At 71.6% G+C, this 114,610-nt stretch carries 97 protein-coding genes, 2 tRNA genes and 1 pseudogene (2 of these 100 running past the window's edge); 46 read left to right on the forward strand and 54 right to left on the reverse strand.

The window, feature by feature from the left end; genetic code table 11:
• Positions 1-235, forward strand: partial view of an SMI1/KNR4 family protein gene (locus EDD93_RS16360; RefSeq protein ID WP_123525837.1) — the 3' end only. 323 nt of this gene lie to the left of the window's left edge; 235 of the gene's 558 nt are visible here — the last part of the coding sequence; its start codon lies off the left edge, out of view; its stop codon occupies positions 233-235.
• On the opposite strand, the pseudogene EDD93_RS16365 reads toward EDD93_RS16360, so the two are convergent.
• The 7 genes and pseudogenes from EDD93_RS16365 to EDD93_RS16395 form a co-directional block, all read right to left on the reverse strand.
• Positions 233-334: pseudogene (locus EDD93_RS16365) on the reverse strand (IS5/IS1182 family transposase); the annotation flags it as partial. The gene EDD93_RS16360 and the pseudogene EDD93_RS16365 sit on opposite strands and share 3 nt — an antisense overlap.
• Positions 335-349: 15 nt before the next feature.
• Complete coding sequence (locus EDD93_RS16370) at positions 350-1,108, reverse strand: IclR family transcriptional regulator (RefSeq protein ID WP_123525838.1); 759 nt, start codon at positions 1,106-1,108, stop codon at positions 350-352.
• Between the two features lie 166 nt (positions 1,109-1,274).
• A complete protein-coding gene (ehuA, locus tag EDD93_RS16375; protein ID WP_123525839.1) occupies positions 1,275-2,126 on the reverse strand; it encodes an ectoine/hydroxyectoine ABC transporter ATP-binding protein EhuA in 852 nt (283 codons plus the stop codon).
• Positions 2,116-2,760, reverse strand: a complete 645-nt coding sequence (gene ehuD, locus EDD93_RS16380) for an ectoine/hydroxyectoine ABC transporter permease subunit EhuD (protein WP_123525840.1) — start codon at positions 2,758-2,760, stop codon at positions 2,116-2,118. Before ehuD ends, ehuA begins: the two co-directional genes overlap by 11 nt.
• Positions 2,757-3,491 carry an ectoine/hydroxyectoine ABC transporter permease subunit EhuC gene (gene ehuC / locus EDD93_RS16385; RefSeq protein ID WP_123525841.1) on the reverse strand — a complete coding sequence of 245 codons (735 nt, stop codon included), beginning with the start codon at positions 3,489-3,491 and terminating at the stop codon, positions 2,757-2,759. Before ehuC ends, ehuD begins: the two co-directional genes overlap by 4 nt.
• Before the next feature lie 24 nt (positions 3,492-3,515).
• Complete coding sequence (gene ehuB / locus EDD93_RS16390) at positions 3,516-4,418, reverse strand: ectoine/hydroxyectoine ABC transporter substrate-binding protein EhuB (RefSeq protein WP_123525842.1); 903 nt, start codon at positions 4,416-4,418, stop codon at positions 3,516-3,518.
• Between the two features lie 255 nt (positions 4,419-4,673).
• On the reverse strand, positions 4,674-5,633 hold the full coding sequence (locus EDD93_RS16395; protein ID WP_123525843.1) for a D-2-hydroxyacid dehydrogenase: 960 nt from the start codon (positions 5,631-5,633) through the stop codon (positions 4,674-4,676).
• A gap of 206 nt (positions 5,634-5,839) precedes the next feature.
• On the opposite strand from EDD93_RS16395, the gene EDD93_RS16400 reads away from it, so the two are divergent.
• Both EDD93_RS16400 and EDD93_RS16405 read left to right on the forward strand, forming a co-directional pair.
• Positions 5,840-6,652 (forward strand): aspartate/glutamate racemase family protein, encoded by an 813-nt coding sequence (locus EDD93_RS16400; protein ID WP_123525844.1) that lies wholly within the window; start codon positions 5,840-5,842, stop codon positions 6,650-6,652.
• Between the two features lie 106 nt (positions 6,653-6,758).
• Positions 6,759-7,856, forward strand: coding sequence for an LLM class flavin-dependent oxidoreductase (locus EDD93_RS16405; RefSeq protein ID WP_123525845.1), 1,098 nt, complete (start codon positions 6,759-6,761; stop codon positions 7,854-7,856).
• A gap of 132 nt (positions 7,857-7,988) precedes the next feature.
• Here the strand turns inward: EDD93_RS16405 and EDD93_RS16410 are convergent, their stop codons facing one another.
• Entirely contained in the window at positions 7,989-9,407 is a 1,419-nt protein-coding gene (locus EDD93_RS16410) for an MFS transporter (protein ID WP_123525846.1), read from the reverse strand.
• Positions 9,408-9,614: 207 nt separating this feature from the next.
• Here EDD93_RS16410 and EDD93_RS16415 point away from each other — a divergent pair, with 207 nt between their 5' ends.
• A complete protein-coding gene (locus EDD93_RS16415; protein WP_123525847.1) occupies positions 9,615-10,520 on the forward strand; it encodes a LysR family transcriptional regulator in 906 nt (301 codons plus the stop codon).
• A 20-nt stretch (positions 10,521-10,540) separates the two neighbouring features.
• Here the strand turns inward: EDD93_RS16415 and EDD93_RS16420 are convergent, their stop codons facing one another.
• The gene (locus EDD93_RS16420) at positions 10,541-12,301 is read right to left on the reverse strand and encodes a bifunctional diguanylate cyclase/phosphodiesterase (protein ID WP_123525848.1); all 1,761 of its coding nucleotides are present in this window, start codon (positions 12,299-12,301) and stop codon (positions 10,541-10,543) included.
• A 534-nt stretch (positions 12,302-12,835) separates the two neighbouring features.
• Here EDD93_RS16420 and EDD93_RS16425 point away from each other — a divergent pair.
• The gene (locus EDD93_RS16425) at positions 12,836-14,077 is read left to right on the forward strand and encodes a M6 family metalloprotease domain-containing protein (protein ID WP_185092498.1); all 1,242 of its coding nucleotides are present in this window, start codon (positions 12,836-12,838) and stop codon (positions 14,075-14,077) included.
• 58 nt (positions 14,078-14,135) lie between these two features.
• On the opposite strand, the gene EDD93_RS16430 is transcribed toward EDD93_RS16425, so the two are convergent.
• The 7 genes from EDD93_RS16430 to EDD93_RS16460 form a co-directional block, all read right to left on the reverse strand.
• Positions 14,136-14,209: transfer RNA gene (locus EDD93_RS16430), tRNA-Lys, on the reverse strand.
• Positions 14,200-14,916, reverse strand: a complete 717-nt coding sequence (locus EDD93_RS16435; RefSeq protein ID WP_123525850.1) for a bifunctional DNA primase/polymerase — start codon at positions 14,914-14,916, stop codon at positions 14,200-14,202. Before EDD93_RS16435 ends, EDD93_RS16430 begins: the two co-directional genes overlap by 10 nt.
• 203 nt (positions 14,917-15,119) lie before the next feature.
• The gene (locus tag EDD93_RS16440) at positions 15,120-15,461 is read right to left on the reverse strand and encodes a hypothetical protein (RefSeq protein ID WP_123525851.1); all 342 of its coding nucleotides are present in this window, start codon (positions 15,459-15,461) and stop codon (positions 15,120-15,122) included.
• A gap of 104 nt (positions 15,462-15,565) precedes the next feature.
• A complete protein-coding gene (locus EDD93_RS16445) occupies positions 15,566-16,897 on the reverse strand; it encodes an AAA domain-containing protein (protein WP_123525852.1) in 1,332 nt (443 codons plus the stop codon).
• On the reverse strand, positions 16,894-18,501 hold the full coding sequence (locus tag EDD93_RS16450; protein WP_123525853.1) for a hypothetical protein: 1,608 nt from the start codon (positions 18,499-18,501) through the stop codon (positions 16,894-16,896). Before EDD93_RS16450 ends, EDD93_RS16445 begins: the two co-directional genes overlap by 4 nt.
• Complete coding sequence (locus EDD93_RS16455; protein WP_260255755.1) at positions 18,492-19,670, reverse strand: hypothetical protein; 1,179 nt, start codon at positions 19,668-19,670, stop codon at positions 18,492-18,494. Before EDD93_RS16455 ends, EDD93_RS16450 begins: the two co-directional genes overlap by 10 nt.
• A complete protein-coding gene (locus tag EDD93_RS16460) occupies positions 19,564-20,547 on the reverse strand; it encodes a phosphatase PAP2 family protein (protein ID WP_185092338.1) in 984 nt (327 codons plus the stop codon). The genes EDD93_RS16455 and EDD93_RS16460 overlap by 107 nt, the downstream gene beginning before the upstream one ends.
• Positions 20,548-20,846: 299 nt before the next feature.
• On the opposite strand from EDD93_RS16460, the gene EDD93_RS16465 reads away from it, so the two are divergent.
• Positions 20,847-21,443: a histidine phosphatase family protein gene (locus EDD93_RS16465; protein ID WP_123525855.1), complete on the forward strand. Its 597-nt coding sequence runs from the start codon at positions 20,847-20,849 to the stop codon at positions 21,441-21,443.
• Between the two features lie 446 nt (positions 21,444-21,889).
• Here EDD93_RS16465 and EDD93_RS16470 read toward each other — a convergent pair whose 3' ends face one another.
• Entirely contained in the window at positions 21,890-23,254 is a 1,365-nt protein-coding gene (locus EDD93_RS16470) for a tetratricopeptide repeat protein (RefSeq protein ID WP_123525856.1), read from the reverse strand.
• 241 nt (positions 23,255-23,495) lie between these two features.
• On the opposite strand from EDD93_RS16470, the gene EDD93_RS16475 reads away from it, so the two are divergent.
• On the forward strand, positions 23,496-23,966 hold the full coding sequence (locus EDD93_RS16475) for a hypothetical protein (protein WP_123525857.1): 471 nt from the start codon (positions 23,496-23,498) through the stop codon (positions 23,964-23,966).
• A 106-nt stretch (positions 23,967-24,072) separates the two neighbouring features.
• Positions 24,073-24,999 (forward strand): spermidine synthase, encoded by a 927-nt coding sequence (locus tag EDD93_RS16480; protein WP_260255756.1) that lies wholly within the window; start codon positions 24,073-24,075, stop codon positions 24,997-24,999.
• A 28-nt stretch (positions 25,000-25,027) separates the two neighbouring features.
• Here EDD93_RS16480 and EDD93_RS16485 read toward each other — a convergent pair whose 3' ends face one another.
• Positions 25,028-25,570 (reverse strand): hypothetical protein, encoded by a 543-nt coding sequence (locus EDD93_RS16485; protein ID WP_123525858.1) that lies wholly within the window; start codon positions 25,568-25,570, stop codon positions 25,028-25,030.
• A gap of 88 nt (positions 25,571-25,658) precedes the next feature.
• Between EDD93_RS16485 and EDD93_RS16490 the strand changes: the two genes are divergently transcribed.
• The 3 genes from EDD93_RS16490 (at position 25,659) to EDD93_RS16500 (ending at position 29,408) form a co-directional block, all read left to right on the forward strand.
• Entirely contained in the window at positions 25,659-26,369 is a 711-nt protein-coding gene (locus EDD93_RS16490) for a response regulator transcription factor (protein ID WP_123525859.1), read from the forward strand.
• Positions 26,366-27,799 carry an ATP-binding protein gene (locus tag EDD93_RS16495; protein ID WP_123525860.1) on the forward strand — a complete coding sequence of 478 codons (1,434 nt, stop codon included), beginning with the start codon at positions 26,366-26,368 and terminating at the stop codon, positions 27,797-27,799. Before EDD93_RS16490 ends, EDD93_RS16495 begins: the two co-directional genes overlap by 4 nt.
• Positions 27,800-27,929: 130 nt before the next feature.
• Positions 27,930-29,408 carry a cellulose binding domain-containing protein gene (locus EDD93_RS16500; RefSeq protein WP_123525861.1) on the forward strand — a complete coding sequence of 493 codons (1,479 nt, stop codon included), beginning with the start codon at positions 27,930-27,932 and terminating at the stop codon, positions 29,406-29,408.
• 77 nt (positions 29,409-29,485) lie between these two features.
• Here EDD93_RS16500 and EDD93_RS16505 read toward each other — a convergent pair whose 3' ends face one another.
• Positions 29,486-31,318 carry a 2-isopropylmalate synthase gene (locus EDD93_RS16505; RefSeq protein ID WP_398903871.1) on the reverse strand — a complete coding sequence of 611 codons (1,833 nt, stop codon included), beginning with the start codon at positions 31,316-31,318 and terminating at the stop codon, positions 29,486-29,488.
• Between the two features lie 153 nt (positions 31,319-31,471).
• Here EDD93_RS16505 and EDD93_RS16510 point away from each other — a divergent pair, with 153 nt between their 5' ends.
• The gene (locus EDD93_RS16510) at positions 31,472-32,164 is read left to right on the forward strand and encodes a FadR/GntR family transcriptional regulator (RefSeq protein WP_123525862.1); all 693 of its coding nucleotides are present in this window, start codon (positions 31,472-31,474) and stop codon (positions 32,162-32,164) included.
• Positions 32,165-32,174: 10 nt separating this feature from the next.
• Here EDD93_RS16510 and EDD93_RS16515 read toward each other — a convergent pair whose 3' ends face one another.
• The 3 genes from EDD93_RS16515 to aspT (EDD93_RS16525) are packed head-to-tail and all read right to left on the reverse strand — an operon-like array spanning position 32,175 to position 37,274.
• The gene (locus tag EDD93_RS16515) at positions 32,175-33,836 is read right to left on the reverse strand and encodes a bifunctional aspartate transaminase/aspartate 4-decarboxylase (RefSeq protein ID WP_123525863.1); all 1,662 of its coding nucleotides are present in this window, start codon (positions 33,834-33,836) and stop codon (positions 32,175-32,177) included.
• A gap of 48 nt (positions 33,837-33,884) precedes the next feature.
• Entirely contained in the window at positions 33,885-35,588 is a 1,704-nt protein-coding gene (gene aspT / locus EDD93_RS16520) for an aspartate-alanine antiporter (protein ID WP_123525864.1), read from the reverse strand.
• Between the two features lie 9 nt (positions 35,589-35,597).
• Positions 35,598-37,274, reverse strand: coding sequence for an aspartate-alanine antiporter (gene aspT / locus EDD93_RS16525; protein WP_123525865.1), 1,677 nt, complete (start codon positions 37,272-37,274; stop codon positions 35,598-35,600).
• 690 nt (positions 37,275-37,964) lie between these two features.
• On the opposite strand from aspT (EDD93_RS16525), the gene EDD93_RS16530 reads away from it, so the two are divergent.
• From EDD93_RS16530 to EDD93_RS16550, 5 genes are all read left to right on the forward strand, one after another.
• A complete protein-coding gene (locus EDD93_RS16530) occupies positions 37,965-39,290 on the forward strand; it encodes an ABC transporter substrate-binding protein (protein ID WP_123525866.1) in 1,326 nt (441 codons plus the stop codon).
• Between the two features lie 189 nt (positions 39,291-39,479).
• Positions 39,480-40,478: a carbohydrate ABC transporter permease gene (locus tag EDD93_RS16535; protein ID WP_123525867.1), complete on the forward strand. Its 999-nt coding sequence runs from the start codon at positions 39,480-39,482 to the stop codon at positions 40,476-40,478.
• 15 nt (positions 40,479-40,493) lie between these two features.
• Positions 40,494-41,414 carry a carbohydrate ABC transporter permease gene (locus EDD93_RS16540; protein WP_123525868.1) on the forward strand — a complete coding sequence of 307 codons (921 nt, stop codon included), beginning with the start codon at positions 40,494-40,496 and terminating at the stop codon, positions 41,412-41,414.
• A gap of 177 nt (positions 41,415-41,591) precedes the next feature.
• Entirely contained in the window at positions 41,592-43,052 is a 1,461-nt protein-coding gene (locus EDD93_RS16545; RefSeq protein WP_123525869.1) for a GH1 family beta-glucosidase, read from the forward strand.
• A 293-nt stretch (positions 43,053-43,345) separates the two neighbouring features.
• Positions 43,346-44,377 (forward strand): LacI family DNA-binding transcriptional regulator, encoded by a 1,032-nt coding sequence (locus EDD93_RS16550; RefSeq protein WP_123525870.1) that lies wholly within the window; start codon positions 43,346-43,348, stop codon positions 44,375-44,377.
• A 45-nt stretch (positions 44,378-44,422) separates the two neighbouring features.
• Here EDD93_RS16550 and EDD93_RS16555 read toward each other — a convergent pair whose 3' ends face one another.
• The 4 genes from EDD93_RS16555 to EDD93_RS16570 form a co-directional block, all read right to left on the reverse strand.
• Positions 44,423-45,973, reverse strand: coding sequence for an FMN-binding glutamate synthase family protein (locus tag EDD93_RS16555; protein ID WP_123525871.1), 1,551 nt, complete (start codon positions 45,971-45,973; stop codon positions 44,423-44,425).
• Positions 45,974-46,176: 203 nt separating this feature from the next.
• Positions 46,177-46,249 (reverse strand) — tRNA-His (locus tag EDD93_RS16560).
• Positions 46,250-46,377: 128 nt separating this feature from the next.
• On the reverse strand, positions 46,378-46,980 hold the full coding sequence (orn, locus tag EDD93_RS16565) for an oligoribonuclease (protein ID WP_123527812.1): 603 nt from the start codon (positions 46,978-46,980) through the stop codon (positions 46,378-46,380).
• A 10-nt stretch (positions 46,981-46,990) separates the two neighbouring features.
• Positions 46,991-48,226, reverse strand: a complete 1,236-nt coding sequence (locus EDD93_RS16570) for a helix-turn-helix domain-containing protein (RefSeq protein ID WP_123525872.1) — start codon at positions 48,224-48,226, stop codon at positions 46,991-46,993.
• Positions 48,227-49,212: 986 nt separating this feature from the next.
• Here EDD93_RS16570 and EDD93_RS16575 point away from each other — a divergent pair.
• Complete coding sequence (locus tag EDD93_RS16575) at positions 49,213-49,734, forward strand: universal stress protein (protein WP_073738330.1); 522 nt, start codon at positions 49,213-49,215, stop codon at positions 49,732-49,734.
• A gap of 349 nt (positions 49,735-50,083) precedes the next feature.
• Here EDD93_RS16575 and glmS read toward each other — a convergent pair whose 3' ends face one another.
• Positions 50,084-51,913, reverse strand: a complete 1,830-nt coding sequence (glmS, locus tag EDD93_RS16580) for a glutamine--fructose-6-phosphate transaminase (isomerizing) (RefSeq protein WP_123525873.1) — start codon at positions 51,911-51,913, stop codon at positions 50,084-50,086.
• 102 nt (positions 51,914-52,015) lie between these two features.
• On the reverse strand, positions 52,016-52,291 hold the full coding sequence (locus EDD93_RS16585; protein WP_024489833.1) for a hypothetical protein: 276 nt from the start codon (positions 52,289-52,291) through the stop codon (positions 52,016-52,018).
• 323 nt (positions 52,292-52,614) lie between these two features.
• Between EDD93_RS16585 and EDD93_RS16590 the strand changes: the two genes are divergently transcribed.
• The gene (locus EDD93_RS16590; protein ID WP_123525874.1) at positions 52,615-54,279 is read left to right on the forward strand and encodes a beta-N-acetylhexosaminidase; all 1,665 of its coding nucleotides are present in this window, start codon (positions 52,615-52,617) and stop codon (positions 54,277-54,279) included.
• 230 nt (positions 54,280-54,509) lie between these two features.
• Here the strand turns inward: EDD93_RS16590 and EDD93_RS16595 are convergent, their stop codons facing one another.
• The 4 genes from EDD93_RS16595 to EDD93_RS16610 form a co-directional block, all read right to left on the reverse strand.
• Positions 54,510-55,493, reverse strand: a complete 984-nt coding sequence (locus EDD93_RS16595; protein ID WP_123525875.1) for an ABC transporter substrate-binding protein — start codon at positions 55,491-55,493, stop codon at positions 54,510-54,512.
• Between the two features lie 171 nt (positions 55,494-55,664).
• Positions 55,665-56,306: a GNAT family N-acetyltransferase gene (locus tag EDD93_RS16600; protein WP_185092340.1), complete on the reverse strand. Its 642-nt coding sequence runs from the start codon at positions 56,304-56,306 to the stop codon at positions 55,665-55,667.
• Positions 56,307-56,450: 144 nt separating this feature from the next.
• Complete coding sequence (locus tag EDD93_RS16605) at positions 56,451-57,119, reverse strand: YdcF family protein (RefSeq protein ID WP_123525876.1); 669 nt, start codon at positions 57,117-57,119, stop codon at positions 56,451-56,453.
• Complete coding sequence (locus EDD93_RS16610) at positions 57,116-57,910, reverse strand: GntR family transcriptional regulator (RefSeq protein WP_123525877.1); 795 nt, start codon at positions 57,908-57,910, stop codon at positions 57,116-57,118. Before EDD93_RS16610 ends, EDD93_RS16605 begins: the two co-directional genes overlap by 4 nt.
• A gap of 367 nt (positions 57,911-58,277) precedes the next feature.
• Between EDD93_RS16610 and EDD93_RS16615 the strand changes: the two genes are divergently transcribed.
• Positions 58,278-58,502: a hypothetical protein gene (locus tag EDD93_RS16615; RefSeq protein ID WP_260255757.1), complete on the forward strand. Its 225-nt coding sequence runs from the start codon at positions 58,278-58,280 to the stop codon at positions 58,500-58,502.
• Positions 58,503-58,579: 77 nt separating this feature from the next.
• On the opposite strand, the gene EDD93_RS16620 is transcribed toward EDD93_RS16615, so the two are convergent.
• From EDD93_RS16620 to EDD93_RS16635, 4 genes are read right to left on the reverse strand one after another with little or no spacing between them, the layout of a single operon-like run.
• Complete coding sequence (locus EDD93_RS16620) at positions 58,580-59,746, reverse strand: acyl-CoA dehydrogenase family protein (RefSeq protein ID WP_123525879.1); 1,167 nt, start codon at positions 59,744-59,746, stop codon at positions 58,580-58,582.
• A gap of 7 nt (positions 59,747-59,753) precedes the next feature.
• Entirely contained in the window at positions 59,754-60,710 is a 957-nt protein-coding gene (locus EDD93_RS16625) for a hydroxymethylglutaryl-CoA lyase (RefSeq protein WP_123525880.1), read from the reverse strand.
• Positions 60,707-62,785, reverse strand: a complete 2,079-nt coding sequence (locus tag EDD93_RS16630) for an acetyl/propionyl/methylcrotonyl-CoA carboxylase subunit alpha (RefSeq protein ID WP_123527814.1) — start codon at positions 62,783-62,785, stop codon at positions 60,707-60,709. Before EDD93_RS16630 ends, EDD93_RS16625 begins: the two co-directional genes overlap by 4 nt.
• A gap of 13 nt (positions 62,786-62,798) precedes the next feature.
• On the reverse strand, positions 62,799-64,406 hold the full coding sequence (locus tag EDD93_RS16635) for a carboxyl transferase domain-containing protein (RefSeq protein WP_123525881.1): 1,608 nt from the start codon (positions 64,404-64,406) through the stop codon (positions 62,799-62,801).
• 96 nt (positions 64,407-64,502) lie between these two features.
• Here EDD93_RS16635 and EDD93_RS16640 point away from each other — a divergent pair, with 96 nt between their 5' ends.
• From EDD93_RS16640 to EDD93_RS16655, 4 genes are all read left to right on the forward strand, one after another.
• Positions 64,503-65,138 (forward strand): TetR/AcrR family transcriptional regulator, encoded by a 636-nt coding sequence (locus EDD93_RS16640; RefSeq protein ID WP_123525882.1) that lies wholly within the window; start codon positions 64,503-64,505, stop codon positions 65,136-65,138.
• Positions 65,139-65,248: 110 nt separating this feature from the next.
• On the forward strand, positions 65,249-66,682 hold the full coding sequence (locus EDD93_RS16645) for a glycosyltransferase (RefSeq protein WP_123525883.1): 1,434 nt from the start codon (positions 65,249-65,251) through the stop codon (positions 66,680-66,682).
• A gap of 77 nt (positions 66,683-66,759) precedes the next feature.
• Positions 66,760-68,289: a DUF6056 family protein gene (locus EDD93_RS16650; protein ID WP_123527815.1), complete on the forward strand. Its 1,530-nt coding sequence runs from the start codon at positions 66,760-66,762 to the stop codon at positions 68,287-68,289.
• Between the two features lie 98 nt (positions 68,290-68,387).
• Entirely contained in the window at positions 68,388-69,167 is a 780-nt protein-coding gene (locus EDD93_RS16655; RefSeq protein ID WP_123525884.1) for a phosphatase, read from the forward strand.
• A gap of 35 nt (positions 69,168-69,202) precedes the next feature.
• Here the strand turns inward: EDD93_RS16655 and EDD93_RS16660 are convergent, their stop codons facing one another.
• A complete protein-coding gene (locus EDD93_RS16660; RefSeq protein WP_123525885.1) occupies positions 69,203-69,580 on the reverse strand; it encodes a helix-turn-helix domain-containing protein in 378 nt (125 codons plus the stop codon).
• A gap of 119 nt (positions 69,581-69,699) precedes the next feature.
• Between EDD93_RS16660 and EDD93_RS16665 the strand changes: the two genes are divergently transcribed.
• On the forward strand, positions 69,700-70,062 hold the full coding sequence (locus EDD93_RS16665) for a DoxX family protein (RefSeq protein ID WP_123525886.1): 363 nt from the start codon (positions 69,700-69,702) through the stop codon (positions 70,060-70,062).
• A gap of 42 nt (positions 70,063-70,104) precedes the next feature.
• Here EDD93_RS16665 and EDD93_RS16670 read toward each other — a convergent pair whose 3' ends face one another.
• From EDD93_RS16670 to EDD93_RS16685, 4 genes are all read right to left on the reverse strand, one after another.
• Positions 70,105-71,139 carry a cation diffusion facilitator family transporter gene (locus tag EDD93_RS16670; RefSeq protein WP_123527816.1) on the reverse strand — a complete coding sequence of 345 codons (1,035 nt, stop codon included), beginning with the start codon at positions 71,137-71,139 and terminating at the stop codon, positions 70,105-70,107.
• A gap of 59 nt (positions 71,140-71,198) precedes the next feature.
• Positions 71,199-72,086 (reverse strand): acyl-CoA thioesterase II, encoded by an 888-nt coding sequence (locus EDD93_RS16675; protein WP_123525887.1) that lies wholly within the window; start codon positions 72,084-72,086, stop codon positions 71,199-71,201.
• A gap of 18 nt (positions 72,087-72,104) precedes the next feature.
• On the reverse strand, positions 72,105-73,262 hold the full coding sequence (locus tag EDD93_RS16680) for an acyl-CoA dehydrogenase family protein (protein WP_123525888.1): 1,158 nt from the start codon (positions 73,260-73,262) through the stop codon (positions 72,105-72,107).
• Between the two features lie 158 nt (positions 73,263-73,420).
• Positions 73,421-74,194, reverse strand: coding sequence for a TetR/AcrR family transcriptional regulator (locus EDD93_RS16685; protein ID WP_123525889.1), 774 nt, complete (start codon positions 74,192-74,194; stop codon positions 73,421-73,423).
• Positions 74,195-74,361: 167 nt separating this feature from the next.
• On the opposite strand from EDD93_RS16685, the gene EDD93_RS16690 reads away from it, so the two are divergent.
• A complete protein-coding gene (locus tag EDD93_RS16690) occupies positions 74,362-74,958 on the forward strand; it encodes an NADPH-dependent FMN reductase (RefSeq protein WP_123525890.1) in 597 nt (198 codons plus the stop codon).
• A gap of 27 nt (positions 74,959-74,985) precedes the next feature.
• Positions 74,986-76,491 carry an MDR family MFS transporter gene (locus tag EDD93_RS16695; protein ID WP_123525891.1) on the forward strand — a complete coding sequence of 502 codons (1,506 nt, stop codon included), beginning with the start codon at positions 74,986-74,988 and terminating at the stop codon, positions 76,489-76,491.
• 170 nt (positions 76,492-76,661) lie between these two features.
• On the opposite strand, the gene EDD93_RS16700 is transcribed toward EDD93_RS16695, so the two are convergent.
• Entirely contained in the window at positions 76,662-78,149 is a 1,488-nt protein-coding gene (locus EDD93_RS16700; protein WP_123525892.1) for a PucR family transcriptional regulator, read from the reverse strand.
• 126 nt (positions 78,150-78,275) lie between these two features.
• Between EDD93_RS16700 and EDD93_RS16705 the strand changes: the two genes are divergently transcribed.
• The gene (locus tag EDD93_RS16705) at positions 78,276-79,751 is read left to right on the forward strand and encodes a sodium:solute symporter (protein ID WP_123525893.1); all 1,476 of its coding nucleotides are present in this window, start codon (positions 78,276-78,278) and stop codon (positions 79,749-79,751) included.
• Positions 79,752-79,821: 70 nt separating this feature from the next.
• On the opposite strand, the gene EDD93_RS16710 is transcribed toward EDD93_RS16705, so the two are convergent.
• Positions 79,822-81,090 (reverse strand): MFS transporter, encoded by a 1,269-nt coding sequence (locus EDD93_RS16710; RefSeq protein ID WP_123525894.1) that lies wholly within the window; start codon positions 81,088-81,090, stop codon positions 79,822-79,824.
• Positions 81,091-81,169: 79 nt separating this feature from the next.
• On the opposite strand from EDD93_RS16710, the gene EDD93_RS16715 reads away from it, so the two are divergent.
• The 4 genes from EDD93_RS16715 to EDD93_RS16730 all read left to right on the forward strand — a co-directional run bounded on the left by EDD93_RS16715 (position 81,170) and on the right by EDD93_RS16730 (position 85,991).
• The gene (locus tag EDD93_RS16715) at positions 81,170-82,069 is read left to right on the forward strand and encodes a LysR family transcriptional regulator (RefSeq protein ID WP_123525895.1); all 900 of its coding nucleotides are present in this window, start codon (positions 81,170-81,172) and stop codon (positions 82,067-82,069) included.
• Positions 82,070-82,284: 215 nt separating this feature from the next.
• Entirely contained in the window at positions 82,285-83,253 is a 969-nt protein-coding gene (gene speB / locus EDD93_RS16720; RefSeq protein ID WP_123525896.1) for an agmatinase, read from the forward strand.
• Positions 83,250-84,941 carry a thiamine pyrophosphate-binding protein gene (locus EDD93_RS16725; protein WP_123525897.1) on the forward strand — a complete coding sequence of 564 codons (1,692 nt, stop codon included), beginning with the start codon at positions 83,250-83,252 and terminating at the stop codon, positions 84,939-84,941. The genes speB and EDD93_RS16725 overlap by 4 nt, the downstream gene beginning before the upstream one ends.
• A gap of 174 nt (positions 84,942-85,115) precedes the next feature.
• The gene (locus EDD93_RS16730; protein ID WP_123525898.1) at positions 85,116-85,991 is read left to right on the forward strand and encodes a serine hydrolase; all 876 of its coding nucleotides are present in this window, start codon (positions 85,116-85,118) and stop codon (positions 85,989-85,991) included.
• A 4-nt stretch (positions 85,992-85,995) separates the two neighbouring features.
• Here the strand turns inward: EDD93_RS16730 and EDD93_RS16735 are convergent, their stop codons facing one another.
• On the reverse strand, positions 85,996-86,670 hold the full coding sequence (locus EDD93_RS16735) for a TetR/AcrR family transcriptional regulator (RefSeq protein ID WP_123527817.1): 675 nt from the start codon (positions 86,668-86,670) through the stop codon (positions 85,996-85,998).
• Between the two features lie 179 nt (positions 86,671-86,849).
• Between EDD93_RS16735 and EDD93_RS16740 the strand changes: the two genes are divergently transcribed.
• Together EDD93_RS16740 and EDD93_RS16745 are read left to right on the forward strand one after the other, a co-directional pair.
• Complete coding sequence (locus EDD93_RS16740) at positions 86,850-88,307, forward strand: MFS transporter (protein WP_123525899.1); 1,458 nt, start codon at positions 86,850-86,852, stop codon at positions 88,305-88,307.
• A gap of 112 nt (positions 88,308-88,419) precedes the next feature.
• Complete coding sequence (locus tag EDD93_RS16745; protein ID WP_123525900.1) at positions 88,420-92,160, forward strand: ABC transporter ATP-binding protein; 3,741 nt, start codon at positions 88,420-88,422, stop codon at positions 92,158-92,160.
• Between the two features lie 46 nt (positions 92,161-92,206).
• Here the strand turns inward: EDD93_RS16745 and EDD93_RS16750 are convergent, their stop codons facing one another.
• The gene (locus EDD93_RS16750) at positions 92,207-92,707 is read right to left on the reverse strand and encodes a hypothetical protein (RefSeq protein WP_123525901.1); all 501 of its coding nucleotides are present in this window, start codon (positions 92,705-92,707) and stop codon (positions 92,207-92,209) included.
• A gap of 148 nt (positions 92,708-92,855) precedes the next feature.
• Between EDD93_RS16750 and EDD93_RS16755 the strand changes: the two genes are divergently transcribed.
• A complete protein-coding gene (locus EDD93_RS16755) occupies positions 92,856-93,311 on the forward strand; it encodes a hypothetical protein (RefSeq protein WP_260255758.1) in 456 nt (151 codons plus the stop codon).
• A 119-nt stretch (positions 93,312-93,430) separates the two neighbouring features.
• Positions 93,431-94,906: a S28 family serine protease gene (locus tag EDD93_RS16760; protein WP_123525902.1), complete on the forward strand. Its 1,476-nt coding sequence runs from the start codon at positions 93,431-93,433 to the stop codon at positions 94,904-94,906.
• A gap of 59 nt (positions 94,907-94,965) precedes the next feature.
• Here EDD93_RS16760 and EDD93_RS16765 read toward each other — a convergent pair whose 3' ends face one another.
• Together EDD93_RS16765 and EDD93_RS16770 are read right to left on the reverse strand one after the other, a co-directional pair.
• Positions 94,966-96,816 carry a glycoside hydrolase family 3 protein gene (locus EDD93_RS16765; protein WP_123525903.1) on the reverse strand — a complete coding sequence of 617 codons (1,851 nt, stop codon included), beginning with the start codon at positions 96,814-96,816 and terminating at the stop codon, positions 94,966-94,968.
• Positions 96,817-97,008: 192 nt separating this feature from the next.
• The gene (locus tag EDD93_RS16770; RefSeq protein WP_123525904.1) at positions 97,009-97,917 is read right to left on the reverse strand and encodes a LysR family transcriptional regulator; all 909 of its coding nucleotides are present in this window, start codon (positions 97,915-97,917) and stop codon (positions 97,009-97,011) included.
• A 100-nt stretch (positions 97,918-98,017) separates the two neighbouring features.
• Here EDD93_RS16770 and EDD93_RS16775 point away from each other — a divergent pair, with 100 nt between their 5' ends.
• Positions 98,018-98,929: an EamA family transporter gene (locus EDD93_RS16775; RefSeq protein WP_123525905.1), complete on the forward strand. Its 912-nt coding sequence runs from the start codon at positions 98,018-98,020 to the stop codon at positions 98,927-98,929.
• 59 nt (positions 98,930-98,988) lie between these two features.
• On the opposite strand, the gene EDD93_RS16780 is transcribed toward EDD93_RS16775, so the two are convergent.
• Together EDD93_RS16780 and EDD93_RS16785 are read right to left on the reverse strand one after the other, a co-directional pair.
• Positions 98,989-99,777 carry a sugar phosphate isomerase/epimerase gene (locus EDD93_RS16780; RefSeq protein ID WP_123525906.1) on the reverse strand — a complete coding sequence of 263 codons (789 nt, stop codon included), beginning with the start codon at positions 99,775-99,777 and terminating at the stop codon, positions 98,989-98,991.
• Between the two features lie 263 nt (positions 99,778-100,040).
• On the reverse strand, positions 100,041-101,105 hold the full coding sequence (locus EDD93_RS16785) for a LacI family DNA-binding transcriptional regulator (protein WP_123525907.1): 1,065 nt from the start codon (positions 101,103-101,105) through the stop codon (positions 100,041-100,043).
• A gap of 129 nt (positions 101,106-101,234) precedes the next feature.
• Between EDD93_RS16785 and EDD93_RS16790 the strand changes: the two genes are divergently transcribed.
• The 3 genes from EDD93_RS16790 to EDD93_RS16800 are packed head-to-tail and all read left to right on the forward strand — an operon-like array spanning position 101,235 to position 104,393.
• Positions 101,235-102,386, forward strand: coding sequence for a Gfo/Idh/MocA family protein (locus EDD93_RS16790; RefSeq protein ID WP_123525908.1), 1,152 nt, complete (start codon positions 101,235-101,237; stop codon positions 102,384-102,386).
• A 37-nt stretch (positions 102,387-102,423) separates the two neighbouring features.
• Complete coding sequence (locus tag EDD93_RS16795; protein ID WP_123525909.1) at positions 102,424-103,569, forward strand: dihydrodipicolinate synthase family protein; 1,146 nt, start codon at positions 102,424-102,426, stop codon at positions 103,567-103,569.
• Positions 103,566-104,393, forward strand: a complete 828-nt coding sequence (locus EDD93_RS16800) for a sugar phosphate isomerase/epimerase (RefSeq protein ID WP_123525910.1) — start codon at positions 103,566-103,568, stop codon at positions 104,391-104,393. Before EDD93_RS16795 ends, EDD93_RS16800 begins: the two co-directional genes overlap by 4 nt.
• Positions 104,394-104,606: 213 nt before the next feature.
• Here EDD93_RS16800 and EDD93_RS16805 read toward each other — a convergent pair whose 3' ends face one another.
• From EDD93_RS16805 to EDD93_RS16815, 3 genes are all read right to left on the reverse strand, one after another.
• Complete coding sequence (locus EDD93_RS16805; protein ID WP_123525911.1) at positions 104,607-106,121, reverse strand: carotenoid oxygenase family protein; 1,515 nt, start codon at positions 106,119-106,121, stop codon at positions 104,607-104,609.
• Between the two features lie 137 nt (positions 106,122-106,258).
• A complete protein-coding gene (locus EDD93_RS16810) occupies positions 106,259-106,468 on the reverse strand; it encodes a DUF397 domain-containing protein (protein WP_123525912.1) in 210 nt (69 codons plus the stop codon).
• Positions 106,455-107,279, reverse strand: coding sequence for a helix-turn-helix transcriptional regulator (locus tag EDD93_RS16815; protein WP_123525913.1), 825 nt, complete (start codon positions 107,277-107,279; stop codon positions 106,455-106,457). The genes EDD93_RS16810 and EDD93_RS16815 overlap by 14 nt, the downstream gene beginning before the upstream one ends.
• 161 nt (positions 107,280-107,440) lie before the next feature.
• Between EDD93_RS16815 and EDD93_RS16820 the strand changes: the two genes are divergently transcribed.
• Complete coding sequence (locus EDD93_RS16820) at positions 107,441-107,761, forward strand: hypothetical protein (RefSeq protein WP_123525914.1); 321 nt, start codon at positions 107,441-107,443, stop codon at positions 107,759-107,761.
• Here EDD93_RS16820 and EDD93_RS16825 read toward each other — a convergent pair.
• Positions 107,717-108,133 (reverse strand): winged helix-turn-helix transcriptional regulator, encoded by a 417-nt coding sequence (locus tag EDD93_RS16825; protein ID WP_398903907.1) that lies wholly within the window; start codon positions 108,131-108,133, stop codon positions 107,717-107,719. The two genes, EDD93_RS16820 and EDD93_RS16825, sit on opposite strands and share 45 nt — an antisense overlap.
• Positions 108,134-108,234: 101 nt before the next feature.
• Here EDD93_RS16825 and EDD93_RS16830 point away from each other — a divergent pair, with 101 nt between their 5' ends.
• Complete coding sequence (locus EDD93_RS16830; RefSeq protein ID WP_185092342.1) at positions 108,235-108,903, forward strand: NAD(P)-dependent oxidoreductase; 669 nt, start codon at positions 108,235-108,237, stop codon at positions 108,901-108,903.
• A gap of 40 nt (positions 108,904-108,943) precedes the next feature.
• On the opposite strand, the gene EDD93_RS16835 is transcribed toward EDD93_RS16830, so the two are convergent.
• Positions 108,944-109,531 (reverse strand): choice-of-anchor C family protein, encoded by a 588-nt coding sequence (locus EDD93_RS16835; protein WP_123525916.1) that lies wholly within the window; start codon positions 109,529-109,531, stop codon positions 108,944-108,946.
• A 262-nt stretch (positions 109,532-109,793) separates the two neighbouring features.
• Between EDD93_RS16835 and EDD93_RS16840 the strand changes: the two genes are divergently transcribed.
• The 4 genes from EDD93_RS16840 to EDD93_RS16855 all read left to right on the forward strand — a co-directional run.
• Positions 109,794-110,408: an RNA polymerase sigma factor gene (locus EDD93_RS16840; protein WP_123525917.1), complete on the forward strand. Its 615-nt coding sequence runs from the start codon at positions 109,794-109,796 to the stop codon at positions 110,406-110,408.
• Positions 110,405-111,427, forward strand: a complete 1,023-nt coding sequence (locus EDD93_RS16845) for a CU044_5270 family protein (RefSeq protein ID WP_123525918.1) — start codon at positions 110,405-110,407, stop codon at positions 111,425-111,427. The genes EDD93_RS16840 and EDD93_RS16845 overlap by 4 nt, the downstream gene beginning before the upstream one ends.
• A gap of 84 nt (positions 111,428-111,511) precedes the next feature.
• A complete protein-coding gene (locus EDD93_RS16850; RefSeq protein ID WP_123525919.1) occupies positions 111,512-113,812 on the forward strand; it encodes an ATP-dependent RecD-like DNA helicase in 2,301 nt (766 codons plus the stop codon).
• Positions 113,813-113,941: 129 nt separating this feature from the next.
• A protein-coding gene (locus EDD93_RS16855; RefSeq protein ID WP_123525920.1) for a citrate synthase crosses the window boundary here: on the forward strand, positions 113,942-114,610 show its 5' portion. The gene runs 621 nt beyond the window's last position; the window shows 669 of its 1,290 coding nt (coding positions 1-669); it begins with the start codon at positions 113,942-113,944; the stop codon falls past the right edge of the window.

The following is a 114,610-nucleotide window of genomic DNA, read 5'->3' on the forward strand; positions in this document are numbered from 1 at the left end:
GCTCTTCGAAGAGTGGTCGGACCTCGACAGCTTCGAGGAGCAGCTCACCGTACTCAGGCGATGCCTGCTGGTCGGCGACGACGACGGCGGTAGCGGCTGCTACTGGCTGCTGCACGCCGACAGCATCGGGGACAACGGCGAGTGGACCGCGTATGTGTGGTGGCCCGGCGACGGTGACGACCCCGAGCCTCACCCCGACTTCGCCGCCATGGTGCGGGAAGCAGCGCATCCCTAGGCTGTTGACTGGCCGCTCGACCTCGTTGCGGCGCTCGTACACCTCGCCGTCGAAGCCAGTGGGCCGGCCGCCCTTGCTGCCGCGTCGTCGGCGGTTGGATCCGCCGGACAGAGCCTAGAGGGCCAGGGACAGCAGTACCGGTGCCGCGCGCCGGTTCAGGGTGTCCGCCGCCTCGCGCAGCCGGTGGGCGTCCTCGACGGGCAGTGAGAGCGCCAGGCATCCGGCCGACGCCCCGGCGGTCAGCGGCACCGCCGCGCACACCGTGCCGACCGCGTACTCCTGGAGGTCGAGCACCGGGACCGTCGCCGGCTGGCTGTCCAGCTTGGAGAAGAGGACCTGCTCGCTGGTGATCGTCCGCGAGGTCAGCCGCGCGGTCTTGTGCCGCGAGATGTGGTCGCGGCGGCCGTTCTGGTCCAGCTGGGTCAGCAGGCACTTGCCGATGGCCGAGGCGTGCGCCGCGGACCGGAAGTCCACCCACTCGTTGACCGCCGGGGTGTGCGGACCGTCGGCGTACTGGGTGACCCGGATCTCGCCGTCCACGTACCGGCTGATGTAGACCGCCGCGCCGACCGAGTCGCGCAGCTGCACCAGGGCCTGCTGGAGCCGGACCTCCACGGCCTGTCTGCGGGCCGCGCCGGAGCCGAGCAGCAGCAGCGAGGCGCCGATCACGTACGCGCCGTCGGTGATCTGCTCGACGTACCCCTCGCGGCGCAGCATCAGCAGCAGGGAGGCGAGGTGCCCGACGGGCAGCCCCGTCTCCCGGGCGATCTGGGTGTCCGTCACACCGTTGCCGTGTTTGGAGACGGTTTCGAGAACACGAAGGGCGTACTGCACCGAATGGAACGGCGCGGTCGGTTCGGGCTTCAACGCCACGGTTTCCCCCTACCAGGTTGTGACCGCAAGCTCTGCCCTCACGATAGCCGCCAAAGCCCTGTTCAGGGGCTGGTGTTGACGACTCGGCGGTGCGCCCCGGCTCTGCGAGCTGGGGCGCACCCGCCTGGCATATGCCAGAGTCAATGGCGAGCGACGGATGCCGAGGTCACAGCACCGCGTTGAGGAATTCGCGCGTGCGTTCGTGCTCTGGATCCGTGAAGATTTTTTCCGGCGAACCGGACTCCACGACCCGTCCGGCGTCGAACATCAGCACCTTCTCCGAGACGTCCCGGGCGAAGTTCATCTCGTGGGTCACGCAGAGCATGGTGATGTCGGTGTTGCGGGCGATGTCGCTCAGCAGCTCCAGGACGCCGGCCACCAGCTCCGGGTCGAGCGCCGACGTCACCTCGTCCAGGAGCAGGATCTCCGGCTCCATCGCCAGCGCCCGCGCGATCGCGACCCGCTGCTGCTGGCCGCCGGAGAGCTGGGAGGGGTGGGCGTCGACCTTCGCGGAGAGCCCGACCAGGTCGAGCAGCTCCCGGGCCCGGGTCTCCGCCTTGTCGCGGTCCATGCCCAGGACGTTGACCGGCGCCTCGGTGATGTTCTGCAGCACCTTCATGTTCGGGAAGAGGTTGAACTGCTGGAAGACCATCCCGATCTTCTTCCGCGCCTCGCGCAGGTGTTTCTCGGAGGCCGGCTTCAGCGAACCGTCCGCCGCCGTCATGTGCGTCAGCGGATCGCCGTTGATCCGGATCACGCCGTCGCTGACCTTCTCCAGGGTCATCAGCAGTCGCAGGATGGTGGTCTTGCCCGAACCGCTGGGCCCGATCAGGGTGACGTGCTCGCCGCGCTCGACCGTGAAGTCCAGCTGATCGAGGACGACATGGTCGCCGTACTGCTTGACCACCTTGTCGAAGCGGACCAGCGGGTGCCCGGTGTCCTTGGAGGCGGAGACCGGCACGACGTCCTCGGGGGCCGTGGCCGCGGTCTTCTGCAGGGGGAGAGGTTCAGTGGCCAAGGCGCTTCTCCAGCTTTCTCATCAGCAGTGAGGTCGGGTAGCTCGCGACCAGGAAGATCAGGCCGGCAAGGGTGAACGCCTCGGTGTACTCGAAGTGTTTGGTTCCGTAGTCGCGGGCCTGGAAGACCATCTCCTGGACGGTGATCACGGCCAGGAACGGGGTTTCCTTGAACATCGAGATCGCGTAGTTCCCGAGGGCGGGCAGCACGTTGCGCACCGCCTGCGGCAGGATCACGGCCTGCCAGGTCCGCCGGGACGACATGGACAGCGCCCGGCAGGCCTCCCACTGGCCCTTCGGCACCCCGTCGATCCCGGCGCGGTACACCTCGGAGGTGTACGTGGCGTAGTGGATGCCCAGCACCACGATGCCGACGTACAGCGGCTCCACCGTGCTGAACACGGCGGCGGCGCCGACCAGCTGGACCAGCAGCGGGGTGGAGCGGATGAACTCCATCACGACCCGCACCGGGACGGTCACCAGCCGGCTCGGGGCCCGTCCGGCGACCGCGATGACCAGCCCGAGCACCGCGGCGACCAGCGTGCCGAGCACGGTGGCCAGGAGGGTGATCTTGAAGCCGTCGAGGAGCAGCGGCAGCGCCTCGCCGACCGCACCCCAGTCGAATCCCTGGTTCACCGCGCACCTCCGGCAGTCTGGGCGGTCACGGCGCTGCGGGACTTCAGCAGGCTGCGCCCGCCGGTCTCCAGGCCGAGCCTGCGCTTGGCGGACCGCTCCAGCAGGTTCATCAGCAGGGTCAGCGCGTACGCCATCACGAAGTAGCAGACCAGCAACGTCAGATAGGCCGTGAGGGTCTCACCCGTGCGGCTGCGCAGTTTCTCCACGGCGGTCATCAGGTCGGCCGCCGAGATGAGCCACAGCAGCGGCGTGCACTTCAGCAGCTGGATCAGCAGGTTGGTGAAGGACGGGATCATCTGCACCCACGCCTGCGGCAGGATCACCTTGCGCATCCGGTGCAGCGGCGTCATGTTGAGCGCGACCGTCGCCTCGTACTGGGCGCGCGGCACGGAGTTGATCGCCCCGCGCACCACCTCGGCGCCGTACGCACCGTAGTTGAGGCCGAAGGCGAGGACGCCGCAGAGCAGCGGCGACAGGTCGTAGCCCGTCAGCGTCGGCATCGCGTAGTACAGCCAGAACAGCTGGACGTACAGCGAGGTGCCGCGGAAGAACTCCACGACCACGCGGGAGACGCCGCGCGACAGCAGCAGCCGGCTGATCGACATCAGTCCGAGGACGAACGACAGCAGCAGGGCCATCAGCGCGCCGAGGACCGTGGCCTCCAGCGTCACCCACAGGCCCGAGCGCAACTGTGGGAGGTCGTCCATGAAGGCGGAGAAGAAATCACTCATGCGGTGGGTTCCGTTCCGTCCCTGTCAGCCCTTGCACAGATCGGCCGTCTTCAGCGTGGCCGGCGGCAGCTCGGAGGCCCCGAAGCCGTAGTCCCGCAGCAGCTCCACATAACGTGACCTGTCCGCGACGATCTTCTTCAGCTCGCGGTTGAAGGCGTCCCGCAGCTCCTCGTTGCCCTTGCGGAAGACCGCGCCGCCGGGGCTGTACTGCTTCTTCCCCTTGAGCTCCGGCAGGAAGGCGTCGGTGACCTCGGTGCCCGCGTTGGTCTTGGCGAGCCAGCGCAGCGAGATGCCGGTCAGCAGGAACGCGTCGACGCGGCCGCCCTTGACCGCGTCCGCGCCGTCCTGCGGCTTCTGCAGGGTCTTGATCCTGTCCTTGGATATGCCCGCGCCCTCGGCGTACGAGCCCTCGACCGCACCCGCCATCACGCCGATGGTGATCCCGGCCGCCTTCGCGGAGGCCAGGTCGGTGATCTTCTTCGGGTTGCCCTTCTTCACCATCATCGCGGTCGGCGAGATGAACTCGGGCTCAGAGAACAGCGCGTTGGCGCAGCGCTCCGGGGTGATCGCCATGCCGGCGCTGACCACGTCGTACTTGCTGGCCTGCAGACCGGGGATCAGTCCGTCCCACTCGGAGAGGGTGGGCCGCAGCTCGTCGACGCCCAGGGCCTTGAAGATCTCCCGGTGCAGGGTGGGCGCCTCGCCCTTGAGCTCCTTGCCCTCCATGTAGCCGTACGGGGCCTCGTCGGCGTACGCCACCCGGACGAAGCCCTGCTTGCGGAGCTTGTCGAGGGCTCCCTCGCCGTCCGCGGAGTCGGCGCCGGTCTTGCTGCAAGCGGTGAGCAGGCCGGGGACGACGAGCAGACCGCCCACGGCTGCCGATCGGTTGAGAAAGCCCCGGCGGGACAGGTTCGGGAAATCAGCCATGGTTCGCAGTCTCCTGGAAGGTCGAACAGTCCGGACAGGGTGAACGCCTGCCCGCTCCCGTACGTCTATGCAGCGGGAGATCGCATGTAACCGAACGGTGGCCGGAGGGTGACCTTCCCGTGTCCGAAGTTGGGCGGAGCGCGACGAGATGTGCGCAGGGTGTACTTCCTTGTGGGATGCGGCGGATGACGGGGTGTTATCAGTAGATGTCCGCAATGGGGTAATGAAGTCGGCATTGAACGGGTCGGGTTGGGGTCACTCGTCCAGATCCGTCCCCGGGATGTATCCGAGCCCCTTGTCCACGACGTTCGGCAACGGCTGCCCGGCGGCCCGCAGTTCATACATCGTGACGAACTGCTCGCCCAGCCGGTCCCGCCAGCCCAACGTGTCGCCGCTCATGTGGGGCGACACGATCAGACCGGGCACGTCCCACAGCGGGCTCCGCGGGCCGAGCGGTTCCGTCGCGAAGACGTCGAGGGCCGCACCGGCGATCCACCGCTTGCGCAGCGCGTCCACCAGATCGGCCTCGACGACCATCGGGCCGCGCCCCACGTTGATGAACCGGGCCGACGGCTGCATCAGCCCGAAGAACCTGGTGTCGAACATCCCGTGTGTGCGGGGGGTCAGCGGGGCCGCGCAGATCACCCAGTCGGCCCGCGCCGCCAGCGGGTCCAGGTCCGCCGCCCCGTGGATCGTGCGCCGGGCCGTGCGGCCCACCAGCGCCACCTCGACGCCCAGGGCCATCAGCAGCCGGGTGATCGCCCGCCCGACAGGCCCTGCCCCCACGACCACGGCACGTGAACCCGCGACCTGGACGCTCTCGCGGTGCCGCCACCGCCGCGCGCGCTGGAGCTCCAGGGTGGTGGGGAGGTCCTTCGCGAACGCCAGCACCAGCCCCGCCACGTATTCGGCGATCGGCTGCTCGAAGACGCCCCGCGCGTTGGTCACCACGGTGTCGCCGGCCACCAGCTCCGGGCAGAGCAGCCGGTCCACGCCCGCGCTCGCCGTGTGCACCCAGGCCGGTCGCGGTCCGTCACCCGGCCAGGCCTCCCGCACCGCGTCGGAGGTGAAGTCCCAGACCAGCAGGACATCGGCGTGGGGGAGCTGCGCGGCCAGTCCGGCCGCATCCACGTGCCGTACCCGGACCCGTCCGGCCAGCCGGCCGAGCCGGGGCGGTGGATCGGCGTCCAGTACGAGCAGGACGGGCTCCGGCATGGGGGACGGTTCCTCCCGCGTCGGCCGAGAGGCCCTGGGCGGGCTCCGTCCCCACGCTCGCAGCCGCCCCGGGCCCCGTCAACAGGTCGGGGCGATGACCGGGGCGGATGGGGGAATACTTGAACGGAGACGGGGGAGCTCCAGAAGACAGCCGGACGGCAGTCGGAAGGCAGCCGGACAGCAGCCGGCGCACAGGAAGGGTGGACATGACGACCGTCGGATTCCTCTACCCGGGCCATTTCGCCGCGGACGACTTCCCGCGGATGGAAATCCTGCTCGACAGCACCATCAGACTCGTCATCAACCACACCGAGTGCCCCGACGACGCCTACCGCGAGGACGCCCTGCGGGCCCTGGGCGCCCCCGAGAGGCTCGCGGCCGGCGCCGAGGAGCTGCAGCGCTCCGGGGTCGAGTCCGTCGTGTGGGCCTGCGACGCCGGCAGCTTCCTGTACGGCCCGCAGGGCGCCCGCGACCAGGCCGCGGGCGTGGCCCGCGCGCTGGGCGTCCCCGTCTCCAGCACCTCCATCGGCTACGCCCACGCGGTACGGAAGCTGGGCGCCGCCCGGGTCGCGGTGGCCGCGACGTACCCCGAGGAGATCGCCGCGCGCTTCACCGCGTTCCTGGAGGAGGAGGGCATCGAGGTCCTCGCCACCCACGCGGCCGGTGCCGCCACGGCCGCCGAGGCCGCGGAGTGGGGACCGGACCGGATCAGGGAGCTGGCCACCGCCGCAGACCGCCCGGACGCGGACGCGGTACTGCTTCCGGACACCGCCCTGCACACGGTCGGCCACCTCGCGGAACTGGAGGAGCTGCTCGGCAAGCCCGTCCTCACCGCGAACCAGGTCGCCGTCCGGGAGGCCCTGCGCCTCGCCGACCGCCCCGCCTGGGGCGCCCAGCTGGGCACGCTCTTCGCGGCCCGTGAGGCGCCGCCCGCCCCGGCCGAACCGCCGGCCCGGCGGGTCTGGGGGAGCGGCCGCTCGTACGCCCACGGCGGGGGCTCCGGCCGGACCCGGGAATAACGGCGGGCCCCCGGGCAGCCGGGTCCCGGAATAAACGGAGTCATCCTCCTGTTTTTCCTCTCCAGACGTACGAGGGATAGACGAGCACCATCGGAGAGGTCAGGACGTGGACGAGATTCGAGGCGACGAGATCCGTGGCAAGGCGGAGGGAACGGCACCCGTTCCGCTCTCCGTGCTCGATCTGGTGACCGTGGGCCAGGGCGGCACCGCGAGCCAGGCCCTGCGCACCGGGGTCGAGATCGCGCAGCTCGCCGAGCGGCGCGGCTTCCACCGCTACTGGGTCGCGGAACACCACTCGATGCCCGGCGTCGCCTCCTCCTCACCGGCCGTGATCCTGGCCCACACCGCCGCCCACACCGAACGCATCCGGCTCGGCTCCGGCGGCGTCATGCTGCCCAACCACGCCCCGCTCGTCATCGCCGAGCAGTTCGGCACCCTGGAGGCCATGGCACCCGGCCGCGTCGACCTGGGCCTCGGCCGAGCCCCCGGCACCGACGGCGCCACCGCCGCCGCGCTGCGCCGCACGGAACGGCTCAACGAAGGCGCCGACGACTTCCCGCAGCAGTTGGCCGAGCTGACCCGCTTCCTGGACGACGACTTCCCCGACGGCCACCCCTACGCCCGCATCCACGCGGTCCCCGGCCCCGTCCAGGCCACCGCCGAGGGCGGCGTCCAGTCCCCGGGGCGCCCGCCCCTGTGGCTGCTCGGCTCCTCCGGCTTCAGCGCCCGGCTGGCCGGCATGCTCGGCCTGCCCTTCGCCTTCGCCCACCACTTCTCGGCCCAGAACACCATCCCGGCCCTGGAGCTGTACCGGGAGTCCTTCAGGCCGTCCGCGGTCCTGGACGCCCCGTACGCCCTGATCGGCGTCGCGGCCCTGGCCGCCGAGGACGAACGTGAGGCCCGCCGCCAGGTGCTGACCGGCGCCCTGTCGATGCTCCGGCTGCGCTCCGGCCGCCCCGGCCTTGTCCCGACGCCGGAGGAGGCGGAGGCGTACGCCTTCACCCCGATGGAGCGCGAGTTCGTCGACAGCTGGCTCGTCAACATCGTGCACGGCACCCCGGACGAGGTCCGCACCGGCCTCGACGACCTGGCCAAGCGCACCGGCGCCGACGAGCTGATGATCACCGCCAACGCCCACGGCGGGGAGGCCCGGCTGCGCAGTTACGGGCTGATCGCGGACGCGTACGGGCTGCCGGGAGCCTGACCCGAGCCGCACCGGAAAAGCCGGTCCGGCCCCCTCTCGCGCCCGCGACGAGGGGGCCGGACCGGCTTCGGCGTGTCCGGGTCCGCAGTCGTACCCGGGCCCCGGTCCGGGCCCGTGTCCCGGGGCATCCGGTCAGCTCCGCGGCCCGCGGCGCAGGAAGACCGCCGCCACCAGCACCCCGGCCAGCAGCGTGCCGCCCGCCACGAGCAGCGCCGCGTGCAGCCCGGCCAGCAGCGTGCTGCCCGAGCCGGCGACGGCGGCCAGCCCCGCGACACCGATGGCGCCCACGAACTGCGGCATCTGGGCCAGGCTGCCCGCCACGCCCTGCTCGTCGTCCCGCAGCCCCGAGGTCAGCGTCGAGATGAACGCGACCACGGCGAGGACATGGCCGAATCCCATGAGTCCCGACGTGACCAGCAGCAGCGGAAGGCTGCCGTGGGCCGGCAGCAGGACCATCGCGCCCGTGCCCACCGCCTGGACCAGCAGACCGGTCGCCATGGTGGCCGTCGTGCCCCGGGCCGCGATCACCCGGGAGGCCAGGGTGCCGGCCACCAGCGCGGCCACACCCTCGGCGAGGAAGCCGAAGCCGGTGGCTAGCGGCGACCAGCCGAGCACGTCCTGCATGTACAGGCTCAGCAGCAGCGTCGCGCCGCCGCACATCGAGAAGGTGATCAGCCCGACCAGTGCGCTCCACTTGACCGTGCGGCGGCCCAGCAGCCCGAGCGGAACCAGCGGCGCGCTGTGCCGGGACTCCGTGACGAGGAAGGCCGCGAGCAGCACCACCGCACCGGTCAGTGCGGTCAGCGTCGGCGCACTCGTCCAGCCGGCGTCGGCGCCGGTCGAGATGGCGTACACCAGGGCGAACAGGCCTCCGCCGGAGAGCAGGGCGCCCGGCACGTCGAGACGGCCCGCGCGGCGGGTGTCGGCGGAGGCGGGGAGCACGGTCAGCGCGCCGACGAGGACGGCCGAGCCGATCAGCACCAGCAGCAGCATCGTCCAGCGCCAGTCGAGTCCGCTGGTGATGAGCCCGCCGCCGATGGTGCCGGTCACGAAACCGAGCGAGAGCAGTGCTCCGTTGATCCCCAGCGCCTTGGTGCGCTGCGGCCCTTCGGGGAACGAGGCGGTCATCAGGGCGAGCGCGGTCGGTCCGATCATCGCGGCGGCGATGCCCTGCCCGGCCCGTGCGGTGATCAGCAGCGCCGGACCGGTGGCGGCGGCGGCCAGCAGCGAGAGCGCGGTGAACAGCGCGGCGCCCAGGACGAAGAGCCTGCGCCGGCCGACCAGGTCGGAGAGCCGGCCGAAGAGCGGCAGCAGCCCGGCGGTGGGCAGCAGGCAGGCGGTGGCCACCCACTGCAGGTCGCCCGTGGAGGCGAAGCCGAGATCCCGCCCGATCTCCGGCAGCGCGACGGTGATGATCGAGTAGTCGAGGCCGGTCATGAACGTGGCCCCGCACAGGGTGATCAGGATCAGCAGTCCGCGCAGCCCGAGCGCGGCGGCCCCGGGGCCGCCGGACCGGGTGTCCTCGGACGGCGGTGAGGTGACGGTGGTCATCGGGAGCCTCTCAGCGGTTCGGAAGTCTGGTGCCGGCCGCCAGGTCGTGCCGTGCGTTGCCGGCCGCGTCGCCCGCCCCGAAGGCGCTGATCAGCCAGGTGCCCGGCGATCCGCTGCCAACTTCCCGGTGCGGCGCGGTGGTTACGGATACGAGCTTCGGCCCGCACCGCCCGGCCGGTCCAATACCCGCTTCCATAACCTGGGGGCATGGATGTCGACACCAGGCTGCTCCGCTACTTCGCCGTCGTCGCCGAGGAGGGTCATCTGACCCGGTCGGCCGAGCGGCTGTTCATCTCGCAGCCCGCCCTGACCAAGCAGATCAAGCAGCTCGAAACGCTGCTCGGCGTCACGCTGTTCACCCGGTCCAGGGCCGGTATGGCACTCACCGATGCGGGGACGGCGCTCGCGGCTACGGTCCCGGCCGTGCTCGACTCCTGGGACTCCGCCCTCCGGACGGCCAAGGGCGCCGCCAGCCGCGCGGACCGGGTGCTGCGGGTCGGCTTCGTCGCCAGCGGGGCCAACGAGCTGACGCAGCGGATCATCGCGGACTTCGTCCGGCGGCGGCCGGGCTGGCGGGTCCAGCTGCACCAGACCCCCTGGGACGACCCGACGGCGGGTCTCGCGTCCGGGGACGCCGATGCCGCGCTGCTGCGGCTGCCGTTCCCCGGTGAGGAGGCGCTGGACGTCGAGGTGCTGATCACCGAGGACCGGTGGGTGGCCCTGCCCGCAGGGCACCGGCTGGCCGGTCAGGAGGTGATCGCGTTCGCGGACCTCTTCGACGAGCCGTTCGTCGCCACCCCGCAGGCCTCGGGCTGGTGGCGCGAGTACTGGCTGGCCTCGGACGAGCGGGGCGGCCGGCCGGTGACGGTCGGGGCGGTCGCGCACAACCCCGACGAGTGGCTGAACGCGATCGCCAACGGCGACGGCGTCAGCCTCACCCCGCAGGCCACGGCTCGCTTCTACCAGCGCCCCGACGTGGTCTACCGACCGGTCAGCGGGGTCAGCCCGTCCCGGGTGGGGGTCGCCTGGCCCCGTACGCCCGTGGTCCCCGCCGCGGTGCGGGACTTCGTGCGCAGCTGCCTGGAGCTGCGGCCGGACGTGGAAGGCGGCTGAGCGCCGGGACCACCGCCGGCTCAGGCCTCCAGCGCGCGGGCGCCCAGCAGTTCGGCGATGCGCTCCGGGGCGACCGCGCGCGAGTAGAGCCAGCCCTGCCCGGTGTCGCAGCCGATCCGGCGCAGCCGCTCCGCCTGGCCGGCCGTCTCCACACACTCCGCGGTGACGGTCAGGCCCAGCCGGTGCGCCAGCTGGACCATCGCTTCGACGATCGTCTCGTCGGCGGGGCTGGGATGCGTGCCGTCCTCGTACCGGAAGCCGCGCACGAAGGCGCCGTCCAGCTTCAGTACGGAGACCGGCAGGCGGCTCAGGTAGGCGAGGTTGGAGTAGCCGGTGCCGAAGTCGTCGATGGCGATGCGGACGCCCATGTCGCTGAGCGCCTGGAGGGACTGGAGCGGGCGGCCCGCCGAACCCATCACCGCGGACTCGGTCAGCTCCAGCTGCAGCAGCGCCGGGGCCAGGCCGGTCTCCGCGAGGATCTCCGCCACGTCGGTGACCAGGTCGGAGTCCCAGACCTGGCGGACCGCGACGTTGACGCTGATGAACAGCGGCGGCTCGGCCGGGTGGTCGAGCTGCCAGCGCCGGGCCTGACGGCACGCCGCCCGCAGCACCCAGCGGCCGAGCTGCACGATCGAGCCGTCCTCCTCCGCGATGGCGACGAACCGGTTGGGCGAGAGCATCCCGAACTGCGGGTGGTTCCAGCGCACCAGCGCCTCCACCCCGCGCACGACCCCGTCGGCCATGCCGACCAGCGGCTGGTACTCGATGGTGAACTCGCCGCGCTCCACGGCGGGGCGGAGGTTGGAGGAGAGCGCTTGACGTGTCATCCGGTGCGCGTTGCGCTCCGGGTCGAAGAGGGTCCAGCGGGATTTGCCGTCCGCCTTGGCCCAGTACAGCGTCGTGTCGGCGGCCTGCATGAGACCGGTGGCCGAGGTGCCCGCCACGGGCCGCTCCACCACGCCGATCGACGCCGAGACGGAGAGCCGCTGCCCGGCCAGGTCGAAGGGCTTCTGGAGCGCGGCGAGCACGGTGCGGGCGAGCTCGGTCAGCTGCCGGGTGCCCGTGGACTCCTCGACCAGGATCGCGAACTCGTCGCCGCCCAGACGCGCCACCAGGGGGGCGCCGCTGGGGTGCGGGCCCTCCTGCTCGGCGCAGTCGGTGAGCCGGGCGGCGACGGCGGCGAGCAGCCGGTCCCCGGTCCGGTGCCCCAGGGTGTCGTTGACGGCCTTGAATCCGTCCAGGTCGAGGTAGCAGAGCCCGATCCGGCCGCGTCCGGGACGGGTGTCGTCCTGGAAGGGCGGGGTCTCCAGGACCGCCGAGAGCCGCTCGAAGAACAGGGTGCGGTTGGGCAGCCGGGTCACCGGGTCGTGCATCTGCAGGTGGCGCAGCCGCTTCTGCAGCTCGCGCCGGTCGCTGACGTCCGCGACCGAGAGCAGCACCTGGCCGGGCGCGGCGCCGGGCTCCGGCGTCTGCGCACCCGGCATCGGCACGACGGTGATCTCGGCCCACAGGGAGCGCCCGTCGGGGTGCTTGAGCCGGCGGGTGCAGCGGAAGCGGGAGCGCCTGCCGTGCAGCACCTCGCGGTAGGCGTGCCAGGTGCGGCCGTCCGCCGCGAGGTCGACCAGATCGGAGGCGGACTGGGCGGTGAGCGCGGGCCCGGCGATGCCGACCAGGGCGGCGAGGGCCTCGTTCGCGGTGACGATCAGGCCCTCGTGGTCGACGACGGCCATCGGGAGGGTGGCGGCGAGGAAGGCGGCCCGGTAGTCGTGCGGCCCGGACACCGCCGTCTCCCCGGCGCGCTCCGCCCCGGCCCCCTCGACGGGCCAAGAGTCATGACGCTCCGTGACCGGTGGTCGTGGGGAAGAGGCCGCTGTGCCTGCCGGGGGCCTCGCCCCATCGGAGGTTGCGCTCACCGTTCGCTCCCGCCATGCAGTTCTGTCCCGGACAGGTCTGGTCGGACTGGCCCGCCGCGTGGAGCGCCGTTGTCAGGGGCGGAAATCGCGGAGGAAAGCGAGGTGAAGCATAGAGGCTGGCGGCTCGGCCGTTCCAGCGCCCCGACCGTTCCGGAGTGCGCAACCGATATGCATGGGCCATTCGCGCGCAGATCCGGTTTGCCCACACCTGATCGTTTCTGCGCGGCTCTGTTCTCTCCGGTTGTATCGGTGATCGATTGTGACTTTCCGTGAAGGGAGTACGTGGCCTGACCACTGACCCGACTGGGGCAGCTCAACAGGACGTAACGCCCGAACCGCCACAGGGTGGTCGGGAGGGTGCTGAAGATCCCAGGCGTCCGCACCCCGCACCCGGAGGTAGATGTGCCGCGTCAGCACGGACCCGGAGGAGTGGTGAGGCCGAGTCCGCGTGCCGTGACGGCCGGCCTGATCTCCCTGCTGGCGGTGGCCGCCACCTCCCTCGTCGCGGGGCCCGCCGCGGCCGCCACCGGTGCGGCCGCCGCCTGCGCGCTGCCGCGGACCGAGGCCCACCACTCGCTGGGCCTCGACGAGTGGAACGGCGCCTACCCGCGCCCCGACCATCCGCTCGACGCGGTCATGGTCTTCCTGTCGTTCCCGGACTCCCGGCCGCTCACCACCCCCGCCGAGCTCACCTCCGACTACTTCCCCGCCACCACCCGGTTCTTCCAGCGCGCCTCGTACGGGAAGTTCACCCTGCGCCCGCACCCGCTGAAGCGGTGGATCCAGATGCCCGAGCCGTCGGTCCGCTACGGCATAAAGCGTGACTGGGCCGGCGACCGGCGCAGCGCCTACCTGCGCGACGCGATCGCCGCGGCCGACCCCGAGGTGGACTTCTCGAAGTACGACATCGTCTACCTCGTCGCCGACCCGGACGCTCCGGGCGTCGACTCCGACGCCACCAAGGTCGTCAACTTCGACCGGCCGCTGCACGCCGACGGTACGGACATCAGGCGCGTCGTCACCGTCTTCGAACAGCACCCGCCGGACCACAACGTGCTGGCCCACGAGACCGGTCACGTCTTCGACCTGCCCGACCTCTACCACCGGCCGCAGGACGGCAAGGGTGACTGGGACACCTACGTCGGCGACTGGGACGTGATGGGCAGCCAGTTCGGGCTCGCGCCCGATCTCTTCGGCTGGCACAAGTGGAAGCTCGGCTGGCTGGACGACCGGCAGGTGGTCTGCGTCCAGAGCGACCGGGTGGTGACCCTGGAACCGATGGCGGCCGTGCCGGTGCCCGGCGCGTCCATCGGGACCCGGCTCGCGGTGATCAGGACCGGCGAGGGCAGCGCCGTGGGGATCGAGGCCCGCAGCGCCACCGGCAACGACCGGTCGACGTGCAGCGAGGGCGTGCTGCTCTACCGCATCCGCAACGAGACCCCGTCGGGCGGCGGGCCGGTCGACGTCATCGACACCCACCCCGGCACCGACGCCTGCTGGGACCAGTCGGTCTACCCACCGCTCGCGGACGCACCGCTGCGGGTCGGGGAGACGTTCTCCGTCCCCGGTGGGCACACCACGATCGAGGTCGCCGACCGGACCCCGTCCGGCGCCTGGACCGTCCGGATCACCACCGGAACGTAAGCGGTCCGGCCCATACGAAAAAGCCCCCTCGCTCTCGCGAGGGGGCTTTTCCCGTCTGTGCGCCGCCAGGGACTCGAACCCCGGACCCGCTGATTAAGAGTCAGCTGCTCTAACCAACTGAGCTAGCGGCGCCTGCTGACGTCGTAGACCTTAGCACCCTGATCGGCGGGAGGAAAAATCGAAATACGAGGCCCCGATGAGGGCACCGACCGGGCCACCCGCACACAGGCCCAGAGCAGTACGTCGGGCCCCGGCAGCCACGGGCTGCGGGTGTCGGGGGCGACCACCCAGCGGGGGCCCGAGGCATTCGCCCCGCAGGTCAGGGGCGGTACGGTCACCGCGTCCCCGGTGCCGTGACAGAGCAGCGGAGGTACCTTCCGGCCGCTCTCCTCCTCGCCCGCCGCGTCTCCCTCGGACCGGGACGCGGGGCCCCCGCCCCACTCCTCCCAGTCCAGCAGCGAGGGCAGCCGCTGGGCGGTCCCGGGGGAGGCGAACAGCAGCATCCGGCCCCGGTGCAGGGCGACCGGCCCGGAGCCCGGACCGTCCGCCCAGAGGTGTTCGAGCATCCGGCGTCCGAAGAGCGTGGGGACGTTCACCACGTCGAAGGCCGAACCGCACGGCAGCACGCCCGGGGCGGACGGGTGCGACTCCCACTGGCTCAGGGCGCTGCGCGGATACGCGGCGGCGCCGGCCAGCCAGGCGGCCCCGGCCGCGGTCACCTGAGCCGTCTGGTTACCGGCCTGCTCGCGCAGGACGGCGAATACGTCAGCGGCCCGGTCCTCCCGGTAGGGGCCGTTGCCGTGATGCAGGGTCGTTTCGTCTGGCAGCCATGCGGTCATGCACACAGGTCTACCGGGAGTGATCAAGCGGATTCCGAGAGTTGCCGGAAACCGGGACAGGTCGGGGTGGCGAGGAGTATCTTGCCCCCGGGCATATGCCAGCGGTTCTACCCGGAGCCGGCACTGGACGGGAGGCGGCGGGCAGCACGCCGGAGCCGGCGAGCAGGCCGGGCGCCGGGTCCGTACGCCGGCACCTCGGCGGCTCAGGGCCTGGGGTCGTTCAGCAGGCTCCTGCCGAACTCGACCATCTTCGTCGCGTAGTCCTCGGTCCACTCCGCCCGCTGGGCGATCTCCGCCGTGGTGAGCCGGTCGAACCGGCGCGGGTCGGCCAGCTGGGCGGCCGCGACCGCCTGGAACTCGACGGCCCGATCGGTCGCGGCGCGGAACGCCAGGGCCAGCTCGGTGGAACGGCTCAGCAGCTCCTTCGGATCCTCCATCGACTCCAGGTCGAAGAAGTGCTCCGGATCGGCGACCGACGCCGACGGCTCGAAGAGCAGGGGTGCGGGGCGCAGCCGCTGCCGCTCGTTCCGCTCGGGTTGTGCCATGTGGGTGTTCCTCCTCCGGTGGGCCCGACGGCCACCCTCTATTGTCCAGCCCGCCGCAAGGGCGCCCGGGGGCGTGCGCCGGACCGCTTCCCGCGCCCCCGGGCTCAACGCCCCCAGCGCACGCGGTGTTCCGCCAGGTGCGCCAGCACCCGGTGGTTCGCCTCCCAGCCGTCCGGGAACTTCACCGTGACGCCCAGCTGGACCGGCTCCGTCGACGGGTGCTCGTCGAGGAGCTCCGCGACGCCCGCGCGGCACACCACGATGCAGGCGTGCCGGTGGCGCGAGGCCAGTACGCACAGCCGGCCCGTCTCCAGGTGGAACGCGGTGGCGTCCGGCCGGCCGGACAGCGGGTGCAGGACCACCGTCACGTCGAACTCGCGGCCCTGGAGCCGGTTCGCGGTGTCCACCGCCACGCCCGTCACCCCCAGCTCCGCGAGCGCCGCCCGCACCGCCGCCGCCTGGTCGCGGTGGGCCGTGCCGACCGCGACCCGGTCCGCCGTCACCGGGGCCGGGTCGGGGGAGCGCTCGCTGGTGGCCGCGCCGCCCCGGTCCAGCAGCCGGCGCACCACCGTGGCCACCGCCCGGACCGCCTCGGGGTCCGTGCGCGGGGTGTGCCGGGCCGGCAGTTCCAACAGCCCCCAGCCGGACTCCGCCGCCTCGTCCAGCACCCGGTCCGCCGCCGAACCGTCGGACCCGACACCGAACGACAGCAGCCGGTCCCCGTGGTCCGTACCGCTGCGGAACGGGGTGTACGGGTAGAACGCGTCCGACACCAGCTGCGCGGCCGACGCGGGCAGCCGCCAGGAGACCGGCAGCCGGCGCTGCGGCAGCTCCGGATTGTGCGCCAGCAGGGTGGAGACCGCGCTCGCGGACGGGTCGTAGCTCAGCCCCGCCCACTGGTCCGCGCCGACGATCGAGAACGGGTCCAGCTGGCCCGGATCGCCCACGAACAGCGCCCGTTCGAAGAGCCCGGCGACGGCCAGCAGCGCGTCCGAACGCATCTGGTACGCCTCGTCGACGATCGCGTGGCCCCAAGGCTCGACGTTCTTCACATGGGCCCACTTGGCCGCCGTCGAGATGACGATGTCGAGCCCGGCCAGATCCGCCGCCTTCGCCGACTTGCGGACGTTCTCCAGCCCGTCGAGCACCTTGTCGTACGGGTCGGAGTCACTGCTGTGCAGCCGGCCGACGGGCAGCCCGGGGTCCTTCTCGGCCAGCCGCACCACCAGGTCGTCCACCTGCGCGTTCGTCTGCGCGACGACCATCAGCGGGCGCCCGGCCGCGGCGAGTTCGAGCGCGGCACGCACCACCAGGGTCGACTTGCCCGCGCCCGGCGGGGAGTCCACCACGATGCCGCGCGCGGTGCCGTTCAGCGTGTCGTCCAGGATCTGGGCGGTCGCCCGGCCCGCCGCCGCCCCCGGGTCCAGGTTGCTCACAGCACGTCCTCCGGGGTCACGGGGTCGGGGATTTCCGCAGCCGCGCCGGAGCCCGGCGGGCCGCCGTGGGTCCATGGCGTCTCCTCCGGATCGGGCAGCTTCGGGCCGCCGCGCTGGTCGTGCTCGAACAGCGTCCAGGCGATCCGGTCACCCGGCTCCGGCACCGAACCCGGGGCCGGCTCCCTGCTCCGGCCCATCCGGTCGGTGATCCGTAGCACCAGCAGGGGCGGCTCGCCCGCCTCCACCGGCCCGTACCCGGCGAACTCGGCCGTCTGCGGCTTGCCGTCCAGCGAGCGGTAGACCTTCACACCGTCGGCCAGCTGCGGCTGCTCGCCCGTGCGGACGGTGACCAGCGGGCGCGGCGAGGGCCGCTTGGACTCGGTGTACGTCATCTCCACCCCCGTCACCTCCCCGAGGAACGCCTCGCCCGCGAGGCGCCGGCCGGCCAGCACCAGCGGATCGTCCAGCGCCTCCTGGGCCTCCAGCTGCGCCTGGGCGGTCTCGCGGGACGCGAGCTTGCGGGCCGCCGTCACCGCGTCGTCCCGGCGCGGCTGCGGCGGCTCCCCGGACCGCACCCGGTCGCGGTGACCGGTGAACGACCAGCGGTCACGCGACCAGCGGTCCTCGGTCCTGGACCCCTCGGGCAGCTCCCGCAGCAGGTCCAGGCCCCGCCACACGGCGTCCCAGGTCGGCCGCAGCACACCCCCCAGCAGCGCCCTGATCTCCCGCTCGGCCGCCGTCAGCGCGGCGAGCCCGGCATCGGCCGCCAGCCCGTCCTCGGCGGCGGCCAGCGCGGTGCGCGCCCGGTCGTACCGCTCGATAGCGGGGGCCAGCAGCCGGTTGTCGAAGTCCGGATCGGTGGCCGGCCCGGCGGGCGGGCACAGCAGCTGCCCCGCGCCGTCCCGGGCCAGCTCGGCCCGGAGCGCCGCCTCCGCCCCGGACCCGTCGGCGGGCGGGTCGACCCAGGCGAGCAGGGCGCCCAGATGCTGGTCCTCCAGGCTGGACTGGCCGCTCGCCCAGTGCCGGTTGAGCAGATCGGTGCAGGCCAGCAGCAGCGAGGAGCCCGGCACCCGGGCGCGCTCGCCGTAGTGCGTGAGCCAGCGGCCGAGCAGCGGGACACGGGCGGGCGCCGGATACGGGGTGTCCGGGTCGTCCTCGGCGGTGCGCCGGAACCGCATCGAGCGGCCGAGCAGCCGGATGAACTCGATGCCCGCCCGGCTCGGCACGATCAGCTGCGCGGCGTCCGTGCACAGCTCGGTCTCGACCTTGACCTTCTTGCCGGTCGCGGGGTCGCTCTCGCTCCGTTCGGCGGGCTCGACCACATCGGCGTACGACTCGATGTGCGGCAGGACCGCCTCGGCCAGCTCCGCGAGGAAGGCGAACCGCAGGTCCCGGTCGCGCGGCTGGGCCACGATCAGCAGCCGGGGCGCGTCCCGGTCGGTGCCGACGAGCGCGCCGAGCGGGGCGCCCGCCTCGCCCGCGGTGGTCAGCGGCACCAGGACCAGCGGCCGGTCGGTGAGGCGGCGGTGGCGGACCGTGGCCAGCGGCTGCGCGCGGCCGCTCTCCACGGCCTCCAGCCTGGCCAGGGTGGAGATCAGTGGCACGAGGACCCGCTCTCCAGCGCCTCGGCGCGCAGCGCGGCGGCGCGGCGCAGCGCCGAGACCGTCGGATCGGCCGGATCGCCCTCCTTGCCGGCCGCCGCGGCCAGCACCGCGCCGACCGTGGTCAGCCCGCCGAGCTCACCGCGCACGCTGCGCCCCAGCGCCTCCACGGCGCCCTCGGCGCGGGCCCGGCCCCGGCAGTGGAAGGCCAGTTCGCAGGCGGCCAGGCACTCCGGCGCGTACGCCGCGGCGACCGACTCGACGGCGCGGTCCAGGTCCTCGGGGGAGCGCTCCGGGTCGAAGGTGGTGCCCTCGGGCAGGGCCGCCGCGATGTCCTCGATCCGGGTGAGCCGGGTCAGCTGGCGGCGGGTGACCGCACGCTGCTTGCGCACGTCCACGACGGACGCGGCGGGCAGGTTGGAGAAGTCCTTGGGGCAGACCAGCAGCACCCGGTGGCCGACCTCCGCCCCGTCGGTGGCGGCGGCGATCCGCTCCAGCGCCAGCACGTAGACCGCGGACTGACGGGCGGCCGCGCCGACCTTCGCCGCGTCGGCGGAACCGTCGATCATCGGGAAGGACTTGATCTCGACGACGGTCCAGGTGCCGTCGGGGTGCACCACCACCGCGTCCGGTTCCAGATAGGCGGGCGAGCCCGCCACCTCCAGGGCCAGCATCGGGTGGTCGAGGAGCGCCCAGCCGCCCGATCGGGTCGCCTCCCGCAGGGCCAGCGCGGTGCGCGCGGCGCGGCCCTCGGGACCGGCGGCGCTGAGATCGGGCACCGCGACGTCGCGCGGCGGTTCGCCGGGGCCGCCGAGCCGCTCGTGCAGCAGCCGCATCAGCTCCGTACCGCCGTCGGCCTTGACCTTGGCCTCGAAGGCGTTGCCCCGCATGAAGGCGAACTGGGACTGGCCGAAGGGGGCCGGTGAACCGAGCGCGGTGGCCAGGGCCGTCTTGTCGACACCGGCCCCGTCGAGCAGGGCGCGCCGCTTGCAGCCGGGGTTGGCGGCCAGGGCGGCCAGTGCGCGGGCGTCCAGCGGACGGGGCGCCACGGCCGGGCCCCTCAGCTCAGCGAGCCGCCGCCGCAGTGTCACCGCCGGCGGCCCGTCCTGCCGCGCTTCCGGCCGGGGCGGGGACGTCGGCCGGGGCAGGTGGACCTGCCGGTGCTGCGGCATCGGTGGGATCTGCGGAGGAGGTCCGCTGGCCGGGGATTCGCTCACCCGCGGAAGTCTTGCATCCGGCACTGACATCCGGGGAGTCCGTGGCCGGGCTCACCCGTACGAAGCGGGCCTTGGCCGCGTCGGCGACCTTGTTGGCGAGCCGGGTCACGGGCCGGGCCAGCAGGGCTCCGAAGCCCATCACGGCGGCGCCGGCCACCGCGTCGAGGAAGTAGTGGTTGGCCGTGCCCATCACCACGAAGACGGTGATCAGGGGGTACGCGATGCCCGCCGCCCGGACGAGCGGATGCCGCCCGTGGCGCCAGATGAGGATTCCGCACCACAGCGCCCAGCCGACGTGCAGACTCGGCATCGCCGCGTACTGGTTGGTCATTCCGCCCATGCCGCGCGGGGCGCTCGCCTCGGTGCCCCACCAGCCGTGCGAGCTGTACTGCGCCATCGTGTCCACGAAGCCGTGTCCCGCGGCCAGCAGCCGGGGCGGGCAGGTCGGCATCAGCGTGAAGCCGATCAGGCCGAGCATGGTGGACGTCATCAGCCAGGTGCGGGCCCTGCGGTAGGCCTGCGAGTGTCGCCGGAACATCCATATGAGGACGGCGGGGGTTATCAGGTAGTGCAGCGACGCGTACGCGAAGTCGGCGGGTATCCCGATCCACGAGTGCGCGGTGAGCAGCCGGTTCAGGGGGTGCTCGAAGTTGATGCGGAGCGTCTGTTCCAGGTTCAGGATGCGCAGCCCGTGGTCCACGGCCGTCGAGACGTCGCCGCGTACCAGCAGTCTGCCGCCCGAGTACGCCGCATACACCAGGGCGAGCAGCGGGAGCTCGGTCCACCAGCGGGGCCGGGGGCGCGGCGCGGGCGCGGTGGTGGCATGCGGCATCCGGAAGTTCTCCATCATGTGTTCATGCGGCCGACGGCGGACGTTCAACCGTACGGTGCGGTGCGGCCGGGAATCCCCCAGGGGTGCCCTCGGCGCCCCTCAGCCGCTCTGTTCGGTCTGCGATGAGTGGGACGCCGATGCGGCCCCCCGGGTTGCGTCAGGTGCGTGTGCGAGATGATGGAAATCCGGACGTTCCGTTCCCACCGTTCATCCGTAGCGTGTCGGACGGTTGTGTCCCCGTCGATGTCCAAGATCTCAGATCCAGGATCAGAGGTCTCAGTTTCAGGGAGAGCCGTCACATGGCACCGCGAATCCTGCTTGCCCGGCACGGCCAGACGGAATGGTCCGTCAACGGCAATCACACCGGCAGGACGGATATCCCCCTGCTCGACACCGGGCGCGAGGGGGCCAAGCTGCTCGGGGAGCGGCTGCACCGCGGCCCGTGGGTGGACCTGCCCGGTCTCGAGGTCCGGACCAGCCCGCTGGTGCGGGCCTCGGAGACCTGCGAGCTCGCGGGCTTCGGCGAGGTGGCCGAGCCGTGGGACGCGCTGATGGAGTGGGACTACGGGGCGTACGAGGGGATGACGCCGGCCGCGATCAAGGCGGCCCGCCCGGACTGGTTCATCTGGCGTGACGGGGTGCCGGAGGGGGAGACCCTGGCCGAGCTGTCGGCCCGAGCCGACGAGGTCATCGAGTGGGCCCTCTCCGCCGACCGCGACGTGCTGGTCTTCGCCCACGGCCACATCCTGCGGGCGCTTGGCGCGCGGTGGCTGGGCGAGGACGTGTCGTTCGCCGCGCGCATCCGGCTGGAGCCGACGTCGCTGTCCGTCCTGGGCTGGGCCTACGGGGCACGGGCCCTGGAACGCTGGAACGACACGGGCCACCTGGAGCGGTAACACCCGGGTACGCGCGTCTTCGGACGCCCCCGCACCTATTCAGTTCGGTCCGGGTAACCCGGCCGGTTCGGGCAACCTGAGCCTGGTTCTGGGTAACCCGAGCCGGTTCGGGCAACCCGAGCTTGGTTCCGGGTAACTCGAGCCGGTTCGGGCAACCCGAGCTTGGTTCCGGGCAACCCGTGCCGGTCCGGCAACTCAAGCCCGATTCCGGTCAACCAAGCCCGTCCGGCGTTTGAGGACGGAACCCTCCGCCCGGAGCCGGGGCGCGAAAACCAGCCCGCCCGGCGCCTGAGGGCAGGACCGTGCCCCCGGACCGAGGCACAGGGTTCCGTCCTCAAACGCCGGACGGGCTGGGGGTGGCCGGGGCACAGGGTTCCGTCCTCAAACGCCGGACGGGCTGGGACGGCCATGTGAGGGCCCCGCACTGGCCTGCAGGCGCCCCGCAGCTACGGCGTCGGGGCGGACGCTCCGTGGCGGTCGAGGAAGTCCGTGATGTCGACCGATCCCCGGCCGCGAGGCCTCAGTACCGCCACCGCGCCCGCCAGCATCGTCCTGATCCGGGAGGACCGGACCTGGTCCAGCAGGTCGAGCACCTGGTGACCCGTGGCCGCCGCCTCCTCCGCGAGGCCCGCGTGGGCCAGGTCCGTGGTCAGCTCGGCCCGGTACAGCGCCAGGTTCCGGGTGAAGTGCGGGTCCTGCAGCCGCGTCGCGCGCCGCGCGTGCCGGGCCGCCCGCGACCAGTCGCCCAGCGCCGACCAGCACTGCGCCTCCAGTATCTCCAGCTCCGCCTCCCGGAAGAAGCTCATCCACTCCGGGTCCGACGGTGACGGCCCCCGCCCGAACGCGGTGTGCGCCCGGCCGAGCGCCCGCTCGCAGCCGGTGCGGTCACCGAGCCCGGCCCGGCCCCCCGCCTCCCGCAGCGAGAGCAGCGCCATCAGCCGCGGTGAGCCCAGCGGCCGCGCCGCCCGCTGCCCCGCCTCTGCGGCCCGCACGGACTCCCGCGAGCGCCCGGTGTCCCGGGCCAGGAACGAGGCGTTGCAGAAGGCGTGCGCCTCCAGCGCGTGGTCCCCGGCCACCCGGGCCGTGGCCAGCGCCTCCGCGTAGTGCGAGCGGGCGTCCTCGAACCGGCCCGAGTCATGGGCCAGCCAGCCCACCGAGATCGCCAGCTCACCGGCCCCGGTGTGCAGCCGGTCCGCCGTGGAGCGCCGCGTCGCGGTCCCGGAGTCGAGCAGCGCGTACGCCGCCCGCAGCGGCTGCGAGGCCCGCCGGTACAGGCCGTCACCCCCGTGCCGGTCGTCCAGCAGACGGATCTGCCGCACCGCCTTCTCGACGGCGTTCACCTCCGCCTCGCCGACCCGGCGCTGTGCGGGCAGGGACACGGAGGCGGCGATGCCGCCGCCGAGGCCCAGGCTCAGGGACGCGGCCGCCATCGTGGTGGAGCCGCTTGTCATGAATACGCGACGCAGCACGTCGCACTCCTCGTCGGTGTCGCTGCCGGGCAGCGGCGAAGTCGGGGACGAAGGGGCGTCCGCGGCGGGCCGCGCCCCCCGGCCGCGTACCGATTCACGCGGCGAGAAGCCCAGGTCCGCCAGGTTCGCCCCGGGGAACATGTGCAGGAAGACCCGCTCGTACGCGTAGTTGGGGCAACGGATCTCGCCGGACTCCACGCGGCCGATGTACCGGGCGTCGCACGCGACCTGCTCGCCGATCTCGCGGGCGGACCTGCGTACCGCGGCAGCGAACTCCCCGGCGGAGCGCTGTCCACGCAGCCGCCGGAAGGCGAGGTTGGGAACTGCCCGTGTCGACACCATGGCGGGGCCCTCTCAGGTGCGAGCCGGGCGTTTGTTTCCGGTGTCCCGGCGGAGCAAGAACGTACCTGCTGTGACAACTCACACACGCTGCGTTTACTGACAAAACGGGTATCTCGCCCACGATCCGCCATGAACTGCCACCCTTTGCGGCGGTGTGGGGCCGTAGCCCTTGACGCGGTCGGCGCGTTGGTCCATGTGGCGACGGAGTCCGGCTCCGCCCGGCGATGAGAGGAGAGGTCCCTTGTTGCACACCGACATGGCGACCGGCTCGCGGACGACCGCGACGACGGCCGCACCGACCGCGACGACCGGCCCCATGGCACCCGCCGAGGAGGCGGCCGCGTCCGGCTCGCTCCCGGGCGCGGAACCCTGCGACGTGGTGACCGTTCCCGCCCGGCAGGGCCTGGAGGCAGTGGACATCCTGCGCCGGGGCGCCGACCAGGAGGCCGTCGGCCCGGTCCTGCACGACGGGACCTGTGCCACCCTCGGCTTCCTGGTGCCGTCCGGCACCGCCGAGGCCTGGGACGTACCGGGCAGTGCCTGTACGCAGTCCGACGGCCGGGGGTTCCGCGTCCCCGCCGAACCGCCCGTCCCCGGCAGCGGCTGGCTGCTGCCGCCCGCCGACGACACCTCGGTCACCGACCCGGCCGCGCTGCGGGCCGCGCTCGACCAGGCCGCCCGGATGATCGAGGCGGCCGACAACTGCCGCTAGGGCCTGTCCGGCCATAATGTCCGCAGGGGCGGTGCGCACCACCGCCCCGGCACGGCCGGTCCCGGCCGGTCCCTGACCGATGAGCAGTGAGCGGGTACGAGCGGCAGTGGCACGTCGAGGAGCCTCCGGCGGAGCGGGCGACCGCAAACAGCGCACGGACCGGGGGGCCGACCGCAAGGCGGCCCGGGGCTCCGGGCGCACCGGGGGCAACGTCTCGGAACCGGTGGACGGCGGCCTCGCCGAGCTGGTGCCCGACCGGGAGCGCAGGCGCGCCTGGACGCTGACCATCGACGGCGCGCCGCAGTCCCACGTGGACCTCGACGACCCGGGGTACCTCTCCTTCGAGTACCAGCGCCGGATCGGCCACATCGCGGACCTGGCCGCGCCCGCCGGGCAGCCGCTGCACGTCGTGCACCTGGGCGGTGGGGCCTTCACGCTGGCCCGCTACATCGCGGCGACCCGGCCCCGCTCCACCCAGCAGATCGTCGAGGTGGACGCGGCGCTCGTCGCGCTGGTGCGCCGGGAGCTGCCGCTGGACCCGCAGGCCAGGATCAGGGTCCGGTCCACCGACGCCCGCGCCGGGCTCGGCAGGATCCAGGACGACTGGGCCGACCTGGTCATCGCGGACGTCTTCAGCGGGGCCCGGACCCCCGCCCACCTCACCAGCACCGAGTTCCTCGCGGAGGTCCGCCGCGTCCTGAAGCCCGGCGGGAGCTATGTGGCCAACCTCGCGGACGGCCCCCCGCTGGCCCATCTGCGCGGCCAGATCGCCACCGCCGCGACCGTCTTCCCCGAGCTGGCGCTGGCCGCCGACCCGACCGTGTTCCGGGGCCGGCGCTTCGGCAACGCCGTACTGCTCGCCTCGGACGTGCCGCCCAGGGTCGCCGAGCTGACCCGCCGGGTGGCGACCGATCCGCATCCGGGGCGCGTCGAACACGGGCGGGCGCTCGCGGACTTCACCGGCGGCGCGGCCCCGGTCCACGACGCCGGCGCCCGGCCCTCACCGCTGCCGCCCGCCGCCGCCTTCGACTGAGCGCCCGCCGCAGGCCCCCGCAGCGCCGTCAGGTCACGATCTCGACCTTCGGCGGGTAGCCGTTCCAGGTGCAGAACACCGAGACCGTCGTCCCGTCGTCCCGGGCGAAGTTCACCCGGATCCAGGACGGCTCCGTCCAGACCCGCATCGACCAGCCCTGCTCCGGCGTCGCCGACACGAGCTTCGCGCTGGCCGCGCCCAGCTCGAAGACGACCCGTCCGCCGTCCGTCGCGTAACTCCGCGCCGTACCGGCCGGGCCGGCCGTGGCCGACGGGGTGGGCCGGGGCGTGCCCGCCGGGGTGTGCGAACGGGCGGGGGAGGTGCTCACGGACGCCTTCGGGGCGGGGCGGGGCCTGCCGGCGCCAGGCGACGCGGACGGCTCCGGGCGGTGCGTCGAGGACGACAGGGTCTCCGTGGCCGCCCGCGCGCTCGCGCTCGCGGAGATCGGCACCGCCCGCGGCGGGTCGTACGCCGTCCCCGCCATCACGGTGTGTACGCCCCACCACGACAGCGTGACCGCCGCGCCGGTGGCGAGCGACCACGCGAGCCCGTGTACGAGTCCTCGTCGCATCCGGCACATCCTGCACCATGGGGGCCCTCGTCCGGGCGAAAGGCCCTGGGACCTGTCGCCGGCTGCCGGATGGCGTACGGTGCCGCCCATGCCAAGTGTGCTCGTGGTCGAGGACGACCAGTTCGTACGTTCCGCCCTCATCCGGCACCTGACCGAGGCCTCCCACACCGTACGGAGTGTCGGAACCGCGCTCGAAGCGCTGCGCGAGGTCGCGCACTTCCGGTTCGACGTGGTCATCCTCGATCTCGGGCTGCCCGATCTCGACGGTTCGGAGGCGCTCAAGATGCTGCGCGGCATCACCGACGTGCCCGTCATCATCGCGACCGCCCGGGACGACGAGAGCGAGATCGTCCGGCTGCTCAACGACGGTGCGGACGACTACCTGACCAAGCCGTTCTCCGTGGAGCACCTCGCGGCGCGGATGGCCGCCGTGCTGCGCCGCTCGCGCGCCTCCGAGGGCCGGTCCGCCTCCCCGAGGGTGATCCGGGTCGGCGGGCTCTCCATCGACCCGCTGCGGCGCCGGGCCGAACTCGACGGCACCGACCTCGATCTCACCCGGCGGGAGTTCGACCTGCTGACCTTCCTGGCCGGCCGGCCGGGCGTCGTCGTCGCGCGCAAGGAACTCCTCGCCGAGGTGTGGCAGCAGTCGTACGGGGACGACCAGACCATCGACGTCCACCTCTCCTGGCTCCGCCGGAAACTGGGCGAGACGGCCGCCAGGCCCCGCTATCTGCACACCCTGCGCGGTGTCGGCGTGAAACTGCAGCCGCCCGCCGCGCCCCCGGAGCAGCCCGCATGAGGTGGGCCCTGGTCAAGGTCTGTCTGGCCGTCACCGCGATGGTCGTGATCGCGTTCGCCGTACCCCTCGGCCTCGTCATCAAGGAGATGGCCCGCGACCGGGCCTTCTCCGACGCCGAACGGCAGGCCGCGACGATCGCCCCGACGCTCTCCATCACCACCGACCGCGCCGAACTCCTGAAGGCCGTGCTCACCACCGAACCCGGCGCCGACGACCGGATGGCCGTCCACGTGCCCGCCGCCGCCGAGGCCGACCGGCGGGCGGTCGAGATCGGCACCCGGCGCGCCACCCGCAAGGACCTGGAGACCGTACGGGCCTCGGGGCGCGCCTCCATCTCCGAGGTGCCCGGCGGCTCGGCGCTGCTCCAGCCCACCGCGCTCGGCTCCGGCGGCACCGCCGTCGTCGAGGTGTTCGTCCCCCAGGACGAGGTCACCAACGGGGTCACCACCGCCTGGCTGGTGCTCGCGGGCGTCGGCATCGCGCTGATCGTCGGCTCGGTCGCGGTGGCCGACCGGCTCGGCGTACGCATGGTGGAGCCCGCCCGGCGGCTCGCGGGGGCGGCGCAGGACCTGGGGGAGGGGCGGCTCGGGACCAGGGTGCCGGAGGAGGGCCCGACCGAACTGCACTCGGCCGCCGTCGCGTTCAACTCCATGGCCGACCAGGTCGTCCAGCTCCTCGCCAACGAGCGGGAGCTGGCCGCCGACCTCTCGCACCGGCTGCGCACCCCGCTCACCGTGCTTCGGCTCAACGCCGCCTCGCTCGGCGACGGCCCGGCGGCCGAGCAGACCCGGGCGGCCGTCGAGCAGCTGGAGCGCGAGGTCGACACGATCATCAGGACCGCCCGGGAGCAGCGCCCGCAGACCCAGGGCCAGGGGGGCGGTCCGGGAGCCGGCTGCGACGCCTCCGAGGTGATCCGCGAACGCATGGCCTTCTGGTCCGCGCTGGCCGAGGACGAGGGCCGCGAGGTACGCCTGGCCGGGGTGGACCGTACGGTGCGCATTCCGGTGGCCCGCCCCGAACTGGCGGCGGCGCTGGACGCGTTGCTCGGCAACGTCTTCCGGCACACCCCCGAGGGCACCGCCTTCGCCGTGGACGTGCACCACAGCGGCGACGCGGTGATCGTGCTGGTCTCGGACGCGGGCGGCGGCATCGCGGACCCCAGGGCGGCGATGGCGCGCGGCGGCGGCGCGAAGGGCGCGGTGGGCTCGACCGGGCTCGGCCTCGACATCGTCCGCCGGGTCGCGGAGTCCACCGGCGGCGATGTGCGGATCGGGCGCTCGGTGCTCGGCGGCACGGAGGTGCGCATCTGGATCGGGCTCGGCGGGCAGCGGCCGCAGCGGCGCGGGCACCGGGTCGGGCGGCAGCGGCGCGCGGTGAACCGGCGGGGCGCGGGGGCCCGGTTCCGGTCCGGAGCGGGCCCGAACCTTTAGACCGGCCGATGGGCTCCTTAAGCCCACCCTAAGAACATCAACGAGGGCCCCGAATGCGGCATATGCGGGATTCGGCGCCGCTAGCTTGTTCTCGCACCCCCCCACTTCCGTATGACGAGGCAGGAACGCGATGGGCACCAGCACGCACCGGCGCACGGCGAGCACCAGGACCAAGGCGATCGGCGCGGTCGTCGCCGCGGCCGTGATCGGCGGGACGGTCTTCGCCCTCACCGGCACGGCGCAGGCATCGGCGGTCGGCGCCGCCTACACCAGGACCAGCGGCTGGACGGGCGGCTACACCGCGCAGTACGTCGTCACCAACGACACCGACAGCGCCAAGTCCGGCTGGACGCTGGAGTTCGACCTGCCGGCGGGCACCAGGATCAGCTCGCTGTGGAACGGCGAACACACCGTCAGCGGCAACCACGTCACCGTCACCCCGACGAGCTGGAACAAGGAACTGGCCCCCGGCAAGTCCGTCACCGTCGGCTTCGTCACCGCCTCGGACGACAAGGCGGCCGACCCCACCGGCTGCCTCATCGACGACGCCAAGTGCTCCGTCGACACCGGCGCCACCCCGGAGCCCAGCGGCCGCCCCACCGACACCGCGGCCCCCGCCCCCACCGGGTCCGCCACCGCCACGAAGCCGCCGGCCGGCACTCCCACACCGACCCCCACGAAGACCGGCACGGGCGGCGGCAGCGGCGGTACGGCGAGCGGCGCGGGCTTCGCCCCGTACGTCGACACCTCCCTCTACCCCGCGTTCGACCTCACCGGCACCGCCGCCAAGACCGGCGTCAAGCAGTACAACCTCGCCTTCATCACCTCCGGTGGCAGCTGCGCCCCGCTCTGGGGCGGCGTCACCGGCCTCGGCGACGACCAGGTCGCCTCGCAGATCGACGGCCTGCGCGCGGCGGGCGGCGACGTCCGGGTCTCCTTCGGCGGCGCATCCGGCTCCGAGCTGGCCCTGAACTGCACCTCGGCGGCCGACCTGGCCGCGGCCTACGGCAAGGTCGTGGACGCGTACAAGCTGACCGAGGTCGACTTCGACATCGAGGGCGGCGCGCTCCCCGACACCGCGGCCAACTCCCGCCGCTCCCAGGCCATCGCCCAGCTCCAGAAGGACCACCCCGGCCTGGACGTCTCCTTCACCCTGCCGGTGATGCCCGAGGGGCTGACCCAGCCCGGCGTCGACCTGGTCGCCGACGCGAAGAAGAACGGCGTCGACGTCGGGGCCGTCAACATCATGGCGATGGACTACGGCGCCTCGTACAGCGGCGACATGGGCGGGTATGCGATCCAGGCGGCCACCGCCACCCAGGCCCAGATCAAGGGCGTGCTCGGGCTCTCCGACGCGGACGCCTGGAAGGCCGTCGCGGTCACCCCGATGATCGGCGTGAACGACGTCAGCACCGAGATCTTCAAGGTCGAGGACGCCACCCAGCTGGTCGCGTTCGCCAAGGAGAAGGGCCTCGCCTGGCTCGCCATGTGGTCGGGCACCCGCGACAAGGAGTGCGCCGGCGGCGCGAAGCCGACCGCCGACGCCTCGTGCAGCTCGATCACCCAGGAGCCGCTCGCCTTCACGAAGGCCTTCGCCGCCTACGAATAGCCACCACCCCCCCCGCGCATCCCGGCCGGTCCCCACGCCCCCCACACCCGGCCGGGGTGCGCCCCCACCCCGTGCGGCTACCGCGCCCGGTTGACCGCCGACAGCACCGCCGCCACCGACGACGCGAGCGCGGAGGCGTCCTGGCCCGCCCCCCAGCGGACCTCGCCGTCCACCCGGCACTCCGCGTACGACGTCACCGTGGACCGGGCCGCGTCAGCCCCGTGCTCCGAGAAGTCGAGGACCGTCACCGCCACCCCGGCGGCCGCCAGCGCGTCCGTGAACGCGGACACCGTGCCGGCGCCCGTACCCTCGTAGTCGCCCTCCCGCCCGTCCACCCGCAGCGTGCAGACGAACCGGCGGCCACCGGCCGGATCGCGCTCCGCGGTCCAGGACGTCAGGGCGATCTCCCCGTCCCGTCCGGGGACCAGGTACGTCGCCTCGAACAGCTCCCACAGGTCCTTCGGCGTGGCCTCGGCGCCGCTGTCGTCCGTCGCGTCCTGCACCGTACGGGAGAAGTCCGCCCGCATCCGGGCCGGCAGGTCGACCCCGTAGCCGCCGCGCAGCAGATGGGCGATGCCGCCCTTCCCGGACTGGCTGTTGACCCGGATCACCGCCTCGTAGCTGCGCCCCACGTCCGCCGGGTCGATCGGCAGGTACGGCACCGACCACACCTCGGAGCCGCTGTCGGCGCGGTGGGCGAACCCCTTGCTGATCGCGTCCTGGTGGGTGCCGGAGAACGCGGTGTACACCAGGTCGCCGCCGTACGGGTGGCGCGGCGGCACCGGCAGCCGGTTGCAGTGCTCGACCGTGCGGCGGATCTCGTCGATGTCCGAGAAGTCGATCATCGGGTCGACGCCCTGGGCGTGCAGGTTCAGCGCCAGGTTGACCAGGTCGACGTTGCCGGTGCGCTCCCCGTTGCCGAACAGGCACCCCTCCACGCGCTGCGCCCCCGCCAGCACCGCCAGCTCCGCGCACGCCACCCCCGTACCCCGGTCGTTGTGCGGGTGGACGGAGAGGATCACCGAGTCGCGCCGGTCCAGATGGCGGTGCATGTACTCGATCTGGTCCGCGTAGACGTTCGGCGTCGCGATCTCCACCGTGGCGGGCAGGTTGTGGATCACCGGGCGGTCCGGTGAGGCGTCCCACAGCTCGGTGAGGCTGTTGCAGTTCTCCAGTACGTAGTCCGGCTCGGTGAGGACGAAGACCTCCGGCGAGAACTCGAACCGGATGTCCGCGCCTGGCCTGGCCCGCGCGAGGCGGTCCATCAGCCGCGCGGCGTCCAGCACCACCCCGTGCACCCCGGCCCGGTCGCGTCCCAGGACGACGTCACGCCAGACGGGGGCGGTCGGGATGTAGAGGTGCACGACCACCCGGTCCATCCCCACGACGGACTCGAAGGTCCGCTCGATCAGATCGGCCCTGGCCGGGGTGAAGACGACCACCGTCACGTCGTCCGGCACCGCCCCGCTCGTGGCCAGGTGCCGTACGAAGCCGAAGTCGGTACGGCTCGCGGACGGGTAACCGATCTCGATCTCCTTGAAGCCCATCGCGACGAGCAGATCGAACATCCGGCGCTTGCGCGGGGTGTCCATCGGCTCGGCCAGCGCCTGGTTGCCGTCCCGCAGGTCGACCGGGACCCAGAGCGGGGCCCGCTCGGTCCGGGCCTGCGGCCAGGTGCGCCCGGTCAGCGGGATCTCGACCCGGTCGAAGGCGGACCGGTAGCGGTGCGACGGCATCGAGCCGGCGCGCTGCCGGTTCCAGCGGGGCGCGGACTCGGGCACCGGTCCGCGCGGCGTGCAGATCGTGGGAAAGCCGTGCGCCGGCGGCAGGGTGCCGGACGCGGCGGCGGACGTGGCGGCCGGTGGGTTCTCGGGCAGGGACTCGGGCATGAACGGGGTCTCTTCTCGCATCGCCGGACGCGACCGGCACAGCACGGCACCCCGCGGCGGGGTGCCGATCGCTTCAGGCCCCGCCGCGGCAGCCGAGAAGAAGGAGACCGCGGTACGTCATGGCCGGTACAGTAGCCAGAAACCAAGTCCTCAGACAACCTGACAGGTGAATCCGTGTCCTCGCTCGGCCCGCTCCGCCCCAGCCCCCTGGTCGAACAGGCCACGAGCCATCTGCGCGCGCAGATCACCGAGGGGCACTGGCCGGTCGGCACGAAGATCCCCGGCGAGACCACCCTCGCCAGGACGCTGGGCGTGGGCCGCTCCACCGTCCGCGAGGCCGTGCGCACGCTCGCCGCCCTCGGGCTGCTCCAGTCCCGGCAGGGCGCCGGCGTCTTCGTCATCGCCGACCACGCGGCCGAGGACTGGCCGGTCAGGCTGCGCCGGGCCGCTGTCACCGACGTCTACGAGGTCCGCATGCTCATCGAGGTCCAGGCCGCCCGGCTCGCCGCCGGCCGCCGCACCGACGAGGACCTGATCGCCCTGGACGCCGCGCTCACCGCCCGGCTGGCCGCGGGCAGCGGCCCCGACGCCGGCTTCGTGGACGCGGACATCGCCCTGCACCGGACGGTCGTGGCCGCCGCCCACAACCCCGTACTGACCGATCTCTTCGGCGAGTTCGCCCCCGCGCTGCGCCAGGCCCTGATCGACCTGGTGGACCTGCTCGGACTGCGCCGCGCCGACCCGAACCACGGCCACGCGCAGCACCGGGCGCTGGTCACCGCGGTCGTGGCGGGCGACGCGGAGTCGGCGGGCCGGGCCGCGCAGGCGGAGCTGGAAGACACCCTGGCCCGCCTGCGCGCCACCTGAGCCCCGGGCCCTACGCCGCGCCCGCCCCCGACTCCCGCCACTCCTGCGCGTACTCGTCGAAGATCGCCCGCAGCTGGTGCCCGATCTTCAGGTAGTCCAGGTCGTCCAGATTGGCCAGCGAGACCCGGACCGACCACTCGGGGCCGTCGAACCCGCCGCCGTTCAGCAGCACCACGGAGGTCTGCTCGGCCAGCCGGAACAGCGGGTCGACGGGCTCGTAGTTCTGCTCCAGATAGTGGGCGAACTCCAGGCCCAGGGTGCGCTCCGCCTCGGCCAGCAGGTCGAGTTCGATGTAGTACGAGGCCCGCTTGGGGTCCTCGGAGATCTTCATGTGCGCGCCCTCCAGGAGGAGTTCGAGGCGCTGCTGCACGATCGAGCGGATCCGGGCCTTGTACGCCTGGCCCTCGTCCAGCATGTCGAACAGCGAGAACAGCGTCATCATCACCTGCTGCGGCAGCGACAGGCCCGCCGTGTGGTTCAGCGCCACCTGCCGGGAGTCCGCGACCAGCCGGTCGATGAACCGGATCTTCTCCGGCTCCAGCGAGAGCGTCCCGTACCTGCTGTTCAGCCGCGCCTTCTGCGCCGCGTCCTGGGCCCGCAGCATGTCGTCGATGACGTTGTCGTCGTGCAGCCCGATGACGCCGAGCCGCCAGCCGGTTGCGCCGTAGTGCTTGGAGTAGGAGTACACGAGCAGCGCGTTGCGCGGCAGGTCGGCGGCGAGCGAGCGGAAGCCCTCGACGAAGGTCCCGTAGACGTCGTCCGTCACCACGATCAGGTTCGGGTTGCGGTCCGCGACGATTCCCACGATCTGCTCGGCCACCTTCGGTGCGAGCGCGAGCGAGGGCGGGTTGCTCGGGTTGACGCAGCAGACCAGCTTGACCGAGGGATCGGCCAGCTTGTCGATCTCCTCCGGCGGATAGCGCCACTGCCGCACGCCGGTCTCGGTGAACAGGTTCGCCTCGACGCGGACGACGTCGAAGCCGTACGTGTCGAGCTCGGGGATCTCCAGGTACGGCGTGAACACCGGCACCATCAGGGCGATCCGGTCGCCCTTGTGCAGGATTCCGTTCTTCATCAGCGAGTCGAAGATGTAGCACATCGCCGCCGTGCCGCCCTCGGTCGCGAACAGGCTCAGCGTCTGCCCCTCCGGCGGCCGGTGGTCGAACATCTCGTCGGCCACGTACCCGCGCACGACCTGCTCGACATGGGTCAGGATGCGCCCCGGCACCGGGTAGTTGTCCCCGATCGAGGAGTCCGCCAGCTCGTGGACGAAGGCGTCCGGCACGAAGCCGAACCGCTTGACCGCCAGATCGATGCTCGCCTTGAGCAGCTCGATCCCGGGCAGTTCCGGATGCGTGCGGACGAAGGTGGCGAAGCGCTCCGCGCAGCCGGTCTCCTCGGGCATCCCGCCCAGGTTGTCCGCCGTCCAGACCCGCCGGGACTCGGAGAGCGCGAAGTAGCCGAGCGCGTGGTACGCCTCCCGGGGACCGGTGGCGATCCAGTTGGGGTTGCCGCGGCCCGCGTTGAGCATGGCCCGCATCGCCTTGCCCTTCTGGCCGGGCTTGTCGCTCTGTGCCGACTGGGCGATGGTGATGAACTTGTCCTTCAGCTCGAACGGGCTGAGCTGGGCGAACGACCGGATCTCGGCACGGCTGAGGGTGGCCTTGGGCATGTCTGCGCTCCCGTGTTCAGGTTCGGTGGTGGTGGATCACGATCACGTTCAGTGGTTGAGGATCACGATCACGGCGCCCCACACGGTCAGCAGCACGTTGCCGACGGCGTACGGGATCGTGTAGCCGAGCGTGGGGATCTGCGACTTCGAGGTCTCGTTGATGGCGCCGATCGCCGCCGTGGTGGTCTGGCCGCCGGCCAGCACGCCCATCAGGATCGGGAATCTGATCTTCTGGATGTAGTGGCCCACCAGGAAGCCGACGAGCAGCGGTACGACGGTGGCGACGGCGCCGAGGAGCAGCAGCCCCCAGCCCGCCGAGGACAGCCCGCTGGTGAAGCTGGGACCGGCGTTGATGCCGACCACCGCCACGAACATGCACAGCCCGAGGGTGTCCATGAACCACTGGGCGCCCGGCGGCACGTTCCCGTACGTCGGGTACTTGCCGCGGATCCAGCCGAAGACCAGGCCCATGATGAGGCCGCCGCCGGAGGTGGAGAGCGAGATCGGCACGCCGCCGGCCGTCAGCGCGGGGATGCCGATGCAGCCGCCGAGGAAGATGCCGAGGCCGACCCAGATCATGTCGGTGGCGAAGCTCGTCGGCACGGGCTTGCCGAGCTCCCGCCCGGCCGGCCCGACCAGCCGCTCGGGGCCGGTCAGCACCAGGGTGTCGCCGCGCTCGACCGGGGTGGAGAGCCGGAAGGGGAACTCGGCGCCGGCCCGGTAGATCTTCTCGATGTAGACACCGGCCATGAACGGCTCCCGGCGCAGTTCCGCCACCGTCCGCCCCAGCTGGGCCTTCTCGGAGGCCACCACGTGCATGGTCTCCGTGCGGTAGCCGAGCAGCGCCACGTCGTCGGCCTCGGCGCCCACGTGGGTACGGGCGTCGAAGTCCACCAGGTCGTGCCGCAGCGCGCTGATCGCGACGGTGTCGCCGTCCCGCAGCACCAGCGTCTGGGCCTGAGGCAGGACCGTTCCCTCACGCCGGACCTGGGTGATGTAGACGCGCCGGCCGAGTGCCTGCTGCTGGCTCTCGAAGTCGTCGATGCTGCGGCCGACGAGGTCGGGGCGCTCGACCCGGTAGGCGCGCAGCACCGTCTCGTAGTAGCCCTCGCCCTCGTCCGGGTTGTCGTCCGGCGCGTCCAGTTCGGCGGCCAGCTCGGCGCTCTCCCGGGCGAGGTTCTTGCGGTAGAGCCTCGGCAGCACGTTGGCGAGCAGCATCGCGCACAGGATGGTGCCGAGCGGATACGTCACCGCGTAGCCGACCGCCACCAGGTTCTGTTCGGACTTCACCTGCGCGGAGGAGAGCCCCGGCAGGGTGCCGATGGCGTCCTGGGCGACACCGATGGCCGCGGACTGCGTGAGCGCGCCGCTCATCAGGCCGGCGCCGAGCCCGGGTCCGTAGCCGAGCATGACGGCGAACAGCCAGGAGACCAGCAGGCCGGTGACGCAGACGACGACCGCGTTGACGACCTGCGGCAGTCCGTCCTTCCGCAGCCCGCGGAAGAACTGCGGTCCCACCCGGTAGCCGAGGGCGAACAGGAACATGATGAAGAAGAGGTTCTTCACGGTCCCGTCGATCTGGACCTTGAACTGCGCGCCCAGCACCAGCCCGGCGACCAGGCAGCCGGTCACCGCGCCGAGCGCGATGGCCTTGTAACGGATCTTCCCGATCAGGAAGCCGAACGCGACGACCAGGAAGACCAGCAGCTCGGGATGGGGAGTGAAGATGTTGCGGTTCAGGAAATCGATCATTCAGGCCCCCTAGGCCCCCAGGACCCCGACGAGGATCGGTCCGGTCAGTGGCAGCAGGAAGTTGGAGAGCGCGTACGTGATCGTGTAGCCGAGCAGCGGTACGGAGCTCTGCGCCACCTGGGTGATGGAGGTGATCGCAGGGGTCGAGCACTGCTGTCCCGCGATGGCCCCGATGAGCAGCGGTTTCTCGATGTGCAGGAGTTTCACCCCGACGATCAGTGAGATGGACGCGGGGATCAGCACCATGGCGATGCCGGCGAACGGCAGCAGCGCGCCGTACTCCTTCAGCAGCGGCCAGGCCTGCGGTCCGGCGGTCAGCCCGGTGCAGGCGATGAAGACGGCCAGGCCCAGGTCCTTCAGGGTGTTCGCGGCCTGCGGCGGGAAGGCCCCGAAGGTCTGCTTGCGGGAGCGGAACCAGCCGAAGAGCAGCCCGGTGACCAGACAGCCGCCGCCGGTGCCGAGCGACAGCGGGATGTCGCCGATCCGCACGACGATCTGGCCGAGCAGCGAGCCGGCCACGATGCCGAAGCCCAGGTAGATGTAGTCGGTCGTGTCGTTCTTGACGACGGCACCGATCTTCGCGACGAGCCGGTTGAGCCCGGCGCGGGCGCCGACCAGCGTCAGTACGTCGCCGCGCTGGACCGTGGTCTCGGCCGATGCGGGCAGGTGCTGGTCGTTGCGCAGCACGTCGGTGATGTAGACCCCGTCCTTGCGGAACTCGGGGTGGGTCTGCTCCAGATGGGCGATGGTCGACCCTGCGGTGGCCTTCTCGGTCACCGCGACCTGGGTGGTGGCCAGGGGGGTGTCGAGCCCCGGCACCGCCGGTGTCTCCGGGCCGATCTCCCGGCCGGCCGTGATGATCGCGGAGCGCCGTCCGACGACCTGGACCAGGTCGCTGAGGGTCAGTTCCAGGTCGGGCGACGGGTCGAGCACCTTGCTGCCGCGCTTGACGCCCTCGACGGTGATGGCGTTGCCGAGCCCCGCCTCCAGCTCACCGATCCGGCGGCCGTCCGCGAGGGTCACCAGGAAGGTGCGGCCGACCGTCCGGGGCAGCGCCTCCCGCTCGTCGTCCTCCAGGCCGGCGGCCCCGCCGCGCATCTTCTCCCACAGCTCGCGCGAGGCGTCGGCGAGGTTGATGCGGAGCAGCATCGGCATGATCTGGCTGGTGAACAGCACGATGGTGATCAGGCCGAAGAGGTAGCAGACGGTGTAGGCGGTGGCGACGTGCCCCTGGTACTGGGTGATCTGGCTCTGGGTCAGGTCATCGAGCTTGCCGATTGCCTCGGTGGCCGTACCGACGACCGCGGACTCGGTCGCCGCACCGGCCAGGATGCCCGACGCGGTGCCCACGTCGAGGTCGAAGGCCTTGGCGATGCCGAAGGCGATCCCGAGGACGCAGACCAGCTCGATCAGGCAGAGCGCGAAGAAGCGCAGGCTCTTGCGGTTGAGGTTGGCGAAGAACTGCGGCCCGGCCAGGTAGCCCAGCGAGAAGATGAAGAGCGCGAAGAAGACCGTCTTGACGTCGTCGTTGACGCTGACGTGCCGGGTGCCGATCAGCAGCGCGACGATCAGTGTCCCGCAGATGCCGCCGAGGGTGATCGGGCCGACGCGAATCTTGCCGACCAGGTAGCCGAGGGACAGGCAGAGGAAGAGCGCGAGCTCGGGATGGTCCCGGACGACTCCCATTCGGCCTCACCCACCCGAGCGAATATAAAGGATCAATAGGTACATAGTGGTGAATTTAACAGGGTGTGAGGTGTGAGGCATTTTCACCGAGTTGTCCGTATGTCGGCCGCTCATCGGCCGTCCGTCGACTGCTCGTCGGCCGCCCATCGGACACCCATCGGCCGCGCACCCCGGCGCGCCGCCCGTCGGATTCGGGGAAAGAACGCGAGGACCCCCCAGGTCACCCCCGTGACGCGGTGTCCCGTTCACCTTCCGTCGGGCTCCCGTGGCCCGGCCGGGGGTGGCGGCGGCGGTTTCCGGACGGCCCCGGAAATCCGGCCCGACGGGGCCGGTCGCCTGCCGAGCACGCACCGATCCAGCCCCAACACACCCCCTACCTGGGGCGATTCGGATTTGACGGCCTTCCGACTCCTCGCCCGTTCCCTTTGGCAAGCCCCTGGCGGGACACGGTCTCGTGACTTGCAGGACACGCTCGCGCAACGGAAGCGTCTTCAACTCTTGACACCCACCCCTCCCAGGCAGGAACCTTCCGACATCGACGCATGGGAGCGCTCCCACATCGCAGGAGGATTTCTCGTGCGAACGGCACTGCCCGTGTCCTCCCCCCTGAACCACCTGGCACCCGCACCCACCAGCGCGAATGCCACGCAGTCAGAACGCCAGTCCCACCCTGGAACAAGGAGTAGTGGAATGCGTATCACCCGCACCGTCGCCGGCCGAAGCCGCAGAGCCGCGGTTCTGGTCACCACGGGCCTGACAGCCTCGGCCCTGTTGCTGACCGGCTGCAGCAGCGACTCGGACTCATCGGACGAGAGCTCCGATGCGAACGGGAAGATCACGCTGACCGTCGCCGACTTCGGGCAGTTCGGCTACAAGGAAGCCGGCCTCTTCGCGAAGTACCACGAGCTGCACCCGAACATCACGGTGAAGGAAGACACCACCGCCGAGGAGAAGAACTACTACCCGAAGCTGCTCCAGCAGCTGAGCGCGGGCAGCGGACTGGCCGACGTCCAGGGCATCGAGGTCGGCCGGATCAAGGAGATCGTCGACACCAAGGCGGACCAGTTCGCCGACCTCAGCAAGTCGATCGACGTCAACGACTGGGTGTCCTGGAAGGAGAAGCAGGCCACCACCAAGGACGGCAAGGTGATCGGCGCGGGCACCGACATCGGCCCGATGTCGCTCTGCTACAACTCCGAGCTGTTCAAGAAGGCCGGCCTGCCGACCGACCGCAAGGCCGTCGCGGCCAAGTTCGCCGGGGGCTGGGAGGACTACCTCAAGCTCGGTGAGGAGTACCAGAAGAATGCGCCTGCGGGCACGTACTTCATGGACTCCGCGAGCGCCATGTTCAACGCCGTGGTCAGCTCGAACGCCAAGCAGTACTACGACGAGTCGGGCAAGGCGATCTACAAGGACAGCCCCAGCGTCAAGCAGGGTTGGAACCTCGCCGCCGAGGCCGCGGACAAGAAGCTGACCCAGGGCCTCGCCCAGTTCGGCGACCCGTGGAAGGCCGCGCTGCGCAAGAGCACCATGGCCACCGTGGTCTGCCCTGCCTGGATGGCCGCCCAGATCTCGGACGCCGCCGGTGAAGGCAACAAGGGCAAGTGGGACATCACCACCGCCCCGGGTGAGACCGCGTCCAACTGGGGCGGCTCCTTCCTCGGTGTTCCGACGGCCGGCAAGCACGTCAAGGAGGCCGGTGAGCTCGTCAAGTGGCTGACCGCCCCCGAGCAGCAGGCCGCCGTCTTCAAGGCGACCGGACTCTTCCCGTCCAACAAGGGCGCCTACGACCTGGCCGACGTGAAGACCGGCAAGCTCCCGTACTTCAACGACGCGCCGATCGGTGAGATCTACGCGGACGAGGCCAAGTCCATCCCCGAGACCGTTCTCGGCCCGAAGGACGCCGACATCAAGGACGCCATCTCCACCCAGATCAACAACATGGAGCAGCGCGGCACCAGCCCTGACAAGGCCTGGGACGCAGCGGTCGACAAGGTCGACAAGGTGATCGGCTGACGGTCGCGGCGGCGGGCGGCCCCAGGGCCGCCCGCGCCTGCGTGTCCCCATCCCGCGCCGGGGCGGCCGTCTCCCGGCGGGCTTCCGCGGGGCGGCCGGGTAGGTATCCGGCCGCCCCGCGGAAGCCCACCGCCGGACGCCGCCGCCCGTACCCGGGTAACCAAGCAATCCAGGGAAGGAATCCCGCTCGTGGCCACCTCGACTCCCACCCGGGACGCATACGTGCCGCCACCGCGCGGCTCCCAGCAGACGCCGGTGAACGCCCGCCGGCAGATGTGGCGGAGCCGGCTCTGGCGGTTCGACGACAAGGCGTCGCCGTACGCCTACATAGCCCCGTTCTTCCTCGTCTTCGGCGCCTTCGGGCTCTATCCGCTGATCTACACCGGCTGGATCGCCCTGCACCGGGTGGAGATGACCGGCCTGGACCAGATGGAGTGGGTCGGCTGGGACAACTTCGACCGGATCCTGCACGACGCGGAGTTCTGGACCGCCGTCACCAACACGTTCGTGATCGGTGTCATATCGACGGTTCCGCAGCTGCTCGTCGCACTGGGCCTGGCCCACCTGCTGAACTACAAGCTGCGCGCCAGCACCTTCTGGCGGACGGTCATCCTCACCCCGTACGCCACCTCGGTGGCCTCCGCCGCCCTCGTCTTCGCCCTGGTCTTCCGGGCCGACGGCGGTCTGCTGAACTGGGTGCTGCACTTCGTCGGCCTCGGGCACACGAACTGGGCCAACGGCGAGTGGACGTCGAAGATCGCCATCTCGGTCATCGTGATCTGGCGCTGGACCGGCTACAACACCCTGATCTACCTGGCGGCCATGCAGGCCGTGCCGTCGGATCTGTACGAGGCCGCCTCGCTCGACGGCGCCTCGCGCTGGCAGCAGTTCCGCAAGGTGACCATCCCCTCGCTGCGGCCCACGATCCTGTTCACCATCGTCATCTCGACCATCGGTGCCATGCAGTTGTTCGGTGAACCGCTGCTGCTGGAGGGTGGCGCGATCGGCGCGACCGGCGGAACCGAGAATCAGTACGAGACCCTCAGCGTCTACCTCTACAACTACGGCTGGCACCTCGGGCATCTCGGTCCGGCCGCCGCAGTGGCCTGGGCGATGCTCGCCCTCCTGCTGATCATTGCCGCGGTCAACTGGCTCATCGGCCGCTTCGTACGCAAATCCGCGGTCTGACCGGGAGCGAATTCCATGACCATGACCAGCCCCACCCAAGCTCCGGAGCTCGGCCTCCCGGCACGTACCGCCCACCGCGCCCCGAAGGGCCCGAGCCGCTTCAAACCCGGTGCCGGCAAGCAGCTGCAGGGCGGCCCGTTCGCGTACATCGCGCTGGCAGTCGTCGGTATCGGCTCGCTGCTGCCGCTCTACTGGACCCTGGTGGCCGCCTCCCACACCCAGGACGAAGTGCTCGCCAGCACCCCGCCGTTCCTGCCGGGCGGACGGCTGATGCACAACCTCGACGCCGCCTGGAACCAGGCCCACCTGGGCAAGGCGATCGTCAACAGCTTCGTCGTCTCGTCCTGCATCACGGCGGCGACGCTCTTCTTCTGCACCCTGGCCGGCTACGCCTTCGCCAAGATGCGGTTCCGGGGCAGGGGCGGCCTGATGACCGGGGTCATCCTGACCCTGACGATCCCGCCGCAGCTCAGCGTCGTCCCGCTGTTCATGATGATGTCCGACCTCGGCTGGGGCGGAAAGCTGGAGTCGGTGATCTTCCCGACCCTGGTCAGCGCGTTCGGCGTGTTCTTCATGCGGCAGTACCTGAGCGAGGCACTGCCGTACGAGCTCATCGAGGCCGCGAAGATCGACGGCGCGAACAACTTCCGCATCGTCCTGAGCATCGTGCTCCCGGTGGCCCGCCCCGCGATGATGGTGCTCGGCATGCTCACCTTCGTCCAGGCGTGGAACGACTTCTTCTGGCCCTACCTCGCGCTGAACCAGCAGAACCCCACGCTCCAGGTGGCCCTCGGCCAGCTGAGCGCCTCCTACACCCCCGACCAGAGCATCGTGATGGCGGGCGCGCTGATCAGCACGCTGCCGCTGCTCGTCGTGTTCGTGATCTTCGGGAAGCGGATCGTCGGCGGCATCATGTCCGGCGCCGTCAAGGGCTGACACGCCCCGCCGGCCACGACCCGCCCACCACGTCGCGCGATCACGCTCCGCCGATCACGCCCCGCCGATGACCGCCACCGGAAGACCCGTACGGCCCGCACCCGACCGAGGGCCGTACGGATTCCGGAGCACCACCCCTTCCCGCCCCTGTCCGTCCACTCCTGGGAGCGCTCCCGCATGACTGCTGTACGACCCGACATCGCCCCTAAGCAGGCGCCCGAGGCGACGAGTTTTCCGACAGGCTTCGTCTGGGGGGCGGCCACCGCCGCCTACCAGGTCGAGGGTGCCGCGGCCGAGGACGGCCGCACCCCCTCCATCTGGGACACCTTCAGCCGTACGCCGGGCAAGGTCCGCAACGGCGACACCGGAGACATCGCCGCCGACCACTACCACCTGTACCGCGACGACGTGGCACTGATGAAGCGGCTGGGGCTGAAGGCGTACCGCTTCTCCGTCTCCTGGTCCCGGGTGCAGCCCACCGGGCGCGGCCCCGCCGTCGAACGCGGCCTGGACTTCTACCGCAAGCTCGTCGACGAGCTGCTCGAAGCGGGCATCACCCCGGTCGCCACCCTCTACCACTGGGACCTGCCCCAGGAGCTGGAGGACGCCGGCGGCTGGCCGCAGCGGGTGACCGCCGACCGCTTCGCGGACTACGCCGCGATCATGGCGGGCGCCCTCGGCGACCGCGTGGGGACGTGGACCACCTTCAACGAGCCCTGGTGCTCGGCCTTCCTCGGCTACGGCTCCGGAGTGCACGCTCCCGGCCGCACCGAGCCCGCCTCCGCCCTGCGGGCGGCCCATCACCTCAACCTCGCCCATGGCCGGGCGATCGAGGTCCTGCGCGGCCAACTCCCCGCTGCCGTGCAGACCTCGGTCACCCTCAACCTCCACCAGGTCCGCCCGCTCACCGCGAGCGCGGCGGACGCCGACGCCGCCCGCCGGATCGACGCGGTGGGCAACCGGATCTTCACCGGTCCGATGCTGCGCGGCGAGTACCCCGAGGACCTGATCGCGGACACCCGGCACCTGGTCGACTGGTCGACGCTGGTCCAGGACGGCGACCTGGCCGCCATCTCCCGCCCGGTCGACGTGCTCGGCGTCAACTACTACACGCCGACGCTCGTCTCCACGCCCGCCGAGGGCGCCGGCGACACCCGCAACGACGGCCACGGCGCCAGCGACCACTCCCCGTGGCCCGGCTCCGAGCACGTCGCCTTCCACCTGGCCGAGGGGAAGGAGCGCACCGCGATGAACTGGTCGATCGACCCCAACGGGCTCTACAGCCTCCTCATGGACGTCACCCGCGACCACCCGGGGCTGCCCCTGATGGTCACCGAGAACGGCGCCGCCTTCGACGACTACGTCTCGCCCGAGGGCCGGGTGGAGGACCCCGAGCGGATCGCTTACCTGCACGGCCACCTCGACGCGGTCCAGCGGGCGGTGGCCGACGGAGCGGACGTCCGCGGCTACTTCCTCTGGTCGCTGATGGACAACTTCGAGTGGGCGTACGGCTATTCGAAGCGCTTCGGCGCCGTGTACGTCGACTACGCCTCCCAGCGCCGCATCCCCAAGTCCAGCGCCCACTGGTACGCCGACGTGATCCGCCGGCACGCCCTGCCGCCGACCGGCCCCTCCTGACGTCGATCAGGTCAACCGCCGCTGAATGAGCGGAGGCTGACCGCTCCTGCCCGATCATGAGCCACCCCGGAGACCCGGCCCCGCGCCGGGTCTCCGCCGTGTCCGGGGGCGGGCTGCGCCCGTCCCCACCCCGGCCCGTCTGAGCCGCTTGACCACGCGCGTAGAGTGGGAGCGCTCCCATGAATGGGGGCGGGGGAGCGGCCGACCGGTCCCGTCGAGTGTCAAGAGAGCCAACACCAGGACTTGGTTTGGTTATCCGACTGTGAGAAATTGACCGCGAACGGGAGGCAGCCATGACGGCAGCGCGAGTACGTAGCGGGGGGCGGCCCACGCTGGAGGAAGTCGCGGCACGGGCGGGAGTGGGCCGGGGCACGGCCTCACGCGTCATCAACGGCTCACCGCGGGTCAGCGCGCACACCCGGGAGGCGGTGGAGGCGGCCGTCGCCGAGCTGGGCTACGTGCCCAACCGCGCCGCCCGCGCCCTGGCCGGCAACCGCACGGACGCCATCGCCCTGGTGGTGCCGGAGTCGGAGAGCCGCTTCTTCGCGGAGCCCTACTTCTCCGACATCGTCCGAGGGGTCGGCGCCGCCCTGGCCGACACCGAGATGCAGCTGCTGCTCACCCTCGTCGGCAGCGACCGCGAACGCCGCAGGCTGGCCCAGTACCTGACCGCGCACCGCGTGGACGGCGTGCTCCTGGTCTCCGTGCACGCCGACGACCCGCTGCCCGACCTGCTGGAGCAGCTGGGCATGCCGGCCGTGATGAACGGCCGCAGGTCGGCCGCCGAGCCGCTGCCCTCGGTGGACTCCGACAACTTCGAGGGCGCCCGGGGCGCCGTCGAGCACCTCGCCTCACGGGGCCGCCGCGCCATCGCCACGATCACCGGACGCCTCGACGTGTACGCCTCCCAGCGACGCCTGGACGGCTACCGCAAGGCCGTGGCCGACGCGGGCCTGGAGCCCGACGAACAGCTGATCGCCCCGGCCGACTTCTCCGAGGAGGGCGGCGTCCGGGCCATGCGCGAGCTGCTCGCCCGCCGCCCGGACGTGGACGCGGTCTTCGCCGCGTCCGACCTGATGGCCGCGGGCGCCCGCCAGGTGCTCCGTGAGGCCGGCCGGCGCATCCCGGACGACGTGGCCCTCATCGGCTTCGACGACTCGGCCGTGGCCCGCCACATGGACCCGGCCCTGACGAGCGTGCGCCAGCCGATCGAGGAGATGGGCCGCACGATGACCCGGGTGCTCCTCGACCTGATCGCGGGCGAGAGCGACGAGCGGCCGCAGATCGTGCTCCCGACGGAACTGGTGGTCCGGGACTCGTCGTGAGGCGCCCCCGGTCCCGCAGATCGGGTACGGGCACGGGGCGCCGCCTCACACGTCGGCTGCGGGCTCCCCGGCAGGCGTCGGGCCGGGGGCGAGCAACGTGGTGATCTCCTGGGCGAGTTCCGGGCCGAGCTCGCCCCAGCCGTCCTTGTAGCCGTAGACGCTCGCCAGGCTGCGGGCCTCGTAGTCGCCGTTCATGATCTCGATGTCGCCGGTGGTGATGAGCCCCGGGTGGGCGACGCCGACGGCGCTGGAGACCTTCAGCAGCTCCTTGCGGAGAGTGCGCAGATAGACCGCGGCCCGACGGGCCTTCGACGGTGCGTCCACGCCGCGCACCAGCCACGGGTCCTGGGTGGCGATGCCGGTGGGGCACTTGTCGGTGTGGCACTTCTGCGCCTGGATGCAGCCGATGGACAGCATCGCCTCGCGGGCGACGTTGATCATGTCGGCGCCCAGGGCGAACGCGACGACGGCGTTCTCCGGCAGGCCGAGCTTGCCGGAACCGATGAAGGTGATGTCGTCCGTCAGGCCCCGCTCGGCGAACGTGGCGAAGACGCGGGAGAAGCCCATACGGAACGGCAGCGACACCGAGTCGGTGAAGATGAGGGGAGCGGCCCCCGTGCCGCCCTCGCCTCCGTCGACGGTCACGAAGTCGACCCCGCGGTCACCCCGTGCCATCAGGGTGGCCAGCTCCTCCCAGAAGCTCATCTCGCCCACGGCGCTCTTGATCCCGACCGGCAGACCGGTAGCGTCGGCGAGCAGCTCCACGAAGTCGAGCATCGAGTCGACGTCGTGGAACGCGGTGTGCCGCGAGGGCGAGGCGCAGTCCTTGCCCGCCGGTATGCCGCGGATCCCGGCGATCTCGGGCGTCACCTTCGCGCCCGGCAGCAGCCCGCCGAGCCCCGGCTTCGCGCCCTGCGAGAGCTTGATCTCTATCGCCCTGACCGGGGCGCCCGCGACCACGTCCTTGAGCTTGTCGAGGCTGAAGGTGCCGTCCTCGTTACGGCAGCCGAAGTACGAGGTCCCTATCTGCAGGATGAGGTCACCGCCGTTGCGGTGGTACGGCGAGAGGCCGCCCTCGCCCGTGTTCTGCATCGCGCCGGCGAGCTGTGCGCCCTTGTTGAGCGCCGTGACGGCCGCGCCGGACAGCGATCCGAAGCTCATCGCCGAGATGTTCACGACGCTCGCGGGCCGGAACGCCTTGGCGCGCCCGCGGGGGCCGCCCAGCACCTTGGCCGAGGGCAGCGGGGCCTGCGGGTCGTGCAGATCGGGCAGCGCGCGGGCGAACGTGCGCTGCTTCACGTACGCGTGCCCCTGCACGTGCTCGACGTCCATGTCCGTACCGAACCCGAAGTAGTTGTTCTCCTCCTTCGCGGACGCGTAGATCCAGGTGCGCTGGTCACGGCTGAAGGGGCGCTCCTCCTCGTTGGACGTCACGACGTACTGCCGCAGCTCCGGCCCGATCGTCTCCAGCAGGTACCGGGCGTGTCCGATCACCGGGAAGTTCCTGAGCAGAGCGTGCTTCTTCTGGACGAGGTCGCGGGCAGCCACCAGCGCCAATGCTGCTGCGGCGGCCGCACCGATACTCCGGGCGCGCATGAACGTTCCTCTCGTCGACTGCTCGGTACCCGGCTCCGGCGTTGCGCGGCGGGCGTCGGGGAGTCGCGCGGCGGACACGGCCGGGCAGGCACGGGCGCCCGTCGACGCGACGCCACCCTAGGAGTCCCGCAGAGGCGCGGGCGCGGCAGGGGGGCATGAGAAAGGGCCGATCCGTGAGAACGAATCGGCCCTTCGTCATTCAGGGTGAGTAACGGGACTCGAACCCGCGACATCCTGGACCACAACCAGGTGCTCTACCGTCTGAGCTATACCCACCACGTCCGGTCGTCTTTCCGACCGGCCGAGAAGAAGTGTACAGGGTCTTGGAGGGTGCTCGCGCCCTCATTGTTCTGCCGTCGGTCACAGCCCTCGGAAGGGCCGTGACCAGCGGCTTTCCACCGAACCTAGACCGAGGGCGACGACACCCGCGCCGCGATCGACTTCGCGCGCTCGGAGTCCGGTCCCGGCTGCGGTACGAAGACCGCCTCGCGGTAGTAGCGCAGCTCCGTGATGGAGTCGCGGATGTCCGCGAGCGCCCGGTGGTTGCCGTTCTTCTCGGGGCTGTTGAAATACGCCCTCGGGAACCAGCGGCGGGCCAGTTCCTTGACCGACGAGACATCGACGATGCGGTAGTGGAGGTAACCCTCCAGCGACGGCATGTCCCGCAGCAGGAAGCCCCGGTCGGTGCCGACCGTGTTTCCGCAGAGCGGGGCCTTGCCGGGCTCCTTCACGTGCTCGCGCACGTAGGAAAGGACCCGCTCCTCGGCGTCGGCCAGGGTGGTACCCCCGGCCAGCTCGTCGAGCAGGCCCGAGGCGGTGTGCATCTGCCGCACCACCTCGGGCATGGTCTCCAGGGCCGCGTCCGGAGGGCGGATCACGATGTCCACCCCGTCGCCGAGCACGTTCAACTCCGAGTCGGTGACCAGTGCGGCCACCTCGATGAGTGCGTCTTCCGTCAACGAGAGCCCGGTCATCTCGCAGTCGATCCACACCATGCGGTCGTTCATGCGCCCCACCCTACGGGGCACTCCGCTGCCCCGGCAGGGCCGGGCGCCCTGCCGCGTACGCGTCGGAGCCCGGCCTCCCCTGTTCGGAGCGGCCCGGATCCAGCGCTGCCGAGGCAGCGGCCGGCTGGCCCCCGGGAGCGGGAGCCGGCACGGCACGACGGCTGCCGGGACCGGCCTGCGCGGGCACCACCTGCTCGGTGACCTGGCCGGCCGGCTCGGGACCCCCGCCCTGCGGACGGCGGGCCCGGTAGGCGGCCCGGTACGCGGCGGGGGAGGAGCCCAGCTGACGCCGGAAGTGCCCGCGCAGCGCGACCGGCGAGCGGAAGCCGCAGCGGCCCGCGACCTCGTCGACCGAGTAGTCGGACGTCTCCAGCAGCCGCTGCGCCTGCAGCACCCGCTGGGTGATCAGCCACTGGAGCGGTGCGCTGCCGGTGAGCGAGCGGAACCTCCGGTCGAAGGTCCGCCGGCTCATGTAGGCGCGCGCCGCGAGCGTCTCCACGTCGAACTGCTCGTGCAGATGCTCCAGTGCCCAGGCCACGACCTCGGCGAGCGGGTCGGAGCCGATCTCCTCCGGTAAAGACCTGTCCAGGTAGCGCTCCTGGCCGCCACTGCGTCGCGGTGGCACGACGAGCCGGCGGGCGAGCGCCCCGGCGGCCTCCGTGCCGTGGTCCGAGCGCACTATGTGCAGACAGAGGTCGATGCCTGCCGCTGTGCCCGCCGACGTGAGCACGTCGCCGTCGTCGACGAACAGCTCACGCGGATCCACGTGGACCGACGGGTAGCGCTTGGCCAGCGTCGGTGCGTACATCCAGTGCGTGGTCGCCGGACGGCCGTCGAGCAGGCCGGCTGCGGCGAGGACGAAGGCCCCCGTGCACAGGCCGACGATTCTGGCCCCTTCCTCGTGGGCGCGGCGCAGCGCGTCCAGTGCCTCCACGGGTGGTGGCGAGGTGATCGAGCGCCAGGCGGGCACCACGACGGTGCCGGCCCTGCTGATCGCCTCCAGCCCGTAGGGCGCGGTGAGTTCGAGTCCCCCTGTGGTGCGCAGCGGTCCCTCTTCGCCGCTGCACACGAGAAGCCGGTAGCGCGGAACTCCCGCGTCCTGGCGGTCGATACCGAACACGGAGAGCGGGATGGAGCTCTCGAAGATGGGGCCGCCGCTGAACAGCAGTACGGCCACGACCTCCCGGCGCCGGCGCCCGCTCAGCTTCCGTACAGCCTCCGTTGCGGTGGCGGAGTCCTGGCTCATGACGCTAAGCCCCCCTCGGTGTTCGCGTCTTCCTGGTCCTTACGGGCCTGTCGCACCTGCACTTGTCCCCTCGGTCGTGCACGAGTCCCCAGCCTTCGACACCCAAGATCGAATCTACTGCGTCCCGTGGTGCCGTCGTGACAAGTTCACCAACCGGCTTTATGTCGACAAGGCAACCTGGCGGGAAGCATTCGATCACGAAGCGTTTCACTCGTGAGTCGTGCAGGGAAGTGCGCCTGACGTTCATGGCCCGTCCCCATTGGGTGGAAGCGTACCGCGCGGTCTCCTTCTGCCTGCTGGCAAGGGGGTTGATCGGCCATTTCGGCAAGGGATTGGCTGGGGAGTGAAGTTGGCTGAAAACATACGGTCGCGTGTGCGGAAATCATCCGTTCAACCGGCGTACGCCCCGCAGGGGTGGCCGCCTCCATGCGCCCCCACGGCCGGTCCGGAGAGGGGCGGACGGTGTCGGCGGGATGTCCGGATGCCGGCCGGAGGCCGTATCGGCGGCCGGCCGCGCGGCGCGTTCCGGACGGGCGGGGGTCCGCCGGTCCGGGTTCCGGACCGCCATTCCGGTCCGCCGGGGGGCGCGAAGGTCGGTACCGAGCGGTCGGACACCGCGACGACGGACCGACGGGGACCCGGCGGGTGATCCGGCGGCGACCCGGCGGCGGCTCCCGTGCGCCCGGCGGCGGGCCGGCGGTGGCCGCAGGTCGCGGCCGTCCGGCTCCCGTGACGTCGGTGTACGGGGCAACCGGCATTGCCATACGGGGCGGTCTCGGGCATGCTCCGTGAAACGTCGCGCACGCTTTGCGCGGGTCTGGGCCGTGGAGGAGTGGCGCCGTACCCTTGGGGGTAAGGGGTTGGGAAGATGATTCCCGGACACCGCCACACCGCCCACTGACGCAGCTCTGACGCAGCTCTTACACCGCTCTGACGCAGCTCCCCAAGTCGCTCTCCTCACGAGGACTCTCTTCGCCGAGACACCGATGGCCGGTCACGAAATCCCTGAACCCGCGGACCGCAAGCAGGTAGCCGACCCAGAGTCGGGACCCCAGGCGGTCGAAGAAGCACGTCACTCCTGCGATCCCGCGTTCCGGCACGGGGTCGTCGTCGGCTTCGACGGCTCGACCTCCAGCGAACGAGCCCTCGCCTACGCCATCGGCATGGCCCGAAGATCGGGCTCCGGCCTGATCATCGTCCATGTCGCCAATCGGCTGCCGACCACGGTCTGGGCAGGCTGCGAGCCGCCCGTCTTCGTCGATGTGCCCGATCACCGGACCGAGGTCCTCGGCCTGGAGCTCGCCTGCGCGGACTACCTCACCGAGGTCCCGTGGGTGCTCGTCGAGCGCGGCGGGGACATCTGCCACGAGCTGGAGGAGGTCGGCCGGGAGTACTCGGCCGACGCGATCGTGGTCGGCTCCACCCAGGGCATCGTCGGCCGGATCTTCGGCTCGGTGGCGGGCCGGCTGGCGCGGCGCGCGCAGCGCCCGGTCGTGGTCATCCCGTAGCGGCTTCCCCGTTCCTTCACCCCGGTTCCTCCCCCCTCGTTCGTCCCCCTCGCTCCTCCGAGGGCGCTCCGCGCGACCCTCGTCCCGGCTTCCGGGACGGGCGGTCTCGTTTCGGGCTCCGCTGCCGGGTCGTGGCGTCAACTCGACTACCAAAACAGCGGGGTGAAACAAACCGCAGAGCCGAAAAAGAGGATTGTGCAGTTGTGAGGGGCGGATAAGAGCCGTTGGGGAACGGTGCGATTGCATGTGAACCGGGGCGGCGAGCGGCCCGCCGCGCTGGGGGAGCGGAGCGGCCCCGGACCCCCGCGGCGTGGGGGGTCCGGGGCCGCTGCCGGCCGGGGCGGCGTGGCTACTCGACGGTGACGGACTTCGCCAGGTTGCGCGGCTTGTCGATGTCCCGGCCCATGGCCAGCGCCGTGTGGTACGCGAACAGCTGGAGCGGGATGCCCATCAGGATCGGGTCCAGCTCGTTCTCGTTCTTCGGCACGACGATGGTGTGGTCGGCCTTCTCCTGCACCTGGTGCGCGATGGCGAGGATGCGGCCGCTGCGGGCCTTGATCTCCTCCATCGCGGCGCGGTTCTTCTCCAGCAGGTCGTCGTCCGGCACGATCGCCACGGTCGGCATCGCGGGCTCGATCAGCGCGAGCGGTCCGTGCTTCAGCTCGGAGGCGGGGTAGGCCTCGGCGTGGATGTACGAGACCTCCTTGAGCTTCAGCGAGGCCTCCCGGGCCACGGGGTAGCCGCGCACCCGGCCGATGAACATCATCGACTTCGCGTCCGCGTACTCCGCGGCGAGCTTCTTGATCTCGTCCTCGGTCTCCAGGATCTCGCTGATCTGGCCGGGCAGCTTGCGCAGGCCCTCGATGATCCGCTTGCCGTCGGCGACCGAGAGGTCCCGGATGCGGCCCAGGTGCAGGGCGAGCAGCGCGAACGCGACGACGGTGTTGGTGAAGCACTTCGTCGAGACGACGCAGACCTCGGGCCCGGCGTGCACGTACGTACCGCCGTCGGCCTCCCGGGCGATCGCGGAACCGACCACGTTGACCACGCCCAGCACCCGCGCGCCCTTGCGCTTGAGCTCCTGGACCGCGGCCAGCACGTCGTACGTCTCGCCGGACTGGGAGACCGCGACGTAGAGCGTGTCCGGGTCCACCACCGGGTTGCGGTAGCGGAACTCGGAGGCCGGCTCGGCGTCCGCGGGGATGCGGGCCAGCTCCTCGATCAGCTGGGCGCCGATCTGGCCCGCGTGGTACGAGGTGCCGCAGCCCAGGATCTTGATCCGGCGGACCCCGCGCGCCTCACGGGCGTCCAGGTTGAGACCGCCCAGGTGGACGGTGGCGAAGCGGTCGTCGATCCGGCCGCGCAGCACCCGGTCGACGGCCTCGGCCTGCTCCGAGATCTCCTTGTGCATGTACGTGTCGTGGCCGCCCATGTCGTACGACTCGGCCTCCCACTCCACGGTGGTCGGCGTGGCCGTCGTGGTCGAGCCCTCCGTCGTGTACGTACGGAAGTCGTCGGCCTTGAGGGTGGCCATCTCGCCGTCCCCGAGGGTGACGACCTGGCGGGTGTGGGTGACCAGGGCGGCGACGTCCGAGGCGACGAACATCTCCTTCTCGCCGATGCCCAGGACGACCGGGGAGCCGTTGCGGGCGACGACGATGCGGTCGTTGAAGTCGGCGTGCATGACGGCGATGCCGTACGTGCCCTCGACCGAACGCAGGGCCTCGCGGACCTTCTCCTCCAGGGTGTCCGCCTCCGAGCGGGCGATCAGGTGGACCAGCACCTCGGTGTCGGTCTCGGAGAGGAAGACGACGCCCTCGGCCTCCAGGCGGGGGCGCAGCTCGGAGGCGTTGTCGATGATCCCGTTGTGGACGACGGCGACCTTGCCGCCCGCGTCCAGGTGCGGGTGGGCGTTCTCGTCGCTCGGGGCGCCGTGGGTGGCCCAGCGGGTGTGGGCGATGCCGGTGGTGCCGGTGAACCGCTTGGGGACCCGGGCCTCCAGCTCGCGGACCCGGCCCTTGGCCTTGACCATCTTCAGCGCGGCGGGCTTGCCGGCCGCCGGCTTGCCGGTGATCACGATGCCCGCGGAGTCGTAACCGCGGTACTCCAGCCGCTGCAGCCCTTCCAGCAGCAGCGGAGCGACATCACGCTTTCCGATATAACCGACGATTCCGCACATGGCGTCTCTGCCCCTCCGTCAATCCGTCGACGTACAAGTAGCCGTACAGGTGGCCGTGCAAGTGGCCGTACAAGCAGGTGGGTGCCCGGTCCCGGGCCGGTCTCAGCCGTAGACGATGCGGCGCAGCTGCCGGAGCGAGAGCTCCGGCGGCGCGACCGCCCGGTGCGGCAGTTCGGCCGCGATCCGTTCGAAGATCTCCGCGTTGACCAGGCCACCGGACTGCAGTTCGCGGTGGCGGCGGCGGACGAAGTCCTCGGTCGTCTCGTCGAAGTACGCCAGCACGTCGAGGATCACCCGGGAGGCTTCACCGCGCTGGAGCGCGGTGCTGCGCACCAGGTGGTCAATGAGGTCGTCGTACGACGAGCGGCGTTCGAGCACTCGTCGATACTGCGATGGAAGGGAGTCCAGCGCAACAATTCTGCCCGATATCGGGCAGGAGTCAGCTGAAGTGGCTCCGTTTCTGTGATCCGCGCGGGATCGGGGCTCCTCCGGCCGGTTCCTCGTGACACCCGGCGGTTCGCGTGACGGACGGGGCCGCCGGGATGAATTCGGCCATAAGCCCCGGGCCGTCGGCCACGTTCCGGCGCGGGCAACGCGGGGAAGTGGTCTACACCTTGACCATCCATTGGGTAAGCGGTACGCATGGCGATCGGTTGGTCAGGAGATCCGCAGATGTGAACCCGTAGAAAGGGACCCGGCTTGTGAGACTGCACACCGCGCGGCGCAGTGCTCTTCCCCGTGCTCTACCCCGTCTTCTCGGCTCGCTGCTACTCATCACCGCGGCCGGCGTCTCCACCGCGTGCGCGGCGCCCACGGCGTCCGCGGTGGCCGGTGGCGCACCGGCCACCCTGGCGCCCCGGCCGCTCGGCCAGGTCGTTCCGGCCCCCGTCTCGGTGAGACCGGGCGGCACCCCGTACTCCCTCGGCGACGGCACCCGGATCCGGGTCGACGGCTCGTCCGGCGAGGCCCGCAAGATCGGCGAGTACCTGGCGGGCGTGCTGCGGCCGTCCACCGGTCTCGCCCTGCCGGTCACCACCAAGGACGGCTCCGACGGCATCCGGCTCCGGCTGGGCTCGCGCGACAGCAAGCTGGGCGCGGAGGGGTACACCCTCACCTCCGGACGCGGCGCCGTCACCATCAGCGCCCGGAAGCCGGCAGGCCTCTTCCACGGCGTCCAGACGCTGCGTCAGCTGCTCCCGGCCCGGATCGAGGCCGACAGCCGCCAGAAGGGGCCGTGGAGCGTCGCGGGCGGCAGCCTGACCGACTCGCCGCGCTACGGCTACCGGGGCGCGATGCTCGACGTCTCGCGGCACTTCTTCTCGGTCGCCGAGGTGAAGCGGTACATCGACCAGATGGCGCTGTACAAGATCAACACGTTCCATCTGCACCTCTCCGACGACCAGGGCTGGCGGATCGCCATCGACTCCTGGCCGAAGCTGGCCACCCACGGCGGCTCGACGGAGGTCGGCGGCGGGACCGGCGGCTACTACACCAAGAGCCAGTACAAGGAGATCGTGAAGTACGCGGCCTCCCGCTACCTGGAGGTGGTGCCGGAGATCGACATGCCCAGCCACACCAACGCGGCTCTCGCCTCGTACGCCGAGCTGAACTGCGACGGTGTCGCGCCGCCGCTGTACACCGGCATCGAGGTCGGCTTCAGCTCGCTGTGCGCCGGCAAGGACGTGACGTACGACTTCATCGACGACGTCATCGGCGAGATGGCCGCGCTGACCCCGGGCAGGTACCTACACATCGGCGGTGACGAGGCGCACTCCACCAGCCACGAGGACTACGCCAAGATCATGAACCACGCGCAGGCCACCGTCGGCAAGTACGGCAAGACCGTGATGGGCTGGCACCAGATCACCGGCGCCGATCCGGTCAAGGGCGCGGTCGCCCAGTACTGGGGCTACGACAAGACCTCCGCCGCTGACCGGCAGCAGGTGGTGGACGCCGCGAAGAAGGGCACCAGGCTGGTGCTGTCGCCGGCGGACCGGGTGTACCTGGACATGAAGTACAACGAGCAGACCGTACTGGGCCTGAAGTGGGCCGGTCTCGTCGAGGTCCAGCGCTCCTACGACTGGGACCCGGCGACGTACCTCACGGGCGCCCCGAAGGACGCGGTGCTGGGTGTCGAGGCGCCGATCTGGGCGGAGACCCTGACGGACAGCGACGACATCGACGCGATGGCGTTCCCGAGGCTGCCCGGGGCGGCGGAGCTGGGCTGGTCCCCGGCGGCGACGCACGACTGGGACACGTACAAGCTGCGGCTGGCGGCGCTCGGGCCGAGGTTCACGGCGATGGGGATCGACTACTACCGGTCGCCGCAGGTGCCGTGGCCGGCGGAGCCGGCTTCGGCCGGGTGACGTGAGGTGAGCGACCGTCCGGCGGCCGGGGACCTTGTCCTCGGCCGCCGGACGGGCTTGCGGGGCCTGTCCTCGGAGTGCGGGAGCGCGGCTGCGGACCGGGTACGAGCGCGGCACGGCCCTTACGCCGGCCGGACGTGCCCGCCGGACGGCGCATCAGTCGCCCTCGTTGTCGACCGGAACGACTGGTTCCGGCTGCCCCGGGGCGGCGGCAGCGGCGGCCGCCATGGTCAGGCGGCCTTCTTGGCGTCCTCGATGGCCTTCGCGAGGTCCTCGAGGATCGGCGCGCACTTGTCGTAGCTGAAGATCGGCTCGGTGGTGCGGGGGATGACCTGGCCGGCCTTGACGGCGGGCAGTTGCGTCCAGGTCGGCTTGGAGGTGAGCGCGTCGGGCTGGAGGGCCGAGGACCGGTTGTCCATCATGATGACGTCGGCCTGGTACTTGTCGACGTTCTCCCAGCTCAGCTCCTCGAAGAAGCCCGCCGAGTTCACCTTCGGCTCGACGAACTTCACGCCCAGCTCCTGGAAGTACAGCGTATCGGCGGCGGTCTTCGCGAGTGTGACGTAGAAGAGGTCCTGGCTGGCCGAGCCGATCAGGACCTTGATGTTCGGCTTGGACTTCGCGGCGGCGCGCAGCCGGGCCGCGGCCTTCTCGAAGCGGGCCTTCGCGTCCGTGACGGCCTTGGCCTTGAGGTCGGCGCCGAGCGATTCGGCGAGGTCCTCGTGGCGCTGGATGGCCTTGGGGATCGTGGTCCGGGCGGCCCACAGCGCGACGCTCGGGGCCAGCTTCAGGATCTTGTCCTTGGACTGGTCCGGCACGTACCAGAGGGCGTCCTTCTCCCACATCGCGGTGACCAGCAGCTCCGGGCCGAGCGCCGCGTACTTCTCGACGTTGAACTCGCCCCAGACGTTGCCGAGGATCTCGACCTTGCTGACGTCCAGGTCGCCGGCCTGCACATCGGCCTTGCCGTCCTTGGTCTTCGTCGGACCGAAGACGGCCTTGACCTCGATGCCGTAGTCGTGGAGGGCTGCGGCCACACCGGTGAAGGCGACGATGTTCTTCGGGACGGACTTGGCCTCGACGGTCTTCCCCCGGTCGTCCTTGAAGCTCCACGGCCCGTCGCCGGCGCTCTTGGAGCCGCCGGAACCCGCGTCCTTCCCGTCGCTGTCGCCGCAGGCGGCGAGGACGGCACCGAGTCCTACGGCGCCGCCCATGGCCAGCAGGCCACGGCGGGTGGGGCGGGTCGCTCGGGCAGTGCGCATGACGGAGTCCACTTTCGTACGGGCCGGAGACCGGCCTTGAGCCGGTCCGGAGGAAGGTTAGCCTAACCTTCTGTGAATCCGGCCCGACCGGCGCCCGCCCCGTTCAGCGCCCCGCCGGAGCACTCACCCGCCGAACTCCGCACGGCACGCGTCGAGCCCCTCCACCGTGACGTCGACCGTGCGGCGCTCCTCCCAGCGTGCCCGCTCCAGCCGCAGCCGTTGCAGCGTGACGGGCCCACCCCGCAGGGCGGCGGTCTCCAGCCCGTCGGGGAGGTAGCCGAGCCGCCGCGAGACGCCGAGCGAGCGCGGGTTGTCCGTCATCGCGGACGAGACCGCCGTACGGGCCCCGAGCCCGGCGAAGGCGAGATGGAGCGCACCGGCCCGCATCTCGGTGCCGATGCCCCGCCCCTGGTACGCGAGCCCCAGCCAGGACCCGGTGCTCACCTCGCCGGTCACCGCGAAGTCCTTCCCCATCACGTCCTGCCGCCCGACCACCCGGCCCTCGTGCAGCACCGCGAGGCTCAACGCCCAGTTGTCGGCGGACCAGTTGGCGACGGTGGCCAGTACGTGCTGGAACACCGCCCGGCCGTTCTCGGCGGGCGAACCGTCGGTCCAGGGCACGGTGAACGGCATGGTGTCGGGGGCGTGAACTCCGTCGGCGGCGACCGAGGCCAGCGCGTCCAGCAACTCCAGGTCCGGGAGGCGCAGCTCCAGACGAGGGGTGCGGACGCGGAGCCCGTACAGGGGCCAGTGCTGCTGTTTCATGGACGAACACTGCCGGGGCGGGGTGGGGGGTGTCGAACGAATTGCGGGGCAGCGGGTGCGGCGGGCCCCCTCGCGGGCGGCCCGTTTCGGTCCGTCCCGTCCGTCGCGGCTCGGGACGCCGTGGACGGGTGCCCCGGCGATGCCTCAACCGTCGGCGCCGGTTTCGCCCGCCATGAGCCGGCTCGTGAAGCCCGCCCGGCGCAGCCGCTCATAGGCGGCGGCCACCTCGCCGGGAACCGGATCGGCGGCCATGAAGCCCTGGGCCGGGTAGATCAGCAGCCGCTGCAACGTACCGACCAGCATGTCGATGACCATGCGGTCGTCCTGGATGGAGGCGAGGTACTCCTCGAACGTGATCGGTTCCGACGCGCTCACGAACGAGACCCCCGGCCACAGCTTGCGCGCAGTGGCGTGGGCGCGCCGTTCCTCGTACGGCTTGCTGATCAGGAGCACGGACGAGACGCCGGCACCGGTCTCTTCGAGCAGCGCCCGGGAGAAGCGGATGTTCTCGCCCGTGTTGCGGGCGCGCGGTTCCACGAGCACGGCGCTTGCGGGGACGCCGAGTTCGAGCGCCCGCTCCCGGTAGTGCACGGCCTCACCGCGCGGCATGCGCGCCCGTGTGGTCCGGCTGGTGGCGCCGGTGAAGACGATGAGGGGCATCATGCCGCGCCGGTAGAGGCTCACGGCCGCGTCGGCGACCCCGAGGTCATGGCTCCCGAGCCCGATCGCCACCGAGCAGGGGCGTGGGTCGTGGTGCATCAGGTGGTGGTCCCAGAGGATTTGGGCGTCGGACCAGGACCGGTGGGAGATCATCGCGGGCCGCCATTGCCGTGCGCAGAGTCCGGAACGTCGAAGTCGTACGACCATCTGAATCGAGAGGCCGCGTGCACGCCTATCGCGAACTCGACGACGGTTCCGTCGGCCGTGTACGCGGTCCTGTGCAGTTCGACCACCGGTTCGCCGCTGGGCAGCATGAGTAGTTTCGTCTCCTCGGGAGTCGAGGCGCGCGCGAACAGTTCCTCCCGCATGTGGTCGATCTCGTAACCCGCGTCGTACAGCACGCGGAAGCCGCCACCGCGCCCTGCGGGGCCCGGGGCCGGGTCGACGATGCGCGTGCCCTCGACATGCTCGGGGCGGTAGTAGCTGGTCAGTGCATGGGTCGGCTGCCCGGCCTCCTTCACGAGTCGCGCGCGGGCGTACACGAGGGAACCGGGCGCCAGTCCGTGCGCTGCAGCGGCGGCGGGCGGAGCCTCGACGCGATTGACCGTCTGTGTCTGATCGCCGCGGCTGTGGCTGCGCCCGGAGGCCATGTGATCGGCGATGAAGGCCACCTCGTCGCCGTCGCGCCACTTGGCCTTGTCGTACCGGTCGATGCCGAGGCGCTTGAGAGGCGGGCTCTGCCGTACGACGGTGCCGTGCCCGCGCGACGACGTGACCAGCCCTTCCGCCTCCAGCGCTCTGTACGCCGCGTGGACCGTGGACTTGGAGCCCTCACCGGCCTCGACCAGGTCCCTGATGTGAGGCAGTTGCTCCCCCGCTGAATAGGTGCCGATCCGGATCCGGTCGGCCAGTTTGTCCGCCAGCTCTCGCCACTTGGGTGCCATGCGCAACTCCTCTCGCCCTGCCTCAAGGGGCAGGCAGGCACAGTCCTGAGACAGTCCTAGGACTGTGCTCCATTATCGGGTTCGAGGGTGCGCAATCCCAGGACTGCGGGTCTCGTGATGCGGCTTCGCGCGGGTTACCTGAGAGGTGTCGTGGAATGACGGGCAGCAGTAAGGCTCGGCAGGGCCTGTCGCGGTTGACGGAGCGATGGGGAACGGATGGTGTTCTCATCGTCCCGAAGGCAGGCTCCAGAGAGGAGGGTGCCGACCTCGTTCCCGGCGCCGCCCTTCGCCGGCCGCCATGCGAGTGCGGGCATTCGCTGTGTCCCGACTATGTCGTTCTGGAGGGCGTGGAATGAGAGTTCGGCCGGTGCCGCCGGGAATCCGGATCGGGATAGTCGTCTTCGACCGGGCTCACGACATGGTGGGTGTCGTTGACCAGCTTGGCGGTTCCATCGTCATGTTGTCGCGCCCCACCGGTCTCACCTGGCAGAGCCGTTCGGCTTCCGTGCGACCCGGCACGGCCTACGAGTGCCGACAGTTGCAGGCGATCGCCGCGCTGCACAGGCAGCGGCACAAGGGTCTGAACCGCTGACCGGTCTGAAGAGGAAGGAAGCGCGGACGGGCGGGCCCGGAACCCGGGCCCGCCCGTCCGCACTGGACTCTCCGGGCTCAGGCCGGCAGGCCCAGCTCCCGGGCGATCAGCATCCGCTGGACCTCGCTGGTGCCCTCGCCGATCTCCAGGATCTTGGAGTCGCGCCACATCCGCGCCACCGGGTACTCGTTCATGAAGCCGTAGCCGCCGTGGATCTGGGTCGCCTCGCGGGCGTTGTCCACCGCCACGGTCGAGGAGTACAGCTTGGCGATCGCGGCCTCCTTCTTGAACGGCTCGTCCGCCAGCAGCCGCGAGGCCGCGTCGCGCCAGCCGATGCGGGCCATGTGGGCGCGCGTCTCCATGTCAGCGATCTTGAACTGGATCGCCTGGTTGGCGCCGATCGGCTTGCCGAAGGCGTGGCGCTCGGCAGCGTACTTCACCGACTCGTCCACGCAGCCCTGTGCGAGGCCCGTGGACAGGGCCGCGATGGCGATCCGGCCCTCGTCCAGGATGCGCAGGAACTGCGCGTAGCCGCGGCCCTCCTCGCCCAGCAGGTTCTCCAGCGGGACGCGGACGTCGGTGAAGGAGAGCTCGCGGGTGTCCGAGGCGTTCCAGCCGACCTTGGAGTACGGGGCGGCGACCGTGAAGCCGGGGGTGCCGGACGGGACGATGATCGAGGAGATGCGCGGGGCGCCGTTCTCCTTGCGGCCGGTCACCGCGGTGACCGTCACCAGTTCGGTGATGTCCGTACCGGAGTTGGTGATGAAGCACTTGGAGCCGTTGATCACCCACTCGCCGCTCACCTCGTCGCGCACGGCCGTCGTCCGGGTGCCGCCCGCGTCCGAGCCGGCGTCCGGCTCGGTCAGGCCGAACGCGCCGAGCGCCTCGCCCGAGCAGAGCCTCGGCAGCCAGCGCCGCTTCTGCTCCTCGGTGCCGAAGCGGAACACCGGCATCGCGCCGAGCGAGACCCCGGCCTCCAGGGTGATCGCCACCGAGGAGTCGACCCGGGCCAGCTCCTCCAGGGCGATGCCGAGGGCGAGGTAGTCGCCGCCCATCCCGCCGTACTCCTCCGGGAACGGCAGCCCGAACAGGCCCATCCGCCCCATCTCGCGCACGATCTCGTACGGGAACTCGTGGCGCTCGTAGAAGTCGCCGATCTTCGGCGCGACCACGTCGTGGGCGAACTCCGCGACGGTGCGTCGGAGTTCCTCGTGCTCGGCGGTCAGCCGGTGGTCCAGGGACATGGGGAAATCACTGCTCCTTGTGGGACAGGGCGCGGACGGTACGGGACGGGCTGGGTCGGCCCAGTCGTTCGGCGAGCCACATGCTGGTGGCGGTGAGCTCGTCGAGGTCGACGCCGGTCTCGATGCCGAGGCCGTCGAGCATCCAGACCAGGTCCTCGGTGGCGAGGTTCCCGGTCGCGCTCTTCGCGTACGGGCAGCCGCCGAGGCCGCCCGCGGAGGCGTCCACGGTGGTGACGCCGTGCTGGAGGGCGGCCAGGGTGTTGGACAGGGCCTGCCCGTAGGTGTCGTGGAAGTGCACCCCGATCGTGGCGGTGGCCACCCCCGCCGCGTTCAGCGCCGACAGCAGGGTCTGCACGTGGCCGGGCGTCGCGACGCCGATCGTGTCGCCGAGCGACAGCTCGTCGCAGCCGAGGTCCATCAGCGCCTTCGCGACCCGGACGACCTGGTGGACCGGGACGGCCCCCTCCCACGGGTCGCCGAAGCACATCGAGAGGTAGCCGCGCACATGCACCCGGTCAGCCTTGGCGCGGGCCACGACGGGCTCGAACATGGCGAGCGACTCGTCGACGGTGCGGTTGAGGTTGCGGGAGGCGAACTCTTCCGTCGCGGAGCCGAAGACGGCGATCCGGCGGGCCCCGAGCGCGAGCGCCCGGTCCAGCCCCCGTTCGTTCGGCACCAGGACCGGGAGCGCCACGTCGCCCACGTCCGCGATGTCACCGAGGAGAGGGAAGAGGTCCTCGGCGTCGGCCAGTTGGGGTACCCACTTGGGGTGGACGAAGCTCGTCGCCTCGATCGTGGTCAGGCCGGCGACCGCCAGCCGGCGGATGAACTCCGCCTTCACTGCGGTCGGCACGACCGTCTTCTCGTTCTGCAGCCCGTCGCGGGCGCCGACCTCGTGGATACGGACCCGGGCGGGCAGCCCGGGTGCGGCCACGGTCATCGGCAGGGTGCGGCCGTCCGTCATGCTTCCTCCCCGGTGGTGGCGGCCGGGGTGACCACGGCCAGTACCTGGTCCATGGCGACCGTCGTCCCGGCGGTGACGTCGAGTTCGGTGACGGTGCCGGCGTGCGGGGCCGAGATGACGTGCTCCATCTTCATCGCCTCCACCACCAGCAGGCTCTGCCCGGCCGCGACGTCGTCGCCGACGGCCACCTTCACCACCGTGACGGTGCCGGGCATCGGCGCGGCCAGGGTGTCGGCCCCGGAGCGGGCGGCGCCGGTCAGCGACGCCTCCACCGGGTCGTGGTCGCGGACGTGCCAGGTGTCGCCGTCCCGGCCCAGCCAGCGGCCCTCCGGGGACGCGGCGTGGGCGAACGAGTGGGTGACACCGGCCAGTTCGAGGGTGACCCGGCGCTCGTCCGCCGCGATGATCCGGGCCGTCTCGGCGCCGCCGGGCAGCGGGCCCAGCGGACCGCAGCTGCCCGAGTCCGGGGCCGGCGGCCGCGCGCCCTCGCCGACATGGCCGAAGGTCAGCTCGGTGGCCGCGCCGCACGGGCGCAGCCCCACCTGGACCGGTTCGTGCCCGGGGATCCGGAAGTGCCGCACCGTCCGGGCCGGGGTGCCGCCGAGGCGCCAGCCGTCACCGGCCGAGAAGGGGTCGGCCCAGACGTCCGGGCGGGCCGGCCCCGGGGCGTGCTGCCGCAGCAGCGCGGCGGCCGCGTACACCTCCTCCGGCACCCCGTCCGGCACCAGCGTGTCCACCTCGCGCTCCACCAGACCGGTGTCGAGGTCGCCCGCCACCACCGCCGGGTGGCCGAGGAGGCGGCGAAGGAAGCCCGCGTTGGTCGGGACGCCCAGCACCACCGTGTCCGCGAGCGCAGCCCGCAGCCGGCGCAGGGCCGTGGCCCGGTCGGGGCCGTACGCGATCACCTTGGACAGCATCGGGTCGTAGAGGCTGCCGACCTCGCCGCCCTCGCTGAGCCCCGAGTCCGTCCGCACCCCGCCGCCCTGCGGCTCGTCCAGCGCCAGCACGGCGCCGCCCGAGGGCAGGAAGCCGCGGGCCGGGTCCTCGGCGCAGACCCGGGCCTCGACCGCGTGCCCGGTGAGGGTGATGTCCTTCTGGGAGTGGGGGAGTTGCTCGCCGGACGCTACCCGCAGCTGCCACTCCACCAGGTCGAGGCCGGTGATCAGCTCGGTCACCGGGTGCTCGACCTGGAGGCGGGTGTTCATCTCCATGAAGTAGTACGAGGCCGGGTCGTTGCCCGGGACGATGAACTCCACCGTGCCCGCGCCGACATACCCGCAGGAGCGGGCGGCCTGGACGGCCGCCTCGCCCATCGCCGCACGGGTGCCCTCGTCGAGCAGGACCGAGGGCGCCTCCTCGATGATCTTCTGGTGGCGGCGCTGGAGCGAGCACTCGCGCTCACCGAGGTGCACCACGTTGCCGTGCCCGTCCGCCAGGACCTGGATCTCGATGTGGCGCGGCCGGTCGATCCACCGCTCCACGAGCAGCGTGTCGTCCCCGAAGGAGGCCCGCGCCTCTCGCCTGGCCGAGGCGATCTCGTCGGTGAGCAGCGCCGCGTCGCGGACCAGCCGCATGCCCTTGCCGCCGCCGCCCGCCGAGGGCTTCAGCAGCACCGGCATGCCGATCTCGCGTGCCGCGTCGGCCAGTTGTCCGTCGGTGAGGCCGCTCCCGGTGGAGCCGGGGACGACCGGGACACCGGCGGCGGAGACCGTCTCCTTGGCCCGGATCTTGTCGCCCATCAGCGCGATGGCGGCGGCGGGCGGCCCGATGAAGACCAGGCCCGCGTCCGCGCACGCCTGGGCGAAGCCCGCGTTCTCCGCGAGGAAGCCGTAGCCGGGGTGGACGGCCTGCGCACCGCTGCGGCGGGCCGCCTCCAGCAGCCGGTCCACGCTCAGATAGCTCTCGGCGGCGGGTGCGGGGCCGATCCGTACCGCCGTGTCGGCCTCCCGCACGTGCCGGGCGTCGGCGTCCGCGTCGCTGAAGACGGCGACCGAGCGCACCCCCAGCTCGCGCAGCGTCCGGATGACCCGGACCGCGATCTCGCCGCGGTTGGCGACGAGGACAGTGTCGAACATCGTCATCTCTTCCTCACATCCGGAAGACGCCGAAACCGGCATCGCCCAGCGGGGCGTTGGCGCAGGCGGTCAGGGCGAGCCCCAGCACCTGCCGGGTCTCCATCGGGTCGATCACGCCGTCGTCCCACAGCCGGGCGGTGGCGTAGTACGCGTTGCCCTGGGTCTCGTACTGTTCGCGGATCGGGGCCTTGAAGGACTCCTCGTCCTCGGCGCTCCAGTCGTCGCCCAGTTGGTCGCGCTTGACCGTGGCGAGGACGGACGCGGCCTGCTCGCCGCCCATGACGGAGATCTTCGCGTTGGGCCACATCCACAGGAAGCGGGGACTGTAGGCCCGGCCGCACATCGAGTAGTTGCCCGCGCCGTAGGAGCCGCCGACCACCACGGTCAGCTTCGGCACCCGGGTGCAGGCGACGGCGGTGACCATCTTCGCGCCGTGCTTGGCGATGCCGCCGGCCTCGTAGTCGCGGCCGACCATGAAGCCGGAGATGTTCTGCAGGAAGACCAGCGGGATGCCGCGCTGGTCGCACAGCTCGATGAAGTGCGCGCCCTTCTGCGCCGACTCGGAGAACAGGATGCCGTTGTTGGCGACGATCCCGACCGGGTGGCCGTGGATGTGGGCGAAGCCGGTGATCAGCGTCGTCCCGTACTCGGCCTTGAATTCCGCGAACCGCGATCCGTCGACGACCCGGGCGATCACCTCGCGCACGTCGTAGGGCGTGCGCGAGTCGACGGGCACCGCCCCGTACAGCCCGGCGGGATCGACCTTCGGCTCGTCGGCCGCCCGTACCGACCAGGGCAGCGGGCCCCGGTCCGGCAGGGTGGCCACGATGTCGCGCACGATCCGCAGCGCGTGGGCGTCGTCCTCGGCGAGGTGGTCGGTGACCCCGGACGTACGGGAGTGGACCTCGCCGCCGCCCAGCTCCTCCGCCGTGACGACCTCACCCGTCGCCGCCTTCACCAGCGGCGGCCCGCCCAGGAAGATCGTGCCCTGGTTCCGGACGATCACGGCCTCGTCGCTCATCGCGGGGACGTACGCCCCGCCGGCCGTGCAGGAGCCCAGTACCGCCGCGATCTGCGGGATGCCGGCCCCGGACATCCGGGCCTGGTTGTAGAAGATCCGCCCGAAGTGCTCCCGGTCCGGGAACACCTCGTCCTGCATCGGCAGGAAGGCGCCGCCCGAGTCCACCAGGTACAGGCAGGGGAGCCGGTTCTCCAGCGCCACCTCCTGGGCCCGCAGGTGCTTCTTCACGGTCATCGGGTAGTACGTGCCGCCCTTGACGGTCGCGTCATTGGCGACGATCACGCACTCCCGGCCGCTGACCCGGCCGATCCCGGCGATCACCCCGGCGGCCGGAGCCGCGCCCCCGTACAGCCCCTCGGCCGCCAGCGGGGCCAGCTCCAGGAAGGGCGAGCCCGGATCGAGCAGGGTGTCCACCCGCTCCCGGGGCAGCAGCTTGCCGCGCGAGACATGCCGGGCGCGGGCCTTCTCACCCCCGCCGAGCCTGGCCGTGGCGAGCCGCTTGCGCAGCTCGTCGGTGAGCGCGTGATGAGCCGCCTCGTTGGCCTGCCAGGCCTCGGAGGCGGGATCGGCCGCGCTCGCCAGCACCGGTGCCTGCTGCATCCTGTCGAGCCCCCTTGCCCGTGCCGCTGTGTTAGTGAGCGTTAACGTCAGCCACAGGTTAACGACCGCTAACGCGCCTGTCTAGAATGATTGGTCATGAGCACCCATGCCGCCGCCCGCGTCGCGGCTCCCACCCGCCGTGAGCAGATCCTCAAGGAGGCCGCCCGCCTCTTTGCCGAGCGCGGCTTCCACGGAGTCGGCGTCGACGAGATAGGGGCCGCCGTCGGTATCAGCGGCCCCGGCCTCTACCGCCACTTCCCCGGCAAGGACGCGATGCTGGCGGAACTGCTGGTCGGTATCAGCGAGCGGCTGCTGGCCGGCGGGGAGCTGCGCGTCTCCGAGGACGCGGCCTCGGCCGACGGGTCGCGGGAAGCGCTGCTGGACGCGCTCATCGAGGGCCACATCGACTTCGCCCTCGACGACCGCCCCCTGATCACCCTGCACGACCGGGAGCTGGAACGCCTGCGCGACACCGACCGCAAGCGGGTCCGCCGGCTCCAGCGGCAGTACGTCGAGGTGTGGGTCGGCGTCGTCCGCGGCCTCTACCCGGACCTCCCCGAGCACGAGGCCCGCGCCGCGGTGCACGCCGTCTTCGGGCTGCTGAACTCCACCCCGCACCTGGGCCGCCCCGGCGCCCTGCCCGACCGCGCGGACACCGCGGCGCTGCTGCACCGGCTGGCCCGGGGCGCCTTCGACGCGGCGGGCGGCGCCCGGAGCGGAATTCCCGAGTAGCGGCGCTTCCCCCGCGACTTTTCCCCGCGAATCCCTTTCGCCTGAGTTGTTTCGGCAGCGTGCGGACATAGGCTTCGGAGCGGTCGCGTCCGCGCCTGATGGGGAATTGAATGAAAAACTGCCAGGTATCGATCGTCGTCCCCTGTTATAACGAGGACGAGGCTGTCACGGCGTTTCACCGCGCTCTGGTCGCCGCCCTCGAACCGACCGGGAAGAGTTTCGAGGTCTGCTATGTCGACGACGGCAGCGAGGACCTCACCCGCGCCGAACTGATCCACCTGGCAGCCGTCGACGAACGGGTCCGGTACGCCGCCTTCAGCCGTAATTTCGGCAAGGAGGCCGCGATGCTCGCCGGACTGCGCATGTCCTGCGGCGAATCCGTGGTGCTCATGGACGCCGACCTCCAGCACCCGCCGGAACTCCTGCCCCGCATGATGGAGTTGAGCGGGCAGGGCTACGACCAGGTGATCGCCCGGCGCGACCGCGAGGGCGAGGGCGCCCTGCGCTCGTTCGTCAGCCGCTCCTACTACCGCGCCATGGGGCACTTCATGGACGTGTCGGTGGTCGACGGCGAGGGGGACTTCCGGCTGCTGTCCCGGCGCGCGGTCGACAGCGTGCTCGCGCTCCCGGAGTCCAACCGGTTCTCCAAGGGGATCTTCTCCTGGATCGGCTTCGACACCACCAGCTTCACTTACCACAACGCCCAGCGGGTGGCCGGACGCTCGAAGTGGGGCAGCAGACGGCTGCTCAACTACGGCATCGACGGACTGATCTCCTTCAACAACCGCCCCCTGCGGCTCGCCATCTACGCCGGCCTCCTGATGGCCCTGGCCGCGACGGGATACGCCCTGTGGATCATCGTGGAGGTGGCGCGCCACGGCGTGGGGGTGCCCGGCTACACCACCCTGCTCACCGCCGTCGTGGCACTCGGCGGTATCCAGCTGGCCACACTCGGCGTCGTCGGTGAGTACGTCGGCCGGATCTACTGCGAGACGAAGAACCGCCCGCACTACCTGATCCGCGAGACCAGCGAGCAGCCCGCACCCGCCCCTCCCGCCGCACCCGAACGGGCGTTACGGGTGAGAGGCGGCGGCGCGAGCGCCTTCGGGAACGGCCGTTCCCGGACCGTGCGCCAATTCATCACCTTCGCCATGATCGGCGTCGTCAACACAGCGGTCTATCTGAGCGTCTACGCGACACTCAACCGCTGGATTCCCTATCTGACCGCCCATGTCATCGGCTATTGCGTCAGCATTGTGGGCTCCTTCCTGCTCAACTCCTACATCACCTGCCGTACGAGTCCGACGTGGCGGGCCTTCGTCCGCTTTCCGCTGTCGAGCCTCGTCAATCTCGTCCTTTCCGGGGCGCTGCTCTATGTCGGGGTGAGTCATCTGGGCATGGGAAAGAACATTGCCGCGCTGATCGCCGGAATTCTCGCCACCCCGTTCTCCTTCCTGATCGCCCGGTGGGCCATCACCTCCGGCGCGGCCGTCACCCCGCAGCCGGAACCGCTGCCGGGCCGGACCGGCCGTCCCGGCGACTGACCCTGCGCGGCACCCCTGTACGGCACGAGTACGCACACCCCAGGCAGCGGCACCGCACGAAGGGCACCGGCACATCCATGACCGCGCAACCACCGGGAACGGCGGACACCCCACCGGCGGCGGCAGGCGCCAACCGCCCGCCCACGGCGCCGAAGCCCCCGAGGCCCCGGACGCCGGTCTGGGCGGCCGTGCTCACCGTCTTCCCGCTGGCCCTGCTCGCCGCGTCCTTCTGGATCGGCAGGCTGGTGCGGCCGGGCGGCGACGACTGGTGCTTCCTGCCCGTGCTGCGCGACGACGGCGTCTCCGGCATGATCGGGAAGTTCTACCTGCACGACAACGGCCGCATCGCCAACGCCCTGATGGTCGCCGTCTACGGGGCCGGGGGAGTGGCCGGCCATCAGTGGTACGCCGTCATCAGCGGGCTGCTGATCCTGGCGGTGCTCTGGGCGCTGGTCCCGGCCGCGCTGAGCCGTACCGGGCGCACCGTACCGCGCGGAGTGCCGCTGCTCGTCGCGTCGATGAGCGCCGCGGTGTTCTTCTTCGCCAGCCCCAACACGTACAAGACGTTCTACTGGCCCGCCTCGTCCGTCTCGCACACCGTCGCCCCGGTCCTGGCCGCGGCGGCGGTCATCCCGCTGCTGCGGGCCCGGTCGCACCGGGGGCGGATTCTCGCGCTGTGCGTCGCCGCCGTGGCGGGGCTGTTCATCGGGACCCTCTCGGAGGGCACGTCGATCGTCTCGGGCGTCCTGCTCTGCACCGCGCTGCTGCTCAGCCTCCGGTCGCGGCCGGGCCCCGCCCGTGCCCGCACCCGGCTCTGGTGCGGCGTCGCGCTGGCCGCCCTGGTGGCAGGGCTGGTCATCATCTACACCTCGCCGGGTTCCCTCCACCGCCGGGACCGCTTCGGCACCGGCGCCACGTCCGTCCTCGACGCCGGATCGCTGGCCGACGCGCTGCGAACCTTCGGTGACATCCTGGGAACCGTCCTCACCACCTGGACCTACCTCGGCGCACTCGCCGTCGGCGTCCTGCTGGGCCTGCTCCTGCGCGAGCGCGGCCCGGCCGGTGACGGGCCCCTGCGCGGCCGGCCGATGGTTCCGGCCCTGGCCGTGGTGGCGGCCTTCCTGGTGTCCGGGTACCTCTGCACGCTCGTCACCCTCCCGGCCTTCGAGCACAACATGCTGACGTATGGCACCCGCACCTGGAACGACTACCTCTTCCTGCTCGTGCTGCTGCTCGCCGCACTCGGCGCCCTGCTCGGCGACGCCCTGCGCACCCGTGCCCGGGGCACCGCGGCCGTCCCTCTCGCCACGGGTGCGGCGGCGGTGCTCTGCGCGGCGGTCTGCGTGGGGCTGGCCGTGCCGCTGGCCGGGCTGGCCCACGACATGGACGTACGGGCCCGGCACTGGGACCGCCAGGACCGGTGGCTGCGCGAGAAGGCGGCGGCCGGCGCCGAGGTCCTGCCGTACGTACCGGCCTCGGTGGGGCAGATGCGCGACCCGTTCGGCAACCACGGCCGCAGCGTGTGGCCGGCCCCCTGCACCGCGCAGTACTACCACCTGAAGCGGATCACCTACTCGACCCGGCCGCTCCCCGGTCCGGCCCGCTGACCTCCCCACCCGTTCCCGGGCCCCTGTTCCGGGGCCGGGGAACACCTACTGCGCCATGTGAACGGCACACTGCGCACACCTGACGGCACAATGGGTTCATGCCGATACCCAGCCGTGCCGCCCTCGTCGAACAACTCGTCCGTACGCGAATAGCCGGAGACGTCGCGACCCCGCGCGACAACAACCTCTCCCACTACCGCAAGCTAGCCAACGGCGACCGCCACTTCTGGCTGGGCCTGGAGCTGGGCGACCGCTGGCGCGACGAGCAGGACGTGCTGGCCGTGATGGCCGAGCGGTGCGGGGTCAGCGACGACCCGGAGCACCGGTTCGGCCAGGACACCATCGACCCCGAGCTCACCGTCGACGCCCTGGACCGGGCGGCAGCCCGGCTGCGCAAGGCGGCGGACGGCTCCGAGCGCGTGCTGTTCGCCACCGGTCACCCGGGCGGCCTGCTGGACGTCCACCGGCAGACCGCGGCCGCGCTGCGGGCAGCCGGCTGCGAGATCGTCCGGATCCCGTCCGGGCTGATGGCGGACGAGGGCATGGTCTTCCAGTTCGCGGACGTCGCCGTCCAGGAGCGCGGCGCGACCCTCTGGCACACCCACTCGCCGGCCCCGATGGCGGCGATCCTGGACGGCCTGGAGCGGGAGGGGCGCCCCATGCCCGACCTGGTCGTCGCCGACCACGGCTGGGCGGGATGCGCGGCGCAGCGGGGTCTTGACGCCATCGGCTACGCGGACTGCAACGACCCGGCGCTGTTCCTGGGAGAGGCCGAGGGCACCCTCCAGGTGGCCGTCCCGCTGGACGACCACGTGCTGGACCCGAGGTTCTACGACCCGATGACGGATTACCTGCTGGACGCGGCCGGGCTGCTCTGACGATCCGGTAGCGGTGCCGGGCGACGGCGAACGGCTCAGGGGTGCTCGGAGTCGTAGGCGGCCTGGCTCCGCTCGATGCCGGGGTTGTTGTCGACCGCCCACTCGGCCAGCTTCACGGCGGGCCCGATCAGGGTCCGCCCCGTCGCGGTCAGCTCGTACTCGACGCGCGGCGGGACCTCGGGAAACGCCGTGCGGGTCACCAGGCCGTCGCGCTCCAGGTGCCGGACGGTACGTGTGAGCATGCGCTGCGAGATGCCCGGGATGCGCTGCTGGAGCTCGGTGAACCGCATCCGCTCGCCGTCCAGGGTGGCCACCACGAGCAGCGTCCACTTGTCGCCGATGCGGTCCAGGATGCCCCGGATCGCCCGGCCGCCGTCGCCGCGGATGAGGCAGGTGGTGCGGTACTTCGACATGGCGTCCCCTGTTCGCAACGCACACCGGTGTGCCTTTTGTAAGCGCCTCCATCCTGACCGACCATGTGGTTACGGACAAGTCGTAACCATGACGGCCCCGGCCATGACGGAGGACACGGATGGACATCGCCTACTGGATCGTCGCCGGGCTCCTGGGCGCTTTCTACCTGTACGCCGGCGGCAAGAAGGCCGTGCAGTCCAAGGAGCGGCTGGCGCCCATGATGGGCTGGGTGGACACGGTCCCGATGGGGGCGGTCCGGGCCATCGGCGCCGTCGAGATACTCGGGGCCGCCGGCCTCGTACTGCCGCCGCTCACCGGTATCGCGCCCGGCCTCGCGACAGCGGCCGCGATCGGCCTCGCCGTGCTCCAGGTACTGGCGGCGGGCCTGCACCTGTCCCGGGGCGAGGCGAAGGACACCGGTCTGAACGCCGCACTCACCGTGCTCGCCGGGGCGGCCGCCTGGCTCGCCACGACACGGTGACCGGGCAGGGCCCGCGGCCGCCCGGCCGGATCCGCCGGTGCCTCAGTCCTCCTGCCGGTCGGTGAACAGCCCCCCGCCGTCCCCGTTGCCCTCCCCGTCGCCGGGCCCGACCGGTTCCGTCCCGGCGGCGCGGGCACGGCGGCGCTGGGCCATCCCCGGGGTCGGGTCCAGGTACACGCGCTTGATCGACGGGTACCGCTCGCGCAGCTGCTGTTCCGCCTCCTCACAGGCCCACTCCACCTGCTCGGCACTGACGACGTCCCGGAAGTCGACCTTCGCCGCGATCATGACCTCGGACGGTCCCTGGATGAGGGTGGTCAGCTCCAGCACCTCGATGATGTGTGACACGGAGAGCAGTTCCTCGCGCACCCCCGTCCGCATCGACTGCGGTACCGGGCGGCCGATCAGCAGCTGGGCGTTCGAGCGGCCGAGCACCCAGGCCACGTACACGAGCAGCACCCCGATCAGGATCGACGCGATCCCGTCATAGACGCCGGAACCCGTCAGCTGGCCGCCGAGCAGCCCGCCCGCGGCCAGCAGCAGTCCGACCAGGGCCGCCGAGTCCTCCATCACCACGGCCTTCACCGCGGTGTCGGGCGTGCGGCGGAAGTAGCGGGAGGGGTCCGCGCCGATCCGCGCCGCCTCGCCGCGGACCTGGCGCAGCCCGGTGCGCAGGGAGTAGCCCTCCAGCAGGAAGGCGATGCCGAGCACGATGTACGAGACCAGCGGATCACCGAGGTCCTCGCCCGCCATGAGGGTGTGGACGCCGTCGTACAGGGAGAAGACCGCACCGCCGACGAACGTGGCGACGGAGGCGAGCATCGCCCAGATGTAGCGTTCCGGGCCGTAGCCCAGCGGGTGGTCCTCGTCGGCCGGCTTCTCGCTGCGTTTGAGCGAGGTGAGCAGCAGTACCTCGGTGACGGTGTCGGCGACCGAGTGCGCTGCCTCGGAGAGCATCGCGCTCGATCCGCTGATCAGTCCCGCGACGGCCTTCGCCACGGCGACGCCGAGGTTGGCCGCCGCGGCGACCACGACCGTGAACGTGGACTCCCCGCCCGATGATTTCTCGTCACTCATGGTGGGGAGTATGTCCGCAGCCGGGGCGGGCATGTCCCACGCGCGGCCACGGGTTCCGGTCAGTCCTTCCGGGGGACCCGGACGACGCCCTCCTGGATGACGGTGATCGCGAGGCGGCCGTCCTGCGTGTAGATACGGGCCTGGCCCAGCCCGCGCCCGCCGGACGCGGACGGCGACTCCTGGTCGTACAGCAGCCACTCGTCGGCCCGGAAGGGCCGGTGGAACCACATCGCGTGGTCCAGGCTCGCGCCCACCACGTCACCGACGGCCCAGCCGCCGCGCCCGTGGGCCAGCAGCACCGAGTCGAGCAGCGTCATGTCGGAGACGTACGTCGCCATGCAGACGTGCAGCAGGGGATCGTCCGCCAGCTTGCCGTTGGTGCGGAACCACACCTGCGAGCGGGGCTCGCGCGACTCCCCGACGGTGCCGAACGGCGGGGCGTCCACGTACCGCAGGTCGACCGCGGCCCGTGCCTCGATCAGCCGGTCGACGACGCCGGGGTCGCTGAACCGGTCCGCGTGGCGCGGCAGCATCTCGGCGGCCGTGGGCAGCGTCTCCGGGTCGGGCGCGGCCGGCATGGGCGCCTGGTGCTCCAGGCCCGCCTCGTACGTCTGGAAGGACGCGGAGAGGTGGAAGACCGGCTGCCCGTGCTGGACGGCGACGACCCGCCGGGTGGTGAAGGAGCGCCCGTCCCTGATGCGGTCGACGGTGTAGACGATCGGCGCGCCGGGGTCGCCCGCCCGCAGGAAGTACGAATGCAGCGAGTGGGCGCTCCGGTCGGCCGGGACGGTGCGGCCCGCGGCGACCAGTGCCTGGGCGGCGACCTGTCCGCCGAAGACGCGGGGCACGAGCGCCGAACGGCTCGTGCCCCGGAAGATGTCCCGCTCGATCTGCTCCAGGTCAAGGAGCTGGAGCAGATCGAGCAGGGGGTCGTTTGCTGTGCTCATGGAGAGAACGTAGCCGCTCTACAGACCCATGGACTTGGCGATGATCGACTTCATGACCTCGCTGGTGCCGCCGTAGATCCGGTTGACCCGGTTGTCCGCGTAGAGGCGGGCGATCGGGTACTCGTTCATGAAGCCGTAGCCGCCGTGCAGCTGGAGGCAGCGGTCGATGACGCGGTGGGCGACCTCGGTGCAGAACAGCTTCGCGGACGCGGCCTCGGCGGCGGTCAGCTCACCGGCGTCCAGCGCCTCCAGCGCCCGGTCGGCGACGGCCTGGGCCGCGTCCACCTCGGCCTGGCAGGCGGCCAGCTCGAACTTGGTGTTCTGGAACGAGGCGACGGTCTTGCCGAAGACGGTGCGCTCCAGCACGTACTCCTTGGCGAACCGGACGGCCGCCGCGGCCTGGGCGTACGCCCCGAAGGCGATGCCCCAGCGCTCGGAGGCCAGGTTGGTGCCGAGGTAGCCGAAGCCCTTGTTCTCCTCGCCGAGGAGGTCCTCGGCCGGGACCTTGACGTCGACGAACGCCAGCTCGGCGGTGTCGGAGACCTTCAGGCCCAGCTTGTCGAGCTTGCGGCCGACCGAGTAGCCCTCGGACTTGGTGTCGACGGCGAAGAGCGAGATGCCGAAGCGGCGGTCGTCCTCGCGCGGGGCGGAGGTGCGGGCGCAGACGATCACGCGGTCCGCGTGCACGCCACCGGTGATGAAGGTCTTGGCGCCGTTGAGGACGTAGTGCGTGCCGTCCTCGGAGAGCTTGGCGGTGGTCTTCATGCCCGCGACGTCGGAACCGGTGCCCGGCTCGGTCATCGCGAGGGCCCACATCTCCTCGCCGGTGGTGAACTTCGGCAGCCAGCGCTTCTTCTGCTCGTCGGTGGCGAGCATCTTGACGTAGGGCAGCCCGAGCAGGGTGTGCACCCCGGAGCCGCCGAAGGACACACCGGCGCGGGCGGTCTCCTCGTAGATGACGGCCTCGTACTTGTGCGAGTCGATGCCCGCGCCGTCGTACTCCTCGTCGACGTTGATCCCGAAGACGCCCAGCTCGCCGAGCTTGAGGTAGAAGTCGCGCGGTGCCTGCCCGGCGGCGAACCACTCGTCGTAGACCGGCACGACCTCGGCCGCGATGAAGGCGCGGATGGTCTCCCGGAACGCCTCGTGGTCCTCGTTGAATACCGTACGGCGCACGGGGTGCCTCCTCTATCAGCTGCGGGCGGGCTGGCTAAGCGCTTGCTCAGTACTATTAAAAGTTACCCGGCAGTCACCGGCGCTGTCCAGGGTGATGCTGAGCACGCCGGAGGCGGTACGCGTGCGCCGGGCGCCGGTGGTGTGCGCCCGGCGCCGCCTCAGATGCCGAACCGTGCGGAGATCCCGTCCAGTACGCAGTCCAGGCCCGTCTCGAACGACCAGGTCGCGTCGTCCTTGCGGGTGGCCCGCAGCCCGTAGCGCCGGTACGTGGGATAGCGGCCGGTGCTCATCAGGTACGTCATCTGCGGAGCAAGGCCCAGCCGTGTCTCGTCGCCGGACGACCAGCCTGCCGACTCCGACCACTCCCGCAGGGCCACTTCCGACTGTGCCGCGCCGTGGGCGAAGGCGCTGACGGTGCGGAACACGGCCATCATCGTGTCCTCGTCGAGGCCGAGTCCGTCGAGCGCCGCCAGCTGCCGTTCGGCGATGGCCAGCCGGCCGGGCGTCAGCACGAAGAGATGGGTGGGCAGCTGCCCCGCCCAGGGGTGCCGCAGCATCATTTCCCGGGTCAGCCGGCCGAAGGTGCGCAGCACCTCGCGCCATTCGGTCACCTCGTCGGGGATCCGCATCTCCGCGGTCACCAGCTCGGCCATCAGTGCCCACAGGTCGTCCTTGCCGGAGACGTGCCGGTAGGCGGCCATGGGGGCGACGCCCAGCTCCGTGGCGAGCCTGCGCATGGTGACGGCGGCGAAGCCCTCCGCGTCGGCGATGCCCACGGCGACGGTGCCGATGCGCTCCAGGGTCAGCGCGGTGCGGGGTGCGGTCGCGGGCTGGTCCAGGCGCTGCCAGAGGGAGAGCGGAGCGTCCGGCCCCGTCCCGGCGTCCTTGCTCCCGCCGCTGTCCTTGCTGCTGTCCTTCTTCTGACCGGCCACGGGCGGACTCCTCTCGCTGGGCGGCCAGCCTACAACGGGCTGGCGTACGGCGTATCCGTGGGTATACGACGTATCTGTAGGTAGACAACGTACACATCGCTGGATACGTTGTACGCAGAAAAATACGTTGTACACATCCACTGCTTCCAGGATTCCAGGGGGAACCCATGCCCGGCACCCGCCCGCAGCTCCGCATCGCCGTCGTCGTCGGCAGCACCCGCGAAGGCCGCTTCGCGCCCGTCGTCACCCAGTGGCTGAAGGGGCACCTGTCTCAGCGCGGCGACATGACCACGGACGTCGTCGACCTCGCGGAGACCCCGCTGCCCACGGTCCTGCCCGCGTTCGGGCAGCCGCCCGCGCCGGGCACGGAGGAGGCCCTCGCCCTGGTGTCGCCGCGCCTCGCGGCAGCCGACGCGTTCGTCTTCGTCACGCCGGAGTACAACCACAGCTTTCCCGCGTCCCTGAAGAACGCCGTCGACTGGCACAACGAGCAGTGGCACGCCAAGCCGGTCGCCTTCGTCTCCTACGGCGGCCTCTCCGGCGGCCTGCGTGCCGTGGAGCAGCTCCGGGTCGTGATGGCGGAGCTGAACGCCACGACCATCCGCAACACGGTCAGCTTCCACAACGCCTACGGCCGGTTCGCCGCGGACGGCACCGTCGAGGACCCCCAGGTCGATGCGGCGGCCAAGGCGCTGCTGGACCAGCTCGCCTGGTGGGCGCACGCGCTGCGGGACGCCAGGGCCGCCACCCCGTACGCCGCCTGACGGGACACCACCGACCTGGGAGCGACCATGAGTCAGTCCACGCACGACCGGCCGGGCGCCGGCGCCGCACGGCCACCCGCCGACGAAGAGGACGGCCCGTCGAAACTCGTCCTGTTCGGCCTCCTCCTCGGCCTGGTGCTCGGCCTGCTCGACGGCACGATCGTCGGCACGGCCCTGCCCACGATCGTCAGCGATCTGGGCGGCCTCGGCCATCTGTCCTGGGTGGTGACCGCCTACCTGCTCACCGCCTCCCTCACCACCCCCGTCTGGGGCAAGCTCGGCGACCTGTACGGGCGCAAGGGGAGCTTCATGTGGGCGGTCGTGGTGTTCCTCGCCGGATCTGTACTCTCCGGCCTCGCCCAGGACATGGGGCAGCTCATCGCCTTCCGCGCCGTCCAGGGACTCGGCGCGGGCGGCCTGATGGTCGGCGCCATCTCCATCATCGGCGTCATGCTGCCGCCCTCCCGGGCCGGCCGCTCGCAGGCGATGATCGGGGCCATGATGCCCCTCGCCCTGGTCGGCGGGCCGCTGCTCGGCGGCTTCCTCACCGACCAGCTGAACTGGCGCTGGGTCTTCTACGTCAACGTCCCCATCGGCGCGCTCGCCCTGCTCGTCGTCGGCCTGCGCCTGCGCCTGCGCACCGAGCGGGTCACGGCACGGATCGACTACGCCGGCGCGGGTCTGCTCTGCGCCGCGATCCTGGCCCTCGCCCTGGTGGGCAGCTGGGGCGGTACGCGGTACGCCTGGCTGTCGCCGCAGATCACCGGCCTCGCGGCGACGGGCGCTCTCGCCCTGGCCTGGTTCGCCCGGGTCGAGCGACGGGCGGCCGAACCGATCATCCCGCCACGCCTGTTCGCCGACCGCAACTTCACGCTCGCCCAGGTGCTGACGTTCCTGGTGGGCGCCGCCATGGTCGGGACGTCCACCTACCTGCCGCAGTACATGCAGTTCGTACGCGGCGCGTCATCGACGGCCAGCGGCATGCTGCTGCTCCCGCTGATGGCGGGAATGTTCGGCGCCCAGCTCCTGGTCGGCAGGCTCCTCGCGGGCGGTGGCCGCTACCGCCCCTACCCCATCATCGGCGGGGCGCTGACGGCCACGGGCGCACTCGTCCTGCTGACAGTGGACACCGGGACCCCCACGGCGCTGACCTCCGCACTGACCCTCGTGCTGGGCACGGGCATGGGCCTGCTGATGCAGAGCACGCTGCTTGTCACCATCAACAGTGCGACACCGCGCGACATGGGCGCCGCGACGGGAACCGCCACCCTCGTCCGTACGATCGGCAGCTCCCTGGGTGTCGCGGTGCTCGGCGCCGTCTACACGAGCCGGCTCCGCCCGGCCGGAATGCCGGACGGCGGCACGGCCTGGACGCCCGAGGCGGTGCGTGGGATGCCGGAGGGGGTCCGGGACGCGGTGCGGACGGCGGTCACCGAGGGCCTGCACGGGGTGCTGGCGGGCGCCGCGCTGCTCGGGGCCGTGATCTTCCTGGCGGCCTGGCTGATGCGGGAGGTGCCGTTGCGGGAGAAGTGACCGGGCGGCCGGGGGGGTTTGGGGTCGGGGACGGGGACGGCTGACACGTAGCAAGACCGCAGGCGTTCGGGACAGGCGCGACCGGGGGCAGGGCCGGGGACCCTGCCCACGCCGGGGGGTGGTGGCAGGGACCGCTCAGCCCGCCGGAACCGGCCGTCCTGCGCAGGCGCTCATCCCTGCCGCAGCGCGAACCACAGCTCCGTCCGTACGTCCATGTCGTCCAGGTCCACCCCCAGCAGCGTCGCGCACCGCCCGATGCGCTGGCGGACCGTGTTGCGGTGGACCCGCAGGGCGGTCGCCGTGCGGTCCCAGCTGCCGTGCAGGCTCAGCCAGCAGCGCAGTGTCTCGGCGAGGGGTTCGGTGAGCGGGGCCAGCAGGGCGCGGGCGTGGGCCTCGGCCGCCTCGGGGGGCACCAGGGAGGCGAGGCCGCGGCCGGTGTCCGTGCGGTGGTGGGCCAGAGGGGTGCGGGTCGCCTCCGCGCGGCCCAGCGCACGGGCCGCGCGGGCGTCGGCCACGTCCAGCTCGGTGATCGCGGCGGGCGCCGACGCGCCGAGCGTCCAGCCGGGCTGCGGGGTGATCCGGTCGTCGCCGGGCACCAGCACCCGTACCGCCGCGCCGCCCCGGCCCGCGTCGACCAGCGCCGAGCCCAGGGCCGCGCCGAGCGCCCCGGCCGTGAGCGGGTCCACCGGGTCGCCGCCGCTGCGGCGGGCGTGCACCACCGTCCACCGCTGCGCGCCGCCCAGCAGCGGGGCGACGCCCGCCGGGTCCGCGCCCAGCAGCAGCCGGACCAGGGCCGCCGAGCGGCCTGCGGCGTCGGCGCCCTGATGGGGGGCGGCCAGCAGGGAGAGCAGGACGACCGCGACCCCGGCGATGGTGTGGTCGCCCGCCTCGCGCCGCTTCGACGCCAGGGTCAGGACGAGCCCCTGCCCGCCGCCCAGCGCGTACGCGGCGAGGTGGGTGGTGTCCAGGGTGTCGGTGGCCGATGCGGGTGCGGGGCGCAGGACCGGCGCGACCACCCGGGCGAGCCGGGTGAGCGCGGCCCGGACGTCGGGGGCCGGCGTCCGGCCGGCCGCGTGCAGTTCCTCGCCGTCGGCCGTGAGCAGTACCGCCCGCCCCTCCAGCTGGGCCGCCAGCTGGTGCAGCACGGCCGGCACCGGGTCGGTCCTGGCCGCCGCCGTCGCCAGGGCCTGCTGGGCGCGCGTCACCCGGCGCAGCTCGCGCACCCGGGCCTGGGCCATCAGCTGCCACACCGCGCGGGCGATCGCCGTGAACGGGGTCTCGGGCGGCACCTCGATCAGCGGCAGCCCGTACCGTTCGCACGCGGCGATCAGCTCTGCTGGCACCGTGTCATGCACCGGCCGCACCCCGAAACCGAGCGCCGCGGCCCCCGCCTCGACCAGCCGGGACACATAGGTGTCCGGGTCCGCGAGCAGCACCCCGGCGCTCAGCAGCAGCTCGCCGCCGAGCAGGTACGGGTACGGGTCGGCCATCTCCGAGGTGTGCACCCACAGCAGCTCCGCCTCGGCGGGTCCCGCGATGCGGCGCAGCCCCAGCTCCTCCCTGGCCAGCAGCTCGGTCAGCGCGATGGGCGGGGTCGGCGGAGCGGCCGGTGCGGCAGGGACGGTCGGTGCCGTCGGTCCGGCGGGGGATTCCGGCATGGAGGGTTCATCCGTTCGGTGCGGTGAGAATGGATGAAACGTACACTTCAGCGTCGCTTCCGGGCCACCTACCGTCTTCACGACAACCGAACCCACGAACCTTGTGATCGAGACGGAGGGAAGCCCATGGCAGTCGACTACGCCGTGATCGTCGTCTATCTGGCCGGCATGCTCGCCATGGGCTGGTGGGGCATGCGCCGCGCCAAGTCCAAGAGCGAATTCCTGGTGGCGGGCCGCCGGCTCGGCCCCTGGATGTACTCCGGCACCATGGCCGCCATCGTCCTCGGCGGCGCCTCGACGATCGGCGGGGTCGGCCTCGGCTACCAGTACGGGCTCTCCGGTGCCTGGATGGTGTTCACCATCGGGCTCGGGCTGCTCGCCCTCTCCGTGTTCTTCTCCGCCCGCATCGCCCGGCTGAAGGTCTACACCGTCTCCGAGATGCTCGACCTGCGCTACGGCGGCCGGGCCGGGCTCATCTCGGGCATCGTCATGTGGGCCTACACGCTGATGCTCGCGGTCACCTCGACCATCGCGTACGCCACCATCTTCGACGTCCTCTTCGACATGAACCGGACCGTCGCGATCATCCTCGGCGGCGCCATCGTCGTCGCGTACTCGACGCTCGGCGGCATGTGGTCGATCACGCTCACGGACATGGTCCAGTTCGTCGTCAAGACCATCGGCGTGCTGCTGCTCCTGCTGCCCATCGCGGTGATCAAGGCGGGCGGCTTCAGTGAGATGAAGGCCAAGCTGCCCACCGAGTACTTCGACCCGCTGGGCATCGGCGGCGAGACGATCTTCACGTACGTGCTGATCTACACCTTCGGCATGCTGATCGGCCAGGACATCTGGCAGCGGGTGTTCACCGCCCGCAGCGACCGCGTGGCCCGCCTGGGCGGCACCGTCGCCGGTACGTACTGCCTGGTGTACGCGGTCGCGGGAGCGGTCATCGGCACGGCGGCCAAGGTCATGTACCCGAAGCTGCCGACCGCGGACGCCGCCTTCGCGACCATCGTCAAGGACGAACTCCCGGTGGGCGTGCGGGGTCTGGTCCTGGCCGCCGCGCTCGCCGCCGTGATGTCCACGTCCTCCGGTGCGCTGATCGCCTGCGCGACGGTCGCCAACAACGACATCTGGTCGCGGATCAAGGGCGCGGTCAGGCGCGAGGGGGACGGTGCCGAGCACGACGAGGTGAAGGGCAACCGCGCCTTCATCCTGATCATGGGCATCGCCGTGATCCTCATCGCCATCGCGCTGAACAACGTGGTCGAGGCCCTGACCGTCGCGTACAACCTGCTCGTCGGCGGACTCCTGGTGCCGATCCTGGGCGGCCTGCTGTGGCGCCGGGGCACGGCGGCCGGGGCGCTGGCCGCCGTCGCGGTGGGCGGCCTCGCGGTGGTCGGCCTGATGGCGGGGTACGGAATCCTCGCGAACGAACCGGTCTACTACGGCCTGCTGGCCTCGCTGGCGGTCTACGTCGTGGTGTCCCTGGCGACGAAGCCCACGGACGCGGCCGTCCTGGCCGCCTGGCGCGAACGGCTGGCCGGACGCGGCAGCGAGCCGGAGCCGGCGGAGCCGGTGGGGGAGCGGGTCGGGGGCTGACCGTCCGGAACGGGCCGCCGGATGCTCCGGCGGCCCGTTCCGTGACGGCCCTGTGCGCTGCCCGTTCCGGTCAGGCGGCGTGGCCGTGCGGCTTGCGTGCGGCGGTTTCGGCTGGATGGTTCTGGGCGGGGGCCGCGTCCGGGAGGCGGCCTGAGCGGGCGTCGCGGAACGCGAGGGGGACCACCAGAAGAATCAGGGTGGCCGCCGCGGCGAAGGCGCCGTCGATGCCCAGTGCGTAGGAGGTCAGGCCGACCGCCACGGCGCCGGCTCCGGTGCCCGCGTCGTAGGCCATGTTCCACAGGGTGCTGGCCATGCCGTGGCCGTCGGGGCCGGAGCGTTGGAACATCAGCACCAGCGTGTCGTTCTGGAGCGCGCCGAAGCCCAGGCCGTAGAGCACGGCTGCCGCGCCCGACAGCGCCGCCGCGCCGTTGGCCGCGGCGAGTCCGAAGCCGCCCATGCCCGCGGCGCAGGCCAGCACGCTCGGCCCCATCAGCCGGCCCACGCCCGAACGGTCGCTGACGATGCCGGCGACCCAGCGGCCGACGATGACCGCGCCTGTCAGGAGGAACAGCGCGGGCGTGGCCGAGGACGGCTGAGCCAGTGCGAGGGGGAGGAAGGACGTGACGGCGCCCAGCGCGCAGGCGGTCGTGATCAGGACGGTGAACGGCCTGCTGACCGCCCGCAGCTGGGCCGGGCCCGTCCTGGACCGGGGCCGCGGGCGGCCGGGGCCGGCGGGGGCGGGCACCCTGATCGCGGCGGCGAGGGGCGCCGCCAGCACGCTCAGGGCGCCCGCGGTGACGAACACCGCGGTGAAGCCGAGGTGTTCGGCGGCCCACACCCCCAGGGGAAGACACGCCACCTGGGGCAGACCGACGGCGATGCCGTACAACCCCACGGCCCTGCCCCTGCTGTCGGCCGGGATCAGCTCGGCGACGAGCGCACTGCCGGCCACCGCGACCATTCCGAAGCCGGCACCTCGCACGGCGGAGACGGCCAGCACCCAGTCCATGGCCGCCGAGACCGGGTAGGCGAAGGTGGGCAGGCCGAGGAGGAGCGATCCGATGATCAGCATCCGGCGCAGGCTCACCCGCTTCAGCAGCCATGACATGCACAGCTGCACACCCACGGTCGTCGCCATCGTCACACCGGTCGCGGCGCCGACGGCCGTGTAGCCCGAGCCGCCCTCGGCGGACCAGAGCGGCGCGACCGACAGCAGTGGTGCGTAGTTGGAGAAGGTGCCCAGAGTCGCGGCGAGGAGCAGAAGGAAGTCGCGCCCGGCAGGACCGGTGCGGTTGCCCTCGGCGGAGCCTCGGTGGCGCCTTGTCGGGGAGAAGGCCATGTGTGAAGTCTGGGGACTCCTCGCCCATCGCGTCCAACGAATGATTGCAATGGTTTCGATCGATGATTACGATCGATGGGTGGAGCTGAAGCATCTCGCTACGTTCGTCGTGGTCGCCCGGCGGCTGAGTTTCACCCGTGCCGCCGAGGAGCTGGGGTACGTACAGTCCAGCGTCACCGCACACATCAAGGCGCTCGAAACGGATCTCGGAGTCCCCCTCTTCGAACGCCTCGGCCGCCGGGTCACCCTCACCGACGCCGGCCGTGAGCTGCGAGGCCACGCCCAGACGCTCCTCAACCACGCGGAGCGGGCGACCGAAGCGGTACGGGGCGCGAGCGGCGACCCCCGGCGCGTGCGGGGGACGCTGCGCATCGCCGCACCGGAGAGCCTGTGCGCACACCGGCTGCCCACCGTCCTGGGAGCCCTGAAGGACCGCTTCCCCTACCTCCAGGTGGCCTTCGGCGCGGCCGGCAGGACCGCTCTGATGAACGCGCTCGGCGAAGGCAGTCTGGACGCCGGATTCCTGCTCGAGGAAGAGGTGGCCGGGCCGAACGTGACCGCCGAGAGGCTGGCGGAGGAGGAGCTGAGCCTGGTCGCCCGTCCTCGGCACCGGCTGGCACTCGGCGGCCTGGTCCGCACCGAGGACCTGGCCGGGGAGACCCTGCTGCTCATCGAGAAGGGCTGCGCACAGCGTGAGGTGATGGACCGCGAGCTCAGGCGGGCCGCGATCCGGCCCGCGACCATGGAGTTCGTCAGCACGGAGGCACTCAAGCGCTGCGCCGCGGCCGGACTCGGTGTGGCGCTGCTGCCGACGGTCGCCGTTGCCGACGAGATCGCCAGGGGGGAGCTCAGCGCCCTGGAATGGGCGCACCGCCCCGTCCTCGGCATCTACCTCGTCGTCCACAAGGACCGTCACCCCACGTCCGCACTGCGCACCCTCACCTCGCTCGCTCGGGCGCAGTGGCCGGCCGCGGCCTGATCTCCGGGGCGCGGGGCAGGGGCGTCCGGCCGGTCCCGGAAGCCGGTATGGACGAACCGTCCGTCTCCTGCGGCGAGAATGGATGAAACGTACACTTCAGGGTTGACTCCGCGCCGCCTAGCGTCATCGGCAGACCCGTATGAGTGCTTCCGTGCCGTTGCGGGAGATCCGGCACACTCCGAGCAGCGCGTAATCGAAGGAAAGGCCACCCACCCATGAGCAGCACCGAATCGCCGCGCGGCCCCGTCGACTCCTCCCGCGTCCCGCGGTACGCCGGGCCCGCGACGTTCGCCCGGCTGCCCCGCCTCGACGAGGTCGGCACGACGGATGTCGCCGTGGTCGGCGTGCCCTTCGACGCCGGGGTCTCCTACCGGCCCGGCGCCCGCTTCGGCGGCAACGCGATCCGGGAGGCCTCGCGGCTGCTCCGCCCGTACAACCCGGCGCAGGACGCCTCGCCGTTCGCCCTCGCGCAGGTCGCGGACGCCGGTGACATCGCGGCCAACCCCTTCGACATCAACGAGGCCGTCGAGACGATCGAGGCAGCGGCCGACGACCTGCTCTCCACCGGTGCCCGGCTGATGACGCTCGGCGGCGACCACACCATCGCACTGCCCCTGCTGCGTTCCGTGGCCAAGAAGCACGGCCCCGTCGCACTGCTCCACTTCGACGCGCACCTCGACACCTGGGACACCTACTTCGGCGCCGAGTACACCCACGGCACCCCGTTCCGCCGGGCCGTCGAGGAGGGCATCCTCGACACCTCCGCGCTCTCCCACGTCGGCACCCGAGGCCCGCTGTACGGCAAGCAGGACCTCACCGACGACGCCAAGATGGGCTTCGGGATCGTGACCTCCGCCGACGTCATGCGACGCGGCGTCGACGAGATCGCCGACCAGCTCCGTCAGCGCATCGGCGACCGCCCGCTCTACATTTCCATCGACATCGACGTCCTGGACCCGGCGCACGCCCCCGGCACCGGCACCCCCGAGGCCGGCGGCCTCACCTCCCGTGAGCTGCTCGAAATCGTGCGCGGTCTCTCCTCCTGCAACCTGGTCTCCGCCGACCTGGTCGAGGTCGCCCCCGCGTACGATCACGCCGAAATCACCTCCGTCGCCGCCTCCCACACCGCGTACGAGCTGACGACGATCATGACCCGCCAGATTGCAGAGGCCCGGACGAAGTGAGTCACGACCACCACGACGAGCGCCCCGAGCTCACGCCCGAGCAGATCGCCGCCGCGCTGAACCCCCCGCCCGGCCGCAACGGCGGCGACCTCGTCGTCGAGACGCTCCAGGGGCTCGGCGCGACCACCGTCTTCGGGCTGCCCGGACAGCACGCGCTGGGCATGTTCGACGCGCTGCGCCGCTCGTCGCTCGGCTACATCGGCCTGCGCGTCGAGAACAACGCGGGCTTCGCCGCCGACGCCTACGGGCGCATCACCGGTGAGGTCGCCCCGCTCCTGCTGTCCACCGGACCCGGCGCGCTCACCTCGCTCGCCGCGCTCCAGGAGGCGGCCAGCGCCTCCGCGCCCGTGCTGGCGATCTCCAGCCAGATCCCGAGCGCGGGGCTCGGCGGCGGACGCCACGGCTACCTGCACGAGCTGCGCGACCAGAAGGCGTCGTTCCGCGACATCGTGAAGTCCGTCCACACGGTTCGCACCGCCTCCCAGATCCCGTCCGCGATCGCCGCCGCCTGGGAGTCCGCGCTGACGGCCCCGCACGGCCCGGTCTGGGTCGAGATCCCGCAGGACGTGCTCCTCGCCGGCACGACGCTGCCCGTCGTCACCGCGATGGACGCCACCCCGGGCGAACTGCACGCGCGCCCCGAGCTCATCGCGGTGGCGGCCCACCTGCTGTCGAACGCCGAGCGGCCCGCGATCATCGCGGGCGGAGGCGTCGTACGCTCCGACGCCTCCGGCAAGCTCCGGGCGCTCGCGGAGAAGGTAGCCGCACCGGTCGTCACCACCTTCGGGGGCAAGGGCGCCTTCCCGTGGGAGCACCCGCTCTCGCTGCAGTCCTGGCTGGAGGACCGGCACACGACGGACTTCCTGGAGGACGCCGACGTACTGCTGGTCGTCGGCTCCGGACTCGGTGAACTCTCCTCGAACTACTACACGTTCGCCCCGCGCGGCCGGGTCGTCCAGATCGAGGCCGACGCCGGCAAGCTGGAGTCCAACCACCCGGCGCTCGGCATCCACGCCGACGCCCGGGACGCCCTGGCCGACCTCCTCGAAGCGGTCACCCCGCGCGAGGACCCGGCCGCCGCCGAGCGCGTCCGTGAGGTGCTCGGCCGGGTACGGGAGCGGATCGACGCCCAGGGACGCACCCTGGAGCAGCACCTGCTCGGCGAGATCCGGTCGGCCCTGCCCGACACGTCCCCCAGCTTCTGGGACATGACGATCCTCGCCTACTGGGCCTGGTCCGCCTTCGACGCCCGCCACCCCAACACCATGCACTCGGCGCAGGGCGCGGGCGGCCTCGGCTACGGGTTCCCGGCGGCCATCGGCGCTGCGGCGGCCGACCGCACGAAGCCGGTCCTGGCGGTCTCCGGCGACGGCGGCGCGATGTACTCCATCGCGGAGCTCGCCACCGCCCGCCAGTACGACCTCCCGGTCACCTGGCTGATCGTGGACGACGGCGGCTACGGCATCCTGCGCGAGTACATGACCGACGCCTTCGGTGAGAGCACCGGCACGGAGCTGTCCCGCCCGGACTTCGTCGCCCTGGCCGAGTCCTTCGGCGTCCCGGCCGTCCGTACGAGCCCCGAGACGCTCGCCGGCGACCTGGCCAAGTCCTTCGCGCAGCCCGGCCCCTCGGTCGTCGTGCTCCCGGCACTGCTCAGGATGTTCGAGCCGACGCACCTTCAGGGCTGACATCGGACCGAGTCGCCCCCGGAGCCGTTACGGCTCCGGGGGCGCTGCGTTGTTCCCGTCACAGTCGCGACGAATGGGGCTTCCGTCACATACAACTCTCCGGTTGTCCGGGAGTCTTTCGTGCGGGGCGCCAGGGGCGCGCCCGCAGGACCACCCAGGGGACCGGAACGCATCATGACCACATCCCGCATATCCCGCCGCGCCCGGCGCGCGCTGGCCACCGCCCTGGCCGCCGGGGTGCTGGCGCCCGTGGCGCTCGGCGCGGTGCCCGCCGCCGCCGCGGCGCCCGCGGTGAGCTGCGCCTCCGCCAGGGCGGGGCTCGCCGCCAAGCTGTCCAGGGACATCACCGCGGCGCTCAAGGGGCGCAAGTCCACCACCGCGGTGGCGCTGTACGACCGGACCACGAAGACGGCGTGCACCCTGCGCGCCACATCGGCGTACGACTCCGCGAGCGTCGTGAAGGCGACCGTGCTGGCCACGCTCCTGCGGGACAGCGCCCAGCACCACCGCCCCCTCACGCGCCGCGAGACCGACCTCAGCACCGCCATGATCACCAAGTCCGACAACAACGCCACCACCAGCCTGTGGAAGCAGCTCGGCGCCACCAAGGTCAAGGCGTTCCTCAAGGCGGCCGGGATGACACACACCGTGCCCGGGGCCGGCGGCTACTGGGGGCTCACCCGGATCACCGCGCAGGACGAGCAGCGGCTGCTGACCCTGCTCACCGCGAAGAACTCCGTGCTCAGCGACAGCGCGCGTTCCTACGAGCTCGGGCTGATGCACCGGGTCGTCCCCTCACAGCGCTGGGGAACGCCCGCCGGGGCCCCGGCCTCGGCCACGGTCCAGCTCAAGAACGGCTGGCTGCAGCGGGCCACCCACGGCTGGCGGGTGCACAGCGTCGGCGCCTTCACGGGAAAGGGCCACGACTACGCGCTCTCGGTGCTCACCCAGGACAACGCGACGATGAACACCGGCATCGGCACCGTCCAGGCCGTCGCCCGTGCCGTGCACAGGGATCTGAACTCGCGCACGGCCGGCCACCCGCGGTAGGCGCTCAGGCCCCGGACGGGAGCCGGCCGGGCGCCGCCCCGGCCTGGAGGCGCAGACCGGCCAGGGTCAGTTCGAGGCCGGAGAGGAACTGCTCCTTGTCGTCGTGCCCGTCGAACTCGTCGACGATGTCGTGCAGGAACGGGTACGTCCCGGCGTCGAGCGTGCGCCACGTCGCGGCGTAGCGGCCGAGGAACTCCTCGCGGCCCACGAGGCCGTCGACCACCTCCTGCGGCGGCTCCTGCCCCATGTCGGCGGCGTTGGCGACGACGACACCCACGATCGCCGTCACGGCGTGGAACCGCTGCCGGGGCGTGAGGTCGAGCCGCAGCGTCTTCTCCCCGAGCTCCTCGTAGAGCCGCAGCGCGTTGCCCTCGACGTCGATGTTCTGCATGAAGTGCGCGCCCAGCCACGGCCGGTCCACGACCGCGTCGAACAGGGTGATGGCCATCACGCGCAGGTCCTCGATCGGGTCGCCGCTGCCGCTCTGCTTCTCGACGGTGGCCAGCACCCCGCCGAGCACGTGCTCGACCGCGCGGTCGAGCAGGTCGTCCTTGCCCGAGACGTACCAGTAGATGCTGCCGACGCCCGTGCCGAGCCGGGCCGCGAGGGCGCGCAGCGTCAGCGCCGGCGCGCCCGCCTCGTCGAGCAGGGCCACGGCTGCGGAGAGGACGGCCTCGATGGAGTGCGAGCCGCGCTGACGTCCTCGGGAAGGACGGTCGGCGGGTCGTGGTCGCGGGCCTGTCATGACTCCCATCCAATCACAGCTTGCGCGTTTATCGAACTAGGTTCTATGGTCGAACCACGTTCTATTGTAGAACGTCGTTCGATACTCGTCGACGTTCCGGAAGGAGGCCCGTCATGACCACCACCGCCACCGCGCCCGCCGCGCCACGCACCTATCCGTCGCTGCGCGCCGCATGGATCCCGCTGGCCGCGCTCTGTCTGGCCTTCTTCGTCGAGATGGTCGACAACACGCTGCTGTCCATCGCGCTGCCCACGATCGGCCGGGACCTCCACAGCGGCACGACCTCGCTGCAGTGGGTCACCGGCGCCTACTCACTGACCTTCGGCGGACTGCTGCTGACCGCCGGATCGATGGCCGACCGGCTCGGGCGCAGACGCGTGCTGCTGGTCGGCCTCGCGGTCTTCGGCCTGCTCAGCCTGGGCGTCGCCGCCGTCAGCACCGCGGGGGAGCTCATCACCCTGCGGGCCGGCCTGGGCATCGCCGCCGCGGCGATGGCCCCCATCACCAACTCGCTGGTCTTCCGGCTGTTCGACGACAAGGCGCTGCGGATGCGCGCCATGACCCTGATGATCATCGTCGGCATGTCCGGCTTCGTCCTCGGCCCGCTGCTGGGCGGCACCGCCCTGGCCCACGTGCGGTGGCAGTGGCTGCTGCTCATCAACGCCCCGATCGCCCTGATCGCGGCCATCGGCGTCCGCCTCGGCGTCCCCGCCGACCGGCCGCAGGACCTGACCCGCGACAAGCTCGACCTGCCGGGCGCCGTCCTCAGCGTCCTCACCATCGGCCTCGCCTGCTACTCCCTGACCAGCGGCGTCGAGCACGGCTGGCTCTCCGCGGCCACCCTCGCCTCGGTCCTGGGCGCCCTCGCCGCAGGGGTCGCGTTCGTATGGCACGAGCGCCGCAGCGCATCGCCGATGCTGGACCTCCGCTTCTTCTCCGACGGCACCGTCCGGGGCGCCGCCATCGCCCAGATCGGCACGGCCATCGCGATGGCCGCCGTGATGTTCGGCCTGATCCTCCACTTCCAGTACGCCTACGGATGGAGCCCCGTACGGGCCGGCCTGGCGAACCTGCCGCTCATCGTGACCATGATCCTGGCGACCCCCCTGTCCGAATGGCTCGCGGCCCGCTTCGGCCACCGCATCGCCTGCCTGGTCGGTGCCGCCTGCCTGGCCGGCTCGCTGGCCGGACTGTCCTGGGGCGTCGACCACGGGTACGGCGTCATCGCGCTCTGCATGGTCGTGATGACCATCGGGCTGCGCACCGTCATGACGATCTGCGCCATCGCCCTCGTCGACGCCATGCCGTCCAACCGCACCTCGATCGGCACCGCGCTCAACGACACCGCCCAGGAGGTCGGCAGCAGCATCGGCACCGCCGTGGTCGGCACGATGATCGCCGCACTGGTCACCACCCAGCTGCCCGCGGGCACCTGGAGCCACGCCCTGGTGGCATCGTTCTTCCACGGCGAGCGGATCACCTACGCGGTGCTCGCGGTCGTCGTGGGCCTGATCGCCGCCGGCGGCGCGCTCTCCCTCACCAACTCCCGCCTCACCGAGGAAGCGCACTGAGGCATCCGCCCAAGACCTAGGCCGAAGGTCGGGTATTTGTTGCGGAGGGATGAAATCCGCCGCCCACCACGTTGGTGCCTTCCGGAAGAGCAGGTCGAACGGGAGGCACCGGGTGTCGGACGCAGGGGAGACGGGTGAGGGGCGGCAGCCCCGTGGCTGGGCGCGCAGGCTGAGCGGTTACGCCTGGCGGTACCGGCGCAATGTGCTGCTGGCCCTCGGCTCGTCGCTCGCCGGAATGGCGGTGATGGCCCTGGTCCCGCTGATCACCAAGGTGATCATCGACGATGTGGTGGGCAACCACACCCGTTCCCTGGCCGTCTGGACGGGGCTGCTGATAGGGGCCGCCGCGCTGGTGTACGTATCCACGTACATCCGCCGCTACTACGGCGGCCGGCTCGCCCTGGACGTCCAGCACGACCTGCGGACCGAGATCTACGGGACGATCACCCGCCTCGACGGCAAGCGGCAGGACGAGCTGTCCACCGGGCAGGTCGTCGGGCGCGCCACCAGCGACCTCCAGCTGATCCAGGGGCTGCTGTTCATGCTCCCGATGACCATCGGGAACGTGCTGCTCTTCCTGCTCTCGCTGGTGATCATGGCTTGGCTCTCGCCGCTGCTGACCCTCGTCGCCGTCGCCGTCGCCCCCGCCCTCTGGTTCATCGCCCGCCGCTCCCGCACCCGGCTCTTCCCCGCCACCTGGTACGCCCAGTCGCAGGCCGCGGCAGTCGCCGGGGTCGTCGACGGCGCCGTCTCCGGCGTCCGCGTCGTCAAGGGGTTCGGGCAGGAGGACCAGGAGACCGGCAAACTGCGCGAGGTCGGGCGCAAGCTCTTCGCCGGGCGGCTGCGCACCATCCGGCTGAACTCCCGCTACACCCCCGCCCTCCAGGCCGTCCCCGCGCTCGGCCAGGTCGCCATGCTGGCCCTCGGCGGCTGGCTCGCCACCCGGGGCGAGATCACCCTCGGCACGTTCGTCGCGTTCTCCACCTACCTCGCCCAGCTCGTCGGCCCGGTCCGGATGCTCGCCATGGTCCTCACCGTGGGACAGCAGGCCCGCGCCGGTGTGGAACGCGTGCTGGAGCTCATCGACACCGAGCCCTCGATGCAGGACGGCACCAAGCAGCTCCCCACCGACGCCCCGGCCAGCGTCGAGTTCGAGGACGTCCGCTTCGGCTACGACGACGACCGCCCCGTCCTCGACGGCTTCTCGCTGACCATCGAGCCCGGCGAGACCGTCGCCCTCGTCGGCGCGTCCGGCAGCGGCAAGTCCACCGTCTCGATGCTCCTCCCGCGCTTCTACGACGTGACGCACGGCGCCGTCCTGATCGGCGGCCACGACGTCCGCGAGCTGACCTTCGACTCGCTGCGGGCCGCCATCGGCCTCGTACCGGAGGACAGCTTCCTGTTCTCCGACACCATCCGCGCCAACATCGCCTACGGGCTCCCGGACGCCACCGACGACCAGATCGAGCAGGCCGCCCGCGCCGCCCAGGCCCACCGCTTCATCGCCGAGCTCCCCAAGGGGTACGGCACCGAGGTCGGCGAGCACGGGCTGACCCTCTCCGGCGGCCAGCGCCAGCGCGTCGCGCTCGCCCGCGCCATCCTCACCGACCCCCGCCTCCTCCTCCTGGACGACGCCACCTCAGCGGTCGACGCCCGGGTCGAGCACGAGATCCACGAGGCGCTGCGCGAGGTGATGGCGGGCCGCACGACGCTGCTGATCGCCCACCGCCGCTCCACGCTCAACCTCGCGGACCGCATCGCCGTCCTGGAGCACGGCCGGCTCGCGGACATCGGCACGCACGAGGAGCTGGAGCGCCGCTCCCCGCTCTACCGGCGGCTGCTCACCGACCCGGACGAGCTAGGCGGCACCTCGCCCGGACACCGGCCGGCCGGCCCTGCGGCCGACCCTGCGGACGACCGCGCGCTCCAGGAGGAGCTGGACGCCGAGTTCGACGCCGAGCGCGGCATCACCCCCGAGCTGTGGGTCCGCAAGGAGGAGGCCCGGGAGGCCGACGCGGCCGGCACGCCCGCCACCCCCGAACTCCTCGCCCAGGTCGACGCCCTGCCCCCGGCGACCGACACCCCGGACGTGGACGAGGCCCGCGCCGTGCACGCCGAGGAGTCCTACGGGCTGCGCCGGCTGCTGCGCGGCTTCGGGCTCCCGCTGCTGGTGAGCCTCGCGCTGGTCGCCGTGGACGCCGGAGCGGGACTCCTGCTGCCGGTGCTGATCAGGAACGGCATCGACGAGGGCGTCACCCAGCTGGCGCTCGGCGCGGTCTGGGCGGCCTCCGCCCTCGGCCTCGTCGTCGTACTGGTGCAGTGGGCGGCCCAGATCGGTGAGACCCGGATGACGGGCCGCACCGGCGAGCGGGTGCTCTACTCGCTGCGGCTGAAGATCTTCGCGCAGCTCCAGCGCCTCGGCCTCGACTACTACGAGCGCGAGCTGACCGGCCGGATCATGACCCGGATGACGACGGACGTGGACGCGTTGTCCACGTTCCTGCAGACTGGCCTGGTCACCGCCTTCGTCTCCGTCGTCACCTTCTTCGGGATCATGGTGGCGCTGCTGGTCCTGGACGTCGAACTGGCGCTGGTGGTCTTCGCGACCCTGCCGGTGCTGATCATCGGCACGGTCTTCTTCCGCCGCAGAAGCGTCAAGGCGTACGAGCTGGCCCGTGAGCGCATCAGCGCCGTCAACGCCGACCTCCAGGAGTCCGTGTCCGGGCTCCGGATCGTGCAGGCCTTCCGCCGCGAGGGGGACGGCGCCGAGCGGTTCGCCGGGCGCAGCGACTACTACCGCGAGGCCCGGGTCCGCGGCCAGTGGCTGATCTCGGTCTACTTCCCGTTCGTCCAGCTGCTGTCGTCGGTGGCCGCGGCGGCCGTGCTGATCGTCGGCGCCGGCCGGGTCGACAACGGCACGCTCACCACGGGCGCGCTGGTCGCCTACCTGCTCTACATCGATCTGTTCTTCGCACCCGTGCAGCAGCTCTCGCAGGTCTTCGACGGCTACCAGCAGGCCACCGTCTCGCTCGGCCGGATCCAGGAGCTCCTCCAGGAGCCGACGTCCACCGCCGACCAGGACGAACCGCTGGACGTGCTGTCACTGCGCGGCGAGATCGCCTTCGAGAACGTGTCCTTCGCCTACACCGGCGAGGAGGCCGCGCTCACCGGCGTCGACCTGCGGATCCCGGCCGGTCAGACGGTCGCGTTCGTCGGCGAGACGGGTGCGGGCAAGTCCACCCTGGTCAAGCTCGTCGCCCGGTTCTACGACCCGACGGACGGCCGCGTCACGGCGGACGGCACCGATCTGCGCAGCCTCGGTCTCACGTCGTACCGGCACCGGCTCGGCGTCGTCCCGCAGGAGGCGTACCTCTTCGCGGGCACGGTCCGCGACGCCATCGCGTACGGGCGGCCCGATGCCACCGACGCGCAGGTGGAGGCGGCGTCCAGGGCGGTCGGCGCGCACGACATGATCGCCACGCTGGACGGCGGCTACCTGCACGAGGTCGCCGAGCGCGGCCGCAACCTCTCCGCCGGACAGCGGCAGCTGATCGCGCTCGCCCGCGCCGAACTCGTCGACCCGGACATCCTGCTGCTCGACGAGGCCACCGCGTCCCTGGACCTGGCCAGCGAGGCACTGGTCAACCAGGCGACCGACCGCCTCGCGGGCCGGCGCACCACACTGGTCGTCGCCCACCGCCTCACCACCGCCGCCCGCGCCGACCGGGTCGTGGTGATGGACCACGGCCGGGTCGTCGAGGACGGCACGCACGACGAACTCCTCGCCCTGGACGGGAAGTACGCCGTGCTGTGGCGCACCTTCATAGGGGAGGACGAGCCTGCCGGGGTGTGAGAGGCGGCGGACGTGGCGCCCCCGGCCATGGTCCGCCGGAAAGACCCTAGCCGCGGATGCCGGTGATCTTCCCGGTGCCCGTCGCCGACTGCACCGTCAGCTCGGTGTACGTCGGGTGGGCGACCGAGCCCCAGGTGAGCCGGACGTGCGTCCAGGCGTGACCGGCGCCGCTGCCGCCCGCGGTGACACGGAAGGCGGCCGGGACGTCCTGGGCGCGCAGCACGCCGTCCGCGTGGTTGGCCTTCTCCCAGGCGCGCAGCTCCTGGCGCAGCTCGGGCGTGAGGTAGAAGCCGCGGAGCGCGCCGGCGAGCTTGGCCCCGTCCTCGGCGGCGACTGCGTCGAGGTACGAGCCGTAGAAGTGGGCGACCTCCTGGGCCTCGGCCTCGGCGACGTCGTCGCGCGCCGGTGCCGAGGCGGACGCCCGCTGCGGTGCCACGGCCGCGGCGGCCGGAACGGCGGCGACCGCGGTCAGGAGCGTGGCCGCGAGCAGTGTGCGGCCGATGATGCGGCGGCCGCGGGAGTGCTGGGTGGTGCGGAGTCGGGTCATGACGGTGCCTTCCTTTCGTATGGCTCTGTCCTGTTGGAGCCATCGTGTGGCGATTTGGTTGCCCGGAATGTGGAGCACGCCGGGTGCAACCTCCGGATGGGCTCCCGCGTCGTACGCAGATACACACATGCGGCGGATAGTGGTGCATGTGTTCGATGAGGCGATGGGGTGGCTGGTGAACAGAGTGACGATCGGGCGGACCGAGGGGCCGCACGGACGCACGGGGCGCGGGAGCTCCGTGCGGCTGCTGGCGCTGGTCCTGACCACTGCCCTCGGACTGCTCATCGGCGGGATCGGGGCGACCGGGGCGAGCGCCGCGTCGGTCTGCGCCGGACGCCCGGCGAAGACCCTGAAGTTCGGCACCGGCGAGCTGCGCGTCTACAAGAACCGCTCCTACGCCTGCGCCCTCGCGGTGGCCGCCAAGCCCGGCGCGCGTCGCAAGATGTCCGTACAGATCCAGCCGCGCGGCGGCCACCCCGTCGTCGACAGCGGGAACTTCACCCGGCAGGCCGGACCGGTGACGGTCCACGCGCTGAACCGGTGCGTCCGGGTCTCCGGCACCATCTCCGGCCGGACGGGCACCACGGGCTGGATTCTGTGCTGACCGGGCCGGAATCTGTGCTGACCGGGTGATCTGTCCGGGCCCGGCGGCAATGAGGTCTGGCGGCACGGGTGTTGCCCCGCTAGGTTCACGTGGTCTGTCGTGAATCAAGGGGAGGGTGTATGCGCAAGGCGCTCAGAGGTTTCCTGTCGCTCGCGATGCTCATCGGCACAGTGAGTGCGACGGGTGCCTCCGCCGGGGCGGCCACCGCCGCCGAACCGGCCGCGCTCCGTTCCGCCGTAGGTGACAGCGGTACGAGCACGGACATCAAGGACCGCATCCTGGCCATCCCGGGAATGAGTCTGATCGAGGAGAAGCCCTATCCGGGCTACCGCTACTTCGTCCTCAACTACACCCAGCCGGTCGACCACCGGCACCCGTCCAAGGGCACGTTCCAGCAGCGGATCACCCTGCTGCACAAGGACACCTCCCGGCCGACGGTGTTCTTCACCAGCGGGTACAACGTCTCGACCAACCCCAGCCGCTCCGAGCCGACCCGCATCGTGGACGGCAACCAGGTCTCGCTGGAGTACCGGTTCTTCACCCCGTCCCGCCCGTCGCCCGCCGACTGGTCCAAGCTCGACATCTGGCAGGCCGCCAGTGACCAGCACCGGGTCTTCACCGCGCTGAAGCGGATCTACTCGAAGAACTGGCTGACCACCGGCGGTTCCAAGGGCGGCATGACGGCCACGTACTTCGAGCGCTACTACCCGAAGGACATGGACGGCGTCGTCGCGTACGTCGCGCCCAACGACGTGGTCAACAAGGAGGACTCGGCGTACGACCGGTTCCTGGCCGGTGTCGGCACCAAGGAGTGCCGCGACAAGCTGAACGGTGTGCAGCGCGAGGCGCTCGTCCGCCGGAAGCCGCTGGAGAAGAAGTACCGGCAGTACGCCGCCGACAACGGCTACACCTTCAACACCGTCGGCACCCTCGACAAGGCCTACGAGGCCGTCGTCATGGACTACATCTGGGCGTTCTGGCAGTACAGCCTGCTCGCCGACTGCGAATCGATCCCGGCCGACGCCAAGAACGCCACCGACCAGGCGATCTGGGACTCCATCGACTCGATCTCCGGCTTCTCCGCCTACGCCGACCAGGGCCTGGAGACGTACACGCCGTACTACTACCAGGCGGGCACCCAGCTCGGTTCACCCGACATCAAGCAGCCCTGGCTCGGCAAGCTCAGCCGGTACGGCTACCAGCCGCCGCGCACCTTCGTGCCCCGCTCCATCCCCATGAAGGCCCAGCCCTCGGTGATGCGGGACGTCGACAACTGGGTCAGGCACCACGCCGACCACATGCTGTACGTGTACGGGCAGAACGACCCGTGGGGTGCGGAGCGCTTCCGGCTCGGCGCGGGCGCCCGTGACAGCTACGTCTTCACCCAGCCCGGCGGCAACCACGGCTCGAACGTCGCGGGGCTGATCCCGTCCGAGAACGCCACGGCCACCGCCGCCATCCTGCGCTGGGCGGGCGTCGCCCCGACGGCCGTCCAGGCGGACCCGGCGAAGGCGAAGCCGCTCGCGAAGTTCGACGCGGTGCTCGACAAGCGGGACCTGACGACCGAGCACCGGCTCGGCCACCGGCGCCCGTAGCGTGACCGGTCCGGCGGCCGCCCACCCCGGGCGGCCGCCGGACACCTGCTGGGCCGTGTCTAGTAGGACAGCCCGTAGCCCACCGGGTACAGCACCCGCGCCGGGTCGTCCGCGCGCTGGACCGGCACCGGCAGGGCGCCGCGCGGCTCCGCGCGGCCGGCGATCACCCGGGCCGCCGCCCGCAGTTCGACATCGGTCCAGGAGTACGCGGCGAGGCTCGCCGCGTGCCCCGTTCCGGCCAGCTGGGCGATGTCGTACGGATTGCGGATCGCGAGGGTGATCACCGGGACGCCCGTCGCGGCCAGCGCGCTCACCAGGGTGCGCTGCGAACTGGTCGCCGTGACGTTGTACGTCCCCACCACCACCGCGTCCTTGCCCCGCGCCGCAGCCACCGCCGCGTCGATGTCCGCCTTGGCCGGCGCGGTCCCGGTGGACAGGGCGGTCGCCACGTACCCCAGCTCCTTGAACTCGGCGGCCAGGGTGGTGGTCGGCGGGCCCGTCGTGCCGGACGGGGAGGCCGGATCGGCCCCCACCACCAGCAGCTCGCGGTGGGAGCGGCGCGAGAGCGGCAGCAGTGAACCCTCGTTGGCCAGCAGCGTGGTGGTGCGCTCCGCGATCCGGTCGGCGGCGGCCAGGTGCGAGCGGGTGCCGACCGTACGGTCCACGCCCCGGCCGCTCACGAACGGGTCATCGAACAGCCCGAGCTTCGTCTTCAGCCGCAGGATGCGCAGGATCGATTCCTCGATCCGGGCCTCACTGACCTCGCCGCTCCTGACGGCCGCCAGCAGGGCGTTCCACGAGACGTCGAGGTCCGGCGGGTTGAGCAGCTGGTCGACGCCCGCCTGCACGGCCAGCACCGGCACGCGCTCGTCGCCGTACTTGGTCCGCACGCCCTCCATGCCGAGCGAGTCGGTGACCACGACGCCGTCGTAGCCCAGCTCCTCGCGCAGGATGCCGGTGAGGATGGGCCGGGACAGGGTCGCCGGGTCCTCGGCCGGGTCGAGCGCGGGCACCACGATGTGCGCGGTCATGATCGAGTCGATACCGGCGGCGATCGCGGCCCGGAACGGCGGCTCGTCCAGCTCGGCCCACTGCTCGCGGGTGTGGGTGATGACCGGCAGACCGGTGTGGCTGTCGGTGCTGGTGTCGCCGTGGCCGGGGAAGTGCTTGGCCGTGGAGGCGATCCCGGAACTCTGGTACCCCTTCACCTGGGCGGCGACCATCGCGGCCACCGACTGCGGGTCGGAGCCGAAGGAGCGCACCCCGATCACCGGGTTGGCCGGGTTGACGTTGACGTCCGCGTCCGGGGCGTAGTTCTGGCAGATGCCGATCGCGGCCAGTTCGGCGCCCGCGATCCGCCCCGCCTCGCGGGCGTCGGAGCGCGAACGGCCCGCGCCGAGCGCCATCGCGCCCGGCATCAGCGTGGCGGGCTCGCCGACCCGGCAGACGATGCCGTGCTCCTGGTCCGTCGAGACGAGGAGGGGCAGCGGAGTCGGACCCGCCAGACCGGCCCGCTGGATGCCGTTGGAGAGCTCCGCGATCTGGTGCGGGTCACGGGTGTTGTGCGCCCAGGTGAAGTAGATGATGCCGCCGACGTGGTACTTGGCGATCATCTCCGCCGCGGTGCGCACACCGATCTCGGCGAGGTTGGCGTCGATGTCGGCCTGGTCGGGGTCGGTGGCGGAGTGCCCGTAGACCCGCATGACGAACAGCTGGCCGACCTTCTCCTCCAGGCTCATCCGGGAGATGAGCCGCTTCAGCCGCCGGGTGGTGGCTGCGGAGTTGTGGCTGCCGCCCGCGGACCTCGGGGCGGCGACGGCGCCGGGGGCGAGTGCCGTACCCGTCGCGGCGACGACAGCGGTGGCGGCGGTGGCGGTGAGGAGGGTGCGTCTGGAGGGGCGGTGGTGCACGTGAGCTCCTTCGGCCGTACTCGGTGACGAGGTGATGGTGAAAGAAACTTCCAAGGATCACGGATATCCAGAAAATAACTTCCGGTCAAGGGTCCCGACCGTTCGAGCGCGTCCCGCACGGGCGGTGGAGGGGGGATGAATCCCCCACCCCTGCTCACCTCGTCCCACCTCGCCCCGGGCGGGGCCGCCCAGCTACCGCAGCCCCGCGCCCGCGCCGTGCGCCTGGAGGGCCGCGACCGCCGCCGTGATCGCGGGACGGCGGGCCGCCTCCGTGCGCCACAGCGCGTACAGCCGGCGCACCGGCACCGGCTCGATCTGCACCGCCGCCACCCCGTCCGGCAGCGGCCCGCGCCCCAGCCTGGGCATCATCGCGACCCCCAGACCGGCGGCGAGCAGGGCCAGTTGGGTGTGGTTCTCCTCGGCCTGGTGCCGGATGTCCGGCTCGTAGCCCGCCGTGCGCAGCGTCCGCACCAGCCAGTCGTGGCAGACCGTCCCGGGCGGCTGGCAGATCCACCGCTCCCGCGCCAGCTCCTCGCGCCGCACCCCGCTGCGCCCCGCCAGCCGGTGGCCTGCGGGCACCAGCAGATCGCAGTGGTCCCTCCCGATCACCGCCTGCGCCACGCCCTCCGGGGCGGGCAGTGGGGCGATGTCCCAGTCGTGTGCGACGGCGAGGTCGATCACGCCCTTGGTCACCAGATCGACCGAGAGGTGCGGATCGACCTCGGTCATCCGCACGTCCAGGGCCGGGTGCTCACGGTCCAGCTCGGCCAGCACCCCGGGCAGCAGTCCGCGCGCCGCCGAGGCGAACGCGCCGATCGACAGCCGCCCCGTCGGCAGCCCCCTGCGCTCCTCCAGCGTCGTCTCCGCCCGCTCCACGATCGCCAGCAACTGCTGGGCCGTCGCAGCGAGATGGAGCGCCTCCTCGGTGAGCGCGACCCCGCGTCCGCGGCGCTCAAGGAGCGTCGTACGGGTCTCCCGCTCCAGCTTGGTGATCTGCTGCGAGACCGCCGACGGGGTGTAGCCGAGCGCGGCGGCCGCACCCGCGACGGATCCGTGCACGGAGATGGCGTGCAGCGCGCGCAGCCGGGAGAGATCGAGCACCGGAGCCTCCGGGAGCCTCGGGAATCATTAGCGTCGCTCAATTTCACCATGAAGAAATCCGCGCTGGTGCTAAACGGTCGGTGCGGGTGATCCTCGGGGCATGCGTCCCCCTCACATCGCCCTGGCCGCCGTGGTGGCTGCCGTCTGGGGTGTCAACTTCGTCGTCATCGAACTGGGCCTCGCCCACTTCCCGCCCCTGCTCTTCTCCGCACTGCGCTTCCTGGTCGCGGCACTGCCCGCGGTCTTCTTCGTCGGCCGCCCGAAGGTCGCCTGGAAGTGGGTGGTGGGGGTCGGACTGGTCCTGGGCATGGCCAAGTTCGGGCTGCTGTTCATCGGCATGGACCGGGGCATGGGCGCCGGACTCTCCTCCCTGGTCCTCCAGGTCCAGGCCGTCTTCACCGCCCTCTTCGCGGCGCTCGCGCTGGGCGAACGCCCGGGACGCGTAAGGGCGCTGGGGATGTCGGTGGCCCTCGCCGGCATCGGGGTCGCCGCGGTCGACGAGGGCGCGAGCGGTCCGGTGCTCGCCTTTGTCCTGGTGATCGCGGCGGCGGCCTGCTGGGGCGTGTCCAACGTGCTGACCCGCAAGGCCGCCCCGCCCGACGCCCTCAACTTCATGGTCTGGGTCTCCACTGTGCCCGTGCTGCCGCTGCTCGGGCTCTCGCTCCTCTTCGAGGGCTGGGACCGCGATACGGAGGCACTGGCCGCGCTCGACTGGAGCGGCGCCGGGATCATCGTCTACGTCGCCTGGATCACCACGGTGTTCGGCTTCGGGGCCTGGGGCTTCTTGCTGAGCCGGTACCCCGCATCCTCGGTGGCCCCGTTCACCCTGCTGGTGCCCGTCTTCGGGATGTCCTCGGCCGCCCTGCTGCTCGACGAGTCGGTGAGCCCGCTGCGGTGGTGCGCGGCGGCGCTGTTGGTCGGCGGGGTGGCCCTGACCTCGCTCGCCGGGGCGCGGCGCCCCCGCCCCGCCGCCCCGGAGCTTGCGGAGCCGCAGGTCGCGGGGGCCGCCTGAGCGCCCTGCGAACCCACCCACGACTGTCGCCGGGTCGCGGCACGTCGCGGGTGCGGCCGCTACTGCTTCGGCGCGCCCAGCCGGAGCAGGTGCTCGCGCCCCGCGCTCAGCAGCCCCGGCAGGTCCGCCGCCTCCGGGTGCCAGCGCTTCTCGTACTCCCAGCAGACCCAGCTGTCCGCGTCCAGGGTGTCCAGGCAGGCCCGCAGCGGCAGCACCCCGGCGCCCAGGGCGAGGGGCTCGGTGTCCTCGGCCGACGCGATGTCCTTCACCTGGACGTAGCCCAGGTGCGGGGCCAGCACGGCATGGCTCGCGACCGGCTCCTCACCGGCCAGCCAGGTGTGCATGATGTCCCACAGGGCGCCGATGCTCCCGTGCCCCACCGTCCCCACCACCCGGGCCACGGCGGCTCCGGCGCGGTGCGAGTCGTGGGTCTCCAGCAGGATGCGCACGCCCATGTCCGCGGCGTACGGAGCGGCGGCGGCCAGCCTGCGGGCAGCGGTCGCGTCCGCAGCGTCGGGGCCCTGGTCGCCGCCGCCGGGGAAGACCCGGACGTTGCGCGCCCCCAGGTCCCGGGCCAGCTCCACCAGGCCGGCCAGCTCGTCCAGCACCGGCTGGTCCTCGCCCTCGGACGCGGCCCGCACATAGCCGGCCACGGTCAGGATCTCGATCCCGCCCCGCTTGAACTCCTCGACCACATCGGCGCGTTCGAGCATCGAGAGCCCCGGGTGCACCGGCTCCTCCGGATGGGCGCGCAGCTCCACGCCCTGGTAGCCGTGCTCGGCGGCCAGCCGGACGACCTCGGATATCGGCAGCCCCGGCACCCCGAGTGTGGAGAAAGCGAGCTTCACGTGCGTGTCCTTCCATCGGTACCTGCGTGCCCCCGCACCGTACGGTCCGGTCGGCGGCCGGCACATCACCGGCTCACGGCCTGACTGACGGATGCCCCGGACACGGCGAACCAAGTCATCCCCTGCGGAACCGGTCACGGCGAGCCACGTCACCTCCCTGCGGTACCGGTCACGGGACGCGGAGACGCGGAGACGCGGAGATCAGGGGACGCGGGGACGCGGGGACGCGGGGACGCGGGGACGCGGAGACGAGGGGACGCGGGTCACCCCCGAGGCGCCGCCGTCGACCCGCGGACCATCAGCTCGGCCGGGATCGTCGCGATGCCGCCGGGCGGCGGGGTCTCCTTGCCCATGGCCAGCCGGCCCGCCCGCGCCCCCGCCTCGAACAGCGGCAGCCGTACGGTCGTCAGGGCCGGGACCACGTCCACCGAGAACGGCAGATCGTCGAAGCCGGCCACCGAGATGTCCTCGGGGATGCGCAGCCCCCGGTCGCGGATCGCCGCGGCGGCGCCCAGGGCCACCGTGTCGTTCGCGGCGACGACGGCCGTGATCCCCGGTTCGCGGCGCAGGAGTTCGACGGTGGCGTCGTAGCCGGAGCCGCGGTCGTAGGAGCCGTGCACGGTGAGCCGCTCCTCGTCGCCGGCGAGCCCCTCCGCCTTGAGCGCCTCGCGGTGGCCCTCCAGGCGGTGGCGGGTCGTGGTCCGCTCCAGCGGTCCCGCCGCGTAGCCGATGGTGCGGTGGCCCAGCGAGATCAGGTGCTCGGTCAGCCGCCGGCCGCCGCCCCGGTTGTCGAAGGCGAGCGCGGCCAGGACCGATTCGCCGTCCGGCAGCGGGGGCCGCCCGCACAGGACCACCTTGGTTCCGGCGTCCGCGAGCTTCGCCAGCTTCGCGGAGACGGCCGCCCGGTGCGCCGGGTCCTCGACCGCGCCGCCGGTGAGGACGACGGCTGCGGCGCGCTGGCGCTGGAGCAGCGTCAGGTAGGTGAGCTCGCGTTCCGGGGTGCCGCCGGTGTTGCAGACGATCGCGAGCTTCTCGCCGCCCGCCCGGCCCGAACCGTCACCGGGACCGCCGATCTCCGTCTGCGCCGCGCCCGCCATGATCCCGAAGAAGGGGTCCGCGATGTCGTTGACCAGGATGCCGATCAGGTCGGAGGTGGCGGCCGCGAGTGAGCTGGCGGGCCCGTTCAGCACGTAGTCCAGATCGTCCACCGCGCGCAGCACCCGCTCCCGAGTGGACGCGGCCACCGGGTAGTTGCCGTTCAGCACGCGGGACACCGTGGCCGGGGACACCCGGGCGCGCGCCGCCACGTCCGCCAGGGTGACTGTCATCGCATTCCTCCGAGGAGTGATGAGGGGAGAGGGGCCGATCAGCGTGCCCCCTCTTGTCCGGGCCGCTGTCGGCAGGCTAGCGTCAACCTTGATAGAAAGCGCTTGCTACCGCTGTATGGAGGATCTTTCGTGACACGCAGGACAGTGCGCATCGCCATGAACGGCGTCACGGGTCGCATGGGATACCGGCAGCACCTGGTGCGCTCGGTCCTGGCGATCCGCGAGCAGGGCGGCCTCGACCTGGGCAACGGCGACGTGCTGTGGCCCGAGCCGGTCCTCGTCGGCCGCCGGGCCCATGCGCTGGAGGCGCTCGCCGAGCAGCACGGCCTGACCGAGTGGTCGACCGACCTCGACGCGGTCCTCGCGGACGAGACCATCGACATCTACTTCGACGCCCAGGTCACCTCGGCCCGGGTGGACGCGATCAAGAAGGCCATCGCGGCGGGCAAGCACATCTACACCGAGAAGCCCACCGCCACCGATGTCGAGGGCGCCCTGGAGCTGGCCCGGCTCGCCCGCGAGGCCGGGATCAAGCACGGCGTCGTCCAGGACAAGATCTTCCTGCCCGGCCTGCTGAAGCTGAAGCGCCTCATCGACGGCGGCTTCTTCGGCGAGATCCTCTCCGTGCGCGGCGAGTTCGGCTACTGGGTCTTCGAGGGCGACTGGCAGGAGGCGCAGCGCCCGTCCTGGAACTACCGCTCCGAGGACGGCGGCGGCATCGTCGTCGACATGTTCCCGCACTGGGAGTACGTGCTCCACGAGCTGTTCGGCCGCGTCACCACCGTCCAGGCCCATGTCCAGACGCACATCCCCGAGCGCTGGGACGAGCACGGCAAGCCGTACGCCGCGACCGCCGACGACGCCGCGTACGGCATCTTCCAGCTGGAGGGCGGCGCCGTCGCGCAGATCAACTCCTCCTGGACGGTCCGCGTCAACCGCGACGAACTCGTGGAGTTCCAGGTCGACGGCACCCACGGCTCCGCCGTCGCGGGGCTCCGCAACTGCCGCGTCCAGCACCGCTCGGCCACCCCCAAGCCGGTCTGGAACCCGGACCTCCCGGCCACCGAGTCCTTCCGCGACCAGTGGCAGGAAGTCCCCGACAACGCGGTCTTCGACAACGGCTTCAAGGCCCAGTGGGAGCTGTTCCTCCGCCACATCGTGCTGGACGAGCCCTACACCTGGGACCTGATGGCCGGCGCCCGAGGCGTCCAGCTCGCCGAGCTCGGCCTCAAGTCCTCCGCCGACGGCCGTCGCTTCGACGTCCCGGAACTGACCCTGTGATCACCCACTGCCCGCAGTGCGCACCGGAGTTGACCCAGTGACCATCCACCTCCCGCGGGGCCCGTACGAGCCCCGCACCACCCCGCTCGACCTCGCCCCCGGCGGGGCGCCCCTGACCTCCCGCACGGTCTTCTCCGCCGCCCATGTGGTCGCCGACCCCTACGCGGACGCCGGCCCCGACTCCCCGGCGGCCGTCGACTGGGACGCCACCCTCGCCTTCCGCCGCCACCTCTGGTCGCACGGCCTCGGCGTCGCGGAGGCCATGGACACCGCCCAGCGCGGCATGGGCCTGGACTGGGCGGGCGCCGCCGAACTGATCACCCGCTCCGCCGCCGAGGCCAGGTCCGTCGGCGGCGCGATCGCGTGCGGCGTCGGCACCGACCAGCTCCCGCCCGGCCCGGCCTCGCTGGCCGAGGTCCGGTCCGCGTACGAGGAGCAGCTCGCCCTGGTCGAGGGGAGCGGGGCGCAGGCCATCCTGATGGCCTCCCGCGCACTCGCCGCCGCGGCGAACGGCCCGCAGGACTACCTGGAGACCTACGCCCACCTGCTGCGCCAGGCCACCGAACCGGTCGTGCTCCACTGGCTGGGCCCGATGTTCGACCCGGCGCTGGACGGCTACTGGGGCTCCGCCGACCTCGACGCGGCGACCGACACCTTCCTCCAGGTCATCGCGGAACACCCGGACAAGGTCGACGGCATCAAGATCTCCCTCCTCGACGCGGAGCGCGAGATCGACGTGCGCCGCCGCCTGCCGAGCGGCGTGCGCTGCTACACGGGCGACGACTTCAACTACCCCGAGCTGATCGCGGGCGACGACCGGGGTTTCAGCCACGCACTGCTCGGCATCTTCGACCCGCTCGGCCCGCTGGCCGCGCACGCGGTACGGGTCCTGGACACCGGCGACACCAAGGGCTTCCGCGAACTCCTCGACCCGACCATCGAGTTGTCCAGGCACCTCTTCCAGGCACCGACCCGCTACTACAAGACGGGCGTGGTCTTCCTCGCCTGGCTGGCCGGTCACCAGGACCACTTCACGATGGTGGGCGGCCTGCAGTCGGCCCGCTCGCTGCCGCATCTGGCGAAGGCCTACGAACTGGCGGACCGGCTGGGCCTGTTCCCCGATCCCGAGCTGGCCGAGTCCCGGATGCGCGCGCTCCTCACGGTCAACGGAGGCACCCGATGAGCGACGGCCGTCTCTCCGTCAACCAGGAGACCATCAAGCAGTGGTCGCTGCCCGAGCTGACCGAGGGCTGCGTGAAGGCGGGCATCGACAAGGTCGGCCTGTGGCGCGCCCCGGTCCAGGAGTACGGCGTCGAGCGCACGGCCCGGCTCCTGTCCGACGCGGGCCTGTCCGTCACCAGCCTGTGCCGGGGCGGCTTCCTCACCGCCACCGACCCGGCCGAGCGGGCCCGCGCCCTGGACGACAACCGCGCGGCGCTCGACGAGGCGGCGGGCCTGTCCACGGACACCCTGGTGCTGGTCTCGGGCGGCCTCCCGGCCGGAAGCAAGGATCTGTACGGCGCCCGCGAACGCATCGCGGACGCGCTGGCCGAACTGGCCCCGTACGCGGCGGAACGCGACGTCCGCCTGGCGATCGAACCGCTGCACCCGATGTTCGCCTCGGACCGCTGCGTGGTCTCCACCCTGTCCCAGGCCTTGGACCTCGCGGAACGCTTCCCGGCGGACCAGGTCGGGATCGTCGTCGACACGTACCACCTCTGGTGGGACGACCAGGCACCGGCCCAGATCGCCCGCGCGGGCGCGGGCGGCCGCATCCACTCCTTCCAGCTCGCGGACTGGATCACCCCGCTGCCGGCCGGCGTGCTGGTCGGCCGGGGCCAACTGGGCGACGGCTGCGTCGACTTCCGCGCCTTCCGCACGGCGGTCGAGGCGACGGGCTTCGACGGGCCGATCGAGGTGGAGATCTTCAACGAGGGTCTGTGGGCGCGCGACGGCTCCGAGGTGCTGGCCGAGGTCGCCGCCCGCTACCTGGAACACGCCTGCTGAACCCGTATCCGGGGTGTCCTGGCCGCTGAGGCAGAAAGATTGCCCAGGCGTACAACCCTTCGGCCCCCCGGCGGGTCATATCTGCCGTCGGACGCTTCCGGGGAGGGATCCGGGGGGATTGGGAAGCTCCGGCGAGGGGGAAAACGAGTGGGGTCCGGTCGGGAGACCGGGCCCCGTTTCGTATGGGCCACCACCCCTGCAAGCCCTGCCGGGTCAGGCGTCCGGAATCCAGCTCCCGTGAAAGCCGAGCGGCACCCGTCCCGGCAGCTCGATCCGGGCGACCGGCTCGCCCGTGAAGTCCTGGGCGGCGAGGATCAGCAGGTCCGAGGCCCCGCGATCCGGATTGTGCACGTACGCGATCGCGTACCCGTCGTCCTCCGCCGCCTTCCGGGCGCACGGGTCGGACGGCACGAACACCGCCTCGCTCGCCGCCGCGTCCCGGGGCAGCCGGTGGACCTGCGAGGTGCCGCGCGACAGGTCGTGCTTGTAGAGGGCGTTGCCGAACGCCCGGTCGGGCGGGTCGCCGCCGTCGGCCGTCAGGTAGGCCAGCGTCATCTCCCCGGCGGCCGCCGAGTAGCCGTAGCGGTGCCGGCGCGACACCAGCGCCTCGTTGACGCGCGGGAACTCCTGCGGTCGGTCGTCCACTGTCCGCGTCCGGACCCTGCCGTCACCGAGGCCGACCGTCCACCGTTCGAGCCGCCCGGTGCCCGCCCCGTACGGCCCGCCCGAGCCGTTGCCCGCGACGAGGAAGGGCGCCGGGAAGGTCGTCAGGTCGATGACGATGTCCGACCCCTCCTCGTACGCGTTCAGGGTGTGCGAGTAGAAGACCGGGTCCACCTCGAACCACCTGACCGCGCCGCCCGCACGCGGCAGGACCCCGACCCGCGCCGGGTGCCTCCGGTTCCAGACGTACGGCACCGCGTCGCCGCGCTCCGCCCCCGCAGGGTCGAAGGTGACCGGCATGTCGAAGACCACCACGTGGTTCTCGGTCAGCGCGAAGTCGTGGATCATCGGCGCGTCCGCCACCGGAATCGGGGTGGTGCGCGAGACCCGCCCGGACGGATCCACGACCAGATGCCGTACGTGGTCCCAGGTCGGGTAGTACGTGATCGCGTGTAGCTCACCGGCGTGCGCGTCGAACTTGGTGTGGGCCGTGAACGCCCCCTCCAGCGTCCCCCGGAAGTCATGGGTGCCCACGGTGTTCAGCTCGTCGTCCAGCACGTACGGCCTCGGCCCGCTCTCCTGGAGTGCGAGAATCCGGCCCCGGTACGGGATGACATGGGTGTTGCAGGAGAAGTCGTCCGGCGGCACCGGCCCCGGATACGGCTCCCCGAGCTGCCGCGCGACCTGCGAGGAGCGCACCCACCGGTTGCGGTACCACTCGGCGCGCCCGTCGCGCAGCCGTACCCCGTGCACCATGCCGGCGCCGAGCATCCAGTGATGGGCACGCGGGTCCTCCAGGCCGAGCACATTGGGCCCGTTGCGCAGGTAGCGCCCGTTCAGCTCGCGCGGGATGCGCCCGGTCACCGGCAGGTCGAACGCGGTCAGCTCCTCGGTGACCGGCTCGAACGCCCCCTCCAGGAACGGGAAGTGCCGCGTACCCGCCGCCCCTTGTGACTCCGCGGCGACGGCCTCCCGCTGCGGACCGGGCCCGGCGGCGACGAACCCGCCCGCGGCGGCCAGCGCCGCCGCCCCGCGCAGTACGTTGCGTCGTGTGTGTCGCGTCATGTGCCTGACTCCTGACCGGTGTAGTCGTGAACCCCGGTCATGAGTCTGCGACGGCGAACGCCTCGGCAGAGGAGGGCTGGACACCGTCCTGGGGTGGCGTCAGGCCCCCGGTTTCCTACGTGGGCCAGGGCCAGGGTTCAGCCCGCGAACCGGTCTTCCTTGACCGCCGTGACGAAGGAGGCCCAGCCGTCCGCGGAGAAGACGGCGACGGGCCCGGCGGGGCCTGTCTTGCTGTCGCGTACGGGGACGGAGGCGTAGCCACCCGCGACTTCAAGGCACTCGCCCTGATTGGCGCCGCTGTAGCTGGACTTGTACCAGCCGGTGAAGCAGTGCTCAGCGTTGTGCATGTTCGTGTTCCTCCGAGATGGCTCTGACCAGAGCCACTGAATCCAGATGCGAGATCGCATCGCCCAGGGCGAGAGCGTAGTCCGTGCCGCAGGCCGCAACCAGGGCCGGATCATCGAGCAGATTGCCGGTGTAGAGGCCTTCCACGTAGGCGACCGGTGCCGCGTCCTTGAAGTTCAGCAGGTAGAGCATGCCCTCCAGCAAGGCGTGCGCGCCGGTCTCGAAGGTCAGTACGTGGAGGCGGAGGCGTCCGCTCTCGGCCATGTCCGCGATCTTGCGCAGCTGTTCCGCCATCACCTGCGGCCCGCCGATGCGGCGTCTGAGTACCGCTTCGTCAAGCAGCGTCCACGCGACAGGGCCGGCGGGCTCCTGGAGCAGGCGTCCGCGCTCCATGCGATTCGTCACCGCTCTGTCCAGGACTTCCTGGGTGAAGTTCGTGCGAGCCGAGCGGAACACGGCACGGGCGTACTCAGGGGTCTGGAGGAGTCCGGGGACGAGCTGAGCGCCGTACTGCCTGATCTCCGAAGCCTCCTGCTCCAACTCGGCCACTGCTGCGAAGTAGCGCGCGAACTTGGAGTCCAGGTCGGCCAGCCACCTGACAAAGAATCCGTCGGTATTCAGCGCGATGTCGATGCGCCGGGCGTCATCCGGCTTCGGCAGCCGCCGTCCCGCTTCCCAGTGGCTGATCAACGTGGGGGAACAGACCACCTGCTCGCTCAGGGCCTCCTGCGTCAGCCCGGCGGCGATCCGCCGTAACCTCAGCTCCTCCCCGTACTTCTCCCGTGGTGTACGCGGCTTTCGGTTGATCTCCATGCGGCCTCGACTCCCTGACCTGACCTGACCTGACCTGACCTGCGCGCTGTCATCCCGCAACCCCTGGCAGCGTAGCCACTCACGACCCCACTCTGTGATGGGTTCGCTACAGAGCGCGGTGAACTCGTCACCGGGATCGGAATCGGGAGAAGAGGGCCGACATGAAGCACAACGGGCGCGAGGCCGCCGGGATCAGGCAGCTGCCCTGGACGGGGCAGGACGGCAAGCCGTGTTACGTCATCGGGGACGGCAACGGGTACGTGTCGCGGATGGCGGACGGCATCGAGAACATCCAGCTCGGCATGGCGGGTGATCTGATCGGGCACGCCAACGAACTCCTGGCGGACCGGAAGGTCACCGGGACGGAACTCCACTTCCTCGCGAGTCGGTTGACCGAGTCGCTGCGGACGGTCAAGCGGGTGGCGGAGAGCCGGGGCTCACGGCTGGGGGTGGCGGTGGCCGACCCCGGCATCGACGACTGATGGGCCGGGGGAGCCGTGGGCGTCCCTGGCGTCCAGGAGTGTCGGCAGGTGCTCCGCCGCCCACGCGCAGCAGGCGGCCATCGGGGCGAGCAGGGTGCGGCCGAGCGGGGTCAGTTCGTAGGTGACCGGGGCCGGAGCGGGGGCGCCCGTGTGGACGGTGCGGGTGATCAGCGCGTCCCGTTCCATCGCGCGCAGGGTCTCGGTGAGGACCTTGGGGGTGATGGAGCGCAGCGGGATCTCCAGCTCGGAGAAGCGGCGCGGGCCGGGCTCCAGGCACCTGATGATCTGTGCGGTCCATTTGCCGCCGATCCGGAACGGCGAAGCCGTGTGGGAGCACCCGGTGAACATTTCGGGATCAAGTGGTTGGCTCACCCTGGCCAGCGTACGTAACTATCGTTGCGGAAACCATGGGGTGCGGGGCTAGCGTCCGCTGCATCGGCCGGCCGTCCGCCGGCCCTGTGGAGGGGACGCTCATGAGCGGCAGCAGCATCAGCATCGTCATCTTCGGAGCGGGTGGCCGCGCCGGCCGCCGTGCGGTGGCCGAGGCCGTGTCCCGCGGGCATCAGGTCACGGCGGTGGTGCGGAATTCGGCGTCGTACCAGGATCTGGCGGGGGCGGGCGTGAGCGTGGTCTCGGGGGACGTCACCGACGCGGAGAGCGTCGCGACGGTCGCCGCCGGGCACGACGGGGCGATCAGCGCGGCGGGCCGTATGGACATGGACGCGTCGGAGTTCTACGTGGGCGCGGCACACGCGCTGCTGGACGGGCTGGAGCGGGCCGGGGTCGGGCGGCTGGTGCTGGTCGGGATCGGCAGCACGCTGGAGACGGCGCCGGGCGTGATGGTGCATGACGCGCCCGGATTCCCGGAGGCGGCCCGGAACTTCTCCCTCGGGCACGCCGCCGAACTCGACGTGCTCCGCGCCGCCGGGAGCGGGATCGACTGGCTGGTGATCGCCCCGCCGCCCGTGGTCCTGGACAACGAGGCGGCCCGGACCGGCCGCTACCGTACCGGCGGTGGGCAGGTGCTGCCGGCCGGGGACGGGGGTGCGGAAGGGTTCTCGTACGCGGATCTGGCGGTGGCCCTGGTGGACGAGACCGAGACCCCGAAGCATCACCGTTCGCTGGTGGCCGTCGCGGCCTGAGGCTGCTGGGGCGACCGGCCGGCGGCCGGTCGCCGTGATCTCATCCGCAGGTGGGGCACGGTGGGCAGGCGACGACGGTGACATCGTCAACCACCGGCCCATAGGCCGTGTTGACGGAACTGGCGAAGCCCAGCGTCGTGGTGGAGTTCGTGGCGACGAAATTCACCTGCCGGTAGACGTAACCCATGTTCCTGGTCGTCCTGCCGGTGATGTCGAAGGTGAAGTCCTGGAAGTTCTGGCCGTTGACGAGGACCTTGCCGGACTTCACCACGGGTGGACCGGCGGGGTTGCCGGCCAGCGCGTACGTGACCGAGTACTTCCTGCCGGGGACGGTGGTGAAGGTCTGAGCCACCGTACCCGCGTTGACACCGCTGAGGTCCACCGACTGGTCGCCCTCGGCCGCTTGCCAGGACCCCGCGCCCATGTGGTCCACCGAGCCGCTGGTGACCTGCCACGGCCCGATGGACTGGCCCGCCACGAGGTCCCTGAAGCCGCCCGGTGTGGAGACGGGGTACTCGAAACTGCCGTCGTCGAAGTGACTCGGTGCGGCAACCGCCGTACCGGTACAGACAAGAAGGACGGACGACGCGGCGGCGGCAGCGGCAGTCAACGAGCGTGATACGCGCATGGGTTCCCCTCCCCTGACCATCGCCTCGATGCGATGTGTCTCGTGGGCAAGGCATTCCCTCGCAACCGGGCAGACATGTGGGGGAATTGATAGTCATTCCATCTCACTTCGGCCTAAAAGCATCTGGGTGACGGCTCTGATGGTGAGGGCCCACGTCCCGGTGGGGCGCCCATCGCTTCGTCGGGCTCGTACGTTGTGCGCAGGCACCGCTGTGACGCGGCTCACGGGAACCGACTCTGAACTCCCGGACAGGTCAAAGGTCATGGAGACACAACTACGGGCCCGGATCAGGGACGGGGACCACGATGCTTTCGCGGAGCTGTTCGACCGGTACGCGCGCTCCGTCTACAACCACGCGTTCCGGCTGACGGGGGACTGGTCGACCGCCCAGGACGTGGTCTCGCTGACGTTCCTGGAGGCCTGGCGGCTGCGGGGCCGGGTGGACGCCGAAGGCGGCTCGGTGCGCCCCTGGCTGCTGGGCGTCGCGACGAACGTCGTACGCAACACCCGGCGCGCCGCCGGCCGGCACGCCGCAGCGATGGCGCGAATGCCCCCGGGAAGCCCGGTGAGCGACTTCGCCGACGAGGTCGCGAGCCGGGTCGACGACGCCGAACTGCTCGACGCGGTACGGCTGGCGCTGGAGACCCTGCGGCGCGGCGAACGCGAGGTGCTCGCGCTCTGCGTGTGGTCCGGCTTCGACTACGCGGCCGCCGCCGAGGCGCTCGGCATCCCGCTGGGCACGGTCCGCTCCCGGCTCTCCAGGGCCCGGAAGAAACTTGAGACCGCCGCCCGGAGCAGGGAACTCCACTGCCGCCCGCGACAGACAAGAGATGGCCGCACCAACGCGGCCCAGCCCATTCAGGAGGGAAACCGATGAACGACACCACGTCGCTCCCCGAGAAGGACCTTCCGCCGGGCCGCCACAGTCATCTCAAGGAGCACCTGATGCGAGAGATCCGGCAGATCCCCGTCCCGGAGGAAGGGCAGGCGAAGAGCGGCCGCCGCCGGAAGTGGCTGCGGCCCGCCGTCGCCGGACCGGCACTCGCGGGCGCGCTGGCACTCGCGGTCGTCGCGGGAATCGCGATGACCGGGTCGGACGGTTCCGCGACACCGGTGGGACGGGAGGGCAGAGCCACGTACGCCTTCGCCCCCGAGGTGAACGGCGACACCACCGGCGGCGCGGCCGGACTGCTCGACCGCATCGCGACGGTCGCGGCGCGTTCACCTGCGGGCGGCACCGTCCGCGACGACCAGTTCGTCTACGTCCGCAGCACGGTGTCCGCCGCGACCGTGGGGGAGGGCATCGAGACGAAGCTCGCCGCCCCGCACCGGCGTGAGGTGTGGCTCTCCGTCGACGGGACCCGCCCCGGCCTGCTCCGCGAACCGGGCGGCCACCTGGGCAGTCAGGCGCTTGAGCGCGACCCCGCTCCGGGCGAGCCCGGCTACGGGCAGAGCGCCAACTACCGGCACCTCCAGACCCTGCCCACCGACACGGACGCCATGCTGAAGTGGCTCCGCGCCCAGGGGGGCTCGGGGGGCAGCAAGCGCAATCCCGACCAAGACGCCTTCGTGCTCGTCGGGAACCTCCTCAAGGAGTCCCTGATGCCGCCGGACGTCGGCGCCGCACTGTTCCGCGCCGCCGCGAGGATCAAGGGGGTGGTCGTGGTGCCCGACGCCGTGAATGCCGACGGGCGGCACGGTGTGGCCGTCGCCCGCTACGACGCGTACAACCCGGGACTCCGTGACGAGTTGATCTTCGACAGTGGGAGCCTGCGGCTCATCGGCAGCCGCAGCGTCGCGACGCGGGCCACCGACAGCATCGAGGCGGGGCAGGTCCTGTCCACCTCCGCCGTTCTCGAACGGGCCGTGGTGGAAACGAAGGGGCGACGTCCGTAAGGAGGACGCCGGGAAGGGCCGGGCGCCCCTGACAAGGGCGCCCGGCCCGGACCGTCTGTCCGAGGCAACCGGTAGCGTCGGCACATGTCCAACATGGCCGTCCTCGAAGGTGTCCTGGAGCGGATCACCTACGCCAACGAGGAGAACGGGTACACGGTCGCTCGCGTCGACACCGGGCGCGGAGCCAACGATCTGCTCACCGTCGTCGGCTCGCTGCTCGGTGCGCAACCCGGCGAGTCGCTGCGGATGGAGGGGCGTTGGGGCTCGCACTCGCAGTACGGCAAGCAGTTCACCGTCGAGAACTACACGACGATTCTCCCGGCCACCATCCAGGGCATCCGCCGCTACCTCGGCTCCGGTCTGATCAAGGGCATCGGCCCCGTCATGGCCGACCGGATCACCACCCACTTCGGCGTCGACACCCTCGACATCATCGAGCAGCAGCCGAAGCGGCTCGTGGAGGTGCCGGGGCTCGGGCCGAAGCGGACGAAGATGATCGCCGCCGCCTGGGAGGAGCAGAAGGCGATCAAGGAGGTCATGGTCTTCCTCCAGGGCGTCGGGGTCTCCACGTCGATCGCCGTCCGCATCTACAAGAAGTACGACGACGCCTCCATCTCCGTCGTGAAGAACGAGCCCTACCGGCTGGCCGCCGACGTCTGGGGCATCGGCTTCCTCACCGCCGACAAGATCGCCCAGGCGGTCGGCATCCCGCACGACAGCCCGGAGCGGGTCAAGGCCGGGCTTCAGTACGCGCTGTCGCAGTCCACCGACCAGGGCCACTGCTACCTGCCCGAGGAGCGGCTGATCGCGGACGCGGTGAAGCTGCTCCAGGTGGACACCGGGCTGGTCATCGAGTGCCTCGCCGAACTGGCCGAGGACCCGGAGGGCGTCGTACGGGAGAAGGTGCCCTCGCCCGAAGGCGGTGAGCCGGTCACCGCCGTGTATCTGGTGCCCTTCCACCGGGCCGAGATCGCGCTCGCCGCCCAGGTGCGACGGCTGCTGCGGACGCCGGAGGAGCGGATGCCGGCCTTCGGGGGCGTGGACTGGGACAAGGCCCTGAAGTGGCTCGCGGGCCGTACCGGTGCGACCCTGGCCCCCGAGCAGGAGGCCGCCGTGCGGCTCGCGCTCAGCCGGAAGGTCGCCGTGCTGACGGGCGGGCCCGGCTGCGGGAAGTCGTTCACCGTGCGGTCCATCGTGGAGCTGGCGCGCGCCAAGAAGGCCAAGGTGGTGCTGGCCGCGCCCACCGGGCGGGCGGCCAAGCGGCTCTCGGAGCTGACGGGGGCCGAGGCCTCCACCGTGCACCGGCTGCTCGAACTGAAGCCGGGGGGCGACGCCGCGTACGACCGGGACCGCCCGCTGGACGCCGATCTGGTGGTCGTGGACGAGGCGTCGATGCTCGATCTGCTGCTCGCCAACAAGCTGGTGAAGGCGGTGGCACCCGGTGCCCACCTGCTGCTCGTCGGGGACGTCGACCAGCTGCCGTCGGTCGGCGCGGGGGAGGTGCTGCGGGATCTGCTGGCCGACGGCGGACCCGTCCCGGCGGTCCGGCTCACCACCATTTTCCGCCAGGCCCAGAAGTCCGGCGTCGTCACCAACGCGCACCGGATCAACTCCGGTGTCCCGCCGCTCACCCAGGGGCTGAGCGACTTCTTCCTCTTCGTGGAGGACGAGACGGAGGACGCCGGGGTGCTCGCGGTCGATGTCGCGGCCCGCCGCATCCCCGCCAAGTTCGGCCTGAACCCCCGCCGTGACGTGCAGGTACTCGCTCCGATGCACCGGGGCCCGGCCGGTGCCGGCCATCTCAACGGGCTGCTCCAGCAGGCCATCACCCCCGCCCGCCCCGACCTGCCCGAGAAGCGGTTCGGTGGCCGGGTCTTCCGCGTCGGGGACAAGGTCACCCAGATCCGTAACAACTATGACAAGGGTGAGAACGGTGTCTTCAACGGCACCGTCGGCGTGGTCACCGCTCTCGACCTCGACGAGCAGAAGCTGACCGTCCTCACGGACGAGGACGAGGAGATCGGCTACGACTTCGACGAGCTCGACGAGCTGTCCCACGCCTACGCCATGACGATCCACCGTTCCCAGGGCAGTGAGTACCCGGCCGTCGTCATCCCGGTGACCAGGAGCGCTTGGATGATGCTCCAGCGGAACCTGCTCTACACGGCTGTGACGAGGGCGAAGAAGCTTGTCGTGCTGGTCGGCTCGCGGCAGGCGATCGGGCAGGCGGTCCGCACGGTTTCCGCAGGCAGACGTTGCACGGCGCTGGATTACCGGCTGCGGGGAGGTGTGGAAGGAGGATCTGCCGAAAAAATGATCGATCAAATCGGTGGGAAACATCACGGAGGTCTTCCGGAACCGCAGTCAAGGGGGCAGGATGAATAAGTTCGCGGCACTCAGTGCCGCGAGTAGGTCCAATGGACGACCCCGAGTGCACTCTCCTGAGCCAAATGGGGGAGGGTGGAGACAGTCAGGGAACCTCGAAGAAGAGGCACTACGTCGGTGAGGGATGACGTGAGCGACAACTCTGTAGTACTGCGGTACGGCGATGACGAGTACACCTACCCGGTGATCGACAGCACCGTCGGCGACAAGGGCTTCGACATCGGGAAGCTCCGGGCGAACACCGGCCTGGTGACGCTGGACAGCGGATACGGCAACACCGCTGCGTATAAATCCGCCATCACCTACCTCGATGGCGAGCAGGGCATCCTGCGGTACCGCGGCTACCCGATCGAGCAGCTCGCCGAGCAATCGACGTTCCTCGAGGTCGCGTACACGCTCATCAACGGTGAGCTTCCGAAGGTCGACGAGCTTTCGACCTTCAAGAACGAGATCACCCAGCACACGCTGCTGCACGAGGACGTCAAGCGGTTCTTCGACGGCTTCCCGCGTGACGCCCACCCGATGGCCATGCTGTCCTCGGTCGTCAGCGCGCTGTCCACGTTCTACCAGGACAGCCACAACCCGTTCGACGAGGAGCAGCGTCACCTCTCGACGATCCGGCTGCTGGCCAAGCTGCCGACCATCGCGGCGTACGCGTACAAGAAGTCGATCGGTCACCCGTTCGTCTACCCGCGCAACGACCTCGGTTACGTCGAGAACTTCCTGCGCATGACCTTCTCGGTCCCCGCCCAGGAGTACGTGCCGGACCCGGTCGTCGTCTCGGCGCTGGAGAAGCTG

This window comes from Streptomyces sp. 840.1, assembly GCF_003751445.1.
GTDB lineage: Bacteria > Actinomycetota > Actinomycetes > Streptomycetales > Streptomycetaceae > Streptomyces.

Excerpts from the sequence above, each read along its gene's own strand:
- ehuC (WP_123525841.1), bottom strand. The coding sequence starts at position 3,491 with ATGAGTGATTTCTTCTCCGCCTTCATGGACGACCTCCCACAGTTGCGC.
- ehuB (WP_123525842.1), bottom strand. The coding sequence starts at position 4,418 with ATGGCTGATTTCCCGAACCTGTCCCGCCGGGGCTTTCTCAACCGATCG.
- EDD93_RS16395 (WP_123525843.1), bottom strand. The coding sequence starts at position 5,633 with ATGCCGGAGCCCGTCCTGCTCGTACTGGACGCCGATCCACCGCCCCGG.
- EDD93_RS16400 (WP_123525844.1), top strand. The coding sequence starts at position 5,840 with ATGACGACCGTCGGATTCCTCTACCCGGGCCATTTCGCCGCGGACGAC.
- EDD93_RS16410 (WP_123525846.1), bottom strand. The coding sequence starts at position 9,407 with ATGACCACCGTCACCTCACCGCCGTCCGAGGACACCCGGTCCGGCGGC.
- EDD93_RS16415 (WP_123525847.1), top strand. The coding sequence starts at position 9,615 with ATGGATGTCGACACCAGGCTGCTCCGCTACTTCGCCGTCGTCGCCGAG.
- EDD93_RS16435 (WP_123525850.1), bottom strand. The coding sequence starts at position 14,916 with ATGACCGCATGGCTGCCAGACGAAACGACCCTGCATCACGGCAACGGC.
- EDD93_RS16440 (WP_123525851.1), bottom strand. The coding sequence starts at position 15,461 with ATGGCACAACCCGAGCGGAACGAGCGGCAGCGGCTGCGCCCCGCACCC.
- EDD93_RS16455 (WP_260255755.1), bottom strand. The coding sequence starts at position 19,670 with ATGCCGCAGCACCGGCAGGTCCACCTGCCCCGGCCGACGTCCCCGCCC.
- EDD93_RS16460 (WP_185092338.1), bottom strand. The coding sequence starts at position 20,547 with ATGCCGCATGCCACCACCGCGCCCGCGCCGCGCCCCCGGCCCCGCTGG.
- EDD93_RS16465 (WP_123525855.1), top strand. The coding sequence starts at position 20,847 with ATGGCACCGCGAATCCTGCTTGCCCGGCACGGCCAGACGGAATGGTCC.
- EDD93_RS16470 (WP_123525856.1), bottom strand. The coding sequence starts at position 23,254 with ATGGTGTCGACACGGGCAGTTCCCAACCTCGCCTTCCGGCGGCTGCGT.
- EDD93_RS16485 (WP_123525858.1), bottom strand. The coding sequence starts at position 25,570 with ATGCGACGAGGACTCGTACACGGGCTCGCGTGGTCGCTCGCCACCGGC.
- EDD93_RS16490 (WP_123525859.1), top strand. The coding sequence starts at position 25,659 with ATGCCAAGTGTGCTCGTGGTCGAGGACGACCAGTTCGTACGTTCCGCC.
- EDD93_RS16495 (WP_123525860.1), top strand. The coding sequence starts at position 26,366 with ATGAGGTGGGCCCTGGTCAAGGTCTGTCTGGCCGTCACCGCGATGGTC.
- EDD93_RS16500 (WP_123525861.1), top strand. The coding sequence starts at position 27,930 with ATGGGCACCAGCACGCACCGGCGCACGGCGAGCACCAGGACCAAGGCG.
- EDD93_RS16505 (WP_398903871.1), bottom strand. The coding sequence starts at position 31,318 with ATGCGAGAAGAGACCCCGTTCATGCCCGAGTCCCTGCCCGAGAACCCA.
- EDD93_RS16515 (WP_123525863.1), bottom strand. The coding sequence starts at position 33,836 with ATGCCCAAGGCCACCCTCAGCCGTGCCGAGATCCGGTCGTTCGCCCAG.
- aspT (WP_123525864.1), bottom strand. The coding sequence starts at position 35,588 with ATGATCGATTTCCTGAACCGCAACATCTTCACTCCCCATCCCGAGCTG.
- aspT (WP_123525865.1), bottom strand. The coding sequence starts at position 37,274 with ATGGGAGTCGTCCGGGACCATCCCGAGCTCGCGCTCTTCCTCTGCCTG.
- EDD93_RS16530 (WP_123525866.1), top strand. The coding sequence starts at position 37,965 with ATGCGTATCACCCGCACCGTCGCCGGCCGAAGCCGCAGAGCCGCGGTT.
- EDD93_RS16540 (WP_123525868.1), top strand. The coding sequence starts at position 40,494 with ATGACCATGACCAGCCCCACCCAAGCTCCGGAGCTCGGCCTCCCGGCA.
- EDD93_RS16545 (WP_123525869.1), top strand. The coding sequence starts at position 41,592 with ATGACTGCTGTACGACCCGACATCGCCCCTAAGCAGGCGCCCGAGGCG.
- EDD93_RS16550 (WP_123525870.1), top strand. The coding sequence starts at position 43,346 with ATGACGGCAGCGCGAGTACGTAGCGGGGGGCGGCCCACGCTGGAGGAA.
- EDD93_RS16555 (WP_123525871.1), bottom strand. The coding sequence starts at position 45,973 with ATGCGCGCCCGGAGTATCGGTGCGGCCGCCGCAGCAGCATTGGCGCTG.
- orn (WP_123527812.1), bottom strand. The coding sequence starts at position 46,980 with ATGAACGACCGCATGGTGTGGATCGACTGCGAGATGACCGGGCTCTCG.
- EDD93_RS16570 (WP_123525872.1), bottom strand. The coding sequence starts at position 48,226 with ATGAGCCAGGACTCCGCCACCGCAACGGAGGCTGTACGGAAGCTGAGC.
- EDD93_RS16575 (WP_073738330.1), top strand. The coding sequence starts at position 49,213 with ATGGCCGGTCACGAAATCCCTGAACCCGCGGACCGCAAGCAGGTAGCC.
- glmS (WP_123525873.1), bottom strand. The coding sequence starts at position 51,913 with ATGTGCGGAATCGTCGGTTATATCGGAAAGCGTGATGTCGCTCCGCTG.
- EDD93_RS16595 (WP_123525875.1), bottom strand. The coding sequence starts at position 55,493 with ATGGGCGGCGCCGTAGGACTCGGTGCCGTCCTCGCCGCCTGCGGCGAC.
- EDD93_RS16600 (WP_185092340.1), bottom strand. The coding sequence starts at position 56,306 with ATGAAACAGCAGCACTGGCCCCTGTACGGGCTCCGCGTCCGCACCCCT.
- EDD93_RS16605 (WP_123525876.1), bottom strand. The coding sequence starts at position 57,119 with ATGATCTCCCACCGGTCCTGGTCCGACGCCCAAATCCTCTGGGACCAC.
- EDD93_RS16610 (WP_123525877.1), bottom strand. The coding sequence starts at position 57,910 with ATGGCACCCAAGTGGCGAGAGCTGGCGGACAAACTGGCCGACCGGATC.
- EDD93_RS16620 (WP_123525879.1), bottom strand. The coding sequence starts at position 59,746 with ATGTCCCTGGACCACCGGCTGACCGCCGAGCACGAGGAACTCCGACGC.
- EDD93_RS16625 (WP_123525880.1), bottom strand. The coding sequence starts at position 60,710 with ATGACGGACGGCCGCACCCTGCCGATGACCGTGGCCGCACCCGGGCTG.
- EDD93_RS16630 (WP_123527814.1), bottom strand. The coding sequence starts at position 62,785 with ATGTTCGACACTGTCCTCGTCGCCAACCGCGGCGAGATCGCGGTCCGG.
- EDD93_RS16635 (WP_123525881.1), bottom strand. The coding sequence starts at position 64,406 with ATGCAGCAGGCACCGGTGCTGGCGAGCGCGGCCGATCCCGCCTCCGAG.
- EDD93_RS16640 (WP_123525882.1), top strand. The coding sequence starts at position 64,503 with ATGAGCACCCATGCCGCCGCCCGCGTCGCGGCTCCCACCCGCCGTGAG.
- EDD93_RS16645 (WP_123525883.1), top strand. The coding sequence starts at position 65,249 with ATGAAAAACTGCCAGGTATCGATCGTCGTCCCCTGTTATAACGAGGAC.
- EDD93_RS16650 (WP_123527815.1), top strand. The coding sequence starts at position 66,760 with ATGACCGCGCAACCACCGGGAACGGCGGACACCCCACCGGCGGCGGCA.
- EDD93_RS16655 (WP_123525884.1), top strand. The coding sequence starts at position 68,388 with ATGCCGATACCCAGCCGTGCCGCCCTCGTCGAACAACTCGTCCGTACG.
- EDD93_RS16660 (WP_123525885.1), bottom strand. The coding sequence starts at position 69,580 with ATGTCGAAGTACCGCACCACCTGCCTCATCCGCGGCGACGGCGGCCGG.
- EDD93_RS16665 (WP_123525886.1), top strand. The coding sequence starts at position 69,700 with ATGGACATCGCCTACTGGATCGTCGCCGGGCTCCTGGGCGCTTTCTAC.
- EDD93_RS16670 (WP_123527816.1), bottom strand. The coding sequence starts at position 71,139 with ATGAGTGACGAGAAATCATCGGGCGGGGAGTCCACGTTCACGGTCGTG.
- EDD93_RS16675 (WP_123525887.1), bottom strand. The coding sequence starts at position 72,086 with ATGAGCACAGCAAACGACCCCCTGCTCGATCTGCTCCAGCTCCTTGAC.
- EDD93_RS16690 (WP_123525890.1), top strand. The coding sequence starts at position 74,362 with ATGCCCGGCACCCGCCCGCAGCTCCGCATCGCCGTCGTCGTCGGCAGC.
- EDD93_RS16695 (WP_123525891.1), top strand. The coding sequence starts at position 74,986 with ATGAGTCAGTCCACGCACGACCGGCCGGGCGCCGGCGCCGCACGGCCA.
- EDD93_RS16700 (WP_123525892.1), bottom strand. The coding sequence starts at position 78,149 with ATGCCGGAATCCCCCGCCGGACCGACGGCACCGACCGTCCCTGCCGCA.
- EDD93_RS16705 (WP_123525893.1), top strand. The coding sequence starts at position 78,276 with ATGGCAGTCGACTACGCCGTGATCGTCGTCTATCTGGCCGGCATGCTC.
- EDD93_RS16710 (WP_123525894.1), bottom strand. The coding sequence starts at position 81,090 with ATGGCCTTCTCCCCGACAAGGCGCCACCGAGGCTCCGCCGAGGGCAAC.
- speB (WP_123525896.1), top strand. The coding sequence starts at position 82,285 with ATGAGCAGCACCGAATCGCCGCGCGGCCCCGTCGACTCCTCCCGCGTC.
- EDD93_RS16730 (WP_123525898.1), top strand. The coding sequence starts at position 85,116 with ATGACCACATCCCGCATATCCCGCCGCGCCCGGCGCGCGCTGGCCACC.
- EDD93_RS16740 (WP_123525899.1), top strand. The coding sequence starts at position 86,850 with ATGACCACCACCGCCACCGCGCCCGCCGCGCCACGCACCTATCCGTCG.
- EDD93_RS16750 (WP_123525901.1), bottom strand. The coding sequence starts at position 92,707 with ATGACCCGACTCCGCACCACCCAGCACTCCCGCGGCCGCCGCATCATC.
- EDD93_RS16760 (WP_123525902.1), top strand. The coding sequence starts at position 93,431 with ATGCGCAAGGCGCTCAGAGGTTTCCTGTCGCTCGCGATGCTCATCGGC.
- EDD93_RS16775 (WP_123525905.1), top strand. The coding sequence starts at position 98,018 with ATGCGTCCCCCTCACATCGCCCTGGCCGCCGTGGTGGCTGCCGTCTGG.
- EDD93_RS16785 (WP_123525907.1), bottom strand. The coding sequence starts at position 101,105 with ATGACAGTCACCCTGGCGGACGTGGCGGCGCGCGCCCGGGTGTCCCCG.
- EDD93_RS16800 (WP_123525910.1), top strand. The coding sequence starts at position 103,566 with ATGAGCGACGGCCGTCTCTCCGTCAACCAGGAGACCATCAAGCAGTGG.
- EDD93_RS16805 (WP_123525911.1), bottom strand. The coding sequence starts at position 106,121 with ATGACGCGACACACACGACGCAACGTACTGCGCGGGGCGGCGGCGCTG.
- EDD93_RS16810 (WP_123525912.1), bottom strand. The coding sequence starts at position 106,468 with ATGCACAACGCTGAGCACTGCTTCACCGGCTGGTACAAGTCCAGCTAC.
- EDD93_RS16815 (WP_123525913.1), bottom strand. The coding sequence starts at position 107,279 with ATGGAGATCAACCGAAAGCCGCGTACACCACGGGAGAAGTACGGGGAG.
- EDD93_RS16820 (WP_123525914.1), top strand. The coding sequence starts at position 107,441 with ATGAAGCACAACGGGCGCGAGGCCGCCGGGATCAGGCAGCTGCCCTGG.
- EDD93_RS16830 (WP_185092342.1), top strand. The coding sequence starts at position 108,235 with ATGAGCGGCAGCAGCATCAGCATCGTCATCTTCGGAGCGGGTGGCCGC.
- EDD93_RS16835 (WP_123525916.1), bottom strand. The coding sequence starts at position 109,531 with ATGCGCGTATCACGCTCGTTGACTGCCGCTGCCGCCGCCGCGTCGTCC.
- EDD93_RS16840 (WP_123525917.1), top strand. The coding sequence starts at position 109,794 with ATGGAGACACAACTACGGGCCCGGATCAGGGACGGGGACCACGATGCT.
- EDD93_RS16845 (WP_123525918.1), top strand. The coding sequence starts at position 110,405 with ATGAACGACACCACGTCGCTCCCCGAGAAGGACCTTCCGCCGGGCCGC.
- EDD93_RS16850 (WP_123525919.1), top strand. The coding sequence starts at position 111,512 with ATGTCCAACATGGCCGTCCTCGAAGGTGTCCTGGAGCGGATCACCTAC.